This window comes from Candidatus Omnitrophota bacterium (assembly GCA_028715965.1).
In the GTDB taxonomy this organism is placed as follows: Bacteria; Omnitrophota; Gorgyraeia; order Tantalellales; family Tantalellaceae; genus JAQUQS01.
Map to the genome: position 1 here is coordinate 56663 of JAQUQS010000005.1, position 85189 is coordinate 141851.

Sequence of the window (85189 nt, forward strand, 5' to 3'; positions counted from 1 at the left end):
TGCCCGGGTTCCTGGTGAAAGCTACTCCGGTAGCGGAATCCTCACCCATGTTCCCGAAGGCCATTGACTGTACGTTGACCGCCGTACCCCATTCGTGCGGGATACCTTCGATCACACGGTAGGATATGGCCCTTTTCCCGTTCCATGAACGGAATACCGCGCCGACACCGCCCCAGAGCTGTTCTTCCGCGTCATCCGGGAACTCTTTGCCAAGCACCTCTTTGACCTTTTTCTTATACGCGTCACAAAGTTCCTTCAGGTCGGCTGTGTCCAGATCCGTATCCAGGGTCACTCCCTTTCTTTTCTTCACGGCATGCATCAACTTCTCAAGCTGCTGGCGTATCCCCTGTCCTTCTTTCGGCTCAATCCCCGCGGCCTTTTCCATTACAACGTCGGAATACATGGTGATAAGACGCCTGTAGGCGTCGTAGACGAACCTTTCGTTACCACCCGACATCTTGATCAGGCCTGCCATGGTCTTTGACGTAAGGCCCACGTTAAGGACCGTCTCCATCATACCCGGCATGGACTGGCGCGCGCCGGACCTTACGGAAACAAGAAGAGGATCAGCGGGATCACCGAACTTCTTGCCCATGATCTTTTCCGTTTTTTTCATCGCCGCCGCCACCTGGTCCTTTATCCCGGCGGGATATTTACCGTTGTTCTTGTAGAACGCCGTGCATACCTCGGTGGTTATGGTGAACCCGGCGGGAACCGGTATGCCAAGACCTGCCATCTCTGCAAGGTTAGCCCCTTTCCCACCAAGAAGGTTTTTCATGCCCGCCTTTCCTTCGGCCTTTCCGCCGCCGAAGAAATAGACCATCTTTCCGGCTTTAGGACCAGCCACTTTCTTTTTGGCTTTCGTTTTCATTTCTCTCAACTCCTCCTTTTTACCCTCTTCGTAAAAGCCTGATGTATAGTGTCAACTCAACAACTATCACGCCTGGCAAAGTATATATACGTCCGGACAGATCAGAATCCCAGCCTGCCCTTCATGTACTCCTTGATGTTGGACGTGTCCACCCTTTCCTGCTCCATGGAATCCCTTTCACGTACGGTCACTTTGTTGTCTGAAAGGGAATCCACATCGATAGTGACGCAGAAAGGCGTGCCGATCTCGTCCTGCCTGCGATAAAGCCGCCCAATCGCGGCGGTATCGTCATAGACCACCCTGTAATCGCCCTTAAGGTCTTCCCTGATCTTATGGGCCATTTCAACTATTTCCGGTCGATTTTTCAACAAAGGTAATACGGCTATTTTAATCGGCGCCAGTTTTTTGTCCAGAGATAAATACACTCTCTGTCGGTCTTTGACGGTCTCTGTCCTGTACGCGTCGAGCAGGAAAGCAAGGACGCCTCTGTCCACCCCGCCGGAAGGTTCGATGACATATGGGGTGTACTTCTCTCCTGTGGCGCTGTCAAAGTACTGAAGCTCCCTGCCACTTATCGTTGAGTGCTGCCGAAGATCATAATCCGTCCTGTTGGCGATACCTTCGAGTTCCGACCACCCCATCGGGAAAAGATACTCAACATCATGGCACCTTTTGGCATAATGCGCCAGCTCGTCCTTATCGTGTTCGCGGAGCCTTAGCTTCTCCTTCTTTATGCCCAAGGAAGAATACCATGAAAGCCTTTCATTGACCCAGAAATCGTACCATTTATCGTCATCTCCCGGCTTAACAAAGAACTCTAGTTCCATCTGCTCGAATTCCCTGCTGCGAAAAGTAAAGTTCCCTGTAGTTATCTCGTTACGAAAAGACTTCCCTATCTGGGCCACCCCGAAAGGCGGTTTGCGTCTCGTGGAAATAAGTACGTTCTCGAAATTCACGAATATACCCTGGGCCGTCTCCGGCCTGAGATATACATCCACCCCCTGTCCCTCAAGTGACCCGACCTGTGTCTTGAACATGAGGTTGAAGCTTCTGGGTTCCGTCAGGGACCCTCCGCAATCAGGGCATTCTTTCTTCTTGAGGTGATCTATCCGGAACCTCTTTTTGCACTCCATGCAATCGACCATCATGTCGGCGAACGAACCTACGTGCCCCGAGGCCTTCCATGTCTCCGGGTTCATTATTATGGCGGCGTCCAGGCCCTCTATGTCGTTCCTGTCATAGACCATGGCCTTCCACCACTCGCGCTTGACATTGTTCTTTAGCTCGACCCCCAAGGGACCGTAATCCCAAACACTACCTATGCCGCCATATATCTCGCTGCTCTGGAATATAAAACCGCGGCGTTTACAGAGATTGGCTATATCCTTGAGCTCTACGTTCACCATACTTCTGTCCGTCATAAAAACCCTTCTATTGTTGTACGATACCACGAGCCTGCAAATGCTCGATGAAACGCATGGATCTGGCCTGCCGACCCACGTGGAACGATATGAAGGCCTTCAGTATGCCTTCCATCTCCCGGCCCACTTCCCGGCTGACCTTTATGTGCCCCGTTCTTTCTATATCCCTGTTAAGTATGTTCTCCATGAACCTCAGCGTACCCCGGGAAACATGCGTCGCGGAACTCTTGCCCTCGGAGCATGAGGCGCATCGTATACCGCCGCCCGCGACATCGAACACTACGCTCTCTCCCGGCGCGCCGCCACATACGATACACGTTTCCAGTTGCGGTCTCACCCCTATGGCTTCCAGCATCTTAAGTTCAAATATCCTGCCGGCCCTTCGGGGGCTTACGTCCGAAGCCAGCATCTTGAGGGATTTATCAAGAACTTCGTAAAGCGCCGGATTCGGGTCATAATCACTGGAGACCGTGTCTATTAATTCTATAAAATAATTGGCATATGTCAACCTTTCTATGTCGTTCCTGACAGGGTAATAGCCCTCGGTCGCCTCGCAAGCCGTTATCAGGTCCAGTCCCTTGCGGGCCTTTCGATAGAAAAGTAATGACACTTTAGTTAAGGCCTCGAAATTCCCCGCGAACTGAGGATACGGGGCCCTAACTCCTTTTATGACCCCTTTTATCTTGCCGAACTCACTTGTATAGACCACGAGTATATAGCTGGTCTCTCTTAACTGGTATTTACGGAGGATCACTCCTTCCGCTTTATGTGCGGCCATACATGGGCTCTTTCATTTGTTAACCATACGACATGGTCATAGATCAGGTGGCGACACCGCGCCGCCGGAAACTATGAGTTTCATCCCGTCCTCTACACTTATGTTCAGAAAATGCGCTTCCTCCCGCGGAACGATAAGGAATATCCCGCTCGTAGGGTTAGGCGTGGTCGGCAGGAACACCGCTATCGCCCCGTCGCCTGCCAGGGCCTTGAGCTCGCCTTTGGCGAACCCTGTGGTGAACCCGATGGAGTATATCCCTTTTCGCGGATACTCTATCACTACAACGTTCCTGAACACCGTTTTCCCCTGGCCGAATATAGCTGAGAAGATCTGCTTGAAGGCCGCGTACACCCTTCCCATCACAGGTACTTTTATAAGGAGCCGCTCTCCAAGGGAGAATATCCGGTTTATGAAGATTATCTTGGCCCCCCATCCGATCAGGGCCATAGTGAATATGGCCAGCAGGAAAACAAGGGTCTTCCCGATGAGCACATGCCTTCCGCCGCCTGTCGTCGCCGTGAACAATTCAAGTATTGGCTCCAGTATGGCATTATTCAGCCATTTGACCATGAAATTAACAAGGGCAATGGTCACCGCTACCGGCAGCAGGATAACTATGCCGTTAAAAAAGTTCACGAAGAACTTGTTCCAAATCTTCTTCATAAATATCCGCTTCCCCCTAGTGAAAAAAGCTGAAAGATCAACAGCGTGATAAGCGCCCCCAGGACACTGCCCGCCACGACCTCGGCCGGCGAATGCACCCCCACGGATACACGGCTCCTGGCGACCACAAGCGCCATGAGGAATACCAGTATCGAGACCAGTCCGTTCCATGTCAAGAGTGATACTATCATCCATATCGAAAAAGCCAGGGCGGAATGGCCGCTGGGCATCCCTCCACGCAGAAGTGACCTTTCCTTTCGCATCACTTTTATGAAAAGCACTATCCCCACGACTATCAGCAGAGCGATCAACGTAACATGCCAGGGGGATTGTTTTATCACGTTGAACGCCACCCCGACATGGGACGTTATCCGTCTGAAGAGCAGTATATACCCCACGATGAACGCGTTCACGGCACTGACGAACACAGCCCCGGCCGCTATATCCTTTATTATCTTCACCCTCTGGTCATATTCTCCGGTCATCATATCCACCATACGCTCAACGGCGGTATTGAACATCTCCGAAACAAGTACGAATGAGACCGCGAAACAAAGCAGCAGGAATTCCACGGATGAAAAATTAAAGTATATCCCGGCTATGAGCACAAGGAACCCGGATAGAAAATGTATCCGCATGTTCCTCTCCGATTGAAGAGTATGCACTACCCCCTCAAGCGCGGTATTCACGCTCTGGAAAAAATTACGGTTATAGATATCTTTCAGCTTTCTTGAGTATTTCATTTTCCTTCTTCTTCATGACGCGTTTTTTCGCGGGCGTAGTATCATCATATCCCGCGAGATGCAGTATCCCGTGTATCACGTATAACGCCGACTCCCTGACGAACCCTGTATCGTAAACTTTCGCGTTCAAGGCCGCTTTGTCCGTGGATATGGCTATGTCCCCTGAAAGGAACCCTTCCCGCATATCCTTGCCCCGCGGGAACGCCAGCACATCCGTCGAGGCGTCGACATCCTTATATCGCCTGTTCATCTTACGCATCTCGCGGTCATCAATGAGCAGCACATTGATCTCCCCGCGCATCGGGCCGAGATCCTCCACCACGCATCCGGCCACCTTACGCAGCGTTGTCAGGTTGATCTTTTTTTGGGGGTTTTGGTTTCTTAGGTTTATTTTTGGCTCCGTCATCCCCGCCATCCTTTTGTTTTTTCTCTTCATCCGGATATTCCGGACGAGCATGGAACACCCCCATAAGCACACGCGAGAAACTGTCCGCTATCTTGTTCATATCCTTAAGGGTAAGGTCACATTCATCAAGCTGTCCGTCGATGAACTTGTTGTTGATGATCCTCCTGACAAGGTTACGTATGCTGGACGGGGTAGGATCATCAAGAGTACGGCTTGACGCCTCTACGGAATCCGCCAGAAGTATTATAGCGCTTTCCTTCGTCTGGGGTTTCGGACCGGGATACCTGAAATTCTCCTCGTTCACCACATTGCCGTCCTCGGACTTCTCCACAGCCTTCTGGTAGAAATAATATATAAGCCCGTCCCCATGATGCTGGCTGATAAAATCTATTATGGCTTTGCTCAGGTTGTGTTTCCGGGCTATCTCCGTCCCTTCCTTCACGTGCTTGGATATTATCAACGCGCTCATCGACGGGGCAAGCTTGGAGTGTCTTGACCCCATACCCATCTCATTCTCCGTAAAATACTCAGGCTTGTTAATCTTGCCGATATCGTGATAATAGGCCCCTACCCTCGCGAGCAGGCTGTTCGCCCCTATGGCATCGCATGCCGATTCCGCGAGATTGCCTACCATTATACTGTGATGATAGGTGCCAGGGGCCTCCATCGCCAGCCTTTTCAGCAAGGGATGATTAAGGTCTGATAGTTCGAGCAGGCTTATGTTGGTCGGTATCTTGAACCAGTGTTCATACACAGGTAAAAGCCCCATGACGATGAACCCCGACATCACTCCGCTGGCTATACCCCACATGCCATCCTTAAAGAAAAAATCCGGTTCCATTCCGTTTATCAGGCCGATACAGCTTATCGCCAGGAATTTGGCGCCGCCCGCGGCCAGACCGGCCCATAGTATATTCGCCCTTCGGCGCAGGCCCCTTAATGAGAATATGCCGACGATAGCCCCTGTCATAAGCACGAATAAAAGCTCGATACCTCCCCCTATCAGTAGAGAGATAAGTACACTCACCATCATCACCGAAAATATCGCTATACTGTGATCTACAAGCACGGCTATCATCATGCCCATCGCGGCCAGAGGAATGAAATAACTGGGCTGGGGGGACCGGGTGACCAGATCCGCCACGACCACGGCCAGCAACATGTTTATAAGTATCACCGCTACGTTCTTTGTGTCCTTCAAGACATCCACTTTACGAACAAGCAGGCTGTAGATGACAGCCGTAACGCCCAGGAGAAGGAACAAAAGAAGTACGCCCAGGAAAAACACAGGCGTGACCCCAGGGCGGAAGAACCTTCTCAGCTGCGAGAGCTGGGCTATGTGCCTGGGTTCAAGACGTTTTCCTTTCTCGACGATCAGCTCGTTCTTTTCAACGGCCCATATCCGGTACACCGGCGTGGAACGGGCAAGAGCCTCTTCTCTTTTTTCCTGACGCTTTCCCGCGTCCAGGAACAGGTTAGGGGTAAGGTTCGGCAGGATAACAGCGTTCAAGGCACCGCTTATACGTCTTTCGCCCCGGAACTCCCTGTAAAGATATTCTTCTACCGCCTTATGCGCCCCCCGTTCGGTCAGAAGCTGGTTACGCGCGCGTGTGGCTTCCCTGTTAGGATCGCTCTCGTATATCTTCACCTCGGAAGCCCCCGCATCGTCTATGGCCCGGGCATCTTCAGGGGAAACATACCCCATCCTGAATATCCTGTTGAGTATCTTTATGGACTTCTGCCTGAGCTTATGCGTATCCTTATATTCCGCGAGAAGCTTGATGTTCTTTTCCGAGATCTCGAAACTGACATCCTCTTTTATACGGGTCATATACCCGGACGCGTCCCCTCCCGATGCCTTTTCGTCCTCGATATTGTCGAACAGTACGTTAACGGAATTCTCCGCCCGGCGTTCTACGGACCTGTCCCTCCTGAAATAGAACGGGACTGCCTTCACCGCCGCGTCCTTTGCCTCAGCGGTCCTTTTTTCGTCTATATCCCATTGATACGTGAAATCATAAGGCGCGTATATGTTCTTCAAGGCGATATCGCCCACATGCATATTACCTTTATAAAGCTGCGGGCTCACGAACATACTGCCTATGGCCGCGACCATGAACAAAAAGATGAACAACACCAACAGGGCTTTGTCCCCCAGTATGGAATCATACACTTTCCGCAAACGCTCTCTATCTATCATTGGAAGCCTCTTCCTCGCTCTTGTACACCTTTATTATCTCCTGTACCAGTTCATGCCTCACGACATCCTCTCCTTTGAGGGTAACGAACTCTATGCCCTCTATCCCGGAAAGAAGGTCACTGGCGTGCACCAGGCCGGACTGTTTGCCTCTCGGCAGATCGCTCTGGGTAATATCTCCGGTGATCACTGTCTTTGCCCCGAACCCAAGTCTGGTCAGGAACATCTTCATTTGTTCCCTGGTGGAATTCTGCGCCTCGTCCATTATGATATAGGAATCGTTCAGGGTCCGCCCCCTCATGAACGCCAGGGGAGCCACTTCAATTATCCCTTCCTCCATGTATTCCCTGGCCTTATGAGGCTCGACCATATCATAAAGCGCGTCATACAAGGGGCGAAGGTAAGGATTGACCTTTTCATACATGTCCCCCGGAAGAAATCCCAAGCTCTCCCCCGCCTCGACCGCCGGACGCGTCAATATTATACGCGTCACCAGGTTCTTTTTCAGGGCGTTCACTGCCATCGCCATGGCCAGATAGGTCTTTCCGGTCCCTGCCGGGCCTATGCAGAAAACTATATCGTTCCTGCGGATCGCGTCTATGTATTTTTTTTGGCCCGCGCTACGCGGTGCTATATACGCGCGTTTGGAGCTGACTTCTATCCTGTCCAGGAAGATGCTGTTAAGAGCCATGCCCGGATCCTCGGCCTTCAATGAGTACCCCACGTCCCGGCTCGACAGTTCTCCACCCTTCCTTATCACAAGGAGGAACTCGTTGATGATATCCACGGCCTTTATCAGGCCCTTATCGTCATTCGACGTTATCTTGAGCTCGCCGTCCTTGAACGCGGTGGATACGCCTAAGGCTTTTTCGACCTTCCTGAGGTTCTCGTCATGCTTACCGAACAGTTTTCGGGCCTCAGAATCATCCGTGATGACAATTCTCTCTTCCTGCATACCTATTCCTCCAGCCCCTGAAGTCTTTAAACGGTCATTTAACGTACTCGGCCTCAAGGAACTCCGTCTCATCCAGATCTTCCGTCTGGGTCGTCGTGGTCTTTGTGACCGTGACAGCGTCACCTGAGGTGGTCACCGTGGTCTTTTCTTCCACATAAACCTCTTTTTCCGCTACTGGAGCGGACTCGGCAGGTTCCTCGCTCCCTTCCATGGGAAGAGCCACATCCACACCGATGAGGGTCCTTTTCGTGTTTCTTGGAGCCGTGGTCGCGGGTGCCGTTCCCTGCAGGTATCCCTGATTACCGGATATTTTCTGGTCGACACGGTCTTTCTGGAACGTATAGATCTCTATCGGTTTTTCTCCATCCACCGTAGCGCATCCCGAAAGGAACAGAACCCCCGCTAAAGAGAGAAATAACATGATCCTATACATATAAACCCCTTTCCTAATTGGTTTTTTTCCTGGTCTTTACCCCTAATTGGGCCAACTGGGTGTCGTCCACTTCCGACGGCGCGCCCGTCAAAAGGCACACACCCTTCTGTGTTTTCGGGAAAGGTATGACCTCCCTTATGGATGAGTCCCCCGTCAGTACCGTGGTCAACCTGTCCAACCCAAAAGCTATCCCCCCGTGGGGAGGCGGTCCATACGAAAATGCTTCTAAAAGAAACCCGAATTTTTCCCCCGCCTCTTTTGCGGAGAGCCCTAATACCTCGAATATCCTGTTCTGTATGTCTTTCCTGTGTATTCTTATGCTGCCGGAACCTATCTCACTGCCGTTAAGAACAAGATCATATGATGTCGATCTTATACGATCCAGGTCCCCGCTATCCAGATACCCGGCGTCTTCTTCCCTGAAATACGTGAACGGATGATGCTCGGAAGCCCATCTCCCGGTTTCCTTGTCCCTTGTGAACAGGGGGAAATCCACCACCCACAATAGATCGAACCTCTTTTTGTCTATAAGTCCTTTGTCCCGCCCTATCTTCAAACGCAGGGCCCCGAGAGCATCCCGGACGATATCTTTATCATCCGCCACGATGAATATCATATCACCTGTGGAAGCGCCTGTAGTTCTCCTCAATTTTTCCAGTATTTCCGCCGGAAAGAACTTCGTTATGGGAGAATTCAAGCCGTTCTCTTCCACCTTGAAATACGCAAGGCCTTTCGCCCCATATTCACCAACAAAGGATGTAAGCGCATCTATATCCTTACGGCTTATGCCGGCGTACCCGGGGGCCGCGATACCTTTTACTTTCCCTCCCGAAGCGAGAACGGTATTGAACACCTTGAAATCTGACCCCGCCACGTCCTCGCTCAGGTCGTGCAAAAGGATATCGAACCTTGTGTCAGGCTTGTCCGAACCGTACAGTTCCACGGCGTCCTTATAGGTCATCCTGCGAAAAGGCGTTGTAAGCTCTATCCCCAGGATCTTTGAGAATATACCCTTGAACAGCCTTTCGGATACGTCCAGGATGTCCTCCTGTTCTACGAACGACATCTCCATATCAAGCTGCGTGAACTCCGGCTGCCGGTCCGCCCTGAAATCCTCATCCCTGAAGCAACGCACTATCTGGAAGTATTTCTCCACGCCGGACACCATCAGTATCTGTTTGAAAAGCTGTGGGGACTGCGGCAACGCGTAAAAACTCCCCTGCTGAAGTCTCGAAGGCACGAGGAAATCCCTGGCCCCTTCGGGCGTGGACTTCGTCAACATAGGCGTTTCCACGGAGATAAAACCTTCCTTGTCCAGGAAATCGTAAATGAATTTGTAGACGCGGTGTTTTACGGCCAGCTTCTCTTGCATGGAAGGCCTCCTGAGATCCAGGTACCGGTATCTCATCCGCAGGTCCTCGGAAACATCTATGTCATCGGTTATCTCGAACATTGGCGTTTCGGACACGGAAAGCACTTCTATCTCGCTCACGTCTATCTCTATCTCCCCGGTAACAAGTTTCTCGTTAACGGTCCCTTCAGGGCGTTTTGATACAATACCTTTTATCCTTACGCAATATTCGCTCCTGAGCTTATGCGCCTCTTCATGCGCCTGTCGGTTGCGTTCCGGGTCCAGTACTATCTGTGTTATCCCGTGTTTGTCCCTGAGGTCCATGAAAATTATTTCCCCATGGTCCCTTCGGGACGCTATCCATCCGGCAAGTGTTACCTTTTCCGATACCTGAGCCGCGGTCAGTTCCCCGCAAGTATGTGTCCTTATCATATTCCCCTCATTTTTTAAGCGCGTCCCTAAGCTCGTCCAGGGAAACACTTGTCTGCTGCCCGGTGTCCATGTTCTTAAGCGTGAACGCCATGTTTTTCTTCTCTTCCTCACCTATTATGACCACGTATTCCCGCCCTTCCTTGTGCGCTTTTCTCATAAGGCTTTTGAAGGATCTTTGCGGGTCACCTGCCTCACAGCATATCCCGGAACAACGGAGTTCCTTGACCAGGTCGAAAACATCGTCCCTGAACGCAGCCGCCATAGGTATTACGAAGGTCCCGGGCCGGTCCGGCTTGAACTCGTCGGCAAGTTTTATGAGCATCAACCGTTCAAGACCGATAGCATATCCTGTCGCCCCGATGTCCGCCCCTCCCATGTCCCTGCACAGGGAATCATACCTGCCTCCGGCCGCTATGGCGTCCTGGGCCCCGAGAGATGCGTGCGTGACCTCGAAGATTACACCTGTGTAATAATCCAATCCCCTTACAAGGTCCTTTTTCTCGGAGAACCGTATCCGCGCCGAGACCAGGAGTTCCTTTAACTTGGCGTAGTACGCGTCGCAATCCCCGCATAGATATCCCATTATGTTAGGCGCGCCCGCCACGACATCCCGGCATCCGGGGTTCTTGCAATCAAGCACCCGAAGAACGTTCGTATCTTTTCTCCTCTTGCAGTTATCGCATAGACCGTCGGATACCGAATCCAGGTACGCGGTAAGGTCTTTCCGGAAAACATCCCGGTCTTTTTTGCAACCCAGTGAATTTATCGATATACACGCGTCATCCACGCCGATCTTACTGAAGAACATATCCAGGCTCATGATAAGCTCCGCGTCGATATAAGGATCATGCCCTCCTATGACTTCGGCGCCTATTTGATGGAACTGCCTGAGCCGACCTTTCTGGGGACGTTCCGCCCTGAACATCGGGCCGATATAGAAAAGCCGGGTCAGATCCGGCGTATTCGGGTCGAAAAGACCATTCTCGATAAAAGCCCTTATGATGGAAGCGGTCCCTTCGGGACGCAAAGATATATCCTTACCGCTGCGGGAGGTGAATGAATACATCTCTTTTTCGACTATATCCGTATCCTGCCCAATGCTTCTGGTAAAAACACGCGTCTCTTCCAGAAGCGGCGTACGTATCTCCCGGAAACCGAAACAGGCAAAAACATCCCTGGCCGTTCTTTCTATCTTTTGAACGACCTCACACTGTTCCGGAAGCATATCCGGCATACCTTTGATGGAGTGAAAAGATCTCTGGGCCACTTTAATGTGCCTTCCGGCCTGTTCTATTCCTTTTCCGAAGCTTCCACATCTACTTTCATCTTCATTCCGGATTTAAAGGATACGACCTTTTTATCCGGTATGGTAACACCGCTCCCGGTCCTGGGGTTACGTCCCAGTCTTCCTTTTCTGGTCTTGACCTTGAAAATACCGAAATTCCTGAGTTCTACCTTATCCCCCTTGTGGAGGCTTTCAATTATAAGGTCGAACGTTCTCTGCACCACTTCCTTGACCTCGATCTGCTTCAATCCGGTCTCTTCGGATATCCTCATGATAATGTCTTTTTTTGTCATTTATCTTCCTCCTCCTTTTTAGTTTGTGGATCCTTAAGTGCTTATATTATCATTACTTATATTTATTGTCAACAGGCAATCCAAATCTGCGCTATGCCGCGCCACATACGGCGCGCGCCGTATGTGCCATTACTTCGTTATGAACTTGACCTTGCCATGCCCCGTTATCTTTTCCAATTCTTCGACCATCTCATCAGATGTGGAGACATACAGGTCCTCTTCCAACGCAAGCCGTATCTTCCTGCCCTCAGGGGAAAGGAACTCGATAAAAGAGGGCGTATTCCCTTTGAACCGCTTGATGGTGGACTTTATCATCTTCATGTTCTCCTCGCCCAGTCCAGCAGTGGAAAGTTTTATGAGCACGGCCTTTGTGAACCTTTCCTTGACCTGGTCTATCGGGATGATCTCTTCAGCGATTATTTTAGGTTCTTCTTCCCTAAGATTAAGCCGGCCATGTACATACACAAGATTATCTTCCCGGATAAGCTCGGGTGCCTTCCGGTATGTCTTGGGAAAGATCAATACCTCAATGAAGCTCTCGAGGTCCCCCAGGCTCACGATCGCCATCTTCTCACCTTTTTTCCTGGTCACCGTCGTGCGTACTTTATTTATCAATCCACCTATAAGTACAAGTTGTCCGTCCGACATGTTCGCCAGTTCCGATATGGTCGCGGTAGAATACATACCAAGCAGTTTCTCGTACCTGGTAAGCGGGTGCTTAGTGATATAAAACCCCAGCATTTCCTTTTCCCCGGACAAAAGCTCCGGTTCCGGCCATTCGGGTATATTCGGTATCTCCTCAAAGTTATTCTTGAAAGAATCTTCCGCGGCACTCTCGTCAAAGAACGACATCTGGCCTATTTCCCTGTCCCTGTTGGATTTAGCCGCCATGGTTATCACTTTGTCCAGCACGGACATCGCCTGGGACCTGAATATGCCGGTGGAATCCAACGCGCCACATTTTATAAGACTTTCCAGCACCTTGCGATTGACCGTTTTCGAGTCCACCTTCCGGGTCAGGTCATATATGGACTCGAACCTGCCGAAAGCCTGACGCGTGTTTATTATGCCTTCCGCGGCACCGGCGCCGACGTTCTTGACCGCCGACAAGCCGAACCGTATGTCCCCTCCTACGACCGTGAAGTCCTTATAGCTTTCGTTAACGTCCGGAGGCAATATATCGATCCCCATCCTGACCGCTTCATTTATATAATCGGAGATCTTATCCATGTTGTTCTTTTCACTGGTAAGAAGCGCGGTCATGAACTCGACCGGGAAGTTGGCTTTAAGATAAGCCGTGCGATAGCTCACCATGGCGTAGGCCGCCGAATGCGATTTATTGAACCCGTATCCGGCAAAGTACGCTATGAAATCCCATATCCTCTCGGCGGTAGCCGCGTCAACATTATTCTTCCTGGCGCCTTCGAGGAACTTGATCTTTATCCCCTCCAACGCGTCGGCGATCTTTTTCCCGACAACTTTCCTGACATTATCGGCTTCGGCCATGGAGAAACCGGCTAGCACGGACACTATCTTCATGACCTGTTCCTGGTACACGATTATCCCATAAGTTTCTTTTAGGATCGGCTCAAGAAGGGCATGGTCATAGGTCACCTTGACCTGGCCCTGTTTCCTCTTAATGAACTCATCGAGCATACCGCTACCCATGGGTCCCGGTCGGTACAGAGCAAGTATGGCTATAAGGTCTTCGAATTTGTTGGGACGTATCTTCCTCAAAAGATCACGCATGCCGCTGGATTCCAGCTGGAACACCCCGGCCGTCTCCGCTCTTGATAGGAGTTCGAACGTTTTCCCGTCCTCCAACGATATCTTATCGATATCCACGTCCAGTTCCCTGGTACGCTTGATTATCTTCACTGCCTGGTCTATGACCGTGAGCGTTTTCAGCCCGAGAAAATCCATTTTGAGCATGCCTATCTGGTCGAGCGATTTCATGGCATAACCCGTTGTTATCTGGTCATCCGCGGTCTTGAACAGAGGTATCCTCTTGATAAGAGGCTTGTCCGATATGACCACCCCCGCCGCGTGTGTCGAAGCGTGCCTGTTCAACCCTTCCAGCCTTAGGGAAGTATTGACAAGCTGCTTGACCATCGGGTCTTCATCATACTTGCTCCGGAGTTCGGGCTCGATCTCAAGAGCCCTCTCTAGCGTCATACCAAGGTCGTTAGGCACGAGCTTGGCTATCTTATCCACCTCGGCATAAGGCATGCCCATTACCCTGCCGACATCCCGCAATACGCCTTTGGCCATCATCGTACCGAACGTTATTATCTGGGCGACGTTATCCTTGGAATATTTCTCGATGACGTAATCTATCACCTCCTGCCTTCTCTCGAAGCAGAAGTCAATATCTATATCAGGCATGGTGACCCTTGCGGGATTAAGAAAACGCTCGAATATCAGGTCATACTTGAGCGGGTCTATATCGGTAATGCCCAGGGCATAACTTACTATACTTCCGGCGGCCGAACCGCGGCCTGGGCCTACCGGGATCCCGTGACGTTTCGCGTAATTGATGAAATCCCATACTATCAGGAAATAACTGACATATCCGCTTTGCTCAATGATACCTATCTCGTGTTCCACCCTCTTCTGTATCTCATCACTGACCGCGTCATAGCGGGATCTGATGCCTTCCGCAACAAGCCTTTTGAAGAACACCAGGTTCTCTTCTCCGTCGGGAGCCTGAAAATGCGGCAAATGCAGTTCACTGAAATCCAGTTCAAGGTTACATCTTTCAGCTATCTTCACGGTGTTCGCCACGGCGTCCGGCACTTCGGCAAAAGCTTTCTTCATTTCATCCGGAGTTTTAAAGTACAATTGGTCCGTCTGGAACTTCATGCGGTTCATATCGTCCAGCGTGGTCTGGGTCTGTATACAAAGAAGCGCGTCGTGCGCCTTGGCATCGCTCCTGTCTATATAATGCACATCGCATGTGGCCACAAGCCCCAGGTCCATTTCACGGGCAAGCTTTATAAGCCCCTTGTTCAACTTATCCTGTCTCTCGAGCTGATTATCCTGAAGTTCCAGGAAAAAATTCTCTTTGCCGAATATCTCCGCGTATTCCCCGGCGGCTTTTCTCGCCTCGTTCCACTGGTCGGAAAGGATAAAATGTGGGACTTCCCCTCCCAGACAGGCTGACATGGCCACGAGCCCTTTACCACACCTGGTGAGGACCTCTTTATCCACCCTGGGTTTATAATAGAACCCCTCCACATACCCCAGAGATACTATCTCCATCAGGTTCTTGTATCCTGTAAGATTACGCGCGAGAAGTACCAGATGGTAGGACGCCCCCTTAATGCCGTGAGAAGTCTTGTCAAAACGGCTTTCGGGTGCCACATATACCTCGCACCCGATTATGGGCTTAACACCTTTTTTCCTGGCTTTGGTGTAGAACTCTATGGCGCCGAACATGTTCCCATGGTCTGTTATGGCGCATGCCGGCATGTTATTCCTGGCAGCCAGGTCCAAGAGCTCGTCCAGACGACACGCACCGTCCAAAAGGCTGTACTGTGTGTGGACATGAAGATGTACGAAATCGGATTGTGTGTTAGTCATTTTATCCATGAAAAAGCCGTAGAGCCGTTTAAAGAGGCGAAAAAAGGCCCTGGAACGGACCTTTGTAAAAACAGAACCGTACCACAGGATAAGACCTTATACCAGGCTTATCCTTTATTTCCTCATACCGACCCGCTGGGCGCTCTGATAGACCTTGCCTTCGGTCTGTATCGACGGGGCGATTATCATGTTGACCATCTGCATTTCCCTTATGTTGTGCGCGCCAAGGTTTCCCATACTGGTGGCCAGGGCCCCAACAAGGTTCTGCGTGCCGTCATCGATCTGGGCCGGACCGTACAGTATCTCCTCAAGCGTACCCGTGGTCCCGACCCTTATACGTGTACCACGCGGCAATGAGGGATGAGGCATGGCCATCCCCCAGTGATAACCTTTCCCGGGCGCTTCGTTGGAGCGCGCGAACGCGTTCCCCAGCATTACGGCGTCAGCCCCGGCGGCAAAGGCCTTACATACGTCCCCGCCCGTGGCCATACCACCATCGGTGATTATCGGGACATATCTGCCCGTCTTTTTGTAGTAAAAATCCCTGGCGGCCGCGCAATCGCAAGTAGCAGTTATCTGCGGGACACCTATGCCGAGGACCCCGCGGGAGGTACACGCGGTACCCGGGCCGATACCTACGAATATGCCTTGGCATCCGGTTTCCATCAGGGCAATGGCGACCTTGTAGTCTACGCAGTTACCCAGGAGGACCGGTATCTTCATATCCCGGCAGAACTTGAAAAGGTCCAGCGGCTCGTACTGGCTGGACTCATGGTTTACGCTGATCACGGTGGATTGTATTATGAAAATATCACACCCGGCGTCCCTGGCTATCGGTCCGAACTCTCCGGCCACCTGCGGGTTGCAACTGACAAGCGCCGGTACTTTAGCCGCCTTGATCTGCTTTATCCTTTTAGTTATCAGCTCTTTCTTGATGGGTTTTGAATATACTTCCTGTATGACCTTGGTACTTTCATTCGGGTCGCAGTTCACTATCTTCTGGACCGCTTCTTCGGGGTTATCGTACCTTGTGGAAATACCTTCCAAGTGAAGCACTGCCGCGCCGCCAAGCTTGCCCATGGCGATAGCGAAATTGACATCTACCACGCCATCCATCGAAGAGGCCATTATAGGTACCTGGAACTTAATGCCGCCGATCTCAAAAGATGTATTGACATCGTTCGGATTTATAGTAAGGTCACCAGGAACCAGCGCGACCTCGTCAAAACCATAGCTTCTCCTGGCCTTACGTCCTATACCTACCCACATTCCCATAGCTTCCTCCTGTCTTGAACGGGTTGGACCCCGTAGTTATAAGTGCATGAAAAACAGCAATTTAGAGCGTTATATATCATATCTGGATCTAAATAATGTTAGTATGATACAAAAGTGTCCGCGATTTGTCAAGAGTACGGTATCTTTGTCCGGTAGGGCCTGTAAAAGCGGGTGAGACGGGTATTATACCATCTCCTCTTCTTCCTCCGACAAGGAAGAAGCATAGAACCCTTTCCAACGCATTTCCCCTACCACTCCCTGGGCTATATTGGTGAGATGGTCACCTATCTTCTCGAGGTTATCAACAAAATCGAGAAATACGATGCCGGCCTTGAGGTCGCATACACCCTCATTCAGCCTTCTGACATGGGACCTCTTCAGGTCCTCCTGGAAACGGTTTATCTTCTGTTCTCTTTTGAGCACGCTTTCAGCCATCACGGAATCGCTATTCCTGAGAGCGTCCTCGGTCTCTACCATCATACTGTTAAGTTCATCCCACATTAGGTTAAGCTCGCGGATAGCTTCGTCAGAAAAGGGAAGTTTTTGCTCGATCTTACGCTCCGCCAGCTCGACTATATTCTCCGAGTGGTCCCCAATACGCTCTATATCATTCACGCTATGGATAAGCACGGGGAGTTCTTCCGACTCTTCCTGCCCGAGATTCCGCTGGGAAAGGTCCACGAGATACTGTGTTATTGCCGACTGCAGGTTGTCCACCGCCTGCTCAAGCTTGGCGACCGGCCTCAGTTCGTTGAGGTCACCCCCTAAAAAACATTTTACCGAGTGGGCAACGGACCTGCGGGCTAACCCTATCATGCGTACGGTCTCCCTCCGGGCCTGCTCCATGGCGATAGGGGGCGTGTCCAACAAATGCACTTCAAGGTATTGCGGCCCGAGCTCAAGCGTTCCCTTCTTTTTGGGCACCATGAACACACTGGCTCTTTCAAGGAATCCTATGAAAGGCAGGAACATAAGGGAATTGGTCACATTGAAGAAACTATGCGCTACCGCGATATAGAGCATTATGTTCTTTAGCGTGACCTCTCCCGGGACCAATATATAAATAGCCTTTTCATACCATCCCGTGTATACGAATACCAGCATATACGCTACCCCTATGACATTGAACAGCGTATGCGACATCGCCGCCCTCCTCGCGGGCAGGGTGGTACCTATTGACGCGAGCTGGGCGGTAATGGTCGTACCTATGTTGTCACCCAGTATTATCGGTATGGCCGACGGGAGATCTATCAGCCCGTTAAAGGCCATGACCTGCACCACGGCAATAGTAGCGCTGGAACTCTGGAGTATTATAGTGAAAATGGTGCCTACCGCTACCCCTAGAAGAGGGTTGGTGCTGAAAGACAGGAATATATCCTTAACATACTGGCTGTCCTTGAGAGGCTCGAAAGCGTCCTTCATGACCTCCAGCCCGAGGAACAAGAGACCGAACCCCATGAGCACCTGACCCCAGAACTTCGCGTTCTTTGTCCTGAAAAAAGCATTCACGGCAAACCCTATCCCTATAGCCGGCAGCGCGTATTGCGTTACCTTGAAAACAGACATCGAGGAAACGAGCCACGCGGTGAACGTGGTGCCGATGTTCGCGCCCATTATGACGCTTATGGCCTGTTTCAGGGTAAGTAACCCCGCGTTCACGAACCCGACCACCATCACGCTGGTAGCACTGGAGGATTGGATAAGACATGTGACGGCCGCGCCGACCATCAAACCTACGAAAGGGACCTTGGTCACCATTGACAGTATCTTTTTAAGCCTGTCACCAGCTATCTTCTTCAGGCCATCCGACATCAGGCGCATGCCGAAAAAGAAAAGTCCCAGCCCGCCTATGAGCGAAAAAATGAGGTTTAGGTCCATTGGTCCCGTATCTGTTTATTTGTTGGCACCCTTAATATCTAAGGGAGAGAATTTGACAGCCTTAAATTAACACGAACTCTTTTGCCTGTCAAGAGGTAACGTCAGTTCCCCAGCCGAACAGTGTCAAAATAGCTTCTTACACACTCCATACAGGCCAGACAAGCCAGATAACTGGTCTTCGGGTTGTCCGGCGATGGGACATTCTCCGCCCTGAGAAAAAGCTTTCCGGCCTTTCCGTCGACCTCTATCTCGTGTATGTTCCGCGTATATTCCGGTGAAGTTACTATTCGCACCTTCGTTCTCTCAGGGCCGATACCGGCAAGCGACAACAACGCCGACACGTTGATGTTCTTGGGGAATTCTTTTACGGCATCAAGGGCCGATCCCTCGAATATCACGGTCTCCGTCCTGATGTTATCAAGCTCTATCGCGTTCTTCTGGATATATGGAGCGCCCGCGAGTGACGCGGGCGGCTTGCGTGTAGTTATCATAACACTGTCGATCCCGGCGATCTTCGCCGCCTTGATCCCGTCAATACCGGCTATTGCCCCCGACGGCAGGAACACCTTGATACCCGCCTCCCTGGCCTCTTTGAGGAGGCTTTCATTTCCCAACACACCGCCCGCGCTTATCACGATAACGTCTTTGTTCTTCCTGACAGCCGCGCTGAGCGCCGCGCGGACTATATCCGGACCGGCCGCCTCCACCACGACATCCGACATATCCACAAGAGCGTCCAGGTCCGGCGCCACAACGCAGTTCTTGATCCGTCCGGCCAGCGCGGTGACCCTTTCCGTGTTGATGTCGCATAAATTAGTACCGGAAACTTTAGCGGACAGTTCTTTCTCGATAAAAACAGCTATCGCCGTCCCGATGTTCCCACACCCTATTATCCCTACGGTCCTTTTTATGCTCATACTACTTCCAGCATCCTTTCGAGGGATTTCCTGGCCCTCCTGGCTACGTTCTCCGGCACTTCTATCTTGTAAACCATCTTTTCCAGCGATCTGGCGAGCCATCCCAGTGTCGTAAGTTTCATGTTGGCACATATGAACTGGTCTGTAGGCATATAGAACTTCTTCTCGGGGTTGTCCCTCTGCAATCTGTAATCTATACCTGTTTCCGTCCCAACAATGAATTCCTTACGGTCCGACTCCCTGACATGCTTGATCATCGCGGCCGTGCTTCCTATGTATTCCGCCAGGTTAAGCACTTCTTTCCTGCATTCCGGATGCGCGATGAACTCGGCGTCCGGATACATGTTCTTGGTCCTCACGACATCTTCCGCGGTCAGCCTCATATGAACCACACAGTACCCGTCCCACAGTATCAGCTCTTTCTCGGGAACATGCTCACGCACATATCTTCCGAGGTTCTTGTCCGGGACAAATATGACCTTATCTTCCCTGAGAGACCTTACCACTTCGATCGCGTTAGACGATGTGCAGCAGATATCACTTTCAGCCTTTACCGCCGCGGTCGAATTCACATAGCACACTACCGCAGCCTCGGGATATTCCTCTTTTTTCTTCTTAAGTTTCTCCACCGTTACCATGTCCGCCAGAGGGCATCCGGCTTCCTCGACAGGAAGAAGTATGGTCTTGTCCGGGCTGAGGATATACGCGCTTTCCGCCATGAATTTAACACCGCAGAACACCACGACTTTCTCTTTCGCGCGCGTTACTTCCCTGGCAAGCGCGAAAGAATCACCGGTGATATCAGCTACTTCCTGGATCTCATCCCGCTGATAATTATGCGCGACTATGAGCGCCCCCACCTTGTGCTTGAGCTCCTTTATTTTACGCTTAAGATGGTCCTTGTACCTTGCGTCAAATTCCTTGTACGGCATCTTTTCCTTTCTTTCGCGTAACGTGATAACACGATCTTCCCGGGTTCATATGATGACATTATCTATCAACCTGGTCCCACCCAGGAAAGCGGCCACCGCGATAAGTGTGCCTTCTTCCACCTTTTCCGTATCCTCAAGAGTATCCCTGTCGACGAAACCGATATAATCCACGCGGATATTCCCGCCTGATGACATTATCCGGCGCATCTCCTCCGATATCTTCCGGCTGTCACATTCCCCCGAGCATACCATTTCCCTGGCCGCAACAAGCGCTCCGTGGATCAACACCGCTTCATCACGTTCCTCGGTGGAAAGATAAGCGTTCCTGGAACTCATCGCCAACCCGTCCGGCTCGCGCACTATAGGCATTACTCTTATCCTTGCCGGGACATTAAGATCGGAGAACATTTTCTTGATCACAGCCGCCTGCTGAGCGTCTTTCTGCCCCAGGTATACCACATCAGGCTGTACTATATTGACAAGTTTCAGGACGACCGTAGCGACGCCCCTGAAATGCCCCGGTCTTGACGCGCCGCAAAGGTTTTCCGCGACGGTACCTTTCACGTCCACGTACGTACCGTATCCTTCTGGATACATCTCCGGGACCGACGGAACGAATATTACATCCACACGCTCCTTCTCGGCGACATGCCTGTCCCTCTCCTGGTCCCTGGGATATTTTCCCAGGTCCTCGTTCTGACCGAACTGCATGGGATTAACAAATACGCTCATCACCACCTGGTCGCATTCTTCCCTGGCGGCCCTGAGAAGACTGGCGTGTCCCTCATGGAGATACCCCATGGTCGGCACGAAGCCTATCCTCTCCCCACGGCCCTTTATCCTGGCCGCGATATCCGTCATGTCCTTCAATGCGGTAACTATTTTCATTTTGTTCTCACGTTCAGGTGAAAGGTCTGTGCCCGCATCCCGATATAGCTCGCGTACGGTCTTGTTCAGCACCGGATGTACCACATCAGGGGCTATTTCTTCCAATCCTTTCAGGACAAAACCTCTACGGTGCATCCTGGGGTGAGGTATAGTAAGATCTTGTTCGTCGATTACCATATCACCGAACAAAAGTATATCGATATCGATTATCCGCGGATAGTTCCTGGGAGCTTTACGGCGCCCCATTTCTTTTTCTATGGATTTAAGCCTGTCCAACATGTCCCTGGGGCCGATGCCGGTCTCTACCTTGATGACCCCGTTAAGAAAATCCGGCTGGGGCGGGCCTCCACACGGTCCTGTCCTGTACAATCCGGACCTTCGAAGTATCACGGTATCCGGGACCGCCGCTATCTTTTCAAACGCCTCCCGGACATTCCTCTCCGTGTCCCCTTCATTCGTACCTATGCCAAGATACACAATGGCCATTATACGGTCTTTTTATCCTTTAGCTGAAGAACGCGTTCTTGATCCTGCTCACGGCCTCTTTGATCGTCTCCTCGCCTACCGTAAGCGCCATTCTTACATATCCTTCACCATTTGGTCCGAACCCGTTGCCCGGGGTAACGATTATATCCGCCTTTTCGAGCATATCCTTTGCCAGCGACATAGAGTCATACGCGCCAAAGACCGGGGCCCACACGTAAAAAGTAGCTTTAGGCGACGGCACGTTCCATCCGGCTTTCCTCAACCCATCGACAAGCACATCCCTTCTCCCCTGATAGAGCCTGGACAGGACAGCCTTCACGTTATCGGCCTTTTTCAGCGCTTCGATAGAAGCTATCTGTATTGCCGTGAATATCCCTGAATCTATGTTCGATTTGACCTTGGCCAACCCGTTTATGATCTCAGGGTCCCCTATGGCCATACCGACCCTCCATCCTGTCATATTGAAGGTCTTGGACAGGGAATGGAACTCTATCCCCACCTCTTTAGCCCCTTCCACCTCAAGAAAGCTCATGGGCTTATACCCGTCGTAACTCATCTCGGTATACGCGGCATCGGCACATACGATGATGTTGTTCTCCCGGGCGAATCTTACCACTTTCTCATAGAAATCCTTTCCGCAGACCGCGCCGGTGGGATTATTCGGATAGTTTATATGGATAAGACGAGCACGTTTGGCTATATCCTTGTCTATAGCGTCCAGGTCCGGAAGAAAACCGTTCTTCTCAAGAAGGGGCATGAAATGGACCTCGCCCCCCGCGAAGATCGCGCCGGAATTGTACGGTGGATACCCCGGGTCCGGTACCAATACAACATCCCCGGGTTCAACAAAAGCGAGCGGCACATGCGCTATGCCTTCCTTGGACCCGAGTAACGGCAAGACCTCAGTGGCCGGGTCCACTTTGACGCCGAAACGTCCCTCGAACCAATCCGCCATGGCCCCACGTAACGTCTTAAGCCCGCGGTTCAGCGCGTATTTATGTGTGGCCGGGTCCATGCTGGCCTCATGCAGCTTTTTAATTATGAAATCCGGTGTCGGCGTATCTGGATCCCCTACGCCCAGGTCAATGACCGGCCTGCCTTCACTGACCGCCTTGTTCTTCGCCCTGTCTATCTCCTCAAAAAGATAAGGAGGGAGTTTTCTCAATCTTTCCGCTACTCTCACTTCCATCGTCATCCCTTTCATTGTTCTTACTTCAAACCCAGCACATCGGCCATGTTATAAAGCCCCGGTGCTTTCCCCTTTACGAATTTAACGGCCTCTATGGCACCAGCCACGAATACGTCGCGTGTTTTCGCGTCGTGCCTTATCTCAAGGGTCTCATACGGCGTGTCGAAAATTATCCCATGGTTCCCGACCACTTCCCCTTCACGGAACGCCTCGACCTGTACTTTCTTGCCGACAACATCCGATACGATCTTCGCCATCATCTTGGCCGTACCGCTGGGCGAATCCTTTTTATGCACGTGATGTGTCTCATCAATGCTTATATCAGAGATCGCGCCCAACGCTTTGGCGGCCTCGGCGATCATCTTGAACAACAGGTTGACCCCCACCGACATGTTCGGCGAATATACCACCGGTATATCCGAAGCGGCCGATCGTATCTTCTCCTCGGATCCGGCGTCCATCGCTGTAGTCCCGATCACGATCGCCACTCCGGCACGTCGCGCGGCCTCAAGATGGTCAAGCGTAGGACCGGGGAACGTGAATTCAATGATACAATCCACTTTCCCGCATGCTTCATCGATATCCGATGTGACCATGACACCCGTCCTGTCCGTCCCCAGGACCTCTCCGATATCCGCTCCTATGGAATCCGAGTCCGCGCTTTCTATCCCCGCGGAGATCTCGACCTCCGGGTCTTCCATGCACATGGCCGCGATACGTCTTCCCATCCTGCCACATATGCCGCTTATCCCGACCTTTATCATTTTCCCTCCGATCATCGGCCGCGTACGACCGGTGAATACCGTTATCCGACAAGCTCGTACTTGCTCAATATTTTCCTGAGCTTGTCCTTATTATCCTTTTCCATACCGCACAAAGGCATCCGCCACTCCTCCTGGACCATGCCCATCATAGCCAGGGCTGTTTTCACCGGTATGGGATTCGTCTCCATGAAAAGCCCCTTGCACAGTTCTATCATGCTGTAATGCAACTTACGGCTCTCTTCCAGTTTTCCCGCCGCGAAATGGGCGCACAGATAATGCACCATGCTCGGCACGACATTCGCCACCACGCTTACCACGCCTTTCGCCCCGATCGACATGAACGGTAATGTCATACCGTCATCACCGCTCATTACCGTGATATCACAAAGGGACAATATGTCCGCCACCTGTTGTACGCTTCCGGCAGCCTCCTTTATCGCCACGATATTATCGACCTTAGACAGACGCGCCACGGTAGCGGGACTCAGCGATATCCCCGTACGCGAAGGCACGTTGTAAAGCATTATAGGTATGGCGGCCTTAGCCGCTATCATGGAATAATGCCTGAACTGACCTTCCGGGGTAGGCTTGTTATAGTAAGGGGTTATTATGAGCGCCCCGTCACATCCGGCCTTCTTGGCGTAACATGTAAGGTCCATAGCCTCGGAAGTGGAGTTGGACCCCGTACCGGCCACTACCGGCACTCTTTTGTTCACCGTCTCAACGGTTATATCCATAAGCCGTTTCTGTTCCGTAGTGGTAAGCGTCGCCGCCTCACCGGTGCACCCGCACGGCACGATGCCATCGGTACCGTTCTCTATCTGGAACTCGATCAAACGTCGAAAAGTATCTTCATCCACTTTTCCATCTTTGAACGGGGTTACCAGAGCAACATAAGATCCCTTGAACATGATATGTTCCCCTTTCCTGAGAGCCTCAGCCCTTTATCGTATCCTTACGCTTTTCCTTCATATACAATTCGCGCTTCTCCCTCGAGACGCACGTTCGAGACCTTATCCGCGGATATCTTGAAATGTACCCTGAGCTTCTCTCCGCTTTGAGTAAGCATCTCAACGGGGCTTTTAACATACCCCAAAAGACCCAGCACCACGGCGGAGGCGACCGTACCAGTGCCACAGGCCAGCGTCTCGTCCTCTACTCCTCTTTCGTATGTCCTTATGCGGGCTGAATCCCCGGCCACATCTCCCACAAAATTCACGTTCGTGCCGTCGGGCTCAAAAAAACTGTGTGTCCTTATCGCCCGGCCCGCGCCCGTCACATCGTAGCCCTCGACATCCTCGACCAGATGGACAACATGCGGGACCCCGGTATTAAGGGAATGCAGGATCATCATGTTCTTTCCCACACCCAGTTTTATCCCCATACGGACATCCTTCGGGTCTCCCATCTTTATGGAAACCTCGCGGCCGCTGGTCTTCGTAGAGAGTATCCCCGCCCGTGTCTCCACGTCAAGCTCATCTCCCCATCCGGCCCTGCAAGCGTAATAAGCGCTGCACCTGAGACCGTTACCGCACATATCCACTTCGGACCCGTCAGGATTGATTATCCTCATCTTGAAGTCCGCCTTGTCGGACCTTTCCAGGACAAGCAGTCCATCGGCCCCCACCGACACCCTGCGCCGGCACAGGTCCCTGGCTATCTGCCCATAATCCAGTTCCCGGACATCCAGCTCCCCGGCCTTATTGTCGATGACGATGAAATCATTACCCGTACCTACGACTTTTGTAAAACATATATCGTGTTTCATGCTCATTTCAGCTCTTTCATTATTTTTTCACCGCGGACAAGGTCCTTATATGTCTCGGCCGGCCTTATAAGCCTTACAGCCCCGTCCATGACCATAAGTTCCGCTACACGCGGTCGTGAGTTGTAATTCGACGACATGGAGAACCCGTAAGCGCCCGCGCCCATGACAGCCAGGCACTCACCGGGAATAAGTTCCTGCAAGTCCCTGTCTAGCGCGAGATAATCCCCGCTTTCGCATATAGGCCCGACCACGTCGTATTTCTCCATATCCGTCTTACGCAGCGTTACCGGAAGGATCTCGTGATAAGCTTCATAAAGACTTGGCCTCAAAAGGTCGTTCATGCCCGCGTCGACTATAGCGAACTTCTTCCCCGTCGCTCCCGTCTTTACATAAAGCACTTTGCACACAAGCACACCGCTATTGCCGGCTATGAACCTGCCCGGCTCAAGTATTATGCGGAACGGCTTGTCCTTGACAAGCGGTACGATATGCGCCGCGAAATCCGCCGCGGTAGTAGTTTTTTCCTTCCCGTACACTATGCCGAACCCTCCGCCCAGGTCCAGCCATTCGATATTTATATTGCTCTTTTCGATAAAAGCGAGCACCTTGGTTATCGCTGACACGAAAGGCGCCGGGTCCGTGATCTGTGATCCTATGTGTACATGCAATCCCTTCAGGTCGACATGCGAATATTTATTGTCATTGTCAAAGATCTCCTCGGCAACATCAAGGGCTATCCCGAACTTCTTCTCTTTAGTCCCGGTCGTTATGTAATCATGAGTATCGGCCTTCACATCAGGGTTCACCCTTAATGCTACCGGCGCCCTCACCCCCAGCCTGTGAGCCACGGAATCTATCATTATGAGCTCGGATACGGATTCGACATTAAAAAGCAGTATCCCTTTCTTCAAGGCTTCCTTGATCTCTTCTTCGGTCTTCCCGACACTGGCGTAAACGATCTTCCCGTAAGGGCATCCTACCTTATCCGCCTTGAAAAGCTCTCCTCCGGACACTATATCCAGACCTGCCCCTTCCTTGACCAGCGCCCTGCATATGTTAAGGTTGGAATTCGACTTCATCGAAAAACATATGAGGGGGTTCACCTCAGCGAAAGCATCCCGTATACGCCTGTAGTGGTCCACTATGGTCCTGTAGCTATAAAGATAGAACGGTGTTGGATATTCCTTTATTATATCCGTCAAAGGCATATCCTCACATCCCAGGACACCGTCACGATAATTAAAATGATGCACTTTGCCTCCCTATCCTCTTAGCTTTTTCTTCCACCTGGCCACTTCTTTCCTGACCCTTTCCGGGTTAGTACTACCATATGTCTTCTTATTGCTGACGGAAGTATGCGGGTCAAGCAAGGCGAGGACATTTCCGTCCAATTCGACAGAAAAACTTTTCAGTTCTTCCGGTGAAAGCCCTGATATCTCCGTACCCTTGTCCAGGCAGTACCTGACCATTTTACCCACTATATCATGGGCCTCCCGAAATGGCACTTTTTTGCCGACAAGATATTCCGCGATATCCGTAGCGTATATAGCCTCATTATCGAGAGCCCTGACCATGGCCTCTTTATTGACCTTTATCGTTTCGGCAAGCCCCCTGAACATGGATAGCGATGATACCACCGTCTCAACGGATTCGAAAAGCGGTTTCTTGTCCTCCTGCAGGTCCCTGTTATACGTATGCGGCAGCCCCTTCATCAGTACCAGTATGGAATTCAAGGCGCTTATGACCTGGGCCGATTTCCCCCGTATGAGCTCCAGCACATCCGGGTTCCTTTTCTGGGGCATAAGGGAGCTTCCCGTACAATAATCCGCCCCTATCTCGACAAAACCGAATTCAGGGATACTATATAGTATCATGTCCTCCGCGAACCTTGAAAGATGCACGGATATGATGGAAAGGGCCGCGATGAATTCCGCTATAAAGTCCCTGTCACTGACCGAATCCAGGCTGTTGTCCGAGACCTTTCCGTATCCCAATTTTTCTGAGACAAAGTCCCGGTCAAGGTTAAGCGCCGACCCTGCCAGCGCGCCGGATCCCATAACACACATATCCGACCTCTTGAAGGCGTCGACCACCCTGCCTTTATCCCTCTCAAGCATCTCCACATAGGCCAGGACCAGATGGGACAAAAGTATAGGCTGTGCCCTGTTGAGATGCGTATATCCCGGGAGGATCACGTCGCCGGACCTCTCAGCCATAAGCACGAAAGATACCTGCAGTTCTTTTATCGCGTCCTCTATCCGTACAGCGCTATCCCTCAGATACAGCCTTACATCATTAACGATCTGTTCGTTCCTTGACCGGCCCGTATGAAGCTTCTTGGACGCTTCAGGCGCTTTTTTCTCTATATATCCCTGTATGGCGGAATGTATATCTTCGGAATCGGCGGGATCGAAGTTCCCTTCCTTTACCTCATTAAAAAGACCATCCAGGACCGAGATAAGTTCTTCATGCTCCGCCTTGGAAAGTATCCCCGCCTTTTCCAACATATCCACGTGGACCTTGCTGCTCACACAGTCGTAAAGGGCAAGCACCCTGTCTACGCCCAGGCTCGAGGTGAACCCCAGCACATCCGGGTTCATCTCCTTGCCGGTGAACCTTCCTCCCCATAATTTAGCAGCCATGACACTTTCTCCTTCCGATTCTCGGACGTCATCCCACGGTTATTTCTTATACGGCATCGCCCAAAGGTCTATGAACCCCTTGGCCAGCGACTGGTCGAAACGGTCGCCCTCGCCATATGTAGCCAGTTCTTTCTTGTAAATAGAGAACCGGCTTTTCCTGCCACATGCTTTAACGCCACCCTTGTAGAGCTTAACTTTCACCTCTCCCGTAACATTCTTCTGCGTCCTGTCGATCAAGGCATCCATAGACTCCCTCAGGGGGGTGAACCATAGACCGTTATATATCAGTTCCGAATATTTAACGGACATAACGCGTTTATAACTTCTTACCTCACGATCAAGGACCATTTCTTCCAGGGCTGAATGAGCCTCATAAAGTATGGCCGATCCCGGGGCCTCATATATCTCCCGGCTTTTTATCCCGACCAGCCTGTCCTCGATCATATCTACCCTGCCTACTCCATGCCTGGCCCCTATCGCGTTCAGTTTCGCCACCAGTTCCACCGGGCCGTACGTTCTCCCGTTGACAGACACCGGCACGCCTTTGGCGAACCCCACGGTCACGTATTCCGCCTTGTTCGGCGCCTTTTCCGGTTTTGATATCGTTATGTACGTATCGTCCGTCGGCTCGAACCACGGGTCTTCCAGCTTACCCCCCTCGATACTGATACCCCAGACGTTCACGTCTATACTGTAAAGCTTCTTCTTCGTCTGTTCGATAGGCACTTTGTGTTTTTTAGCGTAATCTATCTCTGATTCCCTGGTGGTAAGTTCCCATTCCCTGACGGGCGCGACCACCTCAAGGTCCGGGGCTTTCACATGGAACGTGACCTCGAACCTTACCTGGTCGTTCCCCTTGCCGGTACACCCGTGCGCCACAGCCGACGCTTTTTCTTTCCTTGCGAAATTCACCATGCCTTCGGCTATTATTGGCCGGGACAGGGCCGTCGCGAGATTGTACTTACCCTGGTAAAGCGCCCCCGCCCTGAGTGAACGGAACGCGTATTCTTCCACGAATTTCTTTTTAAGGTCGTCTACCACGCATTTTTTCGCGCCTATCGCGAGCGCCCTTTTACGCGCGCGCTCATTGTCACTGCCCTGGCCCACATCGCCCATATAACAGACCACTTCATATCCCCGGTCCATAAGCCACCTGATTATCACTGAGGTATCGAGCCCGCCCGAATAAGCCAGTACTATCTTTTTTTTGGACATTTCTTCTCCTTGTGGATTTGTGTAAGGACTATTTCCGCCCCAACAAGCTGAGCAATACCGCCTTCTGGACATGAAGACGGTTCTCCGCCTGATCGTATATTATGGAATTCTTTCCGTCTATCACATCCTCGCTTATTTCCTCTCCCCTGTGCGCCGGCAGGCAATGCATGACGAAAGCGTCCTTTTTTGCCGAGCTCATCAGTTCCTCGTTCACCTGAAAACCGGCAAAATCCCGTATCTTTTCGGCCTTTTCATGTTCCTGCCCCATACTTACCCACACATCGGTGTAGACCACATCGCTACCCGCCACCGCCTTTTTCGGGTCATCATATACTTCTACGGACGATCCGTTGGAGGAAGCCGTCTTCTGGGCCTCGGCGAGTATATCTTTTGCCGGGGCATATCCCTTGGGAGTAGCTATCCTGAGATCGACGCCTGTTTTCGCGCACACAAGCATCAGGGAATTAAGCACGTTATTGCCATCGCCGACATAGGACATGGTAACGCCCTTCATGCGGCCGAACTTCTCCTTCACCGTGAAAACATCGCTTAACGCCTGGCACGGGTGGGCCAGGTCCGAAAGGCCGTTTATCACTGGCACATCGGAATATTTCGCCAGGTCCTCCACGTCCTTGTGAGAGAACACCCTTGCCACCATACCATCAACATACCTGGAGATCACTCGCGCAACGTCCTTCACCGACTCTCTTTCGCCCATCTTTATCTCCCTGGGGCTAAGATAAAGCACGTACCCTCCCAGGTGTACCATAGCAACTTCGAACGATACCCTTGTCCTGTTAGACGGCTTCTGGAATAAAAGGGCCAGCGTCTTATCCTTGAAAACCTTCTTTTTGGATAGCGGCGCTTTCTTCAGTTTGGCGGCCGAACGCATGAGCCCCATTATGTCACTGGTGGTCATCTCTTGTATGGTAATAAGGTCTTTTGACATCATATTGCCTCCAGAACTTTTGATAGTTTGTCCAAAGCTTCGTCTATTTCTTCCTCTGTAACGGTGATAGGAGGCATTATCCTCAGGATATTTTTCTGGGTGCAATTTATGAGAAGGCCCTCTTTAGCGCATTTTCCCGGTACAGCTGTCGCGTCCTCCATGTTCATCACGACACCCAGCATCAGCCCCAACCCCTTTATCTGCCCTATAAGGCCACAGTCCTTTGACAGCTTCTCCAGTGACGCCCTGAGGTACGCCCCCATCTTCCTGGCGTTATCCAGGAGCGCTCCTTCCTCTATCGCGTCAAAAACACCGAGGCCCGCGGCGCACACAACAGATCCTCCGCCAAAAGTCGAGGCGTGGGTCCCCGCGGTCAGCACTTCCGAGAACTTCGTCCCGGCCACCATCGCGCCTATAGGCAGGCCACCTCCGAGCGATTTCGCCAGGGTCATCACATCGGGCTCTATCCCGAAATTCTTATAAGCGAACATCTCCCCGGTCCGCCCCATGCACGTCTGCACCTCATCCAGCATGAGGAGTACGTCATTATCCGTACAAAGGTCCCTTAGCTCCCTCATATAGGACACATCCGGGACATTTATCCCTCCCTCGCCCTGCACCGGTTCTAACAGCACCGCTACCGTCCGGTCGGTGAACGCGTTCCGTACGGCGTTAATATCGTTGAACGGCACATGACGGAACCCTTCAGGAAGCGGGCTGAAACCCTTCTTGACCTTATCCTGTCCTGTGGCGGTTATAGTGGCGAGCGTCCTTCCATGGAACGACCTTTCCATCGTTATTATCTCGAACCTCGACGGATTCCCGTACTTCCTCGCGAGCTTTATAGCCGCTTCGTTGGCCTCGGCGCCGGAATTGGCGAAGAACACCTTGCCGGGGAACGAATTCTCTATTATCCTTTTGGCCAGTACAGGCTGAACATCGTTGAAATAATTGTTTGAGACATGCAGTATGCGTCCCAACTGCCGGTTGATACCGTCCAGCACTTTGGGATGCCTGTGTCCTATTCCGCTTACGGCCCATCCCGGAAAAAAATCCAGGTACTTTTTGCCGTCGACATCTTCCACATAACTGCCCTCACCCTTGACGAGACATATCCCCTCATAGGTGTAAGTGGCCATCACATACTTGCCGTAAAGTTCTTTTATCTCATCTGTATTCATTTTCCCCCCAGAACGGTCCGCTAGCAGGGTCATCCCTGGACTATCTCGGTACCGATACCTTTATCCGTGAACATCTCAAGAAGCAACGCGTGGGACAGATTGGCGTCAACAATATGGGCCTTTCTTACATTGCCCCGCAACGCGTGTAGACACGCCTTCACCTTAGGCACCATGCCTCCCTTGACCACTCCGGTCTGCATAAGATGCTCGACCGTTTCCATCGTTATGGAGTGGAATATCGAATCGGGATCGGACTGATCCCGAAGAACGCCCCTTACATTGGTCAGGACAACGAACTTTTCCGCGTTCAAGGCTATGGCGATATTACTGGCAGCCTCATCGGCGTTAATGTTATAAAGCATATTGTCCTTACCTTTTCCCACAGGACAGATCACGGGTATTATGTTGGTCTCTATAAGCCTGTTAAGTATGGTAGTATCCACGGCTTCGACGCTGCCTACATATCCCAGGTCCGGACCGTCGCGTTTGACCGCCCTCACCATATTGTTCTCCTTGCCGCTAAGCCCGAAGGATTCACCGCCAAAATCGTTTATCTCCTGTACGAGCTTGGAGTTGACCTCCATAAGTACGGAATCCACCACTCCCATAGACCTCTCACACGTTACCCTGAGACCGTCAACGAACTTGGTCTCGATATCGGATTCCTGGAGTTTCTTGGTTATGTTAGGTCCCCCGCCATGTACCAGTACGGGCCGCATGCCCGCGTACTTCATGAATACGATATCCTGCAGTATCATCTTGCGCGAAGCGTCATCATGGAGTGAGCTGCCACCGAACTTTATCACTACCACTTTGTTATAGAACTTCTTTATGTATGGCAGCGCTTCTATGAGCACTTCACTTTTCTTTATCGCGTTCTCCATGCATGTCTCCTAATATAGGAGCGGACCCGTCGCCCGCTCATGTTGTATAATAAGAGTTCAACGTTATGTATTTTTTCGATATATCGCAGGAATACACCACATGCTCCGCGCTACCCGCGCAAAGATCCACCTCTATGGTGACATCCCTGCCCTTGAACACTTTCGACGTTCTCCTCTTCGCGCGCGTGGCGAATCTGCCATTCTTATAAAAGGTGACGCCATCCAACCGTATTACCATCTTTTCCGGGTCGACCTTGACGCCGCTGGCGCCTATGCTTGACGCTACCCTCCCCCAGTTAGGGTCCCCGCCCAGTACGGCACACCGCACAAGAAGGGAACTGGCTATGGCTTCCGCCGCTTTCTTCGCGTCCCTTTTCGTGACCGCTCCTTTTACCCGGGTCTCGATCATCTTAGTCGCGCCCTCTCCATCCCGTACTATCATCTTAGCGAGGGCAAGCATGACCTCCCCGATGTTCTTTGTGAACACGTCAAGGGCCCTGCCGGGGCCGGTTATAGACCTGTTCCCGGCCGCGCCGTTGGCCATGACTATCACCGAGTCGTTAGTGCTCATATCACCGTCCACGGTTATGGCGTTGAAAGAATCCGCTACCCGTTCCCGCAGGGCCCCTTCCAGCGCCTTACGCGTGATATCCACGTCCGTAACGATATAACAAAGCATGGTGGCCATGTTAGGCTGTATCATACCGGCGCCTTTGGCTATCCCGGATATAGTTACCTCCTTGCCACCACACTTGAATTTCCTGACCTCGATCTTGTTGAACCCGTCAGTAGTACTTATCCCTTCGGCTGCGTCCCCGAGCCCTTCACGGGACAACGCTTTTATGAGCTTTTTCATCCCACCAAGTATCTTCCTGATAGGCATGAACTGGCCTATTATGCCCGTGGATGACACCAATACTGAATTTTCCGGCACATCCAGGAGTTCCGCCGTCCTGGTGGCCATGGCCTCGGCATCCTTTATGCCGCGCTGACCTGTCATACAATTCGCGTTCCCGCTGTTCACCACTACCGCCCTTACGGGCACTTGCGCCGCTAGTTTTCTCTCACAAACTATGACAGGCGCGGCCTTCATCGTGTTGGTCGTGAACATACCGGCCGCGTTACACGGATAAAGAGAGAAAATAAGCGCGAGGTCCTTGCGCTTCTTCTTGACCCCGGAATGTATCCCGGATGCCATGAACCCTTTGGGAAGAAGAAAATGCTCCATCATCCACCTTAATTTATATGCTTTGAGAACGTTCCCTGATCCACGCCCCGTCGGCACCACGCCCCGGGACTATATCAATCCGTCCGTCTCTTTCAGCCCGGACATTATGTTCATGTTCTGTACGGCCTGGCCGCTGGCCCCTTTGAGCAGGTTATCAATAACAGAGACTATGATCAGCATGCCCCTGGCGACCTTTATGCCGATGTCGCAGAAGTTCGTACCTGCCGCGCCGGCTATATCAGGCATTACCCCTTCGGGCATAAGCCTGACAAAAGGCTCATTCCCATAGGCCGCCTGGAACATCTCCCGCAAGTCCTTTTCCGGCGGTAATCCCTTATGCTCGACATATATGGTCGAAAGGATACCCCTCCTTACGGGCAAGAGATGCGGAACAAAATTCACTTTTATCTCTCCCTCAGCCGCCAACGACAATATGGATTCCATTTCCGGTATATGCTGGTGGGCGTTCTCCTTATAACTTTTGAAATTACCGTCCACCTCGGTAAAGGAAAGCTCGACGGCGGATTTCCTTCCGGCTCCGGAAGCCCCGCTCTTGGAATCGACTATCACGGTAAGCCCGAGTTCCGACAACATCTTAGCGATGGGCATAAGTCCGAGGATCACACTTGTAGGATAACATCCCGGGTTAGCCACCAGTGAAGCGCCACCGATATTTTTCCTGTTCATCTCCGGAAGGCCATAAACAGCCGAACTTATGTTCTTTTTGTCCCCGTGCTCGATCCCGTAATGGCTGGCATATACATCCGCGTTAAGACGGTAATCGGCGCTAAGGTCCACGACCTTAACTCCCCTCTCCAGGAATTGCGGAGCGACTTGCATGGACACGGTGTGTGGCAGCGCAAGGAATACCAGGTCACTGCCCTCGGACACCTCGTCCACATCCAGTTTTTTGCAGTAAAGCTCCGTCCGCCCCGCGAACCTCCGATAAACATCGGCGTATCTTGTCTCTTTATCGAACCTTGCCGTAAGAAAAGATATGTCAGTTCCCGGATGCTTTAGAAGGAGGTCCACCAGTTCCTGCCCGGAATACCCGGTAGCTCCGACCACCGATACCTTGACCATTTTGTCTCCTTTTCGCCTCATATAAATACCCCGTGCCTAGTGATAATTAATTATAACTAACATGTATAGTTTGGGTTATATATAATAAGCCTTTGGTGTGAAACACAAGTATAAGATAAATATTATTTGATGTCAATCAAAAACCCATGACAGCCCGGTCACGTTCCACCGCGGGAACGCTATAAAAAAAGGCGGACCATTTTTCAATGATCCGCCAGCGAGCTCAACGCCTTTTCCACCGGGAAGTACGGGCAGAAAAGAACTATCTCTTAGAGAACTGGAATCTTTTGCGTGCTCTTTTACGACCGTACTTCTTACGTTCTTTCGCTCTTGGGTCCCTGGTAAAGAAACCGGCCTTTTTAAGCTTGAGGCGCAGGCTCTCATCTGCCTTCAAAAGCGCCCTTGATATACCCAACCTCAAGGCCCCCGCCTGACCGCTTATCCCACCGCCATCTATCGTGGCCAGTACGTCATATTTTCCCTGCAGGCCAGCGAGCTTGAACGGCATCATTACATCAATGCGGTGTGTCTCTCTGGGGAAGTATTCCTCAAACTCGCGTTTGTTGATCTTGACCTTACCCGTCCCGGGTCTGAGCCTTACCCTGGCTACAGACTCTTTTCTTCTCCCGACGGCCACGAACTCAATAAGTTGTTCCATTTATTAGCACCTCTTGTTATATCTTTTTTTCAACCGGTTTCTGCGCCGTATGAGGATGCGCCTCACCAACATACAGCTTAAGTCTCTTCATCATCCTGTCCCCGAGCCTGTTCTTCGGAAGCATACCCTTGACCGCGTGCCTCAGTATATGTTTCGGGTGTTTCTCCTGCATATCCGAATAAACGGTCACTCTCTGCCCTCCGGGATATCCCGAGAATCTTTTGTATTCCTTCTGAAGGCTCTTCTTGCCCGTTATCTTGATCTTTTCGCAGTTAAGGACAACAACACCTGCTCCATTATCAACATGCGGGGTAAAATCAGTACGGTACTTCCCTTTCAACAGGGTCGCGATAGCCGTAGCCGCCCTGCCCAGCACTTTGCCCTGGACATCAACAACGAACCATTCGTGACAGGTTTCCTCATTTTTTACCATTTTAGTCATCTTCATGTGCGATCCATCCTCAATGATCATTTATAAATATAATAAGATCAGGCACCATATGTCATAACACCGAAATGCCAAATAGAGTTGTAAAATTAACATATTTAATAAGGTTTGTCAAGCTGAAAAATATATTAACCGTGTGGCAGGGCATCGGGACCTCCCTCCACGGGAAAGACGGAGAACCTTTGTCCCGGCGGGATATGTCCTGGGCTTGATGTTATCCCCTTGCGAGCATCACTTACCGATCACATTTTCGTATAACGCCCTCACCTGGTCCTTATAATACCGGTTGAACACCGATTTGAGTTCGGTCTCCCGTACGTTCTTTCGGAGAAAATCGCTTCTTTTCTTGTTCTTACGGCGTTGTTCTACCAGGGTCACCTTGTGTGAATAGTTCTTTTTCATCCGTATCCCCCCTTATCCTTCTTGGCAAAGACCACGGTACCGTCATCCCTCACCTCAAATATCACTTTATCCCTGCTTTGTATCTGGAAATAATCCTGTAAGACCTTGGGAATGAAGATCTGTCCCCGGTCTGAAACTGTTGCCTTGAACTCAAAACGCGGTTTGCGCATAACGAATAACCTCCAACAAGTATAAAACAAGTATATAACAAGTATTTATACTTGTCAATAAAACATAAGACTATTTTTTGGAATAAGTTACAAGATATTATTTTGGAAATTAGATAGTGAAAATGACCTACATATGACGTTCAGAACGCGAGGATCAGTATCTCACTTCGACAAGGAACAGCCCTTTGGCAGGCGCAGTGGGACCGGCGTGTACCCTATCCTTTTTCTCCAGTATGGCCTTCATGCTGCCCGGGGGGAGGTATCCCCTTCCGATATCCACCAGCGTACCCACTACGTTACGTACCATATTGTACAGGAACCCGTCGCCCTTAACGGTCACGTGCACGTTCTTCCCGGCCTTACGGATACTTATACCGGATATGGTCCGCACGGCCCCCCTTTCGATCTTGTCCTTTGCCTGAAATGACTTGAAATCATGTTTGCCCAGAAGCGCCCTGGACTCCTTCCGCATAAGAGCGATATCCAGCCGGTATGGCACCCTCCAGGAATATTTCTCGATAAAAGGGTCCCTCTGGCGCGAGTTGAAGATATGATATGTATATTTCTTAGAGACCGCGCTGAAACGTACGTGGAAATCGGCATCGACCTCTTCCGCCGAGATGACCGAGATGGTCTCAGGCAATACCGGATTTAGCGCGAGAGGCAACTTTTCCACGGGTATGGTGTGCGAGGTCTTGAACCCGACCACCTGGCCAAGCGCGTGTACACCCGAATCCGTGCGGCTGGCCCCATGTACCCTGTGCTTACGCCCCAGCACCCGCCCTAGCGCGCGTTCCATCATTTCCTGTACGGTCAGGCCGTTATCCTGGAATTGCCATCCCTTGTAGTCCGTACCGTCATAGGCGATCACAAGTTTAATGTTACGCATGATATGTCAAACAGCCCACGGCTCACAGGCCGATCAATTTCTCGGCTATCTGTATAGCGTTAAGCGCGGCACCCTTCCGGAGATTGTCCGCGACGACCCACATATTAAGACCGTTCTCGACCGACCCGTCCTCGCGTATCCTCCCGACGAACACCTCATCCTGCCCTTCAACATCTATCGGCATGGGATACTTACCACCTTCGGGGTCATCCACCACTTTCACTCCCGGGAAATCACCTATCAAGCTCATTGCCTCGGCGCGGGACACCTTTTTCTCGGTCTCGATATTGACGCTTTCGGAATGTGCGTAGTACACCGGTACCCGCACACAGGTAGAAGTAAGTTTAAGCCCGGGCAGCTCCATTATCTTACGCGTCTCGTGCACCATTTTCATCTCTTCTTTTGTATAGAGATCATCCAGGAAAACGTCTATCTGCGGGATAACGTTATACGCTATCTGATGCGCGAACCTGCTTATCATCTCCGGCGGCACGGTATGCTCTCCGATGCCATAATGAGAATCTTTTTTTGCCAGCCTCGTCACCTGGGATTCCATCTCAAGTATGTTCTGTTGTCCCGCCCCCGATACCGATTGGAACGTGGTGACCACCACTCTCCTGATCGGAGCCACATTATTTATGGCGCATAAAGGAAGGACCATCTGGATAGTGGAACAGTTCGGGTTCGCGATTATACCCTTGTGGCGTTCAATGGCGTGCGGGTTCACTTCCGGCACCACAAGCGGAACGTCCTTGTCCATACGAAAAGCGCTGGAGTTATCCACGCATACCGCGCCCGCCCTTACCGCGTGCGGCAGGAACTCCTTGCTCCTGGTCGCGCCGGCGGATGCCAGTACGATGTCGATACCATCGAAGGACTCCTCGTTCAGCACGCGCACTTCTATCCCCCGGCCCTTGAAATCCAGTTTCCTGCCCTGTGACCTTTCGCTGGCCAGCAATCGCAGCTCATCTATTGGAAAACCTCTTTCCTCAAGTATCCAGAGGAACTGGGTCCCCACCGCGCCGGTGGCCCCCATTATCGCTACATTATACTTACTCTTCTTCTTCAACATATAACCTGCCATTCTTGTTTATTTTAACGCCTTAACTACCATATCTCCTATTTCCGAGGTCGAATGGCCCATCTGGGCGGCTCTCATGCTCTTCATCTTAGGAGTAACATCGGCTATAGCTTTTTCGATCGACGCGGCGGCCTTGGCCTCCCCGAAAGACGCCAGCATCATGCCCGCCGACCCTATGGCCGCCAGCGGATTTATCTGATTCTTGCCGGTGAAGTTCGGCGCGGTACCACCTATCGGCTCGAACATGGACACTCCTTCCGGGTTGATATTCCCTCCGGCGGCGATGCCCAGCCCACCCTGTATTACAGCGGCAAGGTCCGTTATTATGTCCCCGAACAAATTATCGGTAACTAACACATCGAATTTTTCGGGACACTCTATCATATATAATGTCATCGCGTCGACATGCACATAATCCCTCTCGATATCGGGGTACTCATTCTTCCCTATCTCGTTGAACGCCCTGTCCCACAGGTCGAACGCGTATGTAAGCACGTTGGTCTTCCCCACAAGGGTGAGCTTCTTTTTCCTGTTACGCTTCCTCGTATGATCGAAAGCGTACCTCAGGCATCTTTCCACTCCTTTACGCGTATTTATGGAGGTCTGTATCGCGACCTCGTCCGGTGTCCCTTTCTTCAGGAATCCGCCTGAACCGGTATACGCCCCTTCTGTATTCTCACGCACGACCACGAAATCTATATGTTCCGGCCCTTTTTCCTTTATCGGCGTATATACGTTGGGATACAGTTTTACCGGCCTCAGGTTTATATACTGGTCCAGCTCGAACCTTAACTTCAGGAGTATGCCGCGCTCCAGTATCCCGGGCTTGACGTCGGGATGCCCTATGGCCCCAAGATACATGGCGTCATATTTCCTGAACTCATCAACAGCTCCTTCCGGCAATACTTCCCCGGTCCGGAGGAACCTTTCCCCGCCGTAATCGAATTCCGTGAACTCCATTTTTATGCCATAAAGCGCGCATACGGCATCCAGCACCTTACGTCCTTCCCTTATGACCTCCGGTCCGGTACCATCACCCGGCAGGACAGCTATCTTATACATATTCTTCCTTTCCGCTCGCTGCGGCGCTCTTCATCGTTATTTTTTCTTCTTGGCGTACGACATCAACCCGCCCGCCTTGATGATGTCCTTTATGAACTTCGGCAGGACATCGGACTTATATTTACGCTTCTGTCCGGATCTTGTTATCTCACCCTTGTCAAAATCGATATCAGTTATGATATCGCCCTCCTTGAGCCCATCGGCGGCTTCCGGGCTGGTAAGTATCGGGAGTCCTATGTTTATGGAGTTACGGGAAAAGATCCGGGCGAAACTCTTGGCGATCACGCATGATACTCCCGCGGCCTTTATACACATAGGCGCGTGCTCCCTTGATGAGCCGCATCCGAAATTGTCTCCCGCGACGATAACATCCCCTTCTTTCAGTTTTTTCACGAATTCGGGATCCGCGTCCTCCATACAGTGTTTCGCGAGCTCCACAGGATCGGACGAGTTCAGGTATCGTGCCGGAATTATTTCATCGGTATTAACATCATTGCCGAATTTATGCACTTTGGCTTTAAGGTCCATATATCTCCTTTTCCGTCACAGGTCAGAGGGATGCGTTATCCGTCCCTTTACCGCGCTGGCGGCCGCTACGGCCGGGTTAGAAAGATAAACAAAACTTTTCGGGTGCCCCATGCGGCCCACGAAATTCCGGTTGGTGGTCGATATCGCCGTCTCGCCTTCGGCCAATATGCCCATATGCCCGCCTAGACATGGCCCGCAGCTGGGAGTACAGAACACCCCGCCCGCGCGTATGATGGTCTCCGCGTATCCCTCATCCACGGCTTCCTCGTATATGGCCTGTGTCGCCGGTATCACTACCAGTCTGGTATTCGGGTCAGTCTTCTTGTTCTTCAGGACAGCGGCCGTGGTCTTGAGGTCACTTATCCTGCCGTTAGTACATGAACCTATGACGACCTGGTCCACTTTGACATCCTTATAATCCCTTACCGGTTTACCGTTGGAAGGAAGATGCGGGGCCGCCACGACCGGCTCCAGTTTTGACACGTCATATTCCCTCACATCGGAATATACCGCGTCCTTATCACTCGAGTAAAGCTTATAGGTCTTCCGCGACGGTTTATACTTCCGGATCGCGGCCTTCACATATTTTTCGGTTATCTTGTCCGGCGCTATCACCCCGTTCTTTGCCCCGGCCTCTATCGCCATGTTACACATGGAGAACCTGTCATCCATCTCAAGCGTTTCTATGGCGCTACCCGTTATCTCCAGAGCCTTTCCAAGTGCCCCGGCCACCCCGAGATCGGATATGGCGTGCAAGATAAGGTCCTTCCCCGTGACCCATTTTCGGGGTTTACCCGTGAACCGGAGAAGTATGGTCTCCGGGACTTTCAGCCAGCACTCCCCAAAAGCCATGGCGTAAGCCAGGTCCGTACTACCCATCCCCGTAGTGAACGCGCCTAAAGCCCCGTGCGTACACGTATGTGAATCCGCTCCTATTATCAGGTCACCCGGGAGCACTAATCCCCTTTCCGGCAAAAGAGCGTGTTCTACCCCCATTTGGCCCAGCTCAAAATAATTGGATATCCCGAACTCACGGCAGAAATCCTTGAGTATTTTCGCCTGATTAGCGCTCTGCATATCTTTAGCGGGTAAAAAATGGTCGGGCACAAGTACTATACGATTCTGGTTAAATACTTTTTTCAGGCCCAATTCCCGGAACTCTCTTATGGCTATTGGACTTGTGATATCATTACCCAGGCACAGATCTATATTAGCCATTACATAATCACCCGGCGCTATATCCTTCATGCCCGGCAGATGAGCTAATAATATTTTTTCGGTTATTGTATGACCCATGTTACCTCGCTTTATGGTTATATACCTTGACCTGAATGGTCAGTTTACCAAATTTTAAAACTAAAATCAATGAGTTTAAACCGGCCTGTACGGAGGGCTTACGCCTTATCAGATCATGGGTATGGCCGAAAGTAATGTCTTTGTGTACGGATGCCTGGGAGCGCGGTACAGGGTCTCCCTATCCGCCTGTTCGACTATCTTACCCTTGTTCAGTACCGCGACCTCGTCCGCCATGAATTCTACGACCCTAAGATCATGCGATATAAAGATATAGGTCGTCCCCATCTGCTCCTGTATATCCTTGAAAAGATTAAGTATCCCGGCCTGTATGGAAACATCCAGGCTGGATACCGGTTCATCCAGAACTATCAGCTCCGGACCATGTATTATTGCCCTTGCTATCGCTATCCTTTGCCGTTCTCCGCCAGAGAACTCATGTGGGAATTTTTCCTCGATCCCCGGGCGGGAGAGCCGCACCCTGCCCAAGGCTTCCGACACCATTTTCCGCCTGTCGGTTTTGTTCATACCTTTTATGAACAGGGGTTCCCCTACTATGTCCCCGACCGTCATCCTCGGGTTAAGGGAATTGTACGGGTCCTGAAAGACCATATCCAGGCTACAATTCACGGTTATCTTCCCCTCATCCGGCATGATCACCCCCGTGATCATGCGTGCAATGGTGGATTTTCCTGATCCGGATTCCCCCACTATACCGAAGGTCCCGCCTCTTCGCACGACAAGGTCTATACCATCCACCGCGCGGATGACCCTGTCATGTCCCGGGATGGCCGTGTTCCCGGATCTTCGAAAAACTTTACTTACGCCGATCGCCTCAACTAATATATCCATTAGAACCTTTCATCTCAGGCAGCCTCTTCCTGGCATCCCCGATCCTGGGTATGCTCTCCAAAAGAGCCCTGGTGTAAAAATGGTCCGGAGAGGACAAGACCTTGTCCACCGGACCTTTTTCCACTATCCCGCCTTTGAACATGACAAAAACATCATCCGCCATCATCTTTACCAGGGAAAGATCATGCGTTATGAAAAGTATCCCCACACCGTACGAACGCTGTAGTTCCCTTACCAGTGACAGCACTTTCATCTGGGTGGACACGTCAAGAGCGGTAGTTGGCTCATCCAATATGAGGAGTTCGGGTCCGCAGGCAAGCGCCATGGCCAGAAGCATACGCTGCTGCATCCCTCCTGAAAGTTCGTGGGGGTATTTCCTCACCGCGTCGGGAGCGAGCCCGACCATCTCCATAAGTTCCATAACACGCCGCGACACCTTCCATCGTTCTTTCGGAGCGTGCGCCAGGAGCGGTTCCGCTATCTGCTGTTCCAGCCTCATGACAGGATTAAGGACCTTGAACGGTTCCTGGAAAACCATGCCGATACGCGCTCCGCGTATAGCCCTCAAATCCCTTTCCGGTAAAGTACAGATATCAATATCACCGACCTTGATCGCGCCTTCCGTGATATCCGCCCCATACGGCAAGAGCCTGATCACTGACATGGCCGTCATGGTCTTCCCGCTACCGGACTCGCCCACAAGTGCCGTCGTCTTCCCGGCGGATACAGTAAGGCTGACGTCGGATACGACATCCCTGCTTCCTATACGGACGGTCAGTCCTTCTATGCTGAGGACATCAGGCCCCGGCGTCATCCTGGGCCTCCTTTCCCCTGTTACGGCCCACGGGGTCCAGTCTTTCCCTCAATGATTCTCCTACGAGATTAAAGCTCATGACCGTGACCAGTATGGCCATCCCGGGAAAGAACGTAAGCCACCACGCGTAATCTATATAGTTCTTCCCATAGGTTATTATGTTCCCCCAGCTTGGCATGGGTATCTGCACTCCCAGCCCCAGGAAGCTGAGAGCGCTCTCTACAAGTATGGCCGACCCGACACTCAGTGTTACACTTACATATACAGGCGCCATCGCGTTCGGCAATATATGCCGGAATATTATCCTCATATCCGGGACGTTCTGTATCCTGGCGGACATCACGAAATCCCTTTCCCTCAGGCTCAGGACCTCCGCCCGCACCAGCCTGCACAACCCCGGCCAGCTGGTGAGCCCTATGACCGCCATGACGTTCATCATATTGGGTCCAAGGAACGCTATGACCATCATGATAAGAAAGAACGTCGGAAAACAATACATTATCTCAACAAGCCGCATGATGAGATTATCCACCCATCCCCCGTAATAACCGCTGATCCCGCCCAGGACCACGCCAATGGACATCGAGATGAAAACGGCTATAAAAGCCACTGTCAGGGATATCCTGGTGCCGAACACCATGCGGCTGAACACATCCCTCCCCAGGCTGTCGGTCCCGAAAAAGTGTTCCAATGACGGAGGTTGTACCCGTGAACCGGTGGAAAGCTCCATATGGAGAGGATCATACGGCGCTATTTTAGGGGCGAATACCGCCAGGACCACCATAAGCGCGATTATCGTACCTCCTATATATACGCCGTATCTCCTCATGTCAATCCCTCCTCCCGAACCTTATGCGCGGGTCGGCGACCGCGTAAAGGATATCCGCAAGGAATATACCCACGAGCGTAAGAAAAGTGGAAAGTACGCCTACCCCCATTATCACAGGATAATCGTAGTTCATTATCGCCTCGTACCCCAGCCTCCCCATCCCGGGCCACGCGAATATGGATTCGAATATAAAGCTCCCGGAAACAAGCGCCGGCAGTGTTAGTCCCATCACGGTTATCACAGGTAAGAGCGCGTTCCTTAAGGCGTGCACGAAAATGACCCGGTTCTCACTGAGTCCCTTTGCCCTGGCCGCCAGGATATACGGCTCCCGCATGACCTCTATAACGCTGGCCCGGGTGTACCTGGAAAGTGAGGCCAGCGAACCGAAAGCCGTGGCGGTCACGGGAAGCACCATATGCCAGACAAGGTCCCTTAAACGGGCGGCACCACCAAGATACTCGGCGTACCATGGGGTCATACCGGATATCGGGAACCACCTGAGGTCCACTCCGAAAAAAAGGATAAGTATGAGCGCGAGCCAGAACGTGGGCATGGCATAACCGATGAACATCAGTAGAGTGGCCGTCCGGTCGAACCCACCGCCTTTACGGACCGCGCTTATCACCCCTACAGGCACGGCTATCAGAAAGATGATGACAAGGCTCGTGAACTGGAGGAGTAGTGTCGCCGGTATCCTTTCGGCTATCTTCTCCTTTACCGGACGTCCATCAATAAGCGATCCCCCGAAATCAAAAAGAACGAACCGCTTCATCCATAATACATATTGCTCAAGAACAGGCTTATCAAGATCGAACATCCTGTTGAAATCATCCCTGGCTTCCCCGGATATCTCCGGGTTAAGCCCGTATCTTATGCTGGCGGGATCTCCGGGGGCCACATGCATAACGATGAACAGTATGAATGATATGCCTAAGAGCATAGGCACTATCATTAGACATCTTTTGAGCAAATATTTTCCCATGATCAGAACGCGTATTTCACTTTGTTATCATCCACATACCACTCCACGAAATTATAACTTATTCCCGCGGGTTCCGGACGTATCCCGTTGAACCTGGAGTTGATGGCAGGTTCAGCGTAAGGATAAAAAAGGAAAGTATACGGCGCGGCATCGTGTATACGGGAATGTATGGCCCGGTATATCTCCCCTCTTCTGGCCGGGTCGAACTCCCTCCTGCCCTCTTCTATCAACCTATCCACCTCCGGATCGGAGTATGATATCAGGTTAAGCCCGTTCTCTCCAGCCGATGATGAATGCCATACCGCGTAAGGGTCCGGGTCCGCGGGGAGGGTCCAGCCTAAAAGCACCGCCTGGAACTTGCCGCCCTTCACGAACTGGTCCAGGAATGCCGCCCAGGCCACCACCTGTATATCGGTCTTTATCCCTATAGCGGCCCAATCCGACTGTATCATGGTAGCCACATCCTCACGTACCTGGTTGCCCTGATTTGTGATAAGTCTTACATGGAACTCCATGCCGTCCTTTTCAAGCACACCATCGTTGTCCACATCCGCCCACCCGGCATTCATGAGCAAACGCTTAGCTTTATCCGGGTCGTATACATATTCCTCCACGTTATCGTCATAATACGCGGTGCCCTTGATGAAGGGCCCGTCACAACGCTCACCCTGGCCCAGGAGGACCGAATCGATGATATTCCCGCGGTTTATGGCAAGACTCAGGGCGATACGTACGTTCCTGTCAGAAAAGAGGGGATCCCTGAGATTATATCCGACATACGTGTATGCATGGGCCAGATATTTATATTTATTGATCCTCCGTTTGAAACTATCACCGCCAGAGCGGTATACGTACTGATAAGGGTTGAGGTCCATGGAATCTATACTTTCGGTGATCAGCTCAAGGAACTGTACCGATTCATCCGGTATTATCCTGTAGACATATCTTTTTATCCCGGGGCATCCCCCGAAGTATTCCGTATTAGCCTCGAGTAATATATACTCGCCCGTCCTCCACCTGATGAACTTGTACGGTCCTGTCCCTATAGGGTCCCTGGCATGGGGCGATGACCTCATATCGCCCACTTCGGAAAATATATGCTCGGGGATTATCCCCATACCCAGTTTAAGTAACGCTGGAGCGTATGGAGCGGCATACTCGAACGTTATGGTACGGCTATCTTCCACTTTTATGCTCTTTATATCCTTGTATGCTCCCGTATAAGGGCACCCTGTCGCGGGGTCCAAGATGGTCTCGAACGTGAACTTGACGTCATTCGCCGAAAAAGGCCTGCCATCGTGCCATTTCACGCCATCACGCAACTTGAATGTTATGGAAAGACCGTCCGCCGACACCACCCAGCTCTCCGCCAGGTCCGGGACTACCGTAAGGTCCTTATCGACCTTTGTCAGGCCGTTATATACCATACCGCATATCGAGCTGGACGCCACATCGTCCGCCAGAAAAGGGATCAGTATGCGCGCGTCCCCCGTGCCTGCCGAAACATAAGCATCCCGCGGTGTACGTGAAGCAGTCGCGGCATCGGCATAAAAGAACGGTAACATCAATAAAAAAAAGACCGTTACCCCTGCAAGGGATAACGGTCCTTTTAGCAAAACACAGTTCTTCAAGTGACCTCTCACATAAAAATAGCGGTTGGATCCCCTATTTGACCTCAACATTGCTCTCGGCCGGCATACCTTCCTCGTATCCGCCCGACTGCTCCTGAACGGTCGTGACAACCTCCGTCGCGGCCTCCTGGGCCTTTTGCCCGGCAGAGTCGTCGCCCGCGGGCACTTCCGTGGACACCGGCATTACCGTCCGATCCACACGCGCCGTGTCAAAAAGCGACTTTCCACTACGCGCGGTGACCATACCAAGCGCCAGCGACGTAATGATGAAAAGAATAGCGCACACTTCCGTAGCCTTCTTAAGCATTTCGGGTGCCTGGGTCCCAAGAATGGACTGTGCCATCTCCCCTCCGCCTAATGCTTCCGTAAGTCCACCGCCGCGTCCCGCCTGCAGCAAGATCGTGGCTATGAGCACTATACATACTATAACATGGACAATAACCAGCAGTATGAACATATCAACCTTTTCCTTTATTTTTGAGAATACAGTTTCGATGTGGTCTTTACCATATCGAGGAAGCTCTCCGCTTTCAGGCTTGCCCCACCTATGAGCCCGCCGTCTATATCCTTTTCCTGCATGAGTTTCTCAACATTATCCGGTTTTACGCTGCCACCGTAAAGCACCCGTATGCTGTCCGAAAGAGCCTCGGAATACATCTCGGACAATAAACAGCGTATCATGGCGTGAACTTCCTGTGCCTGTTCCGGAGTCGCCGTTCTCCCCGTACCGATAGCCCACACGGGCTCGTACGCGATTATCAAAGTATCTATGTAAGCTTCACTGAAACCTTTCAGCCCTCCAGTGACCTGGGTCCGGACCACTTCCATGGTCTTGCCGGCCTCTCTTTCCTCCAGGGTCTCGCCTACACACATTATCGGGATAAGCCCGCCATCTATGGCGGACTTGACCTTCAGGTTAACCGTCTCGTCCGTTTCCCCGAAATATTTACGCCTCTCGGAATGCCCGATTATCACGTATTTACATCCGACACTCTTCAGCATATGAACGGACACCTCACCGGTGAACGCGCCTTCTTTTTCCCAATAACAATTCTGTCCCCCGACACCTACATTGCTATCACTCAGCATTTCCCCTACTTCTCCCAGGTCAACGGAAGGCGGGCAAACCACCATTTCCACATTATCCACGTCGTAGGCCCCTCGCTTTATAGCGTTCGCCAGCTCAACGGCCTCGTTGACATCTTTATACATCTTCCAGTTACCGGCTATTATCGGTTTGCGCATGTCCTTCCTTTCACTTTTAGAGAATATTCCCTTATCCTACGGGGATCACTTGTCCTGGAGTACCGCTATCCCCGGCAATTCCTTGCCTTCAAGATACTCCAGAGAGGCGCCTCCGCCGGTCGACATATGCGACATCTTATTCCCCAGCTTGAGGGCGTTCACGGCCGCGGCGGTATCCCCGCCCCCGATAACGGTGGTCGCGTCCAAGCCGGCGATGAATGTCGCCAGTTCTTTCGTCCCCTTCATGAAGGGTTTCATCTCAAAGAGCCCCATAGGCCCGTTCCATACTATGGTCTTTGAATCCTTAAGCACGGATTTATACTTCTTGATGGTATCAGGCCCTATGTCCAAGCCTATCCACCCATCCGGGATATGTTCCTTTACGGTCTTCCTTTTCGCCGTCTCGCTCACTTCCTGCGCGACCACATGGTCCTGGGGCAGGAAGATGCTCACCTTTTTCTGGCTGGCTTTCTCGAATATCTTGTTCACGGTATCGACCATGTCGTTCTCCACCCTTGAGGCCCCGATCCCCTTAAGTCTTGATCTGAGGAATGTATAGGCCATAGCCCCACCGATAAGCAGGTATTCAACCTTATCAAGCATGTTCTCGATGACCGGGATCTTATCCGCCACTTTCGCCCCGCCAAGTATCAGGCAGAAAGGCTTCTCCGGATGTTTGGTGACCTTTTCGAAATATTCTATCTCTTTCTGTACGAGGAAACCCGCCACCGCCGGAAGAAATTCAGCTACACCCGCGGTTGACGAATGTGCCCTATGACACGTGCCAAAAGCGTCATTAACGAACACATCCCCCAGGGAAGCCAGTTGCTTTGAGAATTCCGGGTCGTTCTTGGTCTCCTCTTTATGGAACCTCAGGTTCTCCAGGAGGACAACATCCCCTTCATTCATGGCATTGACCGTCCTAAGAACCTCGTCCCCGACACAATCGTTCAGTTTTTTCACCGTCTTGCCGAGAAGCTCGGACAATCTGGCGGCAACCGGGTCAAGAGAGAATTCCGGTTTGACCTCGCCCTTAGGTCTGCCGAGATGGCTCATAAGCACCAGTTTACCGCCTTCTTTCAGGATGTACTCGATCGAAGGCATGGCAGCCTTTATCCTGCTGTCATCGGTTATGTTCCTCTTGTCATCCAAGGGAACATTGAAATCGGCACGCATAAGAACCCTTTTACCCTTTATCTCGACATCCGTGAGCGTCTTTTTCATTACATACCTCCATATGTTATTGAGGACGGGCACCTCCCACCGGAAGGTCCGTCCTCAATATATCCCGAAGAACTAACAATCAGCAATATCACTTCGCGAGTTTTGCGACCAGATCCACGACCCGGTTGGAGTAACCCCATTCGTTATCGTACCAACCTATGACCTTCAACAGGTTGTCACCCATCGTCATGGTCGAAAGCGCGTCAAATATACAGGAATGCGGGTTACCGATTATATCAAATGACACTATCGGGTCCGTCGTATATTCCAATATACCCTTCAGCTCGCCTTCGGCCGCTTTTTTCATAGCGGCGTTCACTTCTTCCACGGTAGCGTTCTTTTCAAGCTCGACCACCAGGTCCACTACGGAACCGTCTTTTACGGGAACTCTCATGGCTCCGCCGTTAAGCTTGCCCTTAAGTTCCGGCATTACCACCCCTACCGCCTTAGCCGCGCCGGTAGTGGTCGGTATGATACTTTCACATGCCGCGCGCGCTCTCCTGAGATCCTTGTGGGGCAGGTCCAATATGCTCTGGTCATTGGTGTACGCGTGCACAGTGGTCATAAGCCCCCTCTTGATACCAAAGGTCTTATGGAGCACTTTCACCATCGGGGCGAGACAATTGGTCGTACATGACGCGTTGGATACTATCTTGTCCTCGGCCTTGAGATCGGCGTCATTCACCCCAAGCACTATAGTGTTGTCTATCTGGTCCTTTGACGGTACTGTCAAGAGCACCTTCTTGGCGCCCGCCTTGATATGCAGGTCAAGCTGTTCCTTGGCCCGGAATACACCAGTGGACTCGACAACTACCTGTACGCCCCTGGCTCCCCACGGAAGCTCGGCGGGGTTCTTAATGCTGAGTATCTCTATTTCCTTGCCGTTAACCACTATGGATTTCTCTTTCGCCTCGACCGTTCCCTTGAACTTGCCGTGGACGGAATCATACTTCAAGAGGTGCGCGAGCGTTTTGGCGTCCGTAAGGTCGTTTATCGCTACGACATCGAACCCGCCGCGTTCCTGCATTATCCTGAAGACCATTCTGCCTATCCTACCAAACCCATTGATACCTACTTTTACTGCCATTTTTTCCTCCTTGATATTGATATTAAGAAAAGGACCTCTTTAATTTTGAATGGGTATTATATCCTCTTATCGCTATTTCTTCAACATCTTTTTGGCGTGATCCGGGAAAAAGTGCCCCCTCCCGATCAGGCAGGAGGTTCTTCGGCGGAAAGACCCGGACCAACCCCCCGCAGAGATAGAAAAACGAAAAGGACCCACATTACAAGGACCGACATCGCGCCGGACCCCAGGCTCTTCATAAATCGGTCTGCTTGCAGAGCATAGAGCAGAAAGGCTATAATAAATACGATATCGGCAACACGTTCTACCTTTTCCGGCATCTTACCCCGGACGGTGTTGAATGCCAACACGGGAAATACCATCGAGGCCAGGAGATGCGTCTGCACCACAGGAAAAAGCAATATCATGCATAAAAGCATGACAGCATACTCAACCGATGTGCTTTCCCTGCTGGAACGCTTCCTGCCCATCACGACCGCGCTGAAAGATACCAGCAGGATCATCAGTGATATGAACTTTGTAGCGACCTCGACCTGATAAGGTGGAAGCTTGACCGGGAACGGTATCTTATGCTTTATGTTGTTCCCCACCCATTCATCTATATCCTCTATATCGGCTTTCGGGTCGTAATAATAATCGGTAAGATACCGGGCCAACACGGCCGAAAGCGACTGGTTGCTCAGCTTGCACAATGACTCGAAATGCGTATAATTATCTTCCAGTCTTTTCGCGGGTGGCCTCGCGTATGGGGCCATTTTCATCCGGGCCCAGTCCCCCATCTCCGAGCGGAACCTGTCCACCCCCATGCAAGCGACAGGGACCGCGAACACAAAGAGAAAAATACCGATAAGCGCGCCGGCTATTATCCTTACCTTCCCCTTGAACGTAAAATACAGCAGGAGGAACAATGGATATATCTTTATCACGCCGGCAGCGGCGATGATGATGCCCGCCCAGAGATCCCGGTGTTTTTCATGCGCGTAAAGGGAAAGCACTATCAGGAAATATATCATGAAATCCACCTGTGCCAGGGATATGTTATCCAAAAGCGCGCTGAATATGAACAGAACGGATATTATGTTCAGGATAAGGCTCCGGCGCGAAAAAATACCTCGCCAGTCGAACGTACCGGAGACCAGACGTACGGTAATAAGAAAAGACATAATAAAAAATGAAAGACCCAGTAGATACCAGACCAGTGACGCGACCCTTAAGGATAAAAGCGTAAGCGGCGATACCAGTATGGCGAACAGCGGCAGGTAAAGATACGGGGAAACGGTAGTGCTGAACACCTCAGCCCTGTAGACAGTAACGCCTTCGCGCATAAATTTGCCGGCGGTATAATATGTATCCAGGTCATTAGACCCGGATACGGTCCTCATATCGTGATATACGCCAAACCCCACCAATACGCATACCACCAGCACCACAAATACTTTTTTAGTGATCCTTACTTTCACTTTTTCCCGCCTAATATCACGTCTTCGGCGTCCCGCAACCCACGCATGAACGATACCGCGTCCATGGGCTTTTTGCCCTCCAGCTGGACACTGCCTATCCTCACTCCACCCTGGGACGTGTTAACGATGAGCTCGTCCCCGACTATAAGCTTCCCTGCCGGACCGGGAGGCATATCACCACACTCCCGGGCCTCGAGTATTTTAAGGGTCCTTCCATTCATATATGTATACGTGCCGGGCCACGGGTAGAAAGCCCTTACCATGCGGCAGATCTCTTCGGCGCTCCTGGTCCAGTCTATTTCGCCATCCGCCCTTTTCAACCTGGGGGCGTATGTTACTTTTGCGTCGTCCTGCGGGGACATCTGTTCGGTCCCCGCGGCTATCTTGTCCAGGGCACTGACAAGAAGCTCCGCCCCGCTCGTAGAAAGTCGCGTCAAAAGCTCCCCGGCGTTCTCTCCCGGCCGTATCTCCAAGCATGACTGCAGAATGATATCCCCGGCATCCATGCGCTCGTTCATACGGATAACGGTATTACCGGATATGGGGTCTCCTTTTAATATGGTATAGTTCACAGGCGAGGCTCCCCTGTGCCTCGGGAGGAGCGAAGGATGCAGATTAACGCAATATTTACCAGGAAGGGACAGAATACCGCTTGTGAGTATCTGCCCGTAATCGACCACGACGAAAACATCCGCCTCCAGGGTCCTCAGGGTATCAATAAACGCGGGGTCTGACACTTTTTCCGGCTGGAACACGTCCATACCAGGCAATATCTTACCGGCCACAGCCTTGACCGGTGACGGTTCCATGTTCCATCCCCGGCCCTTTTTTTTATCCGGTTGCGTAACAACGGCCACCAGCTCATGGGAGGTCGTAACTATCCTTTTAAGCGAAACTATACTATAACTTCCGGTACCGAAGAATATTATCTTCATATCACGCTTCCTTTTTCGGGGTGAACGCCGTGAGCAGACCATCCACCGACGAGATCACCTCTTCCACACTTATGCTGTCCATACATGGCACCGGGTTCTTTCCCGAGCATAACCGCCGCATATCCTCGTCAAATCCCTCATTATCATGGCATGGACCACAATCATGGCCCTTTCTTATCATATTATAGACCCCGGGGCCTATGGGACCCGTAAACAACGGATTGGACGGACCGAAAAGGACCGTCAGGGGAACGCCAAGCGCTCTCGCGAAATGCGCCACTCCCGTGTCCGCGCACAGAACACCGCAAGAGCTCCCGATCATGGCTATGACCTCAAAGATCGGCCGGCCTACGGCTTTGCCGACCATTTCCCGCCTAAGACACATCTTTACCATCTTGTCTATCTCATCCCTTTCGTTCTCCCGGCCTGTGATCACCACCTTACGCCCTACGGAGGTCAGATGGTCAATAACAGACACATACCTGTCGTGCGCCCATCCACGGTACGGCAAGAACTCCGTACATCCCGGATGTATGATAAAATATTCCCCGGGCTGGGTATCATACGCCCCCAATATACCCGACAGGCGTGACCGTACCTCCTCAGGCACAAAAAGGTCCATCTTGTGGTCCTCTTCGGTGATCCCGCAACCTAAGGCCTTTTCGACAAGACGCAGGTTGTTCTCTATAAGATGCCTGCCCGTATCTTTTTTTATGCCGTCGTACAGGACCTCATCGAACACATGCCCGAGAAAACCGTATTTTCTGGAAGACTTACCCGCTATACCTACGACAAATGACCTGTGTTCCTTGTTCGTATCCAGCATAAAACAACGCGTATACGGCCTTCCCGCCAGTGAGCGGGCAAGGATCGGCCGCCTGAACCACTTTTCGATCTTATGGAATTTCCTGTATTCACATATTTCATTCACATACGGGTTACCGTTAAGAACGAACATAGACCCGGTGATGGTAAGCACATCTATGACAACCCCGGGGATAACGTTCTTGATCTTACGTATCATTGGCGTCACCATAAGGACGTCACCTATATTACCAATCTTTGTCACAAGTACTCGTTCAGCCATATCCCGTTCTTCTCCCGATACGCGTTCTTTACAATGACATGGGATCGATATCAACGCTTACGATCACATCCGTCTTTTTTCTCGTACCCGCGAACACTTCCCTCAATTTTCGCGTAAGGTCCTCCCTGCTCTCCCCACGCAAAAGAATATTCCACCTGTAATAGCCCCTGAGCTTCAGCATAGGCGCCGGAGCGGGCCCCAGCATATCAACATCCGGCATCTTACGCCTTATCATGCAGCTTATGTCTCCCGCGGCTTTTTCGGCTTTTTCCTCTTTCCGGGCCCTTACCATGATCTTGGCGATATGTACTACCGGCGGCAGCATAAGCTCCCGCCTAGACTCCATTTCCCGCGCGTAGAAACCATGGTAATCATGTTTAGCCGAGAAAGCTATCGCGTAATGCTCGGGCGTGAACGTCTGCACTACGACCTCACCCCCCATGTCGCCTCTGCCCGCGCGGCCAGCCACCTGGGTAATAAGATCGAACGTCCTTTCTCCCGACCTGAAATCCGGGAGATTAAGGTTAGCGTCGGCGGACACAACTCCTACCATGGTCACCTTGGGGAAATCCAGCCCCTTGGCGATCATCTGCGTCCCGACTATAACGTCGATCTTGTGTTCCTTGAAATCACCAAGAAGCCTGTCATGTGCTCCTCTTTTGGCCATCGTATCGCTATCCATACGCGCTATCCGCGCCTCCGGTATTATCCTGCGCAGCTCCTTTTCGACCTTTTGCGTACCGGTACCCTTGTAAGAAAGCTCATCCTTCCCGCAGGAAGGACATTTAGTCGGCGGCACTATGCGGGTATTGCAATAATGACATATCAGCTCACCCTTTTCCGCGTGGTACACCATAGGGGAATCGCACTTTCTGCATTTTACGGATCCTCCACAACCGGGACACAGCACAAAAGTAGAAAAACCCCTTCTATTAAGGAATATAAGCGCCTGCTTCCTGTCATGTACGTCTTTCTGCAGGACGTCCGACATCACCTTTGATATCACCGTCTTCCCCACACGCGTATCGAAATCCATCCTCATATCCACTATCTTTATGCGAGGGAGCTCCTGCTCTTTTATGCGCTGGGTAAGCTCAACAAGCTTGCATTTCCCGTTCATCGCCATATAGTACGATTCCAGCGACGGAGTAGCGCTGCCCAATATGACCGGGGCCCCTGAAAGCCGGCCTCTCTCTATCGCGACATCCCTGGCATGATACCTGGGAGCGTCCTCCTGTTTATAGCTGGGTTCATGTTCCTCATCCACGATGAAAAGTCCCGGGTCTTTTATGGGGCTGAAAATAGCGGAACGTGGGCCCACCACTACTCTCGCCTCTCCTTTTTTTATTCTCTCCCATTCCTCGAAACGCGCGCTTTCAAGCATGCGGGAGTGGAGGACCGCCACTTTGTCCCCGAACCTGGAAACGAAACGTTCTACCGTCTGAGGAGTAAGTGATATCTCCGGGACGAGCATGACCCCGCTCTTTCCCATCGACAATACATCCTCCATAGCCTGAAGATATATTTCGGTCTTGCCGCTTCCCGTGATACCATGCAGGAGGAACACCTCGTGGGCCCCTTTAGCCAGGCACTTCCTTATTTCCCGAAGCACACTGGCCTGTTCAGTATTCGGCGTGTGGGGCCGGGAGGACGCCACATCCCGTGGTTCCTCTTTTATCCGTGAACGCATGGTCATCTTGCCGCGCCTTATCGTGCCCGGCAGCATAGCCTCTATGGCTTCGCCCATGGAACAAAAATAATTATCCCTTATCCATCCCGCGAGCGCTATAAGTTCGCGGGACAACACGGGCTGTTCGTCTATCACATCGATCACCTCCCGAGGTGATTCCACCTGCGGGGCATCTTCCAACGCTACGATATATCCCGTCTTCTGGTAGTTCCGGAACGGCACCTTCACCCTTTTGCCTAATTCCGGCGGAAAACTTTCTTTCCCGGTGATCTTGTATTGGAACGTCCGATCCAACGGAAGCTTTATTACGACCTCAACATATCCTGGCATGGGCATTTTTCTTCCTGGCACATAATAACGGTACGGATCACTTTTTCTGGTCTGGAACGACAAGCCCCAGTTCTTTAGCGATCATTTTCATGTCTTCCCATACGTCCTTTTTTCCATGGGAATTGCGCAATAAATACGCCGGATGGTAGGTAGGCATAAGTTTTATACCTTTATAATAGTAGAACTTGCCCCTTAACTTGCTTATGGGCATATCAGTATTCAACAACGTCTGCGCCGAGAACTTTCCCAAAGCACATATGACCCGGGGCTTTATGATCTGTATCTGTTTCACCAGATAAGGGCTGCAGGTAGCGATCTCCGTGGGCATGGGGTTCCTGTTCCCGGGCGGCCGGCATTTCAATATGTTGGCTATATAAACATCCTCTCTTTTCAGCCCTATGGATCCTATTATCTTAGTTAGGAGTTGTCCGGCGCGCCCTACGAAAGGCCGGCCCTGTTCATCCTCATCGGCGCCGGGCGCCTCACCTATGAACATCAATTCCGCCGTTTCCGATCCTTCGCCGAACACGGTATTCCTACGCATGGCTTCCAGATGACATTTTACGCATGATGCGACCTTTTCAGTAAGGCCGTTCAACCCGATAACCTCTTTTTCAAGCCCAATGGACAATAATTCATTCACGCCGGCCAGGCTCTCGGCTTCGATACGCTGCTCAATACCGTTCAAGAGCTCGTCTATGCCTTTCTTTTTAGCCATTATCCGATCCTCCTTTATTATAAGGGCTTTCCTTCCCCCAGCTCAGTACGATATCAGCTATCTTTTTCGCGGCGTTCGGACGCCTTAACGACTCCAGCGCCGCTTTATGCGCGTCGTAGACATCCATGGAAAGCAACATCCTGTTCGCCAGCTCCGGGATATCTTTTATCCTATGGGCCTTTTCCGCCGCGCCTCCCGAGACCAGGAACGCCTCGTTCCATGTCTCCTGCCCCGGGATCGACCCGAAAAGTATCATCGGAAGTCTCGAATTGAGCGCTTCCGTGACACTTATCCCCCCAGCCTTGGTTATCATTATATCCGACACGGCCATGAGTTCAGCCACTTTGTCCGTGAACCCGAAAAGTTTAAGAGGATATTGCAGGCTGTGTCTTATCCTGTTTATGTTATCAAAGGCCGCTTTATTATGCCCACATACCGCTATTACCTGGATATCGGCCTTGCACCGATTAAGTTCCATAAGCATTTCGACCATAGGCCCCACGCCAAAACCCCCGCTCATGAGGAATATGGTCCTGCGTTCCTGGTCAAGCCCGCTATCCGCGCTTATGGCGGCTTTGTCAAGATCCCGGTCGAACACACCTTCTGTCGGTATCCCGGTAGAGAATATCCGGGCCCTGTCCACACCGCGTTTGACCATCTCCTCTCCCGCGGAGACCGCCCCCACGAAAAACACGTCTATATCCGGGGATAACCAATAACTATGCGGGCCGTAATCCGTTACCACCACGAACATCTGGCTGTTCAGCCCGGACTTGCGCAAAAGACCGGCTATGCTGGGAAGGAGAAAATGTGTGGAAACTATCACATCGGGATCTTTCTTCTTGAGCGCGGAAGCGAGACCCGGAAGGCTTTTGTAATCAAGCATGTTCCTGAGTTTTTTCGTTATAAGGTCAACGAACGGCAAGTTGGAGAAATAGTACAATATGCCCCACAGCCATTTAGCCCGGGACATCATAAAAACATACGCGTCAAGATAAAGGAACCTGTACAGCTTGTTGGCATAGTCGTTAACGTCTATCAGATCGATATTTTCCGTCGGTATCCTTTCCTTGAAGGCGTCCACAAGAGCAAGCGCCGCCTTCTTGTGCCCCAGTCCCGCGGTCGAATAAAGAACGACTATTTTTTTATTCTGTCCCATGAGTCCCCCCGGCTATCTTACTATCGTTCAATATGAATTTCACGGCCGCCAAAAGATCAGCGCAGATATGGTCCGGCTTGTATTTCCACGCGTCTATATCACCGCGCACTGACTTGCCGGAAAGGACAAGTATAGTACGCATACCGGCAGCCCTTCCAGCCTGTATATCCCTCTCAGTATCTCCTATATAGAACATACCGCTAATATCACCAATATCCAGGTCCTTTTCGGCCTGAACGAAAAGACCACTCTTCGGTTTACGGCAGGAACAATTCTCCTCTTTCAAATGGGTACAATAATATATCCCGTCAATCGTTCCTCCGGAAGCACGAATGACCTCCGACATCTTCTCCGAGACCGCGAGGAGGTCCCTCTTCGTCATGTATCCTTTTCCCACCCCCTGCTGGTTGGATACGATCACCGCCCCGTATCCGGCCTCCGCCAGCATCCTCATAGCTTCAAGGACCCCCGGCAGAACATCGAACTCATCCCACCTGGTCACATACCCGCGTTTTGTCCAGCCTCCAGGGTCGCGGTTTATAACCCCGTCCCTGTCTATAAAAACGAATTTCTTAAGCATTTTTTCCCTTTATCAGGCTCATGCACGCGTCAAAAACATCCCCCGGCTCCAACGCTAAAAGACATTCCTGCCCGGAAACACATTCCGGCAACCGGAAATTCTTATAGCAGGGCCGGCAATCCACGTTGCGCGCGGTCATGACCTTATGATGCCCGCTTTGCGGGAATGGGCCATATATTTTCTCGTCCACGGGCCCGAATATGGACACCGTAGCCGTACCCGCCGCCACCGCCATATGGAGAGGCCCTCCGTCGTTGCATAGCACCAGATCACAACTGGCCAGAAGGGACGCGTAGTCCCTGAGCTCCAGCGCGTTGTCCACGGCTAAAGGAATGGACCTCATCAGACCGGCAAGATAAAAACATAATCCGGCCTCCGCCCTGTCACCCAGGATGATGATATCGCACCCTTCCGCGGCCAGCATATCGGCGACGATCGCGAACTCCTTAGGCGGCCAGCGTTTCCTTGCCGCCTGGGCCCCCCAGCTGGCCCCGCCTCCGGGAATAACGGCTACGAGCGGCCCTTTTCCCCGGCCCTTTTCAACAAGATATTCCTCCGCGCCCTTGAGCGCTTCTTCATCAGGAACGATCCGCGTTACATTCTCCGAAGGCGTTATCCCCATAAGCCCAAGTATATCCAGGTAGTGTTCGGTCACGTGTTTGTCCTTGAACCCCTCTATCGTGATCTTCCGGGTAAGGAACAGTCCTCTTTTTCTATAATCCAGTCCCAATCTCTCCTTTATACCCGACAAAAAGAACAGGAACCCGAATTTCCGCGACATGGTGAGATCTATCACGACATCATAACGTCCGGTCTTTATTTCACGCATAAGCCCGGCGACCTCGGAAAAAAAAGCTTTCTTGGACCTTTGCCACAGGGAGACATAATCATCCTTCTCATACACTATCACCTTATCCACCCCCGGCACCATTTTGACCATGTCTTTTACCCTTTTATTACAAAGGTAATCCACGCTCACTCCCGGCATGTTCTTTTTTATGTTAGCCACCAGCGGGGTAGAGAAAAGCACATCGCCTATACCAAAGATATTGGCGATCAACACTTTCTTTTTGTTTTTACCATCCATATACAACCTTTTTATCTTTTACGTAAAAGAAGTTCACCACACATATCGGATACTTCATCTGGCCCTATCTCAGCCGCCCACTTGTAAGCATTGCCTAATCTTTCGATACACATCGGGTCACCGGAAACGGTTTCATGGAACACAACGTGCTCCTCGCCCCATGGCCGCCACCGGTTAGGTCCGGCTCCACGTGGGTCCTGCCGGAATATCGAGATCACCGGCACCCCCGAAGCCGCGGCCATATGCATGGGACCGGCGTCATTACCTATAAAAACAGTCGCGCGCGCCAGCAACGCCGCCAACATATCCAGGTCAAGGACCCCGGCCAGGTCGATCGCCCCGGGACCCGACATCTCTATTATTTCCCTGACATACGCCTTTTCATCTTCCGAGCCGAGCACAAGGATATCCATGCCGAATTTATCCTTTATCGACCTGATCAAACGAGCGAACTTTTCCGCCGGCCAGACCTTCGCGGGATTACTGCTGGAAACATGTATGGCCACGAATGGACCCTTCCCCCCTCCTGCCTTTTCCAGCGCCTTAAGCATACGCGCCGTACCTCTAGCAGTGGCCACCAAACGCGGAGAGATATTCCCCCCGTTATGGAAGCCTAAGGTCGCCAGTATATCCAGCGTATATTCAACTTCATGTTTCTGGCCCTTATCGCGTTCATCGGCGGTGGACCTGGTAAGCAAAAACCCCCATTTCCGGGAGAGTCCGGCCCTTACAGGTATGCCCGCCAGGAAACAACCGAGATGCAGCACCTTATGCGGGTTAAGCACTATCGCCGCGTCGAACTTCCTTTTCCGCAGCATACCCGCCAGCCTTACCGCTTCCCTGAACACATGGGAGCCGGGTTCAAAGACCATCACCTCTTGGAGGTCGGACCTGCTGTCCAAAAGCGGCTTTGAATAGCCCGAGGTAACGAACGAGACCAAAGCGCCCGGCTCAGCTCTTTTTACGGCATCGATAGATACCGTCGAAAGAAGCACTTCCCCTATTCGGTCTGTGCGAAATATTACTATTCTATCCATTATCGGGACACGGGTTCGAACGCGGCGTAAAGCGATACCTGAGAAGAGCTCTCAGGGCCGCTATCCCGTCACGCCAACCTATTTTTTTACCTTCCTTATAACCACGGCGGTCATAAGATATCGCCACTTCCATTATCCTGTATCCGTTCCTCAGGAGTTTAGCGGTGACTTCAGGCTCTACGTCAAACCTCTTGGATTCTATCTCCATGGCTTTCATGATATCGGAGCGCACGAGCTTATAACATGTTTCCATATCCGTGAGCCTGCCGCCGAACATGATGTTCGTCATGACCGTAAGGGCCCAGTTCACGAAAAAATGCGGGAAAGACGTTACCTTCCATGTCTTTTTAAAGCGCGAACCGTATACCGCCGGGGCTTGTTCCTTTTCGGCCACCTCAACCAGACCCTTGATGTCCGAGGGAGAATATTCCAGGTCGGCATCCTGCACCACGACATATGCCCCGGATGCGTGTCTTATCCCGGTACTGAGAGCCGCGCCCTTCCCCTGGTTCACGTCGTGATAGAACACCTTTATCCGTCCACTTCCTTCACCATATCTTTCCCTGAGCATTTCCCTGGTCCCATCCCGTGACGCGTCATCGACCAGGATCACCTCCTTGTCGAAATCCGCCGCTTCTACCCGCCGGATTATCTCAAGTATGGTATCCTTCTCGTTGTATACTGGCATGATAACGGATATTTTCATCTGGTCGTACCCGGTCTTTCCGCGTTAGCGCTGGTAAGAACACTTATAAGTCCCATCATCGCCCAGAACAGGATAGAAAGTCTTATCGTGTATAGCTGGGTGTCAAAAAAAGAATGCGCGAGAAAAGCCGACATCCCGCCGAAAAGGCCCAGCAATATACCGTTAGCCCGCGCTTTCAGCCCGTTAAAAGCCCTGGCCATAGCAACGCATATAAGCGCAAGGAATGATATTAATCCGGCAATACCTGTCTCGGCCAGGATCTGCACATAACAGTTGTGCGCGTACTGGTTACTATACATGGAGTGTTCCTGCAACCTGGCGGTAAAAGTGTTCAATCCGCATCCAATAACAGGAGAATCCTTTACCATCAAAAATCCGGCTTTCCATATATCAAGACGTCCGGCATCCCCACCCTTTATGGTCATGTACATCACCCTCTGGCTTATAGATGGGTCCAGCGATATCAGCGAAATGAACACGGCGAACGCCAAAAGCGCGAACAACATATGTCGCGTCCTCAGGAATACAAAGCTCAACAGCATTATCACCAGCACGACCGACACCCACGCGCCCCTTGAATAGGTAAATAGAAGGTCCAGGACCACAAGTATCTGGGACAAAGAAACCGCTACCCTGGCCCATATGTTCCTATATCGCAAAAATATCCCGACATTCACGAATAATATGACCGCCAGTAGTGCGGCGTAATCGTTATAGTGCCCGAAGGCGCCGCTGACGGCCTTAAAATCCCGGGCAGCTACGATAGCGTTACCTCTTATGAAGTCCGTGCCCGTCATTTTCTGTACTATACCGTCAATGGCCGCTACCGCACCCGCGACCGCCAGGGCTATGACCAGCTGTTCCGCCTTTTTTTTCGTCAGTATTAAACGCATCGCTAAAAGAACAGCTATGCCTTCGCCCCATTTACATATCCATGCTCTGGCTCCCTGCCCGAGATATTCACCACAGTTAACGAGAGATACGCCCATCACGATGAAAAAAAGCATGGCGAAGATCGCGATCCTGTCACGCAGAACGGCCTTGAGGAGTTCGGCGTCCTGCCTCACCATAAAAGCGGCATAGACCACTGATAGCAGTATTGCCAGTCCGGCGAACACTTCCACGCCGCTGTTAGTGAACGGGATGGATATGACCAGCCCGAAAAAAGATACCAGCGCCAGTCTATGCGCGTATGAGGGGACTACGTCCATGCTTGCGGAATTTCTCATGATCAGAACGCCCCCTTTCCCCTGAATACGGCCGGTATGGTCCATACGAGTATCTTCATATCGAGCATAAAAGACCAGTTATTTATGTACCACATATCCCATTTTACCCATCTGCGGAAACTGAGCTCGCTTCGACCACGTACTTGCGATAGCCCTGTCATGCCGGGACGGATAGAGAGCCTTTTCATCTGGTTGGAACTATATTTGTCCACTTCATCGCGTGTAGGCGGGCGTGGCCCTACAAGGCTCATCTCGCCTTTAAGCACATTTACAAGCTGCGGGAACTCGTCCAGGCTGTATTTTCTCAGGAAAGCGCCGAATTGTGTGACCCTGGGATCGTTGCGCATCTTGAATATCACCCCATCCGAGACCTCGTTCCTGTCCATAAGGTCCTCTTTTAACCCATCAGCCCCCTGGACCATCGACCTGAACTTGTAAAGATGGAAAATATTCCCTTTAAGTCCCACTCTCTCCTGCCTGTATATGACATTCCCCTTGGAATCCAGTTTTACCAGGAGCGCTATGATAGCGAACACGGGCATGAGCAGGATAAGCGCGCACAACGATACGACTATGTCGAAGAGCCTTTTCAGGAAGAACTGGCTCTTGTGTGGGACCCTCATCCTGTATGTTAGAAGAGGTACCAGCCCGATAAAATTGACCTCGTATATCTCAAGAGGCTCGTCGAGGTCGTTCGGCACGAGACGTACACCGATACCGTGTGTCCTGGCGTACCTTATAAGGTCTTTGACAGTTTCTTTTTCCGAAGGGATAGTGATGATTATCTCTTCGACAAAATACCTTTTGGCCACGGCCGGAAGATCGATTATCTTACCCAGAACGGGCGTGCCCGCGACAGGTCCTGCTACCCTGTCGTCAAGGAACCCTACCGTCCTTAATCCCAGCCACGGGGTTTTCCTCATTTCCGAGAGCACCATGTTCCCCGTCTTCCCCGCGCCGACCACGAGTACATTGATATTGTATCTTCCCTGCAATATGAGCCTTCTCAATACCAGGCGCTTTATGGAACGCCACCCTCCCAACAGCAGGAAGATCGCCATGTTGCTCGTAAGGAATACGCCCCTTGAAAAGAACTTGTATTGCGAAAAGAATATGACAGCCCCTATCAATATCCCGCTGAAGAACACACACTCGAAAACGTTCATCCATTCCTTAGGCATCGAAAGCGTTCTGTCGGTGGAATAAAGCGCTTTGCGTTCCAGGAAGAACACCAGGAAAATAGCCCAAAGCAGGAAAACGAACGAATACTCGGTAAGATACGGGGTGTATATATCCCTATCCGCGGCGAACGGCGGATTGTATTTCAGTAGATATGGCACATAGAAGCATACGGACATTATCACAAGGTCCGCAAAAACATAAAAAGCATGTATCTTTTTAACAGATCTCATCATTTCATAAACCCGTAACAGTTCAGCGGTTAACGAACTCGGTGACCGTTCCCACAATATAATCTATCTGTTCATTTGAAAGTTCCGCGTAAACAGGCAGGGAAAGCACCCTTTCCGCGGCCCGTTCCGAGTTCATAAGACTTCCTATGGAATACCCAAGCCCCCGGTAACACGGCTGCAGGTGAAGTGGTACGGGATAATATACCCGGGCGGCAATGCCTTTATCGTTTAGATAGCTCAAAAGCTCATTGCGGTCATCCAGGGCGATCGTATATTGGTGATACGTATGGATATTGCCTTCGGCCACCTTGGGGACAACAAGCCCCAATGGTCTGAAAGCGTTATTATACCGTTCCGCTATACTTCTCCTTTTCTCGAGCCATTCGTCAAGTTTCCGGAGCTTTACCCTCAATACGGCGGCCTGCAAACTGTCCAGCCTGGAGTTATACCCTATTTCCTCATGCACATAAAGCTCATTACTGCCGTGAACTCTCAGCCTTTTTATCCTGTCTATGATCCCCATATCCGACGAGACCACCATCCCGCCATCACCAAAAGCCCCAAGGTTCTTGCTGGGGAAAAAGCTCAGGCATCCGGTCTGGCCGAAACTGCCAGCTTTCCTGCCCTTATACACGGCTCCTATGGCCTGCGCGCAATCTTCCACGACCTTCAGCCCGTACCTCGACGCCAGGTCCATTATCCGGTCCATATCCGCGCACTGTCCGTACAGATGCACCGGTATGATAGCCTTTATCCTGGATCTTATGTGGTGGTCCGCGTTCTCTATGAGGTCCTCTATGCTTGCAGGATCTATGTTGTATGTCTCGGGATCGATATCCGCGAATAAGGGCCTGGCCCCTAGAAGCGATATGGATTCACTTGTGGCAAAGAACGTAAAGGGCGTGGTTATCACTATATCATCCGGCTTTATCCCGATCGCTTTAAGGGCCAGTATAAGCGCGTCTGTCCCCGAAGCTACCCCGGCCCCGAGAGAGGTCCCGCAATAAGCGGCTACCTCTGTCTCCAGGGAGCTCACCTCTTCCGACAGAACAAAGTACTGGCTTTCGACCACACGCCTCATTACTTCTTCCGCTTCGCTCCTTATGCTGTCATACTGTGCCTTTAGGTCCAATAATGGTACTTTCATATGTGGAACATCTCCTCTCATGTACAGATCGTCTATTATACGCTTCTAGGCCTGAACCACTCCAACGTCCTCTTCAGCCCTTCCTCAAGTGACACTTTCGGCTCCCATCCCAGCTCTTTGCCGGCCTTACTTATATCCGGCCTCCTGATCTTTGGATCGTTCTCCGGAAGAGGCTTGAAGATGATCCGGGATCCCGTTCCGGTTATTTCCTTGATCTTTTCGGCGAACTCCATTATGGAAAGTTCACGCGGGTTCCCGATATTCATGGGCCCACCGAGATCGGACACCATGAAACGCGTTATGCCCTCGACAAGGTCCGACACATAACAAAAACTTCTTGTCTGTCTGCCATCCCCGTATACTGTCATCGGCTCATTCCTCAAGGCCTGGCAGATAAGGTTGGGAACGACCCTTCCGTCGTCGAGCCTCATCCTTTCACCATATGTATTGAATATTCGGACTATCTTGGTATCCATACCATATTTCCTGCGATAGGCCGATGTCATGGCTTCCGAGAACCTTTTCGCCTCGTCATACACCGCGCGCGGCCCGACAGGGTTGACATTACCCCAGTATGTCTCCGGCTGCGGGTTGACCTCCGGGTCGCCGTATACTTCCGAAGTGGACGCCATAAAGAACGAAGCCCCCTTCTCCCGGGCCAGTTCCAGGCAGTTATACGTTCCAAAAGACCCGACCTTCAGCGTTTCTATCGGATATTCGATATAATCCACGGGGCTTGCCGGGGAGGCGAAATGCATCACGCGATCCACATTGCCCTCTATATCCAGGGCGGAAGATACATCCGCTTTCAGGAACACAAAACCCTTCTTGCCTTCCAAATGGGAAATGTTCTCCATCTTACCCGTAATGAGATTATCAACGCATATTACCCTGTTATTATCGCCCAGAAGCCTTTCGCAAAGATGCGACCCCAGAAAGCCCGCTCCTCCGGTGACCACTACATCCATCTTACCGCGCTCCTTCCCCATATGGGTTAAAACCCGTTCTTGGCGAACCAGTCAATGGTCTCCGCCAGCCCTTCTTCGAAACCCTTCAGCGGCGGAGCCCCAAGCACATCCTTCAGAAGCTCTATGGAGGCCATAGTATGATCGGCGTCCCCGGCCCGACGGGGGCCATGCACCGGCTCCGTATCTTTGCCCACCAGGTTCCCGATCTTCTTAGCTATATCCAGGATAGAATATCTTTCGCCCGATCCCACGTTGAACACCTTCCCGGAAACACCTTCCCGGGTGGACGCTATGATATTCGCCCTGGCCACATCCGAAACATATACGAAATCCCTCGTCTGGTCGCCCTCGCCGTCTATGACACATGGCAGGCCGTCAAGGACCCTGGCGATAAAAGTGGGTATCACGGCGGAATACCTGGAAGCTATGTTCTGCCTGGGACCGAACACGTTGAAGTACCTGAGCATGACCGTATCAAGTCCCATGACATTTGAGAACATCCTGCAGTAATATTCCCCGGCTATCTTACTGGCCGCGTAAGGCGATATAGGATCCAAAGCCGTCCCTTCTCCTTGCGGCAAGTCCGTTGAATTCCCGTACACGGAGCTCGATGAAGCGAAGACGAATCTTTCAACACCCGCCTTCCGCGACGCCTGAAGCAAGTTCAACGTCCCGGCAACGTTTATGTCGTTGACCTCCAGCGGGTTCTCTACACTACCTGCCACGCTGAGATAAGCGGCCTGGTGTATCACATGGCCCACACCGGTCACCGCCTCACTTACGGCACCCTTATCGCGTACATCCCCGAGGATGAACTCTATGTCCCCCAGGAAACGTTCGATGTTCTCTTTCTTCCCCGTCGACAGGTCATCCAGCACTTTTACCTTATGCCCGTCCGCCAGGAGCAACTCCACTATGGTCGACCCTATGAACCCGGCACCTCCGGTAACAAGATATTTTGCCATTTTCCCCCGGTTCAAAGTCTTACGATATTATCGGACTTTATCTTAAGCCGCGCGAATATATTCCTTGTATCGAAAATGATACCGGAATCCCTGACCACCAGGCGATAGTCAACATCCGTATGGTCCGTTACCACCACGGCCATATCCTGGGCTTTCAGCGTCTTCTTGTCGAGCTTAACGGACTGGCGGCATGAACCCTTTATACTGACCTCTGGTATGAACGGGTCGTGGTATACCACTTCGGCCTTTTTCCTGATAAGTATTTCCATTATATCCAGGGCCGGAGAATCCCTCAGGTCGTTCACGTCCTTCTTATAGGCGACCCCCAGCAGCATTATCTTAGCTCCCGACACGGACCTTCCCAGGATGCCCTCTATCCTCTCGACTATATGTTTAGGCACGTTCCTGTTGACCTGCGCCGCCAAGTCTATCATTTTCGTCTCGAAACCTACCTTGCGGGCTTTCCATGAAAGGTATATGGGATCAGCCGGTATGCAATGTCCCCCTATCCCGGGACCTGGGTAAAAAGGCATGAACCCGAAAGGTTTCGTGGCCGCCGCGTTTATCACTTCCCATACGTCTATCCCCAGTTTGTTACATAAACTGGCGAACTCGTTTATTAAACCTATATTTACTATGCGGAACGTATTCTCCAAGAGTTTGGTCACTTCAGCCGCGTCCGTCGAGGAAACGCTCACTACCTGTTTTATCACGTTGCTGTACAGCATCTCTCCCAGTTCCGTCCCCTCCTTCGTACATCCGCCTATGACCTTGGGTATATTGCGGAAGTTGAACTTCGGGTTGCCCGGATCTATCCTTTCGGGTGAGAACGCGAGAAAGAAATCATCCCCCAGTTTCAATCCGGACCGCTGTAATATGGGCAGGATGACCTCTCTGGTCGTCCCGGGATATGTCGTGCTCTCGAATATAACTAGCTGCCCATGCCTTATTTTGTCTTTCATCGTCTTACTGATCTTGATTATGAAAGAAAGATCGGGTTTATGTGTCTTCCCTAACGGCGTAGGGACACATATGATAACGGCATCCGCCCTGTTAAGCGCGTTGGTGTCCTCCGTCGGGACGAACATGCCACTGGTTGTGGCCGCGGCTATCTCCGAGGAAGATATGTCATTTATGTAGGACCTGTTCTTCTTCAGCTGCTGCACCCTGGCGCGATCCGTATCCAGCCCATAGACCATGAAACCCTTACGGCTGAACCCAAGCGCTATAGGAAGGCCGACATAACCCAGGCCAGCTACGGTTATAACCGCTTTTTTCTCTTTTATTTTCCTCTTTAATGTCTTATATATACTCATGACATCCTTTTCCATATAAGGTGTGAATATTATAATAATTATTAATTGGTAATTTCCCAGCGATTATATCATATAGCCTTGTTTACCGCAATAGCCCGGGTTAACATGCCGATGTGGGAGCGTATCTCAACGAAATACGGGAAGATGCGTTTTTAGTCTTCCGAGTCCGTGCCGGGTTCAAGCCGCCCCGGAGAGCGTTTGGAGAAGGACCTGCTGAGACCGAGTTGCAGGTCGGGAAAAGCCTTTATTTTGAAAGCCAGCCATAGCGTGAACTCATCACGGAAGAAACGGCTTCCTTCCACGTCGTATACGAACTCAACTTCCCAGCAATGAAGGTCCCTGGTAATGGATATCTGCTGTTCCTGTATATTTCCCCGCTGAAGGTCTATTCTCTCATAAAGCCCCAGCCTCCATTTAGGGTTAAGCTGATATATTATATCGAAGGTGAACTGGTTCCTGGGATCAGACAGCCTTTTTTCATACCTGTACCCCATGCTGACGCTCAAGGCATCTATCGGCCGTACCACAGCCTCTATGCTGCCTTTTTTGACAGCTTCGTTCTCGGGGGTCACTTCAAGTTCGCTATCTATGAACATCCACCGGTAAGGTTTGAGCTCCAGGTCGAATTTCAGGTTACGGAAGACCCCCTCGTCCAGATGACTGCCGTCATCTTTGGAGCTCCATGTTCCTTTCTTGAACCTGTAAAAATAATCGGTACTGACAGTAGCCCTCACAAGATCAACGCTCTCAGTGCCACCATCCTCGTTCTCCCACTTGGTCTGCAGTTTATTCTCAAGAAGGAGCGTGATACCATTCTCTTTTTCCAGGGCGTCCTTATCATCCATCTGGAAAAGCTCTTCCCTGTCGATCGACGGCTGATGCGTATGGAAATATTTCACTCCCGGCGCGAATATATGCCTTAGCCCGTTCACTTCTATTCCCATTACGTTGGTCGTAATGTTGAAGACCTTGTAGAAACGGGCGAACACGTCGACCCCACCGCTTACCACGCTCCTGGCCACAGCCTCGTCAGATTCATCCCCGCGCTGCGTATGGCCGTATATCGTTTCCCTGAAGGAACCGTAAGGATTGATGGCCAGCGGCCCTATTTTAGCCATATAAGAAAGTTTATGCACGGTATCGAGCCGGTAGACGCCCTGGGACGGGATATCAAGGTCCTCGGCGAAGGCCTTCTCGAAATATGTAGTGCTGGTCTCCGAGCTATAATATAACGGCGTATCCCATAAGCTCTGGTCAAGCACCGCCAGTTTGAACTCCGGCAGTTTCTGAGTGACGGTATAAAAATCGTTGAAACGCTTGTTAGCGGAAAAACTGAACACGTAATTCTCTTCAGCATTAACAATGGATACGTAGTTCTCCGTGGAGTTGTTCTCCTCGTATTCGTTATAGAAATAATCTTTGAGGAAATTAGGGTCGCTGAATTTATTGAATTCCAGCATGCCGACCGTGCCCGGCTTGAACTCTACCCTATGCCTCCACAGGAAACGTTTGCGAAGCGTAGGTTCGTCCCCTTCATCCCGGAAAGGCGTCGGATCATACGTGCCTTTATCGTTCTGGTGAACGAAATATGCCCTGAAAAGCCCGCTACCCAGGCCTACAAGACCTATATCCTCAGCGTTGTAATAAAGGTCCACCCCTTCGGCAAACCCTTTTTTACTCCTGTAATCAGCCAGTATATCTATCCTTGTGTTCTTGACAAGATAGAACCTCCAGGCCGTAAGAAGGAAATAACCCCAGTCGGAACTGCGGCCGGGGATAAGCTGCACTTTTGCCCTGCTCTGTATTATCGGATGGTAGTAATATGGGAACCACAGTACGGGAACTTTCCCGATGTACCCTTTCACGTTCTTCGCCACGACCTTATCATCGGGATAAAGACTGATGCTGTCGGCTTTTAACCTGAAATGGGGTTCGTCGAGGTCACATGTGGTCACATATCCGCGCCTCAACACATATTCGTTATCTTCGACCTTGGCGGTCTCTTCCGCCTTACCGAACCACGGGAAGGCGTCCACCTCTCCACCGACGATCTCTCCTTTTTCCTGGGTAAAATCATATTGGATATGCTCACCCTCAAGGACCCCGTCCGGGTGTTCGATCCTTACGTTGCCGTCGCATAGCGCTTTTTTCCCGATGGTATCCACTTCTATCCTGTCACAGGTCAGCGTAACGTCACCGTATTTTATGGAAACGTTACCTTCCGCGACTATCTTACCTTCACCCTCGAAATATTCGACCTCGTCACCATCTACGACTATAGGCTGGCCGGCCTTTAGTTCGGCCTTGCTGAACGTTTGGGCATGCCCCATGCCTGGGTAAAGGACTACGCTCAGGAGGGACATCACCATTATCAGCGCGATCGTCCGTTTTTTCAATTACTCACCTTTCCCTGAAAGTTGGTTTTCTTGACGCGATTTTACACCCACAGTATAACATAACCTCTTGGGAATATGCAACAACCTGCGTACATGTAATGGCTCACGGGGTGCACACCTCGTTCCGTCCGCGTTTTTTAGCCTTATAAAGCGCCGTGTCCGCTTTCTCGATAAGAAGCTCCATGGTATCGCCATCCTCCGGGTAAGTGGACACGCCGACACTTACCGTCATTTTCATCCCGATATCGAACGCCTTTATGGTCTTGGCCTCAACAGACCTGCGCAGACGTTGAGCTACCGATACGGCAAGGCTCTTCGATGTTTCCGGGAGCATGATACAGAATTCCTCGCCGCCATAACGGCATATCATGTCGACTTCCCGCACCGACCTGTTAAGTCTATCAGCGATCTTCTTAAGCACAGCGTCGCCCACAAGGTGGCCATGCTTGTCGTTACAGTTCTTGAAATGGTCCACGTCCACCATCGCTATGGAAAAGGTCAACCCGAGACGACGGGCCCTGTCAAGTTCCTCGTTGAACCTCTCCATCAAATACCTCCGGAGGTACACTCCCGTCAAACCGTCAATAACGGAAAGCGTCTCCACCTCCTCGTACAGTTCGACCTTCCTGAACTCAAGGGCGATCTGGGATATAAGGATACGGAACCGGCCGTAACTGGACTTGGAGGCGCCCTCTATCGCCAAAAGCGCCAGAAGCCGGCTGCCCAGGAAAAGCGGGAACGCCATGAAAGTCCCCGAACGTATGCGCAGCTTACCGAAAAGCTCCTCCGCCTCTTCTCTCGCCATGAAGAACGGCTTATATTCTCTCTCCTTTACGTGGCCGGCCAGCGCGGAATAATCCAGGATGTTCTTCTCGTCCTGGAAATACTTGTCATCCCCCGCGCTTTTAGACGTACTCCTTGTCATCTCATGATCCTGGAACGTCAGAAGATGTATATGTTCGAAATTAAAGTTGTCCTCGATGAAGTTAAAAAGCGCGTCCAGCATTTCCTCGAACTTAAGCGCCGGAGCAAGTCTTTTAGTTATCTCGTAAAGCCTGGATATCCTGCCCAGCTCGTTCTCTATCTTCGCCCCACGCCGGTCTATGGATTCCAGCTCATTGATCATGCTGTTGTACTTTCGCTGGCGTTTCAATATATCCGTATCGCAATATTCTATGGATATCCTGTGGTAATACCTCAAGAGATACGCTGATCCCGTGACTATCAGCAACATGAGGGTTATGACCACGACGTCGACCGGGTTAAGGGCCCTGCTATAACAATAGAACACCAAAAGCGCCAGGGTCGCCGCCATCATAACGGCTATCCCCTTGAGCCGGGCTACAAAAGGGGCCAGGACAAAAACAAGCGGCAGGACAAAAAGGACCAGATACTCATCCCCGTGCGGGAACTTATAGAATATCCAGCTCAACACTATGAGCGCCAGGGTGACCGCGTAAAGGACAAATGGTTTTACTCTGAGCATACCCTGTCCTTCCCCTTTGCCTTGGCATCATACAAACGTCTATCCGCTTCCCATATAAGGTCATCTTTAAGCTTGGCGTCATCAGGAAGCACGGATATCCCTATGGAGACCGTAACGTACCATTCCTCACGGCGGAGAACTACCGGAGTGTTCTTTATATCTTCCCGGATCTCGTTCGCCAGCTTGACCGCTCCTTCCCTGTCGCAATTAAGAACGACCATGACGAACTCCTCGCCCCCGTACCGCGCCACGATATCTCCGGCCGATATCTTGCTCGACAGTATCCTGCCCACGTTCTTAAGCACGATATCTCCCGACATGTGGCCATGCTTATCATTGAACTTCTTGAAATTATCGATATCGATCATCATGAGCGCGAATTTTATATCGCTCCGAAGCGCCCTTTTGACCTCTTCCCCTAACCTTTCCATGAAATACCTGTGCACATAGAGCCCCGTCAAACTATCCTTGATGGCAAGTTCCTGTGTCTGGTAGAAAAGACGCGCGTTCTCCAACGCGACCGCGGCCAGTTCCCCTATAATATCCAGTATTCTGAGCTCATGCTGCCCGAACGCCTCGATCTCATCCGAATCCACGCGCAATATACCAAGAACATCGTTCTTCACCATCAGAGGCTTGATAATGATCGATATCGCGTCATCCCCGGAGCCTTCCTCTTCCACAGAGAACCTGAAATCCTTATTGACATCTTTCACCAACAGGCTCTTGGCGTTCTTTATCACCCACCTGTCGAAAATATCGCCCTTTTTGTTGCCGAAATGTTTTCTTCCCAACGCCTTCGAGGAAAAAGACAGGTTCAGCTCCCCCTTTACGGGGTCAAGTATGAACAGAAGAACGCGTTTACCTTCACCAAAAGCGTCAAGCGTCTCCTCGGTCACTATCTTGATTATCTCTTCGTAAGAAAGCGTCAGGCTGAGCCGGTCGGCTATGTTCTTAAGCCTCAATAACCCTTCCATCTTCTTGCCCATGGCCGATATTTCTTTTGCCCTGTTCTTCATGTGGTCGCGTATCAGATTGACATCTTCACGTATCTTCTCCGTCCTTACGGTATGCTCTTGCGAGGACATATTGGTGCGGCGGTATATATAATAACCGATGAAACTGTTGACGGAGAAAATGGCGATGAGCAGGGTATAATACGGCGTGCTCAGGTCCATCAGGACGCCGTAGAGGAATATTATGGCCACCAGAAAGGACAATAACCCGCCGATAACCCCCGACAGGCCCCAGAAAAGCATGACGACAAGGCTTAGGAGCACCATTAGCGCTATGCCAATGAACTCCAGGTGCTGTATATGTGTCCCGAAAAAAGACCCGAATTTACTGATAAATAGGAGCAACGCCACATAAAATACTGTGGACAGCCCTATAAGCAGGTTCCTTTTTGTAGAAGGGTTCATGAAAGGAATCCAAAAAAATCAAACAATGGTTTTTTCCGTCGTCTTATCAAAAAAATGTATCTTGCTCATATCGAAGACAACATCCATATCCTCGTTCATCTGGGGATTAGCGTCTCCGGACATGCGCGCCACGATCACATGCTTACCGGTGTTCATATGTATATAGACTTCCGAGCCCATATGCTCTACCACTTCGCATGTCATCGTGACTATGTTCTCCGGAGGGGTCTCCGAAACAAAGAGCTTGTTATAGATATCCTCGCTCCTTATGCCCATTATCACACGTCTATCGATATGACCAGCGACAGCGTCATACATGCTTTCGACCATCTTCACCCGGAAGTTTCCTTCATCAAAGTAGAGTTTACCGTCCTTCTTTATTATCTTACCTTCCATGAAGTTCATGGGCGGCGCGCCTATGAAGCTGGCTACGGATTTGTTCACGGGCGAATTGTATACGTTCGTAGGGGTATCTATCTGCTGTATAAGCCCGTCTTTCATGACCACTATCCTGTCCCCAAGCGTCATGGCTTCGGTCTGGTCATGTGTTACATATATCATCGTCGACTGTAGCCTTATATGTAACCGGCGCAGTTCCGTCCTCATCTGCACCCTGAGCTTTGCGTCAAGATTGCTGAGCGGTTCATCGAAAAGAAAAGCCAGCGGCTTCCGTACTATCGCCCTGCCCACGGCCACTCTCTGACGCTGCCCACCCGACAGCTCGTTCGGGCGCCGGTTCAAGAGGGATTCAAGACCAAGTATGCCGGCCGCTTCCTTGACCCGGGCGTCTATCTCGTGTTTGGGGTACTTCCTAAGTTTGAGCCCGAAGGCCATATTCTCAGATACGGTCATGTGCGGGTACAGGGCATAGTTCTGGAATACCATCGCGATATCCCTGTCCTTGGGAGGGATATTATTTACTTTCCGGTTACCAATGAAGATATCACCGGAAGTCATGGTCTCAAGACCCGCTATCAGCCTTAAAGTGGTGGATTTTCCGCATCCCGAAGGTCCAACGAGGACTATAAATTCCTTGTTCTCCACCCCGAAGCTTACGTCGTTAACGGCTTTTACTCCACCCGGGAATTCCTTTACGACATTAGTCAGGCTTACCTGTGCCATATTACTGCCCTTTACACATTTAAAAAGGAAGATAATTTCACTTTTGTATACACTATCCTGCCATAATTGTCAATAAATATAGTTGGCGTATACGCCATCTCAAGTCCCCAAAAGCCTTAGCCCTTCGAGACCTTCTTTTTCGCGACACCCGTCCTGTCGAAATATTCCATTATGGAGTATAACCGGCCCTTGAGGTCCTTCCTGTGTACTATCATGTCGATAAGGCCGTGATCGAGCAGGAACTCCGAACTCTGGAACCCTTCCGGCAGGTCCTGCTTTATGGTCTGCTGTATAACACGCGGTCCGGTAAAACCTATCAGGGCCTGGGGCTCGGCAAGGATTATATCCCCCAAAGACGCGAAACTTGCCATTACTCCCGCCATGGTAGGATTAGTAAGTACTGATATGAAAAGCCCGCCCTTGCGATTAAGCCGGTCAAGAGCGGCACTTGTTTTGGCCATCTGCATCAGGGAAAGCATCCCCTCATACATCCTGGCCCCGCCGCCGGACCCCGATACTATCACCAGCGGGATATCATCCTTCGTGGCAAGCTCTATTATCCTGGCTATCTTCTCCCCGACCACCGACCCCATGGACCCCATCAGGAACCTGCAGTCCGTAATACCAAGCGCTATCCTTTTTCCGTTCAGGAGGGCCTCCCCTACTACAGCCGCTTCCTTAAGCCCGGTGGTCTTCTGGTCCCTTTTGATCTTGCCGGGATAATCGCTAGGGCCCTTGAACTTTAACGGGTCCCTGCTCTGCATATCCCTGTAATACTCCTTGAACGTCCCGGCATCGGCAACGACATCTATACGTTCATAAGCTCCTAACCTGAAATGGTGATCGCATTTGGGGCAAACCTTGTGGTTATCGTTCAGGGTCTTCTTGTAAAGCATTTCCCCGCAGTCCGGGCATTTGGTCCATAATCCGCCGGGGATCTCTTTCTTTTTCTTGCCACCGAACATCGGTTTCTTAGAGAAAAATACCATTATTCTCCCCTTCTCCCTGCTTTTCAGAACTTATTTATGACCAGTCCGGTCAATAACTTCGGGTAAAAATAAGTGGATTTTTGCGGCATCATCTCCCCAAGCTCGGCCACATCCCTTAATTGCCATACCGGGGTCGGGTTCAATATAAATGCCACATCGTACTTTTCGTCCGTCACAAGAGATACCGCGTCCTCGGCGTCCCGTAAATAAGTGATATTGCCTTCCACGCTCTTGATCGACAGTATTTTTTCAAGCACCGCGGAATGAAGCACGCTCACATCAAGCTTTTTCCATTGAGGGCTCTTGTCCTGACCGATAAGTTCTTCCAGCGCGCGTACATCCTTTGGGGTCAGGAAATAAAGACCGTCCGCCAGCACGACCCCGAAACAGTGGTCCTTCCCTGACCGGCCCAGAAGACCTGTAAGTTCTTCCAGATCGCCGCACGGGGTAACGTCGAAATACGTTCTTAGCTTTCCCTCTATATCGTCCCGCTTTGTCGGAGAAACGGACCTTACCGCTCGATGTGTGGCCAATACGGTCAGGTTCTCACTGTCGGCCATGTCCGTGAAATATACCATGACATGGTCCGCGCTGCCATCATAACCCGCCTCTTTCCTGCGGATATCACGATAGGTCCTCGCCACTTCATACCGGTGGTGTCCATCTGCTATGAACAGTTTCCTGTCCGAAAGGATAGATCGTATCCTGTTCTTCCCCTCATCCGACGAAAGGCGCCAAAGCTCGTTCTTGACCCCCTCGGAAATGGCCTCCACCTCCGGGGTCCCGGCGCCAGCGCAACCCTCAAGGATATCCCTGATCTCTCCGGTATCGTCGTTATACAACGCGAATATGGGGCTCAGGTTCGCCCGGACCTCTTTTATGAGGTTAAGCCTGTCCTCCTTGGGTTTTGTAAGCGTGTATTCATGTGGCAGGAGGTTATCTTTGCCCTTATCACCTATTTTGAGCAGTCCGATAAAACCCAAACGCCTGCATTTTCGCCCTTTTATCTCGTATTCCTGGGAATAAACATACAAGCACTCGCTATCATCCCTTTTCAATATCTCTTTTTCCTGCCATTCCCTGAGCAGACGGCCGGCCCTCTTGTATTTATTGTCCGTGTCCCCGTCACCCTGCTCGTCCTTTCCGAGAATAAGCCTGACCACATTATAGTCACTGGCGGCATACAGGTCTTTCTGCATTCCCGGCGGGATAACATCATATGGCGGGGCCATTACACCGGACATATCCCCACCTATATTATATTTATTATATAAGAGGCCCTTAAAAGGCTTGATCTCTGTCATATGTCTATCCTTAATGATAATATGCTCTTCCAGTCCACAAAAAACACCGGAGAACAGCCCGGTTTAATCAGAATAAAATACCATATCCACGATACAATATCAATGCAAATAAACGATTTCGGGGTCGATCACTCCGTACCGTTGGCCGGGCACCCTTTACACCCGTCGGATGTCCCGCATTTAGGCGTTTTGCCCGTAGTACCGGAAGGTTTTCCCGTAGGTTTATAATCGGTCTGGTAGAAACCTTTCCCCTTGAAGATGATCCCTGATCCAGGGGATACAAGTCTTTTGGCCTTACCCCCGCAATCCGGGCAGGTCTTGACCGGCTCATCGGTCATACTCTGGAATTTCTCGAAATGGCCACCGCATTTTTCACATTCATACTCATATGTAGGCATACATCTCCTTACATGGTGTTCCCATTAGCGTTATTTCTCGAATATATCTTTAACCTTGTCCACAAAGCTTTTTTTCTCCCCGGACTTAGGGACTTCCTTATTAGAGTCCAGTTTTCTCAACAACTCCTTCTCTTCCTTTGTAAGCGTTACCGGCACCTTTATAAGGACTTTGACCAACTGGTCCCCCCTGCCTTTGCCGTCAAGCTTACTGACCCCTTTGCCTTTTATCCTGAACACCTCTCCGTTCTGTGTCCCCGCCGGTATTTGCAGCTTTTCGTTCCCGTCAATGCCGGGCACCTCTATCTCCCCGCCCAACGCGAGGCGCGGGAAGGTCACCGGAGCGGCGTACAGGATATCGTATCCCTTACGCCCGAACGTATCGTCCTCCCTGACGGTTATATGCACATAGATATCCCCATGTTCCCCGCCGTTAGTCCCGGCCTCTCCTTCTCCCGCCAGACGTATTCGCATGCCGGAGTCTATTCCCGCGGGTATATCGACCTTTATCTTCTTGGTCACTTCCTCAAGTCCTTTTCCATGACAAACCGGACACGGGTCCTTGATGACCTTACCTGTCCCCCCACAGCCCGGGCACGCGCTCATTATGCTTATGAAGCCTCCTGACTGCCTTATCCTGCCCGATCCGCCGCACCTGGAACAAGTGGTCTTCTTCGAGCCCTTTTTTGCTCCCGTACCACCGCATTCCCCGCAGTTCTCGTATTTCCGCACTTTTATCTCTTTATTGGCCCCGTGTACCGCTTCCATGAAATCAAGCCCCAGTGAAAACTCCAGGTCTCTTCCCCTCATGGGCCCGTTATAGGCCGTTCCCGACCCGAAGCCGAACATATTCTCGAATATATCCCCGAATCCGCCACCGAAGACCTGGCTGAAGATATCTGAAGCGTCGTGGAACCCGCTGAAACCTCCGTTCTCGAAAGCCCCTGCCCCGAACCGGTCATACCTGTGTCTTTTGTCCGGATCGGAAAGCACCTCATAGGCATGGGATATCTCCTTGAACTTCTCCTCGGCTTCCTTATTGCCGGGATTCTTGTCCGGATGATATTTAAGCGCGAGCTTTCTGTACGCGCTCTTTATCTCGGCAGCGGAAGCTTCTCTCGAGACCTCCAGCACACCATAATAATCTTCTGTCATGAATACCTCTGCCAAACACAAAGGGGCAACCTTCGACCATCGCGTCGGGAAGTTGCCCCCGCTGTTAACGATCAACTATCACTTGTTCTCTTTATCGTCGTTCACTTTATAATCGGCGTCAACCACATCCTCTTTCTTGTCACCCGAGGCGTCTTCCGCTCCCTGGGCGGACGGACCTCCCTGGGCCTGCGCCTGTGCCTGCGCGTCCTTGTATATCTTCTCGGATATCTTATGGCTCGCCTGCATGAGCTCTTCCTGGGCTTTTTTCATCGTTTCCGCGCTGTCGGACGTGAGTGCTTGACGGGCTTTTTCCACTGCCTCAGCCACCTTTTTCTTCTCGTCCTCGGACACTTTGTCCCCATACTCTTTTACCGCTTTTTCCACGCTGTATATAAGCGAGTCCAGCTGGTTCCGGGCCTCTATGAGCTCCTTCTTCTTCTTGTCCTCTTCCTCATGCGATTTGGCGTCCTGTTTCATCTTTTCTATTTCCTCTTTTGACAATCCGCTGGAAGATTCTATGCGTATCGACTGTTCTTTTCCCGTCGCCTTGTCTTTAGCCGAAACATGCACTATACCGTTAGCGTCTATATCAAAAGTCACTTCGATCTGGGGTATACCACGCGGAGCCGGAGGGATATCCGTAAGGTCAAAACGCCCGAGCGTCCTATTCCCTGAAGCCATTTCCCTTTCCCCCTGGAGCACGTGTATGGAGACCGCCGGCTGGTTATCCGCGGCGGTCGAGAACACCTGGCTCTTTTTGGTCGGGATAGTGGTATTCCTCTCTATGAGCTTTGTCATCACTCCGCCTAGCGTCTCTATCCCCAGCGAAAGCGGGGTCACGTCCAGGAGCACCACATCTGAAAGTCCTTCCGCGCCCTGCAGGATGCCTCCCTGTATAGCGGCGCCTATAGCGACCACTTCATCCGGGTTGACCCCCTTGTGGGGCTCCTTACCGAATATCTCCTTGACCACCTGCTGCACCCTGGGCATACGTGTCTGACCACCCACCAGGATTATCTCGTCTATATCCCCAGCGGAATAACCCGCGTCCTTAAGCGCCTGGTTACACGGTTTTTTCGTGCGTTCGACCAGGTCATCCACAAGTTGTTCCAGCTTGGACCTGGTAAGTGCCATCGTAAGGTGCTTTGGCCCGCTGGCGTCCGCGGTCACGAAAGGCAGGTTTATCTCGGTCTGCATATTGGACGAGAGTTCGCATTTCGCTTTTTCGGCGGCCTCTTTAAGCCTCTGGAGCGCCATTTTATCTTTCCGGAGATCAATACCGTTCTCTTTCCTGAACTCCTCGGCTATCCAGTCGATTATCATCTGGTCGAAATTATCCCCACCCAGATGCGTATCCCCGTTGGTGGCTTTTACCTCGAACACACCGTCCCCTACGTCCAGTATGGATATATCGAACGTACCGCCGCCAAGGTCGTAGATTGCTATCTTCTCGTTCTTCTTACTATCAAGGCCATACGCCAGGCTGGCCGCTGTCGGCTCGTTTATTATCCTGAGCACCTTGAGCCCGGCTATCTCGCCGGCGTCCTTCGTGGCCTGCCGTTGTGAATCATTGAAATACGCGGGCACCGTAATGACCGCTTCCGTGACCTTCTCTCCCAGATAATCCTCCGCCGTCTGTTTCATTTTCTGGAGGATCATCGCGGATATCTCGGGCGGTGAATAATTCTTGCCCTGGGCCACTACTACCACATTGCCCTTACCGTCCTCGCCCACCTTGTACGGAATAAGCTTTTCCTCTTCCGCCACTTCCGAATGTTTTCTCCCCATGAAACGTTTTATACTGAATACCGTGTTGTCCGAATTTGTCACAGCCTGGCGCTTCGCGGGCTGGCCGACGAGCTTTTCTCCCGACTTGGCGAATCCGACCACGCTGGGCGTTGTATTCGTGCCTTCCGCGTTAGGTATGACTTTGGGCTCCTTGCCTTCCATTATCGCGACGCACGAGTTCGTCGTCCCGAGATCTATTCCTATGACCTTACCCATGACCCCCTCCTTTTTAGCTATTTATTGCCGTTCTTGATCTTCATCCGGTGTATTACCGCTACGCCACTCACTCAGTATCGTTCCTGGCGACCTTTACCTGCGCGGGCCTCAAAAGCCTCCCGTTAAGCATATATCCGGCCCTTACTTCCTCTACGATCGTATTATCCTTTATTTCGACCGAATCGACCATTGCCACGGCCTCATGCAGGTTCGGATCGAACTGCTGACCGTGGGTATCGATCTTCCGCACACCGTTATCCTCAAGCACCCTGTGGAACTCTTTCTGGATGATCTTTATCCCCTCCATAACGGATGACTTTTCCGGGGCGCTCTCCATGGCATTGAACGCAAGATCGAAATTATCCATTATGGGAACGAGCTGGGAAATGATCATCTCATTCGCGAATTTTACCTGGTCGTTCTTATCCTTCTCAAGACGCCGGCGCGTATTCTCGTATTCCGCGTGCACCTTCAGCCATTTATCATGGAAACTGTCGCGTTCTTCCGCTTTTTTCCTGAGCGTTTCCATCTCTTCACCTGTAATATGGATGTCCCCGCCGCTCATATCCCCGTCTTTCTTGACCTCTTCGTCTTTGTGTCCTTTCATCTCAACCTCTCTCAAGGGTTACGAGTTCTTTGATCTTCGAGCTTATCTGTTCCGCCAGAAAGTTCACCGTGCTTATCGCCCGGGAATAATCCATGCGTGTGGAACCGATAACACCGATCCTGCCTATGGTACTACCGTTCAGGGAATATCCGGCGGTTATGAAACTGCAATCCTCCAGGTCACGACAGCTTGTCTCCTGCCCTATATATATCCTGACCCCTCCATAAGGAAGCTCCCCCATCATCAGCCGTGTTATCTCCCTTTTTTCCGAGAACGCGTGCAGGAGCCTGCGGACCATATTGATCCCTTCCTCTCCGTGCCCGAACACCAGGTGGTCCAACCCCTCCCAGTATATCTCGTTCTGTATGTTCTGCTCTATGATGTTGTCTATCACCCCCAGCGAAGCCTTAGCGTGATCCAGCAGTTCCGGTCCCGGCCCCGCCATGATAAGCCTGTTGAGATCGGCGTATATGCTCTGCATCGAAGCGGCCTCATACCTGTTGTTGATATATTCCGCGATCTTCACCAGTTCCGCTTTTTCGATATCCCTGTCCAGTTTTATCATGTAGTTCTTCACATCGTTGGACATGGTCACCAAAACCGCCATCACGGTCTCGGCCCTCACCTTTACTAACTGCATATGCTTAAGATACTCAGCCTCTATGGTCGGCCACATGACAACTCCCGCGCCGTTAAGCTCGTGGCTGATAAGATACGACGTCTTGTGGATTATATCGTTTATGCTGCGTATGCGGATATCGTATTCCGCCGCGAGCCTCCTGGCTTCCTTCTGTTCCATCCGTATAGAGCCTTTTATCCCGTCGACAAAAGACCTGTACCCTCTGGGTGTGGGTACGCGGCCGGCGGAAGTATGCGGCTGCTCTATATACCCTTCCTCCTCAAGTTCAGACATGATGTTCCTTACGGTCGCTGAGGACACACTGCCGCCCATGCGTTCCGAGACCAGCCTTGAACTTACCGGCACCGCGGTCTCTATGAATTCCCGCACAATATGGTCAAGCACCACTATCTTCCTGAGCTCTTTGGATGATCTGTTCATATTTTGGCCTTGGTCTATTACGCTAACAATGCTTAGCACTCTACTCATCTGAGTGCTAAATTATATCATTTCAGCGCGTATTGTCAAGTGGAAATATACGACAAGAATGGATCTGGTAAAGGATATGACCCCGTTATGCGCGTCCCGACTTCAGGCGTTTGAATACCGCGTCCCGGGCGGACCTGGGCAGACGCGCGGAAATGAACACCCCCTCGTCCCGATATTCTTCTTTTCTCACGATGCCTTTAGACCTTACATATCTTACGATATCCTGGTATTTATGCGGCAGGAGCAACTCAATATCCTCCATCTCCGCCTGGATAAGTCCGACAAGGGCGTCTTCCAATTGTTCAAGTCCTTCTTTTTTTAGCGCCGATATGACCAACGTCCCGCTCATATCCTTTTTTATTCTTTCCCTGCGCTCGGGACCCACTTTATCCATCTTATTCAACACCGTGATCACGGGCTTATCCCCCGCCCCTATCTCCTCCAGCACGCTCATCACCGAACGTTCGTGCTCCTCCAGCATATCCGTGCTCATGTCAATCACATGAAAAAGCACATCCGCGTCCATGACCTCTTCCAGCGTAGCCTTGAAACTCTCAATAAGGTCATGCGGCAGCTCGTTCAGGAACCCTACAGTATCGGATATGAGCACGACCTGATTGTTGGGCAATATGAGCTTCCGTACGGTCGGGTCGAGCGTGCTGAAAAGCTGGTCCTTCGCCTTCACCGAAGAACCCGCCAGGGCGTTGAACAGTGTCGACTTACCTGAATTGGTATACCCGACAAGCGCGGCCCTTATCATCGAGAATTTTTCACGCTGCATGCTCCGGAGTTTCCTCTTCTTGGACACGTCCTTTAGCTTTCTCTTGAGGACAGAGATCCTCTCCCTCACCTTACGGCGGTCCACTTCCAGCTGTGTTTCGCCCGGCCCCCTTGTCCCTACACCCCCTCCCAACCTCGAAAAATGTACCCATAGACCGCTAAGTCTAGGCAGGAGATACTCCAACTGAGCGAGTTCCACCTGAAGTTTGCCTTCGTTCGACCTGGCGCGTCTGGCGAAAATATCCAGTATAAGCTGCGTCCGATCTATCGTCTTGACCCCCATGGCCTCTTCCAGGTTCCTCTGCTGGGATGGCGATAGTTCATTGTTGAAAAGTACCACATTGGCACCGGCTTCCCTCACATCCTCGGCTATTTCGTGGACTTTCCCCTTACCTATGAAAAAAGTCGGGGTCACCTGCTTCCGCCTGGCAATAATGGACCCTAATATCTTTAACCCGGCGGCTTCAGCGAGGTTCTCAAGCTCTTCCTGCCTGTCATCGGCCTTCCAGAATCCCTTGCCATCCTCGTCCACTGTGACCAGGAACGCTTTTTCTTTTTTAGCGGTGATCTTTTCCGGCCCGAATGACATGTTACCTCTTTTTCCCGCCATTTCTCTCGACGACCGCTTCAAGGATAATACCCGCCGCACCGGACGGCCCGGCGTTGACCATATCTATCCACTGTACGCGACTATCGGCCCTGAACCATGTAAGCTGCCGTTTGGCATACCTTCGTGTATTCATCTTAAGAAGCTCTTTGGCCTCGTTAACGGATATCTCGCCTTTTATATATGCCCCGATCTCTTTAATACCCAGGGCCTTGGACGCCGACATGCTAAGGTCCCGCTTTATAAGTGCCTCGACCTCAGCAACGACCCGGTCGGCGAACATACGCTCTACCGTATCCTCGATCCGTCGATAAAGCGTCTCCCTGGGCCAGCTCAGGGCAAATTGCAGGCAATCGTATTCCCCGCTCAGGCCCTTTGTGTCCTTCTGGTTCTCGGACAGGCTGCGTCCGGTAAGCTCATATACTTCCAGCGCCCTCACCAGGCGCTTCTTGTCGTTGGGATGGATATGCCCCGCGGCTACGGGATCGACCTTTTTCAGCTCGTCATGAAGGTGTTTTGTCCCTTTCTCCAGGGCGAGAGCCGCCAGCCCTTCCCTTAAAGCCTCATCCTTGGGTGGTGACGGGAATATCCCGTCTATAAGCGACCTTATATACAGCCCGGTCCCGCCGGCGAATACCGGTACCACTTCCCTGGACAAGATATCACGCGTGATCCTCCCCGCCTCCTCGACAAAACGCGCGGCGCTGAACTCCTCTTCCGGCGGCACTTCTCCCACCAGGTGATGCCTGACGCGGGAAAGGGCGCCACTATCCGGCGCCTGCGTGATAACACTCATTCCTTCATACACCTGCATGGAATCGGCAGAAATGATCTCACCCGGGAGCGACATGGCAAGTTCCAGTGCCACGGCGCTTTTGCCGGACGATGTGGGACCGACTATGAATACAAGTAAAGGTCTGGTCATATCTGTTCAGCGGTCTCCGGGGAAGAGACCATATCGGGATCATCTGACAAAACTTCCCCTTTAAGCGTGTTAGGGCTGGCGCCCTTTATCCTGACACGAAGCACCTGCCCGACAAGATCCGCGCCACCGGGAAAGACACACGGGATATTCGCCCGGGTCCTGCCCATTAATTCTTTTTCGGACATGCGGCTGGGCCCTTCCACAAGCACTTCCTGTTCGGTACCTATAAGCGCCTTGTTCTTGGCCTGCGATATTTTCTTTTGAACGGCAAGAAGCGCGGTGTTCCTTTCCTTCTTCACGTCTTCGGGGACATCATCCATAAGAAAGGATGATACCGCGGGCGGACGCGGGGAATATTTGAAGATAAAAGCCGAATTGAACCCGACCTCCTCCATGGCCTTTTCCGTAGCCTTGAAATCCTTTTCCTTTTCCGACGGGAACCCGACGATAAGGTCAGTACTTATACCGGCATCGGGAATGGCACCTCGCAACATATCCACCTTTTTCCTGTAATCGTCATAGGAATACCCGCGATTCATCAGGTCCAGCATCCGGTCCGAACCGGATTGCAGGGGAAGATGTATGTGCTCGCATACCTTTTCCAGGTCCCGCATCGCCCTGAAAAGCCTCGATCCGGCGTCTTTCGGGTGGCTTGTCGTGAACCTTACACGCTCTATGCCCTTCACTCCATTGACGGCTTCCAGTATCTCCGGGAAATCCACTTTCTGCGTCTGTCCCTTCCCATAGGAATTAACGTTCTGCCCCAGAAGCGTTATTTCCTTGAACCCTTTATCGGCAAGAAGTTTTACCTCCTTGACTATATCTTTCTTAGGCCTGGACACCTCACGTCCACGCACATGGGGAACTATACAATACGAACAAAAGTTGTCGCACCCGTACATGATGTTCACGAACGCCGACAAGACCCCGGCACGGTATTCGGTGTCCGCGCCTTTTTTCGGCCTGCGAACCGTCTTGACGGCCAGCACCCTGTCCTGCCCGAACGAACTCTCGATAAGCTCGGGGATATCGTATATATTGTTCGGCCCGGCCAGGATATCTATAGCGGGCTGTTCCTTAAAGAGAAGCTCCCCATGCCGTTCCGCCATACACCCGACAACGCCTATTTTAAGATCGGGTTTCTTCTTTTTCATATGCGCCAGCTTTTGCACGTTACCGA

General features: G+C 51.5%; 78 protein-coding genes and 1 pseudogene (1 of these 79 only partly in view). All 79 read right to left on the reverse strand.

Translation table 11 applies throughout. The features are described from left to right. Positions 1–871 carry the beginning of a pyruvate, phosphate dikinase gene (ppdK, locus tag PHH49_03855; protein MDD5488083.1) on the reverse strand. It extends 1883 nt beyond the left edge of the window, so only the first 871 of its 2754 coding nucleotides appear in the window; it begins with the start codon at positions 869–871; its stop codon lies off the left edge, out of view. Between the two features lie 101 nt (positions 872–972). After that, a complete protein-coding gene (locus PHH49_03860) occupies positions 973–2292 on the reverse strand; it encodes a glycine--tRNA ligase (GenBank protein ID MDD5488084.1) in 1320 nt (439 codons plus the stop codon). 10 nt (positions 2293–2302) lie between these two features. Further along, on the reverse strand, positions 2303–3070 hold the full coding sequence (gene recO / locus PHH49_03865) for a DNA repair protein RecO (protein ID MDD5488085.1): 768 nt from the start codon (positions 3068–3070) through the stop codon (positions 2303–2305). Positions 3071–3106: 36 nt separating this feature from the next. After that, entirely contained in the window at positions 3107–3733 is a 627-nt protein-coding gene (locus PHH49_03870) for a DUF502 domain-containing protein (protein MDD5488086.1), read from the reverse strand. After that, positions 3730–4476 (reverse strand): diacylglycerol kinase, encoded by a 747-nt coding sequence (locus tag PHH49_03875; protein MDD5488087.1) that lies wholly within the window; start codon positions 4474–4476, stop codon positions 3730–3732. The genes PHH49_03870 and PHH49_03875 overlap by 4 nt, the downstream gene beginning before the upstream one ends. Further along, a complete protein-coding gene (gene ybeY, locus PHH49_03880) occupies positions 4442–4882 on the reverse strand; it encodes an rRNA maturation RNase YbeY (protein MDD5488088.1) in 441 nt (146 codons plus the stop codon). Before ybeY ends, PHH49_03875 begins: the two co-directional genes overlap by 35 nt. Further along, the gene (locus PHH49_03885; protein MDD5488089.1) at positions 4812–7082 is read right to left on the reverse strand and encodes an HDIG domain-containing protein; all 2271 of its coding nucleotides are present in this window, start codon (positions 7080–7082) and stop codon (positions 4812–4814) included. Before PHH49_03885 ends, ybeY begins: the two co-directional genes overlap by 71 nt. Then, positions 7072–8034 carry a PhoH family protein gene (locus tag PHH49_03890; protein ID MDD5488090.1) on the reverse strand — a complete coding sequence of 321 codons (963 nt, stop codon included), beginning with the start codon at positions 8032–8034 and terminating at the stop codon, positions 7072–7074. Before PHH49_03890 ends, PHH49_03885 begins: the two co-directional genes overlap by 11 nt. 34 nt (positions 8035–8068) lie before the next feature. Next, entirely contained in the window at positions 8069–8467 is a 399-nt protein-coding gene (locus tag PHH49_03895; GenBank protein ID MDD5488091.1) for a hypothetical protein, read from the reverse strand. A 13-nt stretch (positions 8468–8480) separates the two neighbouring features. Then, entirely contained in the window at positions 8481–10250 is a 1770-nt protein-coding gene (aspS, locus tag PHH49_03900; GenBank protein MDD5488092.1) for an aspartate--tRNA ligase, read from the reverse strand. A gap of 7 nt (positions 10251–10257) precedes the next feature. Then, positions 10258–11517, reverse strand: coding sequence for a histidine--tRNA ligase (hisS, locus tag PHH49_03905; GenBank protein ID MDD5488093.1), 1260 nt, complete (start codon positions 11515–11517; stop codon positions 10258–10260). A gap of 23 nt (positions 11518–11540) precedes the next feature. After that, positions 11541–11828, reverse strand: coding sequence for an integration host factor subunit beta (locus PHH49_03910; protein ID MDD5488094.1), 288 nt, complete (start codon positions 11826–11828; stop codon positions 11541–11543). Between the two features lie 129 nt (positions 11829–11957). Continuing rightward, on the reverse strand, positions 11958–15419 hold the full coding sequence (locus tag PHH49_03915; protein MDD5488095.1) for a DNA polymerase III subunit alpha: 3462 nt from the start codon (positions 15417–15419) through the stop codon (positions 11958–11960). A 105-nt stretch (positions 15420–15524) separates the two neighbouring features. Beyond that, positions 15525–16685, reverse strand: coding sequence for a GuaB3 family IMP dehydrogenase-related protein (locus tag PHH49_03920; protein ID MDD5488096.1), 1161 nt, complete (start codon positions 16683–16685; stop codon positions 15525–15527). Between the two features lie 183 nt (positions 16686–16868). After that, positions 16869–18563: a Na/Pi cotransporter family protein gene (locus PHH49_03925; GenBank protein ID MDD5488097.1), complete on the reverse strand. Its 1695-nt coding sequence runs from the start codon at positions 18561–18563 to the stop codon at positions 16869–16871. Positions 18564–18664: 101 nt separating this feature from the next. Then, on the reverse strand, positions 18665–19480 hold the full coding sequence (locus tag PHH49_03930; GenBank protein ID MDD5488098.1) for an aspartate dehydrogenase: 816 nt from the start codon (positions 19478–19480) through the stop codon (positions 18665–18667). After that, on the reverse strand, positions 19477–20412 hold the full coding sequence (gene nadA, locus PHH49_03935) for a quinolinate synthase NadA (GenBank protein MDD5488099.1): 936 nt from the start codon (positions 20410–20412) through the stop codon (positions 19477–19479). Before nadA ends, PHH49_03930 begins: the two co-directional genes overlap by 4 nt. A gap of 45 nt (positions 20413–20457) precedes the next feature. Further along, positions 20458–21300 carry a pantoate--beta-alanine ligase gene (panC, locus tag PHH49_03940; GenBank protein ID MDD5488100.1) on the reverse strand — a complete coding sequence of 281 codons (843 nt, stop codon included), beginning with the start codon at positions 21298–21300 and terminating at the stop codon, positions 20458–20460. Positions 21301–21399: 99 nt separating this feature from the next. Beyond that, positions 21400–21786, reverse strand: a pseudogene (gene folK, locus PHH49_03945) (2-amino-4-hydroxy-6-hydroxymethyldihydropteridine diphosphokinase). A 19-nt stretch (positions 21787–21805) separates the two neighbouring features. Next, on the reverse strand, positions 21806–22975 hold the full coding sequence (locus tag PHH49_03950; protein MDD5488101.1) for an LL-diaminopimelate aminotransferase: 1170 nt from the start codon (positions 22973–22975) through the stop codon (positions 21806–21808). Between the two features lie 20 nt (positions 22976–22995). Next, positions 22996–23739, reverse strand: a complete 744-nt coding sequence (gene dapB, locus PHH49_03955) for a 4-hydroxy-tetrahydrodipicolinate reductase (GenBank protein ID MDD5488102.1) — start codon at positions 23737–23739, stop codon at positions 22996–22998. Positions 23740–23780: 41 nt separating this feature from the next. After that, positions 23781–24650, reverse strand: a complete 870-nt coding sequence (gene dapA / locus PHH49_03960; GenBank protein MDD5488103.1) for a 4-hydroxy-tetrahydrodipicolinate synthase — start codon at positions 24648–24650, stop codon at positions 23781–23783. A gap of 44 nt (positions 24651–24694) precedes the next feature. After that, positions 24695–25513, reverse strand: coding sequence for a diaminopimelate epimerase (dapF, locus tag PHH49_03965; GenBank protein MDD5488104.1), 819 nt, complete (start codon positions 25511–25513; stop codon positions 24695–24697). Continuing rightward, positions 25510–26760, reverse strand: coding sequence for a diaminopimelate decarboxylase (lysA, locus tag PHH49_03970; protein ID MDD5488105.1), 1251 nt, complete (start codon positions 26758–26760; stop codon positions 25510–25512). The genes dapF and lysA overlap by 4 nt, the downstream gene beginning before the upstream one ends. Positions 26761–26769: 9 nt before the next feature. After that, positions 26770–28149 (reverse strand): argininosuccinate lyase, encoded by a 1380-nt coding sequence (gene argH, locus PHH49_03975; protein ID MDD5488106.1) that lies wholly within the window; start codon positions 28147–28149, stop codon positions 26770–26772. Positions 28150–28188: 39 nt separating this feature from the next. Then, complete coding sequence (locus tag PHH49_03980; GenBank protein MDD5488107.1) at positions 28189–29364, reverse strand: argininosuccinate synthase; 1176 nt, start codon at positions 29362–29364, stop codon at positions 28189–28191. 28 nt (positions 29365–29392) lie between these two features. Continuing rightward, the gene (gene argF / locus PHH49_03985) at positions 29393–30313 is read right to left on the reverse strand and encodes an ornithine carbamoyltransferase (GenBank protein MDD5488108.1); all 921 of its coding nucleotides are present in this window, start codon (positions 30311–30313) and stop codon (positions 29393–29395) included. Continuing rightward, positions 30313–31494 carry an aspartate aminotransferase family protein gene (locus PHH49_03990; GenBank protein MDD5488109.1) on the reverse strand — a complete coding sequence of 394 codons (1182 nt, stop codon included), beginning with the start codon at positions 31492–31494 and terminating at the stop codon, positions 30313–30315. Before PHH49_03990 ends, argF begins: the two co-directional genes overlap by 1 nt. A gap of 29 nt (positions 31495–31523) precedes the next feature. Continuing rightward, positions 31524–32378, reverse strand: coding sequence for an acetylglutamate kinase (gene argB / locus PHH49_03995; protein ID MDD5488110.1), 855 nt, complete (start codon positions 32376–32378; stop codon positions 31524–31526). A gap of 37 nt (positions 32379–32415) precedes the next feature. Further along, positions 32416–33609 carry a bifunctional glutamate N-acetyltransferase/amino-acid acetyltransferase ArgJ gene (argJ, locus tag PHH49_04000; GenBank protein ID MDD5488111.1) on the reverse strand — a complete coding sequence of 398 codons (1194 nt, stop codon included), beginning with the start codon at positions 33607–33609 and terminating at the stop codon, positions 32416–32418. Positions 33610–33675: 66 nt separating this feature from the next. After that, positions 33676–34689: an N-acetyl-gamma-glutamyl-phosphate reductase gene (argC, locus tag PHH49_04005; protein MDD5488112.1), complete on the reverse strand. Its 1014-nt coding sequence runs from the start codon at positions 34687–34689 to the stop codon at positions 33676–33678. Positions 34690–34951: 262 nt separating this feature from the next. Beyond that, on the reverse strand, positions 34952–35347 hold the full coding sequence (rpsI, locus tag PHH49_04010; GenBank protein ID MDD5488113.1) for a 30S ribosomal protein S9: 396 nt from the start codon (positions 35345–35347) through the stop codon (positions 34952–34954). 16 nt (positions 35348–35363) lie between these two features. Further along, positions 35364–35795, reverse strand: a complete 432-nt coding sequence (gene rplM, locus PHH49_04015; protein MDD5488114.1) for a 50S ribosomal protein L13 — start codon at positions 35793–35795, stop codon at positions 35364–35366. 231 nt (positions 35796–36026) lie between these two features. Next, positions 36027–36197 (reverse strand): hypothetical protein, encoded by a 171-nt coding sequence (locus PHH49_04020; GenBank protein ID MDD5488115.1) that lies wholly within the window; start codon positions 36195–36197, stop codon positions 36027–36029. Further along, the gene (locus tag PHH49_04025) at positions 36194–36367 is read right to left on the reverse strand and encodes a hypothetical protein (protein ID MDD5488116.1); all 174 of its coding nucleotides are present in this window, start codon (positions 36365–36367) and stop codon (positions 36194–36196) included. The genes PHH49_04020 and PHH49_04025 overlap by 4 nt, the downstream gene beginning before the upstream one ends. 154 nt (positions 36368–36521) lie before the next feature. Next, the gene (truA, locus tag PHH49_04030) at positions 36522–37256 is read right to left on the reverse strand and encodes a tRNA pseudouridine(38-40) synthase TruA (protein ID MDD5488117.1); all 735 of its coding nucleotides are present in this window, start codon (positions 37254–37256) and stop codon (positions 36522–36524) included. A gap of 22 nt (positions 37257–37278) precedes the next feature. Then, a complete protein-coding gene (locus PHH49_04035) occupies positions 37279–38328 on the reverse strand; it encodes an aspartate-semialdehyde dehydrogenase (GenBank protein MDD5488118.1) in 1050 nt (349 codons plus the stop codon). Between the two features lie 18 nt (positions 38329–38346). Beyond that, on the reverse strand, positions 38347–39399 hold the full coding sequence (locus PHH49_04040) for a 3-isopropylmalate dehydrogenase (protein MDD5488119.1): 1053 nt from the start codon (positions 39397–39399) through the stop codon (positions 38347–38349). A 36-nt stretch (positions 39400–39435) separates the two neighbouring features. Continuing rightward, positions 39436–39927: a 3-isopropylmalate dehydratase small subunit gene (locus PHH49_04045; GenBank protein MDD5488120.1), complete on the reverse strand. Its 492-nt coding sequence runs from the start codon at positions 39925–39927 to the stop codon at positions 39436–39438. A 15-nt stretch (positions 39928–39942) separates the two neighbouring features. Further along, positions 39943–41223: a 3-isopropylmalate dehydratase large subunit gene (gene leuC / locus PHH49_04050; GenBank protein MDD5488121.1), complete on the reverse strand. Its 1281-nt coding sequence runs from the start codon at positions 41221–41223 to the stop codon at positions 39943–39945. Between the two features lie 108 nt (positions 41224–41331). Continuing rightward, positions 41332–42072 carry an ATP-binding cassette domain-containing protein gene (locus tag PHH49_04055; protein MDD5488122.1) on the reverse strand — a complete coding sequence of 247 codons (741 nt, stop codon included), beginning with the start codon at positions 42070–42072 and terminating at the stop codon, positions 41332–41334. Next, positions 42056–42886, reverse strand: coding sequence for an ABC transporter ATP-binding protein (locus PHH49_04060; protein MDD5488123.1), 831 nt, complete (start codon positions 42884–42886; stop codon positions 42056–42058). The genes PHH49_04055 and PHH49_04060 overlap by 17 nt, the downstream gene beginning before the upstream one ends. Beyond that, positions 42870–43715 carry an ABC transporter permease gene (locus PHH49_04065; protein MDD5488124.1) on the reverse strand — a complete coding sequence of 282 codons (846 nt, stop codon included), beginning with the start codon at positions 43713–43715 and terminating at the stop codon, positions 42870–42872. Before PHH49_04065 ends, PHH49_04060 begins: the two co-directional genes overlap by 17 nt. 1 nt (position 43716) lies before the next feature. Beyond that, positions 43717–44697, reverse strand: a complete 981-nt coding sequence (locus PHH49_04070) for an ABC transporter permease (GenBank protein MDD5488125.1) — start codon at positions 44695–44697, stop codon at positions 43717–43719. Positions 44698–44699: 2 nt separating this feature from the next. After that, entirely contained in the window at positions 44700–46262 is a 1563-nt protein-coding gene (locus tag PHH49_04075; GenBank protein MDD5488126.1) for a peptide-binding protein, read from the reverse strand. Between the two features lie 100 nt (positions 46263–46362). After that, positions 46363–46785, reverse strand: coding sequence for a preprotein translocase subunit SecG (gene secG / locus PHH49_04080; GenBank protein MDD5488127.1), 423 nt, complete (start codon positions 46783–46785; stop codon positions 46363–46365). A 14-nt stretch (positions 46786–46799) separates the two neighbouring features. Continuing rightward, positions 46800–47573: a triose-phosphate isomerase gene (tpiA, locus tag PHH49_04085; protein ID MDD5488128.1), complete on the reverse strand. Its 774-nt coding sequence runs from the start codon at positions 47571–47573 to the stop codon at positions 46800–46802. Between the two features lie 45 nt (positions 47574–47618). Beyond that, positions 47619–48797: a phosphoglycerate kinase gene (locus PHH49_04090; GenBank protein MDD5488129.1), complete on the reverse strand. Its 1179-nt coding sequence runs from the start codon at positions 48795–48797 to the stop codon at positions 47619–47621. 88 nt (positions 48798–48885) lie between these two features. Beyond that, positions 48886–49884, reverse strand: a complete 999-nt coding sequence (gene gap / locus PHH49_04095; protein MDD5488130.1) for a type I glyceraldehyde-3-phosphate dehydrogenase — start codon at positions 49882–49884, stop codon at positions 48886–48888. A 125-nt stretch (positions 49885–50009) separates the two neighbouring features. Continuing rightward, positions 50010–51344 (reverse strand): glycosyltransferase family 87 protein, encoded by a 1335-nt coding sequence (locus PHH49_04100; protein MDD5488131.1) that lies wholly within the window; start codon positions 51342–51344, stop codon positions 50010–50012. Next, positions 51341–52279, reverse strand: coding sequence for a methionyl-tRNA formyltransferase (gene fmt / locus PHH49_04105; GenBank protein MDD5488132.1), 939 nt, complete (start codon positions 52277–52279; stop codon positions 51341–51343). The genes PHH49_04100 and fmt overlap by 4 nt, the downstream gene beginning before the upstream one ends. Position 52280: 1 nt before the next feature. Continuing rightward, a complete protein-coding gene (locus PHH49_04110) occupies positions 52281–53366 on the reverse strand; it encodes a glycosyltransferase family 9 protein (protein MDD5488133.1) in 1086 nt (361 codons plus the stop codon). A gap of 28 nt (positions 53367–53394) precedes the next feature. Next, positions 53395–55392 carry a primosomal protein N' gene (gene priA / locus PHH49_04115; GenBank protein MDD5488134.1) on the reverse strand — a complete coding sequence of 666 codons (1998 nt, stop codon included), beginning with the start codon at positions 55390–55392 and terminating at the stop codon, positions 53395–53397. Between the two features lie 31 nt (positions 55393–55423). Beyond that, a complete protein-coding gene (locus PHH49_04120; protein ID MDD5488135.1) occupies positions 55424–56104 on the reverse strand; it encodes a uracil-DNA glycosylase in 681 nt (226 codons plus the stop codon). Beyond that, positions 56097–57263, reverse strand: a complete 1167-nt coding sequence (locus PHH49_04125) for a glycosyltransferase (protein ID MDD5488136.1) — start codon at positions 57261–57263, stop codon at positions 56097–56099. Before PHH49_04125 ends, PHH49_04120 begins: the two co-directional genes overlap by 8 nt. Further along, a complete protein-coding gene (locus PHH49_04130) occupies positions 57250–57843 on the reverse strand; it encodes an HAD-IIIA family hydrolase (protein MDD5488137.1) in 594 nt (197 codons plus the stop codon). The genes PHH49_04125 and PHH49_04130 overlap by 14 nt, the downstream gene beginning before the upstream one ends. Beyond that, positions 57836–58930, reverse strand: a complete 1095-nt coding sequence (locus PHH49_04135; protein ID MDD5488138.1) for a glycosyltransferase family 9 protein — start codon at positions 58928–58930, stop codon at positions 57836–57838. Before PHH49_04135 ends, PHH49_04130 begins: the two co-directional genes overlap by 8 nt. Positions 58931–58941: 11 nt before the next feature. Then, positions 58942–59967 carry a glycosyltransferase family 9 protein gene (locus PHH49_04140; GenBank protein ID MDD5488139.1) on the reverse strand — a complete coding sequence of 342 codons (1026 nt, stop codon included), beginning with the start codon at positions 59965–59967 and terminating at the stop codon, positions 58942–58944. Next, complete coding sequence (locus PHH49_04145) at positions 59960–60673, reverse strand: glycosyltransferase family 2 protein (protein ID MDD5488140.1); 714 nt, start codon at positions 60671–60673, stop codon at positions 59960–59962. Before PHH49_04145 ends, PHH49_04140 begins: the two co-directional genes overlap by 8 nt. Further along, positions 60670–61902, reverse strand: a complete 1233-nt coding sequence (locus PHH49_04150; GenBank protein ID MDD5488141.1) for an O-antigen ligase family protein — start codon at positions 61900–61902, stop codon at positions 60670–60672. The genes PHH49_04145 and PHH49_04150 overlap by 4 nt, the downstream gene beginning before the upstream one ends. Before the next feature lie 2 nt (positions 61903–61904). Continuing rightward, the gene (locus tag PHH49_04155; GenBank protein ID MDD5488142.1) at positions 61905–63314 is read right to left on the reverse strand and encodes a sugar transferase; all 1410 of its coding nucleotides are present in this window, start codon (positions 63312–63314) and stop codon (positions 61905–61907) included. Positions 63315–63336: 22 nt separating this feature from the next. Beyond that, on the reverse strand, positions 63337–64461 hold the full coding sequence (locus PHH49_04160) for a DegT/DnrJ/EryC1/StrS family aminotransferase (protein ID MDD5488143.1): 1125 nt from the start codon (positions 64459–64461) through the stop codon (positions 63337–63339). 35 nt (positions 64462–64496) lie between these two features. Beyond that, positions 64497–65429, reverse strand: a complete 933-nt coding sequence (locus PHH49_04165; GenBank protein ID MDD5488144.1) for an SDR family oxidoreductase — start codon at positions 65427–65429, stop codon at positions 64497–64499. A gap of 26 nt (positions 65430–65455) precedes the next feature. Beyond that, on the reverse strand, positions 65456–66394 hold the full coding sequence (locus PHH49_04170) for an SDR family oxidoreductase (protein ID MDD5488145.1): 939 nt from the start codon (positions 66392–66394) through the stop codon (positions 65456–65458). Between the two features lie 11 nt (positions 66395–66405). Continuing rightward, positions 66406–67710 (reverse strand): nucleotide sugar dehydrogenase, encoded by a 1305-nt coding sequence (locus PHH49_04175; protein ID MDD5488146.1) that lies wholly within the window; start codon positions 67708–67710, stop codon positions 66406–66408. A gap of 152 nt (positions 67711–67862) precedes the next feature. Then, on the reverse strand, positions 67863–70106 hold the full coding sequence (lptD, locus tag PHH49_04180) for an LPS assembly protein LptD (GenBank protein ID MDD5488147.1): 2244 nt from the start codon (positions 70104–70106) through the stop codon (positions 67863–67865). Between the two features lie 103 nt (positions 70107–70209). After that, complete coding sequence (locus PHH49_04185; protein MDD5488148.1) at positions 70210–71592, reverse strand: GGDEF domain-containing protein; 1383 nt, start codon at positions 71590–71592, stop codon at positions 70210–70212. After that, positions 71580–73013 (reverse strand): diguanylate cyclase, encoded by a 1434-nt coding sequence (locus tag PHH49_04190; protein MDD5488149.1) that lies wholly within the window; start codon positions 73011–73013, stop codon positions 71580–71582. Before PHH49_04190 ends, PHH49_04185 begins: the two co-directional genes overlap by 13 nt. Before the next feature lie 18 nt (positions 73014–73031). Next, complete coding sequence (gene ugpC, locus PHH49_04195; protein MDD5488150.1) at positions 73032–74135, reverse strand: sn-glycerol-3-phosphate ABC transporter ATP-binding protein UgpC; 1104 nt, start codon at positions 74133–74135, stop codon at positions 73032–73034. A 116-nt stretch (positions 74136–74251) separates the two neighbouring features. Next, complete coding sequence (gene accD, locus PHH49_04200; protein MDD5488151.1) at positions 74252–75124, reverse strand: acetyl-CoA carboxylase, carboxyltransferase subunit beta; 873 nt, start codon at positions 75122–75124, stop codon at positions 74252–74254. A gap of 23 nt (positions 75125–75147) precedes the next feature. Further along, on the reverse strand, positions 75148–76428 hold the full coding sequence (locus tag PHH49_04205; protein MDD5488152.1) for a DUF1015 domain-containing protein: 1281 nt from the start codon (positions 76426–76428) through the stop codon (positions 75148–75150). A 128-nt stretch (positions 76429–76556) separates the two neighbouring features. Further along, positions 76557–76826: a zinc ribbon domain-containing protein gene (locus tag PHH49_04210; GenBank protein MDD5488153.1), complete on the reverse strand. Its 270-nt coding sequence runs from the start codon at positions 76824–76826 to the stop codon at positions 76557–76559. A 30-nt stretch (positions 76827–76856) separates the two neighbouring features. Beyond that, positions 76857–77978 (reverse strand): molecular chaperone DnaJ, encoded by a 1122-nt coding sequence (gene dnaJ / locus PHH49_04215; protein MDD5488154.1) that lies wholly within the window; start codon positions 77976–77978, stop codon positions 76857–76859. Positions 77979–78056: 78 nt separating this feature from the next. Continuing rightward, positions 78057–79982, reverse strand: coding sequence for a molecular chaperone DnaK (dnaK, locus tag PHH49_04220; GenBank protein MDD5488155.1), 1926 nt, complete (start codon positions 79980–79982; stop codon positions 78057–78059). 67 nt (positions 79983–80049) lie between these two features. Beyond that, positions 80050–80589 (reverse strand): nucleotide exchange factor GrpE, encoded by a 540-nt coding sequence (locus tag PHH49_04225; GenBank protein MDD5488156.1) that lies wholly within the window; start codon positions 80587–80589, stop codon positions 80050–80052. A 1-nt stretch (position 80590) separates the two neighbouring features. Then, positions 80591–81649, reverse strand: a complete 1059-nt coding sequence (hrcA, locus tag PHH49_04230; protein ID MDD5488157.1) for a heat-inducible transcriptional repressor HrcA — start codon at positions 81647–81649, stop codon at positions 80591–80593. A 133-nt stretch (positions 81650–81782) separates the two neighbouring features. Then, positions 81783–83087, reverse strand: a complete 1305-nt coding sequence (gene hflX / locus PHH49_04235; protein MDD5488158.1) for a GTPase HflX — start codon at positions 83085–83087, stop codon at positions 81783–81785. Then, a complete protein-coding gene (miaA, locus tag PHH49_04240; GenBank protein ID MDD5488159.1) occupies positions 83068–84009 on the reverse strand; it encodes a tRNA (adenosine(37)-N6)-dimethylallyltransferase MiaA in 942 nt (313 codons plus the stop codon). The genes hflX and miaA overlap by 20 nt, the downstream gene beginning before the upstream one ends. Continuing rightward, positions 84006–85189, reverse strand: a 1184-nt coding sequence (miaB, locus tag PHH49_04245) for a tRNA (N6-isopentenyl adenosine(37)-C2)-methylthiotransferase MiaB (GenBank protein MDD5488160.1), incomplete at its 5' end; no start/stop codon positions are given. The genes miaB and miaA, both read right to left, overlap by 4 nt.

Excerpts from the sequence above, each read along its gene's own strand:
- PHH49_03860 (MDD5488084.1), bottom strand. The coding sequence starts at position 2,292 with ATGACGGACAGAAGTATGGTGAACGTAGAGCTCAAGGATATAGCCAAT.
- recO (MDD5488085.1), bottom strand. The coding sequence starts at position 3,070 with ATGGCCGCACATAAAGCGGAAGGAGTGATCCTCCGTAAATACCAGTTA.
- PHH49_03870 (MDD5488086.1), bottom strand. The coding sequence starts at position 3,733 with ATGAAGAAGATTTGGAACAAGTTCTTCGTGAACTTTTTTAACGGCATA.
- PHH49_03875 (MDD5488087.1), bottom strand. The coding sequence starts at position 4,476 with ATGAAATACTCAAGAAAGCTGAAAGATATCTATAACCGTAATTTTTTC.
- ybeY (MDD5488088.1), bottom strand. The coding sequence starts at position 4,882 with ATGACGGAGCCAAAAATAAACCTAAGAAACCAAAACCCCCAAAAAAAG.
- PHH49_03885 (MDD5488089.1), bottom strand. The coding sequence starts at position 7,082 with ATGATAGATAGAGAGCGTTTGCGGAAAGTGTATGATTCCATACTGGGG.
- PHH49_03890 (MDD5488090.1), bottom strand. The coding sequence starts at position 8,034 with ATGCAGGAAGAGAGAATTGTCATCACGGATGATTCTGAGGCCCGAAAA.
- PHH49_03895 (MDD5488091.1), bottom strand. The coding sequence starts at position 8,467 with ATGTATAGGATCATGTTATTTCTCTCTTTAGCGGGGGTTCTGTTCCTT.
- aspS (MDD5488092.1), bottom strand. The coding sequence starts at position 10,250 with ATGATAAGGACACATACTTGCGGGGAACTGACCGCGGCTCAGGTATCG.
- PHH49_03910 (MDD5488094.1), bottom strand. The coding sequence starts at position 11,828 with ATGACAAAAAAAGACATTATCATGAGGATATCCGAAGAGACCGGATTG.
- PHH49_03915 (MDD5488095.1), bottom strand. The coding sequence starts at position 15,419 with ATGGATAAAATGACTAACACACAATCCGATTTCGTACATCTTCATGTC.
- PHH49_03920 (MDD5488096.1), bottom strand. The coding sequence starts at position 16,685 with ATGGGAATGTGGGTAGGTATAGGACGTAAGGCCAGGAGAAGCTATGGT.
- PHH49_03925 (MDD5488097.1), bottom strand. The coding sequence starts at position 18,563 with ATGGACCTAAACCTCATTTTTTCGCTCATAGGCGGGCTGGGACTTTTC.
- PHH49_03930 (MDD5488098.1), bottom strand. The coding sequence starts at position 19,480 with ATGAGCATAAAAAGGACCGTAGGGATAATAGGGTGTGGGAACATCGGG.
- nadA (MDD5488099.1), bottom strand. The coding sequence starts at position 20,412 with ATGCCGTACAAGGAATTTGACGCAAGGTACAAGGACCATCTTAAGCGT.
- panC (MDD5488100.1), bottom strand. The coding sequence starts at position 21,300 with ATGAAAATAGTTACCGCATTGAAGGACATGACGGATATCGCGGCCAGG.
- PHH49_03950 (MDD5488101.1), bottom strand. The coding sequence starts at position 22,975 with ATGGAAGTGAGAGTAGCGGAAAGATTGAGAAAACTCCCTCCTTATCTT.
- dapB (MDD5488102.1), bottom strand. The coding sequence starts at position 23,739 with ATGATAAAGGTCGGGATAAGCGGCATATGTGGCAGGATGGGAAGACGT.
- dapA (MDD5488103.1), bottom strand. The coding sequence starts at position 24,650 with ATGTTCAAGGGATCTTATGTTGCTCTGGTAACCCCGTTCAAAGATGGA.
- dapF (MDD5488104.1), bottom strand. The coding sequence starts at position 25,513 with ATGAGCATGAAACACGATATATGTTTTACAAAAGTCGTAGGTACGGGT.
- argH (MDD5488106.1), bottom strand. The coding sequence starts at position 28,149 with ATGGCTGCTAAATTATGGGGAGGAAGGTTCACCGGCAAGGAGATGAAC.
- PHH49_03980 (MDD5488107.1), bottom strand. The coding sequence starts at position 29,364 with ATGTCCAAAAAAAAGATAGTACTGGCTTATTCGGGCGGGCTCGATACC.
- argF (MDD5488108.1), bottom strand. The coding sequence starts at position 30,313 with ATGTCAAAAGACCTTATTACCATACAAGAGATGACCACCAGTGACATA.
- PHH49_03990 (MDD5488109.1), bottom strand. The coding sequence starts at position 31,494 with ATGAATACAGATGAGATAAAAGAACTTTACGGCAAGTATGTGATGGCC.
- argB (MDD5488110.1), bottom strand. The coding sequence starts at position 32,378 with ATGGAGAACGCGATAAAGAAAAGTGAAGTGCTCATAGAAGCGCTGCCA.
- argJ (MDD5488111.1), bottom strand. The coding sequence starts at position 33,609 with ATGATGGAGCATTTTCTTCTTCCCAAAGGGTTCATGGCATCCGGGATA.
- argC (MDD5488112.1), bottom strand. The coding sequence starts at position 34,689 with ATGGTCAAGGTATCGGTGGTCGGAGCTACCGGGTATTCCGGGCAGGAA.
- rpsI (MDD5488113.1), bottom strand. The coding sequence starts at position 35,347 with ATGGAACAACTTATTGAGTTCGTGGCCGTCGGGAGAAGAAAAGAGTCT.
- rplM (MDD5488114.1), bottom strand. The coding sequence starts at position 35,795 with ATGAAGATGACTAAAATGGTAAAAAATGAGGAAACCTGTCACGAATGG.
- PHH49_04020 (MDD5488115.1), bottom strand. The coding sequence starts at position 36,197 with ATGAAAAAGAACTATTCACACAAGGTGACCCTGGTAGAACAACGCCGT.
- PHH49_04025 (MDD5488116.1), bottom strand. The coding sequence starts at position 36,367 with ATGCGCAAACCGCGTTTTGAGTTCAAGGCAACAGTTTCAGACCGGGGA.
- truA (MDD5488117.1), bottom strand. The coding sequence starts at position 37,256 with ATGCGTAACATTAAACTTGTGATCGCCTATGACGGTACGGACTACAAG.
- PHH49_04035 (MDD5488118.1), bottom strand. The coding sequence starts at position 38,328 with ATGTTGAAGAAGAAGAGTAAGTATAATGTAGCGATAATGGGGGCCACC.
- PHH49_04040 (MDD5488119.1), bottom strand. The coding sequence starts at position 39,399 with ATGTATAAGATAGCTGTCCTGCCGGGTGATGGTACCGGACCGGAGGTC.
- PHH49_04045 (MDD5488120.1), bottom strand. The coding sequence starts at position 39,927 with ATGGACCTTAAAGCCAAAGTGCATAAATTCGGCAATGATGTTAATACC.
- leuC (MDD5488121.1), bottom strand. The coding sequence starts at position 41,223 with ATGGGTCATACAATAACCGAAAAAATATTATTAGCTCATCTGCCGGGC.
- PHH49_04055 (MDD5488122.1), bottom strand. The coding sequence starts at position 42,072 with ATGGATATATTAGTTGAGGCGATCGGCGTAAGTAAAGTTTTTCGAAGA.
- PHH49_04060 (MDD5488123.1), bottom strand. The coding sequence starts at position 42,886 with ATGACGCCGGGGCCTGATGTCCTCAGCATAGAAGGACTGACCGTCCGT.
- PHH49_04065 (MDD5488124.1), bottom strand. The coding sequence starts at position 43,715 with ATGAGGAGATACGGCGTATATATAGGAGGTACGATAATCGCGCTTATG.
- PHH49_04070 (MDD5488125.1), bottom strand. The coding sequence starts at position 44,697 with ATGGGAAAATATTTGCTCAAAAGATGTCTAATGATAGTGCCTATGCTC.
- PHH49_04075 (MDD5488126.1), bottom strand. The coding sequence starts at position 46,262 with ATGTTACCGTTCTTTTATGCCGATGCCGCGACTGCTTCACGTACACCG.
- secG (MDD5488127.1), bottom strand. The coding sequence starts at position 46,785 with ATGTTCATACTGCTGGTTATTGTCCATGTTATAGTATGTATAGTGCTC.
- tpiA (MDD5488128.1), bottom strand. The coding sequence starts at position 47,573 with ATGCGCAAACCGATAATAGCCGGTAACTGGAAGATGTATAAAGATGTC.
- PHH49_04090 (MDD5488129.1), bottom strand. The coding sequence starts at position 48,797 with ATGAAAAAGACGCTCACGGATGTCGAGATAAAGGGTAAAAGGGTTCTT.
- gap (MDD5488130.1), bottom strand. The coding sequence starts at position 49,884 with ATGGCAGTAAAAGTAGGTATCAATGGGTTTGGTAGGATAGGCAGAATG.
- fmt (MDD5488132.1), bottom strand. The coding sequence starts at position 52,279 with ATGAAGATAATATTCTTCGGTACCGGAAGTTATAGTATAGTTTCGCTT.
- PHH49_04110 (MDD5488133.1), bottom strand. The coding sequence starts at position 53,366 with ATGGCTGAACGAGTACTTGTGACAAAGATTGGTAATATAGGTGACGTC.
- priA (MDD5488134.1), bottom strand. The coding sequence starts at position 55,392 with ATGCCCATGCCAGGATATGTTGAGGTCGTAATAAAGCTTCCGTTGGAT.
- PHH49_04120 (MDD5488135.1), bottom strand. The coding sequence starts at position 56,104 with ATGGCTAAAAAGAAAGGCATAGACGAGCTCTTGAACGGTATTGAGCAG.
- PHH49_04125 (MDD5488136.1), bottom strand. The coding sequence starts at position 57,263 with ATGGGACAGAATAAAAAAATAGTCGTTCTTTATTCGACCGCGGGACTG.
- PHH49_04130 (MDD5488137.1), bottom strand. The coding sequence starts at position 57,843 with ATGCTTAAGAAATTCGTTTTTATAGACAGGGACGGGGTTATAAACCGC.
- PHH49_04135 (MDD5488138.1), bottom strand. The coding sequence starts at position 58,930 with ATGGATGGTAAAAACAAAAAGAAAGTGTTGATCGCCAATATCTTTGGT.
- PHH49_04140 (MDD5488139.1), bottom strand. The coding sequence starts at position 59,967 with ATGGATAGAATAGTAATATTTCGCACAGACCGAATAGGGGAAGTGCTT.
- PHH49_04145 (MDD5488140.1), bottom strand. The coding sequence starts at position 60,673 with ATGAAAATATCCGTTATCATGCCAGTATACAACGAGAAGGATACCATA.
- PHH49_04150 (MDD5488141.1), bottom strand. The coding sequence starts at position 61,902 with ATGAGAAATTCCGCAAGCATGGACGTAGTCCCCTCATACGCGCATAGA.
- PHH49_04155 (MDD5488142.1), bottom strand. The coding sequence starts at position 63,314 with ATGAGATCTGTTAAAAAGATACATGCTTTTTATGTTTTTGCGGACCTT.
- PHH49_04160 (MDD5488143.1), bottom strand. The coding sequence starts at position 64,461 with ATGAAAGTACCATTATTGGACCTAAAGGCACAGTATGACAGCATAAGG.
- PHH49_04165 (MDD5488144.1), bottom strand. The coding sequence starts at position 65,429 with ATGGATGTAGTGGTCACCGGAGGAGCGGGCTTTCTGGGGTCGCATCTT.
- PHH49_04170 (MDD5488145.1), bottom strand. The coding sequence starts at position 66,394 with ATGGCAAAATATCTTGTTACCGGAGGTGCCGGGTTCATAGGGTCGACC.
- PHH49_04175 (MDD5488146.1), bottom strand. The coding sequence starts at position 67,710 with ATGAGTATATATAAGACATTAAAGAGGAAAATAAAAGAGAAAAAAGCG.
- PHH49_04185 (MDD5488148.1), bottom strand. The coding sequence starts at position 71,592 with ATGCTCAGAGTAAAACCATTTGTCCTTTACGCGGTCACCCTGGCGCTC.
- PHH49_04190 (MDD5488149.1), bottom strand. The coding sequence starts at position 73,013 with ATGAACCCTTCTACAAAAAGGAACCTGCTTATAGGGCTGTCCACAGTA.
- ugpC (MDD5488150.1), bottom strand. The coding sequence starts at position 74,135 with ATGGCACAGGTAAGCCTGACTAATGTCGTAAAGGAATTCCCGGGTGGA.
- accD (MDD5488151.1), bottom strand. The coding sequence starts at position 75,124 with ATGGTATTTTTCTCTAAGAAACCGATGTTCGGTGGCAAGAAAAAGAAA.
- PHH49_04205 (MDD5488152.1), bottom strand. The coding sequence starts at position 76,428 with ATGACAGAGATCAAGCCTTTTAAGGGCCTCTTATATAATAAATATAAT.
- PHH49_04210 (MDD5488153.1), bottom strand. The coding sequence starts at position 76,826 with ATGCCTACATATGAGTATGAATGTGAAAAATGCGGTGGCCATTTCGAG.
- dnaJ (MDD5488154.1), bottom strand. The coding sequence starts at position 77,978 with ATGACAGAAGATTATTATGGTGTGCTGGAGGTCTCGAGAGAAGCTTCC.
- dnaK (MDD5488155.1), bottom strand. The coding sequence starts at position 79,982 with ATGGGTAAGGTCATAGGAATAGATCTCGGGACGACGAACTCGTGCGTC.
- PHH49_04225 (MDD5488156.1), bottom strand. The coding sequence starts at position 80,589 with ATGAAAGGACACAAAGACGAAGAGGTCAAGAAAGACGGGGATATGAGC.
- hrcA (MDD5488157.1), bottom strand. The coding sequence starts at position 81,649 with ATGAACAGATCATCCAAAGAGCTCAGGAAGATAGTGGTGCTTGACCAT.
- hflX (MDD5488158.1), bottom strand. The coding sequence starts at position 83,087 with ATGGCGGGAAAAAGAGGTAACATGTCATTCGGGCCGGAAAAGATCACC.
- miaA (MDD5488159.1), bottom strand. The coding sequence starts at position 84,009 with ATGACCAGACCTTTACTTGTATTCATAGTCGGTCCCACATCGTCCGGC.